The 115,343-nt window shown below is 44.9% G+C and carries 82 protein-coding genes and 1 pseudogene (2 of these 83 cut by a window edge); 50 read left to right on the plus strand and 33 right to left on the minus strand.

Features of this window, described 5'->3' with window-relative positions:
- Both QWZ05_RS01490 and QWZ05_RS01495 read right to left on the minus strand, forming a co-directional pair.
- A protein-coding gene (locus QWZ05_RS01490; RefSeq protein ID WP_290296109.1) for an L-serine ammonia-lyase crosses the window boundary here: on the minus strand, window positions 1-1,079 show its 5' portion. It extends 292 nt beyond the left edge of the window; only the first 1,079 of its 1,371 coding nucleotides appear in the window; its start codon is at window positions 1,077-1,079; its stop codon lies off the left edge, out of view.
- Between the two features lie 38 nt (window positions 1,080-1,117).
- Window positions 1,118-2,665: a sodium:solute symporter family protein gene (locus QWZ05_RS01495; RefSeq protein ID WP_290296110.1), complete on the minus strand. Its 1,548-nt coding sequence runs from the start codon at window positions 2,663-2,665 to the stop codon at window positions 1,118-1,120.
- Between the two features lie 349 nt (window positions 2,666-3,014).
- Here QWZ05_RS01495 and QWZ05_RS01500 point away from each other — a divergent pair, with 349 nt between their 5' ends.
- The 5 genes from QWZ05_RS01500 to QWZ05_RS01520 all read left to right on the plus strand — a co-directional run bounded on the left by QWZ05_RS01500 (window position 3,015) and on the right by QWZ05_RS01520 (window position 10,740).
- Window positions 3,015-4,307 carry an MFS transporter gene (locus tag QWZ05_RS01500; protein ID WP_290296112.1) on the plus strand — a complete coding sequence of 431 codons (1,293 nt, stop codon included), beginning with the start codon at window positions 3,015-3,017 and terminating at the stop codon, window positions 4,305-4,307.
- Between the two features lie 98 nt (window positions 4,308-4,405).
- Window positions 4,406-5,422, plus strand: a complete 1,017-nt coding sequence (locus QWZ05_RS01505; protein ID WP_264875635.1) for an ester cyclase — start codon at window positions 4,406-4,408, stop codon at window positions 5,420-5,422.
- Window positions 5,423-5,611: 189 nt separating this feature from the next.
- On the plus strand, window positions 5,612-6,727 hold the full coding sequence (locus QWZ05_RS01510) for a porin (protein WP_290296113.1): 1,116 nt from the start codon (window positions 5,612-5,614) through the stop codon (window positions 6,725-6,727).
- Between the two features lie 166 nt (window positions 6,728-6,893).
- Window positions 6,894-7,895: a LacI family DNA-binding transcriptional regulator gene (locus tag QWZ05_RS01515; protein WP_264875633.1), complete on the plus strand. Its 1,002-nt coding sequence runs from the start codon at window positions 6,894-6,896 to the stop codon at window positions 7,893-7,895.
- A gap of 484 nt (window positions 7,896-8,379) precedes the next feature.
- Entirely contained in the window at window positions 8,380-10,740 is a 2,361-nt protein-coding gene (locus QWZ05_RS01520) for a Lon protease family protein (RefSeq protein ID WP_264875632.1), read from the plus strand.
- A gap of 68 nt (window positions 10,741-10,808) precedes the next feature.
- On the opposite strand, the gene QWZ05_RS01525 is transcribed toward QWZ05_RS01520, so the two are convergent.
- Complete coding sequence (locus QWZ05_RS01525) at window positions 10,809-11,237, minus strand: DUF4174 domain-containing protein (RefSeq protein ID WP_264875631.1); 429 nt, start codon at window positions 11,235-11,237, stop codon at window positions 10,809-10,811.
- Between the two features lie 350 nt (window positions 11,238-11,587).
- Between QWZ05_RS01525 and QWZ05_RS01530 the strand changes: the two genes are divergently transcribed.
- The 6 genes from QWZ05_RS01530 (at window position 11,588) to focA (ending at window position 17,400) form a co-directional block, all read left to right on the plus strand.
- Window positions 11,588-12,373, plus strand: coding sequence for a hypothetical protein (locus QWZ05_RS01530; RefSeq protein WP_264875630.1), 786 nt, complete (start codon window positions 11,588-11,590; stop codon window positions 12,371-12,373).
- 312 nt (window positions 12,374-12,685) lie between these two features.
- Window positions 12,686-12,925 carry a hypothetical protein gene (locus QWZ05_RS01535; protein WP_264875629.1) on the plus strand — a complete coding sequence of 80 codons (240 nt, stop codon included), beginning with the start codon at window positions 12,686-12,688 and terminating at the stop codon, window positions 12,923-12,925.
- Between the two features lie 129 nt (window positions 12,926-13,054).
- Window positions 13,055-13,927 carry a carboxylate/amino acid/amine transporter gene (locus QWZ05_RS01540; RefSeq protein ID WP_290296119.1) on the plus strand — a complete coding sequence of 291 codons (873 nt, stop codon included), beginning with the start codon at window positions 13,055-13,057 and terminating at the stop codon, window positions 13,925-13,927.
- Between the two features lie 139 nt (window positions 13,928-14,066).
- Window positions 14,067-14,708: a DUF3299 domain-containing protein gene (locus QWZ05_RS01545; protein ID WP_290296120.1), complete on the plus strand. Its 642-nt coding sequence runs from the start codon at window positions 14,067-14,069 to the stop codon at window positions 14,706-14,708.
- 106 nt (window positions 14,709-14,814) lie between these two features.
- Window positions 14,815-16,371 carry an amidohydrolase family protein gene (locus QWZ05_RS01550; protein WP_290296122.1) on the plus strand — a complete coding sequence of 519 codons (1,557 nt, stop codon included), beginning with the start codon at window positions 14,815-14,817 and terminating at the stop codon, window positions 16,369-16,371.
- A 186-nt stretch (window positions 16,372-16,557) separates the two neighbouring features.
- Window positions 16,558-17,400, plus strand: a complete 843-nt coding sequence (gene focA / locus QWZ05_RS01555) for a formate transporter FocA (RefSeq protein ID WP_264876222.1) — start codon at window positions 16,558-16,560, stop codon at window positions 17,398-17,400.
- A 63-nt stretch (window positions 17,401-17,463) separates the two neighbouring features.
- Here the strand turns inward: focA and ald are convergent, their stop codons facing one another.
- From ald to pdxR, 4 genes are all read right to left on the minus strand, one after another.
- Window positions 17,464-18,585, minus strand: coding sequence for an alanine dehydrogenase (ald, locus tag QWZ05_RS01560; protein WP_290296124.1), 1,122 nt, complete (start codon window positions 18,583-18,585; stop codon window positions 17,464-17,466).
- A gap of 35 nt (window positions 18,586-18,620) precedes the next feature.
- On the minus strand, window positions 18,621-19,391 hold the full coding sequence (locus QWZ05_RS01565) for an SDR family NAD(P)-dependent oxidoreductase (protein WP_290296125.1): 771 nt from the start codon (window positions 19,389-19,391) through the stop codon (window positions 18,621-18,623).
- 18 nt (window positions 19,392-19,409) lie between these two features.
- Window positions 19,410-20,135 (minus strand): sulfite exporter TauE/SafE family protein, encoded by a 726-nt coding sequence (locus QWZ05_RS01570; RefSeq protein ID WP_290296127.1) that lies wholly within the window; start codon window positions 20,133-20,135, stop codon window positions 19,410-19,412.
- Between the two features lie 140 nt (window positions 20,136-20,275).
- Window positions 20,276-21,754: a MocR-like pyridoxine biosynthesis transcription factor PdxR gene (pdxR, locus tag QWZ05_RS01575; RefSeq protein WP_290296129.1), complete on the minus strand. Its 1,479-nt coding sequence runs from the start codon at window positions 21,752-21,754 to the stop codon at window positions 20,276-20,278.
- A 150-nt stretch (window positions 21,755-21,904) separates the two neighbouring features.
- Here pdxR and QWZ05_RS01580 point away from each other — a divergent pair, with 150 nt between their 5' ends.
- The 4 genes from QWZ05_RS01580 to QWZ05_RS01595 all read left to right on the plus strand — a co-directional run bounded on the left by QWZ05_RS01580 (window position 21,905) and on the right by QWZ05_RS01595 (window position 26,415).
- On the plus strand, window positions 21,905-23,323 hold the full coding sequence (locus QWZ05_RS01580) for an aminotransferase family protein (RefSeq protein ID WP_264875621.1): 1,419 nt from the start codon (window positions 21,905-21,907) through the stop codon (window positions 23,321-23,323).
- Between the two features lie 201 nt (window positions 23,324-23,524).
- Complete coding sequence (tauA, locus tag QWZ05_RS01585; protein ID WP_264875620.1) at window positions 23,525-24,556, plus strand: taurine ABC transporter substrate-binding protein; 1,032 nt, start codon at window positions 23,525-23,527, stop codon at window positions 24,554-24,556.
- Between the two features lie 39 nt (window positions 24,557-24,595).
- Window positions 24,596-25,447 carry a taurine ABC transporter ATP-binding protein gene (locus QWZ05_RS01590; protein WP_290296132.1) on the plus strand — a complete coding sequence of 284 codons (852 nt, stop codon included), beginning with the start codon at window positions 24,596-24,598 and terminating at the stop codon, window positions 25,445-25,447.
- A complete protein-coding gene (locus QWZ05_RS01595) occupies window positions 25,447-26,415 on the plus strand; it encodes an ABC transporter permease subunit (protein ID WP_264875618.1) in 969 nt (322 codons plus the stop codon). Before QWZ05_RS01590 ends, QWZ05_RS01595 begins: the two co-directional genes overlap by 1 nt.
- A 77-nt stretch (window positions 26,416-26,492) precedes the next feature.
- Here QWZ05_RS01595 and QWZ05_RS01600 read toward each other — a convergent pair whose 3' ends face one another.
- Window positions 26,493-27,140 carry an endonuclease III domain-containing protein gene (locus QWZ05_RS01600; RefSeq protein WP_290296133.1) on the minus strand — a complete coding sequence of 216 codons (648 nt, stop codon included), beginning with the start codon at window positions 27,138-27,140 and terminating at the stop codon, window positions 26,493-26,495.
- 107 nt (window positions 27,141-27,247) lie between these two features.
- Here QWZ05_RS01600 and QWZ05_RS01605 point away from each other — a divergent pair, with 107 nt between their 5' ends.
- A complete protein-coding gene (locus QWZ05_RS01605) occupies window positions 27,248-27,592 on the plus strand; it encodes a HopJ type III effector protein (RefSeq protein ID WP_290296134.1) in 345 nt (114 codons plus the stop codon).
- 74 nt (window positions 27,593-27,666) lie between these two features.
- On the opposite strand, the gene QWZ05_RS01610 is transcribed toward QWZ05_RS01605, so the two are convergent.
- Complete coding sequence (locus QWZ05_RS01610) at window positions 27,667-27,966, minus strand: hypothetical protein (protein ID WP_290296135.1); 300 nt, start codon at window positions 27,964-27,966, stop codon at window positions 27,667-27,669.
- A gap of 323 nt (window positions 27,967-28,289) precedes the next feature.
- Between QWZ05_RS01610 and QWZ05_RS01615 the strand changes: the two genes are divergently transcribed.
- Window positions 28,290-29,720 (plus strand): methyl-accepting chemotaxis protein, encoded by a 1,431-nt coding sequence (locus QWZ05_RS01615; protein ID WP_290296136.1) that lies wholly within the window; start codon window positions 28,290-28,292, stop codon window positions 29,718-29,720.
- Window positions 29,721-29,793: 73 nt separating this feature from the next.
- Here the strand turns inward: QWZ05_RS01615 and QWZ05_RS01620 are convergent, their stop codons facing one another.
- Entirely contained in the window at window positions 29,794-30,183 is a 390-nt protein-coding gene (locus QWZ05_RS01620) for a thiol-disulfide oxidoreductase DCC family protein (protein WP_264875613.1), read from the minus strand.
- A 122-nt stretch (window positions 30,184-30,305) separates the two neighbouring features.
- On the opposite strand from QWZ05_RS01620, the gene QWZ05_RS01625 reads away from it, so the two are divergent.
- Together QWZ05_RS01625 and QWZ05_RS01630 are read left to right on the plus strand one after the other, a co-directional pair.
- Window positions 30,306-31,340, plus strand: coding sequence for an ABC transporter substrate-binding protein (locus QWZ05_RS01625; RefSeq protein WP_264875612.1), 1,035 nt, complete (start codon window positions 30,306-30,308; stop codon window positions 31,338-31,340).
- Window positions 31,341-33,779: a putative bifunctional diguanylate cyclase/phosphodiesterase gene (locus QWZ05_RS01630; protein WP_264875611.1), complete on the plus strand. Its 2,439-nt coding sequence runs from the start codon at window positions 31,341-31,343 to the stop codon at window positions 33,777-33,779.
- A gap of 213 nt (window positions 33,780-33,992) precedes the next feature.
- Here QWZ05_RS01630 and QWZ05_RS01635 read toward each other — a convergent pair whose 3' ends face one another.
- Window positions 33,993-35,030, minus strand: a complete 1,038-nt coding sequence (locus QWZ05_RS01635) for a GGDEF domain-containing protein (protein WP_264875610.1) — start codon at window positions 35,028-35,030, stop codon at window positions 33,993-33,995.
- 11 nt (window positions 35,031-35,041) lie between these two features.
- Window positions 35,042-35,494: a putative pterin-binding protein gene (locus tag QWZ05_RS01640; RefSeq protein WP_264875609.1), complete on the minus strand. Its 453-nt coding sequence runs from the start codon at window positions 35,492-35,494 to the stop codon at window positions 35,042-35,044.
- Window positions 35,495-35,678: 184 nt separating this feature from the next.
- Here QWZ05_RS01640 and QWZ05_RS01645 point away from each other — a divergent pair, with 184 nt between their 5' ends.
- The gene (locus QWZ05_RS01645; protein WP_264875608.1) at window positions 35,679-36,161 is read left to right on the plus strand and encodes an SRPBCC family protein; all 483 of its coding nucleotides are present in this window, start codon (window positions 35,679-35,681) and stop codon (window positions 36,159-36,161) included.
- A gap of 47 nt (window positions 36,162-36,208) precedes the next feature.
- On the opposite strand, the gene QWZ05_RS01650 is transcribed toward QWZ05_RS01645, so the two are convergent.
- Together QWZ05_RS01650 and QWZ05_RS01655 are read right to left on the minus strand one after the other, a co-directional pair.
- Window positions 36,209-36,448, minus strand: a complete 240-nt coding sequence (locus QWZ05_RS01650; RefSeq protein ID WP_264875607.1) for an HP1242/YdcH family protein — start codon at window positions 36,446-36,448, stop codon at window positions 36,209-36,211.
- A 172-nt stretch (window positions 36,449-36,620) separates the two neighbouring features.
- The gene (locus QWZ05_RS01655) at window positions 36,621-37,532 is read right to left on the minus strand and encodes a YeiH family protein (RefSeq protein ID WP_264875606.1); all 912 of its coding nucleotides are present in this window, start codon (window positions 37,530-37,532) and stop codon (window positions 36,621-36,623) included.
- A gap of 195 nt (window positions 37,533-37,727) precedes the next feature.
- Between QWZ05_RS01655 and QWZ05_RS01660 the strand changes: the two genes are divergently transcribed.
- The gene (locus QWZ05_RS01660) at window positions 37,728-38,651 is read left to right on the plus strand and encodes a LysR substrate-binding domain-containing protein (RefSeq protein WP_264875605.1); all 924 of its coding nucleotides are present in this window, start codon (window positions 37,728-37,730) and stop codon (window positions 38,649-38,651) included.
- An 11-nt stretch (window positions 38,652-38,662) separates the two neighbouring features.
- On the opposite strand, the gene QWZ05_RS01665 is transcribed toward QWZ05_RS01660, so the two are convergent.
- Window positions 38,663-38,893 carry a hypothetical protein gene (locus QWZ05_RS01665; protein ID WP_264875604.1) on the minus strand — a complete coding sequence of 77 codons (231 nt, stop codon included), beginning with the start codon at window positions 38,891-38,893 and terminating at the stop codon, window positions 38,663-38,665.
- Window positions 38,894-39,285: 392 nt separating this feature from the next.
- Here QWZ05_RS01665 and QWZ05_RS01670 point away from each other — a divergent pair, with 392 nt between their 5' ends.
- From QWZ05_RS01670 to QWZ05_RS01685, 4 genes are all read left to right on the plus strand, one after another.
- Window positions 39,286-40,215 (plus strand): LysR family transcriptional regulator, encoded by a 930-nt coding sequence (locus QWZ05_RS01670; RefSeq protein WP_264875603.1) that lies wholly within the window; start codon window positions 39,286-39,288, stop codon window positions 40,213-40,215.
- 8 nt (window positions 40,216-40,223) lie between these two features.
- Window positions 40,224-40,844 (plus strand): Crp/Fnr family transcriptional regulator, encoded by a 621-nt coding sequence (locus QWZ05_RS01675; RefSeq protein WP_264875602.1) that lies wholly within the window; start codon window positions 40,224-40,226, stop codon window positions 40,842-40,844.
- Window positions 40,845-40,931: 87 nt separating this feature from the next.
- Complete coding sequence (locus QWZ05_RS01680; RefSeq protein ID WP_290296145.1) at window positions 40,932-42,371, plus strand: DUF1254 domain-containing protein; 1,440 nt, start codon at window positions 40,932-40,934, stop codon at window positions 42,369-42,371.
- Between the two features lie 316 nt (window positions 42,372-42,687).
- Window positions 42,688-43,251 (plus strand): sugar O-acetyltransferase, encoded by a 564-nt coding sequence (locus tag QWZ05_RS01685; RefSeq protein ID WP_264875600.1) that lies wholly within the window; start codon window positions 42,688-42,690, stop codon window positions 43,249-43,251.
- Between the two features lie 53 nt (window positions 43,252-43,304).
- Here the strand turns inward: QWZ05_RS01685 and QWZ05_RS01690 are convergent, their stop codons facing one another.
- Window positions 43,305-43,721, minus strand: a complete 417-nt coding sequence (locus QWZ05_RS01690) for a YMGG-like glycine zipper-containing protein (RefSeq protein WP_264875599.1) — start codon at window positions 43,719-43,721, stop codon at window positions 43,305-43,307.
- A gap of 111 nt (window positions 43,722-43,832) precedes the next feature.
- On the opposite strand from QWZ05_RS01690, the gene QWZ05_RS01695 reads away from it, so the two are divergent.
- On the plus strand, window positions 43,833-44,447 hold the full coding sequence (locus QWZ05_RS01695) for a DsbA family protein (RefSeq protein ID WP_264875598.1): 615 nt from the start codon (window positions 43,833-43,835) through the stop codon (window positions 44,445-44,447).
- Here QWZ05_RS01695 and QWZ05_RS01700 read toward each other — a convergent pair.
- Window positions 44,431-45,312 (minus strand): DMT family transporter, encoded by an 882-nt coding sequence (locus QWZ05_RS01700; protein WP_264875597.1) that lies wholly within the window; start codon window positions 45,310-45,312, stop codon window positions 44,431-44,433. The genes QWZ05_RS01695 and QWZ05_RS01700 overlap by 17 nt on opposite strands.
- A gap of 124 nt (window positions 45,313-45,436) precedes the next feature.
- Here QWZ05_RS01700 and QWZ05_RS01705 point away from each other — a divergent pair, with 124 nt between their 5' ends.
- On the plus strand, window positions 45,437-46,750 hold the full coding sequence (locus tag QWZ05_RS01705; RefSeq protein ID WP_264875596.1) for an ABC1 kinase family protein: 1,314 nt from the start codon (window positions 45,437-45,439) through the stop codon (window positions 46,748-46,750).
- A 49-nt stretch (window positions 46,751-46,799) separates the two neighbouring features.
- Here the strand turns inward: QWZ05_RS01705 and QWZ05_RS01710 are convergent, their stop codons facing one another.
- The 3 genes from QWZ05_RS01710 to QWZ05_RS01720 are packed head-to-tail and all read right to left on the minus strand — an operon-like array spanning window position 46,800 to window position 51,546.
- On the minus strand, window positions 46,800-47,894 hold the full coding sequence (locus tag QWZ05_RS01710) for a porin (RefSeq protein WP_264875595.1): 1,095 nt from the start codon (window positions 47,892-47,894) through the stop codon (window positions 46,800-46,802).
- Window position 47,895: 1 nt separating this feature from the next.
- On the minus strand, window positions 47,896-48,369 hold the full coding sequence (locus tag QWZ05_RS01715) for a hypothetical protein (RefSeq protein WP_264875594.1): 474 nt from the start codon (window positions 48,367-48,369) through the stop codon (window positions 47,896-47,898).
- 12 nt (window positions 48,370-48,381) lie between these two features.
- Window positions 48,382-51,546 carry a response regulator gene (locus QWZ05_RS01720; protein ID WP_264875593.1) on the minus strand — a complete coding sequence of 1,055 codons (3,165 nt, stop codon included), beginning with the start codon at window positions 51,544-51,546 and terminating at the stop codon, window positions 48,382-48,384.
- Between the two features lie 376 nt (window positions 51,547-51,922).
- On the opposite strand from QWZ05_RS01720, the gene QWZ05_RS01725 reads away from it, so the two are divergent.
- A complete protein-coding gene (locus QWZ05_RS01725; RefSeq protein WP_264875592.1) occupies window positions 51,923-52,828 on the plus strand; it encodes a sigma-70 family RNA polymerase sigma factor in 906 nt (301 codons plus the stop codon).
- Window positions 52,829-52,873: 45 nt separating this feature from the next.
- Here QWZ05_RS01725 and QWZ05_RS01730 read toward each other — a convergent pair whose 3' ends face one another.
- The 7 genes and pseudogenes from QWZ05_RS01730 to QWZ05_RS01760 all read right to left on the minus strand — a co-directional run bounded on the left by QWZ05_RS01730 (window position 52,874) and on the right by QWZ05_RS01760 (window position 62,388).
- Window positions 52,874-53,194 carry a hypothetical protein gene (locus QWZ05_RS01730; protein ID WP_264875591.1) on the minus strand — a complete coding sequence of 107 codons (321 nt, stop codon included), beginning with the start codon at window positions 53,192-53,194 and terminating at the stop codon, window positions 52,874-52,876.
- A gap of 103 nt (window positions 53,195-53,297) precedes the next feature.
- Window positions 53,298-55,436, minus strand: a complete 2,139-nt coding sequence (locus QWZ05_RS01735) for an ATP-binding cassette domain-containing protein (protein WP_264875590.1) — start codon at window positions 55,434-55,436, stop codon at window positions 53,298-53,300.
- Window positions 55,433-57,067 carry an ATP-binding cassette domain-containing protein gene (locus QWZ05_RS01740; protein WP_264875589.1) on the minus strand — a complete coding sequence of 545 codons (1,635 nt, stop codon included), beginning with the start codon at window positions 57,065-57,067 and terminating at the stop codon, window positions 55,433-55,435. The genes QWZ05_RS01735 and QWZ05_RS01740 overlap by 4 nt, the downstream gene beginning before the upstream one ends.
- A pseudogene (locus QWZ05_RS01745) lies at window positions 57,036-58,476 on the minus strand (TolC family protein). Before QWZ05_RS01745 ends, QWZ05_RS01740 begins: the two are co-directional and overlap by 32 nt.
- Window positions 58,451-60,685, minus strand: coding sequence for an ATP-binding response regulator (locus QWZ05_RS01750; protein ID WP_264875587.1), 2,235 nt, complete (start codon window positions 60,683-60,685; stop codon window positions 58,451-58,453). The pseudogene QWZ05_RS01745 and the gene QWZ05_RS01750 overlap by 26 nt, the downstream one beginning before the upstream one ends.
- A 5-nt stretch (window positions 60,686-60,690) precedes the next feature.
- The gene (locus QWZ05_RS01755) at window positions 60,691-62,040 is read right to left on the minus strand and encodes an HlyD family type I secretion periplasmic adaptor subunit (protein WP_264875586.1); all 1,350 of its coding nucleotides are present in this window, start codon (window positions 62,038-62,040) and stop codon (window positions 60,691-60,693) included.
- Between the two features lie 21 nt (window positions 62,041-62,061).
- Window positions 62,062-62,388: a hypothetical protein gene (locus QWZ05_RS01760; protein ID WP_264875585.1), complete on the minus strand. Its 327-nt coding sequence runs from the start codon at window positions 62,386-62,388 to the stop codon at window positions 62,062-62,064.
- Window positions 62,389-62,546: 158 nt separating this feature from the next.
- On the opposite strand from QWZ05_RS01760, the gene QWZ05_RS01765 reads away from it, so the two are divergent.
- The 5 genes from QWZ05_RS01765 (at window position 62,547) to QWZ05_RS01785 (ending at window position 87,725) form a co-directional block, all read left to right on the plus strand.
- Window positions 62,547-68,234 (plus strand): cadherin-like domain-containing protein, encoded by a 5,688-nt coding sequence (locus QWZ05_RS01765; RefSeq protein WP_435433655.1) that lies wholly within the window; start codon window positions 62,547-62,549, stop codon window positions 68,232-68,234.
- A complete protein-coding gene (locus QWZ05_RS22340; RefSeq protein ID WP_435433656.1) occupies window positions 68,231-68,476 on the plus strand; it encodes a cadherin-like domain-containing protein in 246 nt (81 codons plus the stop codon). Before QWZ05_RS01765 ends, QWZ05_RS22340 begins: the two co-directional genes overlap by 4 nt.
- 40 nt (window positions 68,477-68,516) lie before the next feature.
- Complete coding sequence (locus QWZ05_RS01775; protein WP_290296155.1) at window positions 68,517-69,230, plus strand: tandem-95 repeat protein; 714 nt, start codon at window positions 68,517-68,519, stop codon at window positions 69,228-69,230.
- Window positions 69,231-69,279: 49 nt separating this feature from the next.
- On the plus strand, window positions 69,280-86,988 hold the full coding sequence (locus QWZ05_RS01780) for a tandem-95 repeat protein (protein ID WP_290297097.1): 17,709 nt from the start codon (window positions 69,280-69,282) through the stop codon (window positions 86,986-86,988).
- Between the two features lie 215 nt (window positions 86,989-87,203).
- Window positions 87,204-87,725: a DoxX family protein gene (locus QWZ05_RS01785; RefSeq protein ID WP_290296157.1), complete on the plus strand. Its 522-nt coding sequence runs from the start codon at window positions 87,204-87,206 to the stop codon at window positions 87,723-87,725.
- Between the two features lie 75 nt (window positions 87,726-87,800).
- On the opposite strand, the gene QWZ05_RS01790 is transcribed toward QWZ05_RS01785, so the two are convergent.
- Entirely contained in the window at window positions 87,801-88,721 is a 921-nt protein-coding gene (locus QWZ05_RS01790; RefSeq protein WP_290296160.1) for a LysR family transcriptional regulator, read from the minus strand.
- 138 nt (window positions 88,722-88,859) lie between these two features.
- Between QWZ05_RS01790 and QWZ05_RS01795 the strand changes: the two genes are divergently transcribed.
- Window positions 88,860-89,102, plus strand: coding sequence for a DUF2798 domain-containing protein (locus QWZ05_RS01795; RefSeq protein WP_264875580.1), 243 nt, complete (start codon window positions 88,860-88,862; stop codon window positions 89,100-89,102).
- Between the two features lie 70 nt (window positions 89,103-89,172).
- Window positions 89,173-89,721, plus strand: coding sequence for a carboxymuconolactone decarboxylase family protein (locus tag QWZ05_RS01800; RefSeq protein ID WP_290296162.1), 549 nt, complete (start codon window positions 89,173-89,175; stop codon window positions 89,719-89,721).
- A gap of 171 nt (window positions 89,722-89,892) precedes the next feature.
- Here QWZ05_RS01800 and QWZ05_RS01805 read toward each other — a convergent pair whose 3' ends face one another.
- The gene (locus tag QWZ05_RS01805) at window positions 89,893-92,181 is read right to left on the minus strand and encodes a glycoside hydrolase family 9 protein (protein ID WP_264875578.1); all 2,289 of its coding nucleotides are present in this window, start codon (window positions 92,179-92,181) and stop codon (window positions 89,893-89,895) included.
- Window positions 92,182-92,440: 259 nt separating this feature from the next.
- Here QWZ05_RS01805 and QWZ05_RS01810 point away from each other — a divergent pair, with 259 nt between their 5' ends.
- From QWZ05_RS01810 to katG, 8 genes are all read left to right on the plus strand, one after another.
- On the plus strand, window positions 92,441-94,435 hold the full coding sequence (locus QWZ05_RS01810; RefSeq protein ID WP_290296165.1) for a peptidase U32 family protein: 1,995 nt from the start codon (window positions 92,441-92,443) through the stop codon (window positions 94,433-94,435).
- Between the two features lie 117 nt (window positions 94,436-94,552).
- Complete coding sequence (locus QWZ05_RS01815; RefSeq protein ID WP_264875576.1) at window positions 94,553-95,125, plus strand: lipid-binding SYLF domain-containing protein; 573 nt, start codon at window positions 94,553-94,555, stop codon at window positions 95,123-95,125.
- Window positions 95,126-95,339: 214 nt separating this feature from the next.
- Window positions 95,340-96,827, plus strand: a complete 1,488-nt coding sequence (locus QWZ05_RS01820) for an EAL domain-containing protein (protein ID WP_290296167.1) — start codon at window positions 95,340-95,342, stop codon at window positions 96,825-96,827.
- A gap of 145 nt (window positions 96,828-96,972) precedes the next feature.
- On the plus strand, window positions 96,973-97,359 hold the full coding sequence (locus QWZ05_RS01825; RefSeq protein WP_290296169.1) for a hypothetical protein: 387 nt from the start codon (window positions 96,973-96,975) through the stop codon (window positions 97,357-97,359).
- A 165-nt stretch (window positions 97,360-97,524) separates the two neighbouring features.
- Window positions 97,525-98,586 (plus strand): efflux RND transporter periplasmic adaptor subunit, encoded by a 1,062-nt coding sequence (locus QWZ05_RS01830; RefSeq protein ID WP_290296171.1) that lies wholly within the window; start codon window positions 97,525-97,527, stop codon window positions 98,584-98,586.
- Between the two features lie 2 nt (window positions 98,587-98,588).
- The gene (locus tag QWZ05_RS01835) at window positions 98,589-101,687 is read left to right on the plus strand and encodes an efflux RND transporter permease subunit (protein ID WP_264875572.1); all 3,099 of its coding nucleotides are present in this window, start codon (window positions 98,589-98,591) and stop codon (window positions 101,685-101,687) included.
- A gap of 124 nt (window positions 101,688-101,811) precedes the next feature.
- Window positions 101,812-102,465 (plus strand): oxygen-insensitive NAD(P)H nitroreductase, encoded by a 654-nt coding sequence (nfsB, locus tag QWZ05_RS01840; protein WP_264875571.1) that lies wholly within the window; start codon window positions 101,812-101,814, stop codon window positions 102,463-102,465.
- Window positions 102,466-102,636: 171 nt separating this feature from the next.
- On the plus strand, window positions 102,637-104,817 hold the full coding sequence (katG, locus tag QWZ05_RS01845) for a catalase/peroxidase HPI (protein WP_290296174.1): 2,181 nt from the start codon (window positions 102,637-102,639) through the stop codon (window positions 104,815-104,817).
- A gap of 102 nt (window positions 104,818-104,919) precedes the next feature.
- Here the strand turns inward: katG and QWZ05_RS01850 are convergent, their stop codons facing one another.
- Window positions 104,920-106,101, minus strand: coding sequence for an MFS transporter (locus tag QWZ05_RS01850; RefSeq protein ID WP_290296176.1), 1,182 nt, complete (start codon window positions 106,099-106,101; stop codon window positions 104,920-104,922).
- A 122-nt stretch (window positions 106,102-106,223) separates the two neighbouring features.
- On the opposite strand from QWZ05_RS01850, the gene QWZ05_RS01855 reads away from it, so the two are divergent.
- Entirely contained in the window at window positions 106,224-107,105 is an 882-nt protein-coding gene (locus tag QWZ05_RS01855; protein WP_290296178.1) for a LysR family transcriptional regulator, read from the plus strand.
- A gap of 59 nt (window positions 107,106-107,164) precedes the next feature.
- On the opposite strand, the gene QWZ05_RS01860 is transcribed toward QWZ05_RS01855, so the two are convergent.
- Both QWZ05_RS01860 and QWZ05_RS01865 read right to left on the minus strand, forming a co-directional pair.
- Window positions 107,165-108,388, minus strand: a complete 1,224-nt coding sequence (locus QWZ05_RS01860; protein ID WP_264875567.1) for an HlyD family secretion protein — start codon at window positions 108,386-108,388, stop codon at window positions 107,165-107,167.
- Entirely contained in the window at window positions 108,382-108,726 is a 345-nt protein-coding gene (locus QWZ05_RS01865; RefSeq protein ID WP_264875566.1) for a DUF3302 domain-containing protein, read from the minus strand. Before QWZ05_RS01865 ends, QWZ05_RS01860 begins: the two co-directional genes overlap by 7 nt.
- 96 nt (window positions 108,727-108,822) lie before the next feature.
- Between QWZ05_RS01865 and QWZ05_RS01870 the strand changes: the two genes are divergently transcribed.
- The 6 genes from QWZ05_RS01870 to QWZ05_RS01895 all read left to right on the plus strand — a co-directional run bounded on the left by QWZ05_RS01870 (window position 108,823) and on the right by QWZ05_RS01895 (window position 115,274).
- Complete coding sequence (locus QWZ05_RS01870; protein ID WP_290296181.1) at window positions 108,823-109,836, plus strand: AraC family transcriptional regulator; 1,014 nt, start codon at window positions 108,823-108,825, stop codon at window positions 109,834-109,836.
- Window positions 109,837-110,008: 172 nt separating this feature from the next.
- On the plus strand, window positions 110,009-112,456 hold the full coding sequence (locus tag QWZ05_RS01875; protein ID WP_290296182.1) for a DmsA/YnfE/YnfF family dimethyl sulfoxide reductase: 2,448 nt from the start codon (window positions 110,009-110,011) through the stop codon (window positions 112,454-112,456).
- A 10-nt stretch (window positions 112,457-112,466) separates the two neighbouring features.
- Window positions 112,467-113,081, plus strand: a complete 615-nt coding sequence (locus tag QWZ05_RS01880; protein ID WP_264876221.1) for a DMSO/selenate family reductase complex B subunit — start codon at window positions 112,467-112,469, stop codon at window positions 113,079-113,081.
- A gap of 1 nt (window position 113,082) precedes the next feature.
- Window positions 113,083-113,919: a DmsC/YnfH family molybdoenzyme membrane anchor subunit gene (locus tag QWZ05_RS01885; RefSeq protein WP_264875563.1), complete on the plus strand. Its 837-nt coding sequence runs from the start codon at window positions 113,083-113,085 to the stop codon at window positions 113,917-113,919.
- 156 nt (window positions 113,920-114,075) lie between these two features.
- The gene (locus QWZ05_RS01890; RefSeq protein ID WP_264875562.1) at window positions 114,076-114,684 is read left to right on the plus strand and encodes a molecular chaperone TorD family protein; all 609 of its coding nucleotides are present in this window, start codon (window positions 114,076-114,078) and stop codon (window positions 114,682-114,684) included.
- Window positions 114,684-115,274 (plus strand): 4Fe-4S binding protein, encoded by a 591-nt coding sequence (locus QWZ05_RS01895; RefSeq protein WP_264875561.1) that lies wholly within the window; start codon window positions 114,684-114,686, stop codon window positions 115,272-115,274. The genes QWZ05_RS01890 and QWZ05_RS01895 overlap by 1 nt, the downstream gene beginning before the upstream one ends.
- On the opposite strand, the gene QWZ05_RS01900 is transcribed toward QWZ05_RS01895, so the two are convergent.
- On the minus strand, window positions 115,271-115,343 hold the 3' portion of the coding sequence (locus tag QWZ05_RS01900; protein WP_290296185.1) for a hypothetical protein. The gene runs 71 nt beyond the window's last position; 73 of the gene's 144 nt are visible here — the last part of the coding sequence; its start codon lies off the right edge, out of view; the stop codon is at window positions 115,271-115,273. The genes QWZ05_RS01895 and QWZ05_RS01900 overlap by 4 nt on opposite strands.

Raw genomic sequence — 115,343 nt, forward strand, 5'->3', positions numbered from 1 at the left:
CTACCGCCACGCAGAGCAGTTAGACCTGCAGCAGCCATGGAAGATGAAACGCCAATTTCGCCCTGACAACCCACTTCCGCACCAGAGATTGAAGCATTGGTTTTGTAAAGGATGCCGATAGCGCCTGAAACTGCAATGAAGTCTTTAAGCTGCTTAACATCCAGCTCTTTGATGAAACGGTGGTAGTAGGTTAGGACTGCCGGAATAACGCCAGCTGCACCATTGGTTGGTGATGTCACCACTTGGCCACCTGCAGCGTTTTCTTCGCTGACAGCAAAAGCAAACAGGTTGATCCAATCCATAATCTCCATAGGGTCGTTTTCAATCACGGCGTTTGCTTCTAGCTTCTTAAGCAAGTTAGGTGCACGACGAGTAACGTTTAGACCGCCGTCAAGAATACCTTCTGTACCGAACCCACGCTCCATACATTTGCTCATTACCGCCCAAATCTGCTCAGCTTTGTTGTCGATAGCGTCTTGATCTTGGAACGACAGTTCATTACGCAGCACCATGCCACCCAGGCTCAAACCATTTTTCTCGGCTTGCTCAAGCATGCTATCGGCGCTTTTGAATGGGAACTCTACGTCTTTTTCCGTCGTGCCAGTGCCGTTCATTAGCTCATCAGCAGTTGCGATAAAGCCACCGCCGATAGAGTAATAGGTCTCAAAGCCAACTTGCTTCGCTTGAGCATCGTACGCTGTAATGGTCATGCCGTTTTCATGAAGAGGGAGGTTATCTTCGTGGAACAGCATGTCTGTTTCATAGTTGAAAGCGATGGTGTGATCGCCAGCGATAGACAGCTCACCATTATCGATAGCATGACGCATGGCTTGGTTTGCAGACGTGATATGAATCGTGTCTGGGCGGTTACCTAATAGGCCTAGAATTGTCGCGCGATCAGTATGGTGACCGATACCCGTTAGCGACAATGAGCCGTAGAGGTCGACTTGTACACGAGTCACTTTCGACACGCTATCACCAAGCAGTTGAGTGAAGTTGTAACCCGCAATCATTGGACCATTAGTATGAGAACTTGATGGACCGACACCGATTTTGTAGATATCAAAGATAGACAGCATAAGAATAAACCTTTACGACAAACGCCTTAACAGTAAGTTTAGGCAAAAGCTGCAAGCAGCCATTTAGGAATAACGAAACATGCAGCGATGGAAATGGCTGCAAACACAAGTAGGCCATACTGACTCATACTCGGCTTTATGATTAAGTGTTTTTGAGAATGAATAAAGCGTTCATTCGCTTTTGAGTTTTCACCCCATTTGGCGCTGACAACAACACCCAAAATTAAAAATACGGCAGTGCCAATTGGCGCAAACCAAGGCCATGAAATTGCACTGCTCTGTGCTGCAAATACGGCAATGATGCTGGTGATACTGCCGGCAATAACGCCTTTCTCATTGGCTTTGTCAAAGAATAGGCCTAATACAAACGAACCTAGGCGAATACCAACAAAAATTGACGTCAAACTTGCAATCGTTTTCAGCACAGACTCGTTGGAGATAGCAAACAGAGCAGGGAGGATGACTGATGCTGCAGCGGCCAAGCTAAGTTTACGTGCAACGGATTCATAGTGTTTACCCGAGGCATTTTTATTAACAAAACGTTTGTAGATGTCGAAGGTTGCCACCGTCGCCATTGAGTTATAGGTCGAATCTAATGTCGACATCGCCGCCGCAGCGAGCGCAGAAATAATCAAACCAATAACGATTGGATTGGTATGGTTGAATACAAAATCCAAAATCACTTCATTGCTGTTCTCAAATGGGTGGCCTTGGTAATAAATGGACAACAACACACCTAGCACCGCAAAAATCAGATAGATAAAGAACGCACCATACCCACAAAGCAGCATCGATTTTTTAGCATGCTCCACCGAACGCGTCGCAAGCGTACGTTGGATAATCAGTTGGTTCGTACCATACACACTCAAGTGTAAAAACGTCACCGCGAAGACACCTGCCCAGATGGTTGTATCAACACCGGGATCAAATGAACTGTTGACGATATTCAATAGTTCCGGCGAAGGGGCAGCGTAGTCGCCCGTTGAAATATTGAATAACAAAATGGCGATGATGCAAATTGTACCTATGACGAGTACGGCAGATTGCAGCATGTCTGTCCAGATCACGGTGGATATACCACCCGCGTAGGTATAAATCGCAGTAAAAATACTAATATAGATGATCGCTTCTGCTATCGAGACTGGAAGTACTTGTACCAAAATCAACGCGATAGCATACAAAATAACACCAGACGATATACATTGAACCAGAATGAAGACGATAGAGTTGATCGTTCTAGCAACAACGCCAAAGCGTAACTCTAAGTATTCATAGATGGATGTAAGGCCTAGCTTGTAAAAAACAGGGACGAAAAATATCGTGGCAAAGAAAATCACGAAAGGGTAGTTCAAATGGATGCTCATCGCTTCCATACCAGAACTGTAGACCCAACCGGGCATACCAACAAAGGTCATCGCGCTGATGTAGGTTGCTAGGATAGAAACCCCCGCAGTAAACCAACCGAACTGTTGACCACCTGTAGAGTAGTCACCACCGTTCTTATGCCGGACGTTGACTAAATAACTTATAACAATAGTGACAGCGAGATACAGGGCAACCACTAGCATGCTTGAATACGTAACCATTAAACTGGGTTTCTCGTTTTAGAATGATAATTTAGTGTTTAAATGTTAATCCCTAACGTTCTAGTTATGTATTATCTTCCCTGTTTGTTGTGATGATAATCAAAATTCAATGCGAATTCTCTATGATTTTAGCCTAAACTCAGTATTTATGTGACCTTGATCACCAAAAAACACTAAAACCACTCTTTTTGGGTGCGTATTCATTGTGAAATTGACTTCGATCACGGTTTTTATGTGCTAAAAGAATTTAATATTCGCTCCGAAGCAGAGAGCACTACCCAAAAGACTCATATGAAGTAGTGTTCTATTAAATATAACTAACTATCAGATAAATAGAGGTTTATCGGTCATGACTGCCAAAAAACACATGAGCGAAGTTCCTATGATTCAAAGGGTAGCCGCTTACTTAGCAATTCTTGTTGGCTACTTTTTCTATTGTTATAACTTTGTAATCATTGACTACGTACGCCCATACATTGTTGAAGCATACGATGGCATCAGCCTTTCTGACACTGCCCAGTTCTATACTTGGCAATCAGTAGGTGCACTTATTGGTGCATTGAGCTGTGCTTGGTTCGCTACCAAATTCGGTAAAAAGAACACACTAATCACCATTACAGCGTTAAACGGTGGTGCAACCATCATCAACATGATGTTCACTGACTATGCAACTTGGGCTGCAATGCGTTTCATCATCGGTGTTTCACTAGGTGGCTACTTTACTGTCGCTGTAAGCTTGATGATCGGTCTATTTACGCCGACTGTACGTGGTAAATTGACAGCGTTTGCCTCTTCTATGTTCTCTGTTGCACTAATGGTAATGGGTGCGTATGCAGCATTCATTTCAAGCATCGATGCCCCTTGGCAAAGCCTAATGTGGATCGGTGGTGTACCACCATTAGTAGCTGCTGCACTGATGATCTTCGTTCTTCCAAGCGACAAGAAAGTGATCGCTTACGGTGAAGAAGAAGCAGCAAGCAACGAAGCTTCTGGTGAAGAAGTGAAGAAAGGTTCTTGGGGCGAAATGTTAAGCAAGCCTTACCGCACAATCACTGTTACGTGTCTTTTACTAGCGGGTCTGAACTTCTACGGCTTCCAGTTCTTCAGTGGTTTTGTAACAACTTACCTACGTGAAGTTCGTGAATTCGACGGTGCAACGGTTGGTATCATCTTCTCTATCTCAGCATTCGGTTCTCTATTCGGTGCTTGGGTTTGGGGTGCAATCGCTGACAAATACGGTCGTAAAGTTAACGCATTTGGTTTCATCCTTGCGGGTGTAATGGCTTCACTATTCTTCGTAGCGCCTAGCGATGTGATGATTGGTAGCCTTAACATGTTGGCGATTCTAGGTCTTATCTACAACTTTGGCCTATCAGCTTCAGCAGTATGGGGTGGTTACTTCTCTGAGTTATTCCCAGCGCACCTTCGTAGCTACGGTGCAGCACTGTTCCATGGTGGTCGTATCATCGGTATGTGGGCGCCTATGGTTCTTATCTTTATCCAAGAGCGCAGCGACCTACAAACGGCAATGTGGGGTTCTCCAATCGTATGGATTGTAGCAGGTCTTCTATGGCTATCACTACCAGAGACGCTAAGAGGCGGTCTATTCGATAAATCGAAGAAAGAGAAAGCGGTAGCTTAATCAACAAATTTACGTTGGCGGGTGATGCCCGCCAATGAAAAACTTAAATCGAGTCCTGTTCCGACTATTGGTCTCGACGACTATAAAGAGAGATAATTATGTCTAAATATCAAGAAGCTAAACGCATCGTACGTGAATACTTCGATGCAATGGAAAACGCAACACACGAAAACGTTGCAGAAGTACTAAAAGCACACACTTCAGAAGATTACCTATTCCGCGGTGTTTACCCATTCCGTGAGCAAGAAGGTGCAGAAGCAGCAGCAGAAGTATTCTGGGCTCCTCTAATGAAGTCAATGACACGCATGCAGCGTCGTCAAGATGTATTTATCGGCGGTGAAAACGAAGTAACTGAAGGTGAAATCTGGGTAATGAGCATGGGTCACTTCATGGGTCTATTTGACGCAGAGTACCTAGGTATGCGCCCAACTGGCAAAATCATGAACCTTCGTTACGCTGAGTTCAACTGTGTTGAAAACGGTAAGATCACTAAGACTGGTCTATTCGTTGACCTTCTAGGCATGATGGATCAAGCGGGTTGTTACCCACTACCACCATCAACAGGTCGTCACTTCACTTACCCTGGTCCACGTAACCACGACGGTCTACTGTTCGAAGATGCGGCTCCTGAAGAAGGTCAAGCTACTCTAGATCTAGTAAACAAGATGGTTGCTGACTTATCTGCTCTTAACGACAGCGGCGCTATGGGTTGTCCACCAGAAGTACTAGCGAAGAGCTGGTCTGAAGACATGATCTGGTACGGCCCATGTGGTATCGGTGCTTCTTACACTATCCCACGTTACCAACAGCAGCACCAACTGCCGTTCCGTAACAACCTAAAAGACAAGAAGTTTAACGGCCACGTTTGTCGTTTCGCTGAAGGTAGCTTCTCTTGTTTCTTCGGTTGGCCAAACCTATCTAACACTGCAATCGGTGGTTTCCTAGGTCTACCTGGCGGTGAAGTTCGTGCTGACATGCAAGTAGTAGACGTTTACTACCGTGATGGCGACAAGCTATCTGAGAACTGGGTACTGATCGACCTACCATACTGGTTGAAGCAGCAAGGCCTTGACGTGTTTGACCGCACTTCAACAATCCTTAACCCTTCTTACTAAGACTTAATCACAGTGCCAACTGCATGACATTGGCACTGTAATAACCAAAGTCAAATCCGCCAGAGACCCCTCTCGGCTCTGGCGGGCTCTCAACTAGTACCTCATGGAAGGGGTACACTCCAATGATTATTTTTATAACGGGCAACACTGCACGGTAGCTTTTCACGCCCGAACATAACGAGAATCAATATGAACAAATCGACTCTTTCTGCAGTGATCTTAGCAGCGCTGACTTCTGGTTCAGCTCTAGCAGCACACACTTGGGTAAACGAGGCAGGTGATAGCCTTACATTAGATGGTCGTTTTGACCTCCGTTACCAAGACAGAGGTGAAGTTTTTAACGCAGAGAAAGATCAGTGGGAAAGTGACCAAGGTGAGTGGAACAGTGGTAGTTCACGTTTCGGCCTAAAAGGCGTAATGGGACTAGACAATGGCTGGACAGGTTTTGGCCATGCTGAATGGGGCTACAACTCTGGCGCTAACGGCAACAACATTTACGATCGTCTTCTATACGCAGGTGTAGAACACGACAAATACGGTAAAATCGCTGCAGGTACAAAGCAGTGGTCAACTTTTTACGACGTAGCTTGGTACACTGACCTTGGTCGTGTATTTGGTACTCGCGGTTCAGGTGTTTACAACCTAGCTGATTGGGGTATCGCATCAGGTTCTGGTCGTGCTGAAAACTCTATTACTTACCGTAACAGCATTAATGACGACATCAGCTACGGTTTGACTTACCAAACTACACGTGAAGACGTAGCACTTGCTTCAAATGCTGAAGTAACCCTAAAGAACGGTATCAGTGCTTCTGTTACTTATAAAGGTATTGAAGGCGTTACATTAGGCGCTTCTTACCTACAGAACGAAATTTCTGACATTGATGGTCCAGTGACAGGCGTGAAAGATGGCGACCACATGCGTATCATGCTACTGGGTGCGAACTACACTAACGGTGGTTTCTACGCGGGTGCAACATTCCACATCGGCGAAAACTGGGAAGCAGTTTCACAAGGTGGTGAAGACGTTATGATGGACACTCTTGGTGGCGAAATTTACACATACTACCACTTCGAGAACGGCCTACGCCCAACCTTCATCTACAACTATATGGAAGACCGTGACAACGAAACCAACGGTTACGAGCGCAACCTAATCGTACCGGGTGTTGAATACCACTTCCAGAAGAACAAATTCCTTGTTTGGACTGAATACCAGTTCGACCTAGGTAAAGATAAACTAGTAGGTAACAAATTTGAAAACCGTGACGACCAGTTCGCTGCGGGTATTCGTTACTACTTCTAAGTTTATAGCTCCTTATAATATGGGAGAAGTGCTTGGGTAATACCCAAGTGCGTTTTGGGAACGTAACTAAAGCCTTATTCCATATGGGATAAGGCTTTTTTCATTTATGAATACGTAGCTAAATATGCTATTATTACCGGGTGTTAGATGGCTAATAAAAGAAATAATGAGCAATCCAAAATTACCCGTAACTTCTAAAGATGTAGCGAAACTTGCAGGCGTTTCGCAATCCACGGTATCGCGTGTTTTTGTACCGGGAAGCTCGGTAGCAGAAAAAACCAAACAAAAAGTCTATGAGGCCGCCAAGGCTCTTAATTACCGTCCAAATGCATTTGCGCGCAGCCTTACAACCAATGAATCAAAACTCATTGGTTTAGTCTTTCCTGATGCGGATTATCCAATCCACATGAAAACGCTACAGCTGATCAGTTCAGAGCTGCAGAAACAAGGCTACTCGGCAGTGCTGATTCCATGGCAGATGGACGCAGAAGACACTCACACCATTCCAAACATTTTTCAGTACCGTGTAGACGCAGTGATCGCAGCGTCTGCAACGATGAATACTGCCCTTTATGAAGAGTGTGCTGAGTTAAATATCCCAATTGTTCAGTATGCCCGTGTGGTTGAAGGGACAAAGAGTAGTTATGTGGTGAGTGACAACTACTCTGCGGGTCAAAAAGCGGCTGAGATTTTCCATCAAGCGAACGCTAAGTCAGCCGTGTACTTAACCGGTGAAGTGCCAACGTTCACCAATGGTGAGCGCCAAACCGGCTTCTGTATTGAATTTGAGGCTTTAACCGGTCGCAAGGCTAGGGTAGTTGAAGCCAATTATGACTACCAAGAATCGATAGAACCAATTCGTCGATTGCTCGCTGAAGCCGAGCGACCAGATGCATTTTTCTGTGCTACCGACAACCTCGCAATGGCTTTAATGGATGTCGCGCGCCATGAGTTTAATCTATCTGTACCTCAAGACATCAAAATTATTGGCTTCGACGATATCCCACAAGCAAAATGGATCAGCTATGAGTTGAGTACATTCAGCCAAGACTTTGCCCGCCTCGCGCGCGAGTCTGTGAAAATCATCGTCAATCAGATTCAAGAGAACGACATGAGCTTGGTAAAACTGATGGTTCCAGTACGCTACGTTGAGCGCAAGACAGTTTAATTCGTTCAATGATCAAGATTAGCGCCTAGCCGATTTACAATGTAAATCGGCTAGGCGGTTTTTGAGCGTAGTACTCTGTATCCTTCAAATCCAAATCCTATTCCAAAACAACGTAATGCCCAACAACACCGTCTTGTCTAACAATACAGTCATGCTGAGCTCGTCTCAGTATCTAACTAAGTCTACAGCGTGTGGTAAGTAGATCCTGAGTCAAGCTCAGGATGACAAAGGGTTGCCCGTTGGCGCGATACCGATACACTACACCCCTGTATTCTGTATTCTGTATTCTGTATTCTGTATTCTCCTCCAACCTCCAACCTCCAACTTCCAACCTAATCACCCGTAAATCGCTCACATTTCCACCACTCAACCCCAAACATGCCCTAAGTCACTAAAATTTAACTATTTACAAACTAAACTCTAACCAGGTGTCAATACCAAGGATTTAGTGAACACACGCGTTGCGTGTCAGTTAGGAGGCAATATGGCAATACAAAGATTACAAGCCGAGCATTTATACAATACGGCGCAGCTAGAAGAGCTTCCGTGCAAATCAACCAAAGAGCTACCACCGATTGACGAGATCGTCGGCCAGGAGCGCGCTCAGAAAGCCGTTGAGTTTGCGATGAATATTAAGGAAAAAGGGTACAACATCTACGCCATAGGCCACAATGGGCTGGGAAAGCGTACGATGATTCTGCGTTACCTTAATCGCCATCAATATGACAGTAGTACGCTGTTTGATTGGTGTTACGTGGCCAACTTTGAAGACATTCGCACACCTAAAGTACTAAAGCTACCTTGCGGCGTTGGTCAGCGTTTTCGTCAAGATATTGAAACCCTAATGACTAAGCTGTGCAAAGCGATGCCATTGGCGTTTGATAATGAGATGTATATTTCACGAGCCGAACGTTTAAAGAATCAACTTGCTCAAAAGCAACAAACTGAGCTTGAAAAGATCAGTAAAGCGGCAAAAGAGAAGGGAATTAGCCTGACGTTAACCACACAAGGTGATTACCAGTTCATTGCAATGGATGGAGAAGAGCTACATACCGAAGAGACGTTTGATGCACTGTCGATTAAAGAGCAAGAGGAGTTTGGCGCGAGCATAGATGCGCTAGAAGTGACGCTGAGAGACATGGTTCGTCAGCTAACCGATTGGGAAGAGAGCTATAGTGACAAGATCAAGAAGCTTAATGATGATGTCACGCTTGACGTTATTGCTCACTTCATCAAACAACTCAAAGTTGATTACGCTGAATACAGTGAAATAAAGACATTCTTAACCGCACTGCAAAAAGACATTGTTGAGAATGCGGAAATATTCCTAGAAGAAAGCAATGAGCAAGGCGAAATTGCGACCGCTTCTCTTGATAAAAAGCTTCCACGCCGATACAAGATTAACGTACTAGTAAGCCGGGAAGGGTGCGAGTTTCCTATCGTGGTAGAGGAGAACCCAAATTACCATCGCTTGTTTGGCTACACTGAAACCGCAACCTTTAAGGGTACGGTATTTACGGACTTCTCACTGATTCGAGCAGGTAGTTTACACAAAGCGAACGGTGGTGTGCTTCTTATTGATGCACAAAAAGTGTTAGAGCAGCCTTATGTGTGGGATGGTTTAAAACGTGCTCTACGATCTCGTCAACTCAGTCTGACTTCGCTCGAAAAAGAGGTGACTTTGACGGGGGCGGTCTCACTTGATCCAGAGCCGATTCCACTCGATGTAAAAATTATCTTGTTTGGTGATTATCGAACCTATCAACTGTTGCAGCATTACGATCCGGAGTTCATCGAGTTGTTCCGAGTGACAGCCGATTTCGAAGATGAGATGCCAAGAAGTGCTTCAGCAGAGCTCCACTATGCGCGGTTTATTTCAAGCATTGTGCATGACAACAAAATGTTACACTGTGACAGAAAAGCAATAGGTCGTATTGTCGAATATAGCTCACGAATGGCGGGCGACCAGACTAAGTTGTCACTACACTCCGCGAAAATTGCCAATCTACTTCGTGAATCTAATTATGTTGCTCGACAGGCCAATTCCAACATGATTCGTTCAAGCCATGTTGAAGAGGCTCTTAGGAACCAAGAGCTACGTGTTAATCGCTTGCAGCAGAGTGTGATGGAGAGCTTTATCAATGGAACGACCTTGATAAACACCGATGGTGAAGCGGTAGGGCAGGTCAACGCCTTATCGGTACTGTCAACTTCTGATCATATGTTTGGTGCACCGAATCGAATTACCGCAACCACAAGTTATGGTGAGGGTGAGGTGATAGATATCGAACGCAGCGTCGATCTTGGCGGCAGTATCCACTCAAAAGGTGTCATGATATTAACCGCTTATCTATCGTCAGTTTTTGGCAAGACTGCGAAAGTGCCATTGACGACGAACATCACATTTGAGCAGTCTTACGGTGGTGTAGATGGGGATAGTGCGAGTATGGCGGAGTTCTGTGCTGTGGTGTCGGCTTTCTCACGCCAACCTGTGCGGCAAGATATTGCGATTACGGGCTCAATGAACCAATTTGGCGAATCTCAGCCGATTGGCGGTGTCAATGAGAAGATCGAAGGTTTCTTTGATGTGTGTGGTATCAAAGGGCGCACGTCTGAGCAGGGGGTGATTATTCCACGTTCTAACGCTCACAACCTCATGCTAAGACAAGATATCGTTAAAGCTGTTGAAAAAGGCGAGTTTCATATTTGGACAATTGACCATGTGACTGAGGCAATCAAAATCTTCACCGGTAAAGAAGCGGGAGAAGCCTCAGAGATGGGAAGTTATCCTATTGATACTGTTTTTGGTATTGCTCAAGCAAAGCTGAACTCTTTGCGAAAATAGAGGCTTATCTCCATTTGCCCTGCGTTGCACACGTAGGGCTTTCTCGTTTTATAAAGCAAGAGCGCGGGCTAATGGCGTCTCTCTTGTTCAATCTCCCGTTTCCGCATTGGCATAGCATCGATTTGTTTGTACAACTGGTGTAAATCAAATTCGTCTGTGCGAGATTTCACGCCGCCATCTTTGCCGATGAGAATGGTTTGACGGCTGCGGTTGGTAAATGAGCCCGTTACTTGTTTAGAAAGTTTGTCAGGAACTGAGGCGGTAAGATTTGAAGAGACTTTACCATTGGACGCCACAAACCAAATCACATCTCGCTCAGCGATCCCCAGCTTCTCATCCGTGAGTGTTTTGACGATCTGTTCACCTTTTGCAGGCTCTTGAACCAATATGACACGATTCTTCCAGTTAAGCTCATCGAGAGAGTTTATGTCTTCTGCTGCCATCGATACGCCTGGCAGTGCAAGTGTGATAAATAGAGCTGTGTATAACTTTTTCATGGGTAGCGTCCTTGTAGAAGACCAGTACGTTTAGCATAGAAGAAAGTGTTTAAACTTCTAGTAAACCAGGCACTCAGTTGTTCCACGATTATTACTTTATCACTTCGAGTTTGGTTCACTATTTTGCGAATGTTGATACTCAAACTCACGGTCACTTCATGATTGGCTCTATATGACCTATATGTTTGGTTTTATCTCCTTATAATTCCGCCTCCTTCGCTAGGGCAAACACCCGTCAGAGTTTTTGCATTCTGAACTCTGTTCGATTGTGAGTTCTCTAGCGATGACCAACAACGGATACTTAATAAGCTTCATGGAGGAGGCAAACTTTATTTTAGAGAGAGATAAGAATGAAAAAGTTTGCTTTGATAACCCCTATTGCACTCGTTCTAGTAGCTAATGTTCACGCAGAAGAGAGCGCAGTAATTGACCCTGCGGATGTAACCAACGTGTACACGCAAGGTGCGATCATGCTCAATGGTAACTCGGATATTTTATTGCAGGGACAGGTCTCAGGCGGATTGAGCAATGGTCAAGAGTTTGCGTTATTGGCCGAGGCAACGTTGGCTGATGAGAGTAAGAGCAGTAAGCGCAATGACAACAAGTTCGGCACTGATTACAGCAACTCACGTCTACAGTACTTCCATGTATTTACTCCGGAATCCAAAGTAACACCAAAACTGGGTCTGTCAGTCGATTACATTAACACACGTAATGACGTTAAAAATGATCTGCTATCAATCGGTGCGATTGCGGCGATCAACCCTCAGTACACAGGTGGTTTGATGCTGTTTCCACGTTTAGCAGTGATGGGCGGCACCATGGAAGTACCATCTGCATCGACCAAAAAAGATGACTTATTTGGTTACTCAGCTAGCCTGTTTATTGTTAAGCGAATTGGTGATGGTGGTGCGTATTTGAATGTTGCTCCTGAGTGGCAAGACGTTTCTGGCGATGAGATTGATATGCAAAACTTTTCTGTAAAAACCTCTCTTAACGTGCCGCTGAACAGTGAGCGTTCTTGGTGGATCAATACTCGCTACGATGTAACTAAGTCTTACATGGACATTAATAATAAGAACTTAGATGGTAATTGGGAAACCCAAGCTTGGGTTGGTGTTAGATACTACTTCTAATTAGCATACGTCAATCGTGTAAAGGCTCAATAGGTTACTGTTGGGCTTTTTTAGTTTTGAGTGTTCGGTATGCCTATGAAAAACTTGATATCAATAGCAGTGGATACACTAATTATGCTTAGGAGTGGATTGCAGGAGAACCTGCAATTTGGATTTTATGCTCGTGTGGTATTCTAACCCTGTCATTACGTGCTACTTCATAAAACGATAATACGTGTTTCATAGGTCCCCGCGCAAAATATGACATAGCACAACATTTGAATGAATGGTTTCAGTATAATTTATGCACTTAAGTGAGTATAAGGCTCAGTTATGAAAAGCAAAAAAATAACCATAGTTTCAATAGTTGGCTGTATAACGTGCCTGGTGTTAGTGAAGCTAGATATTTTAGCTTTGTTGGCGATGCTAGGTGCGGTGTTTTTCCTCTTCTTTGCTGTCGTTCATGGTGGCCTTAGTGCTGCCGGGCGTGATGATGACCTTTTTGGTGCCTTTCAAGACACCAAGAAGCAAACCAGTCACTCCTTATTTGATTTCTTCAGCTCGAAGAAGTAATCCCCCAAGTTACTGTTATATCAAAGGGGCTCTCCCCAGAGCCCCTTAATCTATCTACTCATATGCTATTGGAATCCTAGCCCTATAATCGGTAAACTTGACATTAATTTTTAGCTAATTTGAACAGTTATGTTTTATCTCTCCGGTGTTACTCTTTTATGGGCCTTCTCGTTCAGTTTGATCGGTGTGTACCTTGCAGGGCAAGTGGACGCTTGGTTTTCTGTACTGATGCGTGTTGCTTTAGCAGGCTTAGTGTTTATTCCATTCCTTAAGTTTAAAGGTGTAGGGCGAAAGCTTATTCTCCAATTGATGACCTTAGGTGGCTTTCAATTGGGATTGATGTACTGTTTTTACTATCAATCATTTTTATTGCTTTCTGTTCCAGAAGTGTTGTTGTTCACTGTCATGACACCGATATATGTGACCTTGCTGTATGATCTCGTGCATAAGCGTTTTTCATCCTGGTATTTGGTCACGGCTTTGATTGCGGTAGCTGGCGCGGTATTGATTAAATACGAAGGGATCAATGAGCAATTTATCCTCGGCTTTATGGTCGTTCAAGCAGCAAACCTTTGCTTTGCAATTGGGCAAGTAGGCTATAAAGTCATCATGGAAAAACAGCCACATACTCTTAAACAACATACTGTTTTTGGGTATTTCTATCTTGGGGCTTTTGTCGTTGCGTCCATCGCTTTTATGGTATTTGGTAACACTGAAAAGCTACCAACAACGTCAACCCAATGGGGCATTCTTATCTACTTGGGCACCATCGCTTCTGGTTTGGGGTATTTCTTGTGGAACCGTGGTGCATGTCAGGTGAATGCGGGCGCGCTGGCGGTTATGAATAATGCGTTAATTCCAGCTGGATTGATCGTTAACATTCTCATTTGGAATCAACAAGAAGATGTGCTGCGTTTATTCTTAGGAGCAGTCGTCATTATGCTTTCATTGTGGATTAACGAGAAATGGGTCAAAACCAAGGTCTCAGAAAAATACAGTTAAACTGAACGTTATCCCCTAAGCTTATTCAGCCCGAGCAGTCTTTGATTGTTCGGGCTTTTTTTGGCCTTTTGTGACCTACGTTTGAACATGGCGTTAAGTTAGACTTTAATTAACTTCACAGCTTGATAGGTTTTAAACAATGTTACGTCATTTTTTAGTCCTAATTTCATGCATAGGAAGTGCAGGTCTGTATGCTGCGGCGACTCAGACAATTTCATGGATAGACTTAGTGCCCCCAGCGAGTGAGGAGGTGTCGTTACCTCCTTTGAATGAATACCAAGTGGGTTTGATTTATAAAATTGTTGCGTATCAAAATGCTGAAAAACGAAGAGATATGTCAGCAAAAGAAACCGCAACCTATGAACAAAATGTTGCGGATTTTACTGCTACTAAAGCGGATTTGGCATCACTTTTAGCACTGCGAGAAAAGGCTATCGAGGTTGAAAAAGCGCGTTATAGTTCAGTTGACCCATCGATGAAGTTCGATGAAGTTACCATTGGTGGCTTTATGGTACCCCTAGAAATGGATGGGTTAACAACGAAAAAATTTCTTCTTGTACCCACTGCCGGTGCTTGTATTCATACACCACCCCCACCGATTAATCAGATTATTGTTGTCGATATCGAGCAAGGCTATGAACTCGTTGACCTATTTCAGCCGATAGCGGTCAGTGGTGATATCAAAGTCTCACAACAAGAGTTGAATGTTGACTATATTGATGGAAATACCGATGTGAGTGCAGGCTATGTGATGAAAGCATCCGACATTCGTCTCTACTAGTTGACTAAGTATGCTGAAAATGGACTTAAAGGCATTTAAATTTTTGTTTGTTGCTAACCAAAACAAAAGGACGTTTTAGCAAGCGCATAATCCCCATGGAGATTCTATGAAAGTGACCCCAAGATTGGCACTGTTACCTCTTGCCATTATGGCCATAACTACACATGTTCATGCCGCTGATTACGATGTCGTGATTAAATCAGGACACGTTATTGACCCTGAAACTGGGCTGAGTGACGTACGTAACCTTGGTATCAACGATGGGACCATCGTTAAGGTAACGACAGAAAATATCTCTGGTAAGAGAACAATCGACGCAGAAGGACAATATGTCACGCCTGGTTTCATCGATTTACATCACCATGGTCAAAACATTTCTGGTTACCGCATGCAGGGTGTGCAGGGTGTCACCACGGCACTAGAGCTTGAGTCTGGTATTCTTCCAATCGCTGATTGGTATGAAGGTCAAGCTAAGAAGAATTTGCCGATTAACTATGGTGCTTCGGCGGCTTGGACATTTGCCCGTGTTGCTGCCTTTACTGGTGAAGCACCTTACGCAGACCTAGAGTATTTCCAAAAACAGCAAGGTCGCTCTGATTGGAAACAAGATATTGCATCACCAGAGCAGATGGATCAGATTTTAGCGATGGTGGAAGAGGGCATCAATGAAGGTGCGATTGGTATCGGTATTAATGCCGGTTACGCGCCTGGATATGGTCAAAAAGAGTATTATGCGTTGGCAAAGTTAGCGGCGAAACATGATGTGGGTACATTCACGCACGTGCGTTATGCGAGCATGATGGAGCCTGGCAGTAGCTTTGAAGCAATCAAAGAGCTCATTGCAAACGCTACGCTAACGGGCGCACGCATGCATATCAACCATATTAACAGTACGTCACTGCGTGATATCGATGCCACACTTGAGTTGGTTAACGAAGCGCTTGAGAAAGACGTGCCGATCTCTGTTGGTGCATACCCTTGGGGTGCCGCAAGTACGGTTGTGGGAGCGGCGATGTTCAGTGGCGATCACTGGAAAGAGCGTATGGGCTACCAAGAGTACAGTATTCAAATGGGGTTAAATCGCCTTGATGATAAGCAGTTGGTAGAAGCACAAAAAGAGCAACCTGGCTCTATTGTGAATTGGCACTTTTTAGATGAGTCAAAGCAAGATGAGTTGGCTGCGTTAGACAAGTCGATCTTACACCCAGCCGTGACGATTGAATCAGATTCTATGCCTTGGATGTTGATCACAGACAAAGGTATTGAAAACTATGAAGGCGATGCTTGGCCTTTACCTGAAAATGCATTCTCACATCCACGTTCGAGCGGCTCTTTCACAAAAATCCTCGAGACTTATGTTCGTGATAGAGGTGTGATGTCAATTGAAGAAGCGATATTCAAGGTGAGTTATGCTCCAGCGACGATCTTGCAAGACTACGTACCACAAATGATGAAAAAAGGTCGTATTCAAGAGGGAGCTGATGCTGACATAGTTATTTTTGATTTGGACAAAGTCGAAACCAGAGCCGATTACCAAAAGCCAGCAGCAACGCCACTTGGCATCAACAATGTCATGGTTAATGGCGAGCTGATTGTTGAAAATGGTGAACTTATCATTGGCTCGGCACCGGGCCAGCCGATTCGTCGAGACGTCAAACAGTAATTGTTCATTCAAACTAATTGCTTTCTCAAATAAGGCTCCCGTCGGGAGCCTTATTATTGGTAACTAGTACTTGGTCAGTTACATCGATTTAATGTTGTTATTCGAGTTGAAATACTGCTTGAAAACGCCAAAAAATAGGCGCAAAATCCGCGCACTTTGCAACTGTTACAAAATATTACTATGGCGATGGACTTCAACCAATTTGATTCCCTACTACCTCCTCAAGCGGCTGAACGTGCTGCGGATATCGGGGTAGGAAAAGCAACTAAAGATCCTATCAAATCATTTTTGCTTGCAATCTCAGCTGGCATTCATATTGGTATCGCGTTTGTTTTCTACACCACAGTTACGACCGGTGCCGGTGATATGGCGTGGGGTATGATGCGCTTTATTGGTGGTCTTGCGTTTAGCCTAGGCTTAATTTTAGTGGTTGTTACTGGCGGCGAACTCTTTACTAGCTCAGTGTTAACCCTTGTGGCTAGAGCGAGTGGTAAAATTCGTTGGACTACGCTGCTGCGTAACTGGTTCACCGTATATCTTGGTAATTTAGTCGGCGCACTCTCTCTGGTAGCGTGTATGTTGGTGACACAGCAATTTATGCTGGATGGTGGTCAAGTGGGTTTAAATACGATGGCAATCGCTCAGCACAAGCTGCATCATAACTTCTTCCAAGCCGTGGCACTTGGCATCATGTGTAACGTATTGGTGTGTGTCGCGGTATGGATGACGTTTAGTGGTCGTACGTTAACAGACAAAATATTGGTGATGATTTTGCCAGTCGCAATGTTCGTTTCAGCCGGTTTTGAGCACTGTATCGCGAACATGTTTCAAGTTCCAATGGCCATTGCGATCAAGACTTTTGCGCCTGAGACATTCTGGCAAATGTCCGGTGCCAATATCGCTGATTTTGCAGATTTAACAGTCGGCAATTTTGTCGTTAATAATCTTATTCCGGTGACTCTTGGTAACATTATCGGCGGCGGTGTGTTTGTTGGAATCTGGTACTGGGTGATTTATCTGCGCGAGTAGCAGCAGAGGCTTCACTGAGATTGAAAAGGGCTTCTTGCGAAGCCCTTGGTTGTTCTACGAACATTAAGCCACTTCTAAAGCGGTATCTGTCTTGATAAACGAGAGATCTAAGCTAACTGCTACGCTCTCGTTAGTCACTTTACCGTGAATGACATTCAGGCCATTCTTGAGGTGTGCATCAGAGAGTAGGGCTTGCTTATAGCCTTGATTCGCTAGCTTTAGGATGTAAGGAAGTGTCGCGTTATTCAGTGCAAACGTTGAAGTTCTTGCAACTGCGCCAGGCATGTTTGCCACACAATAGTGAACCACACCATCGACGATGTATGTTGGCTCTGCGTGAGTTGTTGCGCGAGATGTTTCGAAACAGCCGCCTTGGTCGATAGCTACATCAACAATAGCACTGCCTTCTTTCATTGCTGCAATCATCTCTTTGCTTACAAGCTTAGGTGCCGCAGCGCCGGGGATAAGTACACCACCCACGACCAGATCGGACTCTAGAACCGCAGCTTCAAGGTTGTGCTGATTTGAATAGACGGTTTTCACGCTGCTTCCAAACTGCGCATTGAGTTTACGTAACGTATCGACATTGTTATCAAGAATGGTTGTATCTGCACCTAAGCCAATGGCCATTTGTGCGGCATTAGCACCGACGACACCACCACCAATGATAGTCACTTTCGCAGGAGCGACACCAGCGACACCACCCAGTAATAGCCCAACACCACCTTGAGACTTCTCAAGACACGCAGCGCCCGCTTGAATAGACATGCGACCAGCCACTTCAGACATTGGTGCGAGTAGTGGTAAACCACCATTGTTGCTTGTAATGGTCTCATAGGCGATGCAGACAGATTCAGAGGAAATCAGATCTTCGGTTTGTGCTATATCTGGCGCTAGATGCAGATACGTAAATAGTAATTGATCTGGACGCAGACGAGCACGCTCTTCAGCTAACGGCTCTTTGACTTTGACAATCATCTCAGCCGTTGCAAACACTTCATCAGCGGTGTCGAGAATGATTGCGCCTGCTTGAACATACTCTTCATCACTACACAGAATACCTAAGCCTGCTCCTTGCTCTACGAACACCTCATGCCCTTGGCGAGTCACTTCTAGAACGCTTGCTGGCGTCATACCTACACGATACTCATGCACTTTAATTTCTTTTGGTACACCGATTTTCATAGTGAATCTCCCTGTATAAATTGAATATGTAAAAACTACTGTTGTTTAACTACTTTGAAGTTATCCCACGCCTGACTGGTTGGCATGACTTCTAGGCTGTTGATATTGATGTGACTGGGTTGTTCCGCTACCCAAAACATGATGTCAGCGATGTCTTCTGGTTGAAGAGGGTTAGTACCATCATAAATTTGGTTATATTTGTCTTGGTCACCATTGAATCGAACCAAACTGAACTCACTTTCCGACAAACCTGGTTCTAGGCTAGTGACTCTGACTCCTGTTCCTGCAAAATCTGAGCGCAAGTTACGGGAAAACTGTGCAACGAACGCTTTACTTGCGCCGTAGACATGCGCGCCCGGATAACACCAATTGGATGCGATACTCGCTAAGTTTATGATCGTCGCTTTAGGTTGCTTTAAAAGCATCGGAATAAGTGAATGAGTGACATTGACAAGACCCGTTACGTTGGTATCAATCATCGTATGCCAATCATCGAGAGACGCTTTGTCTGCAGGGCTTGCCCCTAACGCTAATCCTGCGTTGTTAATGAGCACCTCAACGTTTTTAAATGAAGTCGGTAAAGCTTCGATTACCGAACGAACTTGGTCAGCGTCTCTGACATCAAGCTGTGCAACGTGGACTTTACAGTGAGGGGTTAGCTCATCAGCAAGGGCATTCAAACGCTCTAAACGTCGACCTGTCAGCACCAGTTGATATCCCTGATGACCGAAGCGTCTTGCCGCTGCTTGCCCAAAACCTGAAGTTGCTCCGGTGATAAATACAGTAGGTAATGTGTGAAGACTCATAATAAATTTCCTTATTCTTTAAAGCGTCCAAATTGCTTTAGCGAGTGTTAACCCTGAAAGGCTAAGCATGAGGTAAAACGCACCTTGGTGAATGACTGAAATACTCTTTAGGTGATAAGCGAGTTTTCCCAAAAGTAGCCCAACGATTGCCACAAATGGGTAGGCAATGGGGTGTTCGGGCATTAAATACCACTGCTTATTGATGATGTAACTGATCCCAACGACAAAGCAGGCTGTAATGAAGAAGTAGCTGATTAAGCTATCGCGTTGTTGTTGAATACTGGCATCGCTATATCGCATATAAATCACTACTGGAGCTCCGCCAGCGGATACTGCACTTGTAGACCAACCAGACATGAAACCACACAGTATGGGGGAGCGTGATAATCGCGTTAACCGCTCGGAGCGTGTGTGATTAATAGCTGCTAGCGCGAGAATGGTTGCGGGGACCATAATCTTTAAAATTTCGTCTGGAAGCTGTATTAGCATGAGATAACCAAATGGTACGCCTGCAATCGTTGCCAAAAAAATGGGCGTCAATCGTTTGAAATCGGTTCGATTCCAACTCTGGGCGACAAGGGGAAGCGATATCATCAGATCAAGCAAAAGCACAGCTGGTACCATCTCTGCCACTGGGTAGAAAGCGGAGAGAACCAGAATAACAATCGCTGAAAAACCAAACCCGGTGTAGCCACGAATGAAGCCGGCTAAAACCAACGTGAAGGCAATTATCAATTCTGTCATCGCAGCCTCCTTACTTGGCTTTTGCGTCCATAGGAACAATCTACGCTGCGACGAAATTGGAAATTAGTACCAGTTAAAGTTATTTATGGGGTCAAGTTAAGCTGACAAAAAAGCCAACCGTTTTAATCGGTTGGCTTAACTTAAAGCAGAGAGGCGAGTCTTTTGATACCAGGCTCAATCTTATCGATATCAATGGCAGAAAAACCCATCCTAACGTATCGCCGGCTTTCAATATTAAAGCGAGCAAAATGGACTGTTCCTGGCTCAACTAATACGCCAATTTGTTTGGCTTGCTGAGCAAAGCGCTCACAATCAATATTATCAGGTAGCTTTAACCAAAAGGCGCTACCGCCCATAGTTTCCGTTGTTACGCAGTGAGGAAGGTAAGTCTCTAACGCACTGCGCATTGCAGTCCAGCGCTCTTGATAACAGTTTTTTAGCTTTCTGAGGTAGGTGTCGTAGTGGCCAAGCGAAATGAACAGCGCGCAGGTGCGTTGGTTGTTTGCTGGTGGGTGGCGATACATGAGCCGTCTCAAGCCCCTAGCGGCTTCGGTGAGAGGTCTCTCTGCCACCATATAACCCATTCTTAGGCCAGGAGAGAGAGATTTGGATAGACTGCCGATATAAATCACGCGCCCATTGGTATCGAGGCTTTTTAATGAAGGGCTAGCCTGATGCAAAACATTGACCTCACTCTCATAGTCATCTTCAATAATCACGAAGTCATATTTTTCTGCTGCGTCGAGCAGTGCTTGTCTCCGATTCATCGACATCGTCACGTTAGTCGGCACTTGGTGGCTCGGCGTGACATAGACATAGTCACACTTCTTAAGGTTCTCAGAAATCTCAACACCTTGTGGATCAATAGAAAGAGGGAGGGTTTTGCTTCCTTGAGAGGAAAATATGTTTCGTACATCTGGATACCCCGGCTCCTCTACGCCCAGCGTTGTACCTGATCCCCCTAAAAGTTGCGCGAGTAAGAACAGAGAGTTTTGCGTGCCGATGGTAATTAAAATCTCATCACTTTTTGCTTGTATAGCACGCTTGGTGAGCACGTTACTTTGCAACTGCTTGATTAGTGCAGGGTCGTCGCTGTCGATAGAGTCTGAAATCCAATCTTTAACAACGCCAGCTCTTTGCGACAGTCGACAACATTCACGCCAATGATTGAGTGGGAACAGGGAATGATCAGGCTGTCCAAACAAGAATGGGTATGGGTAATCCTGCCAATTTTTCGCTTTAGATATGTTCCTTTGATGACTTAGGTTCGCCTTTATTCTGTTGTTCCAAAACTGGGCAGGCTTTGCACCATAAATATCACTACCTAATGGTTTTTTTTTAGGTGCTCCACTTGATAGAGATGAGTCTAAAGCGTCAGGGTTAGGGTAGTATCCACTACGTTCTTGGGCTTGTAAGTAGCCTTCATCCACAAGTTTGTCGTACACCGAAACAACAGTATTACGTGAAACGCGTAGCATAGATGCGAGCTTACGGCACGAGGGGAGTGCCTTATCTTCGAATACACCTTTCTTCATTGCTTCTAGCAAGTGTTCGCGAATTTGTTCCTGCAAGCTTCGTTCGGGAGTAAACTGGATATGCATTAAGTAATCGCTTTTCATAATCGAACCCTATAACTCTGTGTTTTATAGGGTTATTGCATCAACTATGCCAAAGTAGTATTCGAATTCTGTCCCCATAAATACCTAGTTCTGGTTCTATAGCCAGAGATAAGAGTTTGCCTATTGTGAATGGAAACACGAGGAGGGCTTATGGATTACGGACAATCACGATTAGTTGAACCCCAAAATGCTACGCAAGTGGAAGAGTGGGATAAAGAACACGTTTGGCACCATATTACACAGCATGCTCCTTTTGCTGATAAGGCGCCTTTGATCATGTCGCATGGTAAAGGAGAGTATGTTTGGGATATTAAAGGTAATCGCTATTTAGATGCCAGTTCAGGCGGTGTTTGGTGTGTGAACGTTGGCTATGGACGCGAGTCAATGGCTGAAGTGATTAAGCAACAGGCATTGAAACTTAACTATTTTGCGGGGACCGCAGGCTCTCCTGTGATGGCGGAGTTTGCGAATAAACTGATCGAAAAGATGCCAGGAATGAAACGCGTATTCTTTTCTAACTCAGGCTCTGAGGCCAATGAAAAAGCTTACAAAATGGTGCGTCAAATAGCGCATAAAAAGTATGGGGGCAAAAAGCACAAAATCCTTTACCGTGAAAGAGACTACCACGGCACAACGATCACCTGTTTGAGTTCGACAGGTCAAGAGCAGCGCCGTGAGCAATATGGGCCTTTCACTCCGGGGTTTGTTGAGTTCCCTCACTGTTGTGAGTATCGCAGTCAGTTTGAGAACAGCGAAAACTATGGCATCAAAGCAGCGCAAGAACTTGAAAAGGTTATCTTGCGTGAAGGGCCTGAAACCGTTGGCGCTATCGTCATTGAGCCTATCACGGCTGGTGGCGGTGTTATCACGCCTCCTGAAGGTTATTATCAAGAAGTTCAACGTATTTGTAACCAGTACGATATTTTGATCCATGTGGATGAAGTGGTGTGTGGTGTTGGCCGCACAGGTGAATGGTTTGGCTATCAGCACTACGGGCTAAAGCCAGACATAGTCACTATGGCTAAAGGCGTTGCTTCCGCTTACGCTGCTATCTCTTGTACAGTCACTACGGAAGAAGTGTTTGATTTGTTCAAGCAGAATCCAGATGACCCATTCGATTACTTCCGTGACATCAGTACGTTCGGTGCTTGTACGATTGGCCCTGCAGCGGCGCTCGAGAACTTTAGAATCATTGAAGATGAAAATCTTGTAAATAACGCCGCGAGAGTCGGCCAATACATCAAGAAGAAGCTGGAAACCTTGATGCAGTCTACGCCGATGATTGGAGATGTACGTGGACAAGGGCTATTAATTGGCATTGAGTTGGTTGAAGACCGATCATCCAAAAAGCCAGTTCACGAAAGCATTGCAGCCGATATTGTGGCCAAATGTATGCAACGCGGAGTGCTAATTGGTAGAACTAACCGTTCGTTTGAGCACTTTAACAATACACTGTGTTTGAGCCCACCATTAACCTTATCTGTTGAACAAGCGGATACGATCGTTGATGTTCTAAGTGAAGTGTTTAAAGAACTTACCCCCAAGAAAAGCCCCTCTCTAGTGGCTTAACGTCACTCTAAGCCTCAAGCTAAGGTGCCCCAATGATTTCATTGGGGCACCTTTTTATTTTCATGCTCAAGGTACGAGATGCACTTTGTTGGTGCGTTACTTTGGTGCACAACTGGACCATTAAAGAAATTGTCTGGTACTACCTAATAAGAGGTAGAACACATAATTTGGTACTGTCTCTCATCAAAAAAGGATTTAGACATGAACAAGACCATAAACAAGTTACTGAAAAATAAGTTGGCTACCAAAGCTGCGATACTGGGTACTCTATTATGTTCAGCCAACGTGATGGCGGCGAAAGAGGTAACAATTGGTTATCAAGGGATGTTTAACCCAATGAAGTTTGCCATTGACCAGCAATTGGTTGAAGAGAAGACGGGTTATGAAATCAAGTGGCGCAAATTTGATTCGGGAGCAAGAGCCATCACAGCAATGGCTGCAGGCGCAGTCGATATGACAGTTGCGGGCTCTAGCCCAATCGCGAGCGCAGCAAGTAATGGCGTTGATATGCAGTTAGTGTGGGTAATGGAAAACATCGCTGATGCAGAAGCACTCGTCGTTAAAGATGGTAGTGGTATCTCTTCACCAGCAGATTTGAAAGGCAAGCGAATTGCTGTCCCATTTGTTTCAACAACCCACTTTCATATGCTGTTTGCGTTGGAACAATTCGGCTTAGGTGAAAAAGACGTCAAACTTATCAATATGCAGCCAAATGCGATTATGGCGGCATGGCAGCGCGGCGATATTGACGGTGCATTCATTTGGGACCCTGCACTTGGCAGCATCAAGCAAGACGGAAGTGTTTTGATTACTTCAAAGCAGCTGAGTGCCTGGGGTAAACCGACCTTTGATGGCCTGATTTCCAATACGGAGTTTGCAAAAGAAAACGCAGAGTTCGTCACTCAGTTCATTTCGGTGATTGCGGATGTTGATGCTCAATATCGCGCTAATAAAGAGACCTTTTCTGGTTCAGACCCAATGGCGGTATCAGTGGCGAAGCTGGCTGGTGGTGAGCCTGAGGGCGTAGTAGAAGCGATGAGCTTGTATGAGTTCCTTGACGTGGATACTCAGCTTTCTTGTCAATGGTTGGGCTGTGGTGAAGCAGGCGGTGCAACACAAGCGTTAAAAGCTACGTCCGAATTCTTGCTTCAAGAGAAGAAGATCTCTGCGCTGCAGCCTGATTATAGTGTGTTCGTGAATCCGACCTTTGCACAAGCAGTAGCAGCACAATAATTTGGCTATTTGAAGAGAATCAAGACAAGGAAGTAACGTATGACGACAGAGAAAACACTTAAAATCCATGATGTATCTGTGATTTATGAAGACCGTCAAGGCGGAGAGCCAGTGAGAGCGCTGTCGGGGCTCAATTTGGAAATAGAGCAAGGTGAATTGGTTGTAGCGTTAGGGGCATCAGGTTGTGGCAAAACAACGCTACTCAACTTAATGGCTGGCTTTATTACACCGTCAGAAGGCTACTTAACACTTGGAGATTCATCCATCGAAGGGTTTCCTAGAGTGGCAATGGGCCGAGATATTGGTGACCAAATCACTGGACCAAGCGCTGACCGTGGTGTCGTGTTCCAAAAGCATGCGTTGTTTCCTTGGCTTAACGTAATTGAAAATACAGCATTTGGTTTGAAGCTGCGTGGTGTTGATAAGCAGGATCGCTTAGAGAAAGCGGCGAAATATCTGAAATTAGTGGGTCTTGAAGATTTCCATCAGCACAAAATTTACCAGCTATCAGGGGGGATGCAGCAACGTGTTGGTATCGCCCGCGCACTGACAAACGACCCTAGTATTCTATTGCTTGATGAGCCGTTAGGTGCACTGGATGCTCTGACTCGCGAGACTCTTCAAGAGCTGTTATTAGATGCGTGGCAAACCACCAACAAGATGATGTTTTTTATCACCCATAGTGTAGAAGAAGCACTGTTTATGGCGTCACGGTTGATCGTTATGTCACCAAGGCCAGGCCGAATCACACACAGTTTTGAGTTGGACTTCAACAAACGATTCCTAGAGTGTCGCGATGCAAGGGCAGTGAAATCGATGCCAGACTTTATCGAGATGCGCGAAAAAATCTTGTCCATCATTCACCAAGATGAAGTCGCGGAGGTAGCATAATGAATCAAGCAGTATTAACTAGCGAAGCAGAATTTAACGAAGAATCAGTAGCTTCGCCACAAGATATCGGCAGCGATAAACCTTCGAAAATCGAAGTGCCAGAGCAGCAAGAGAGTGTTATTCATCGTACCCCACCATTTTATATGCTAATTCAGGGCATCAAGAGTAGAACACTGACGCCAGCAAATTATTATGGTGAACCAGGTCAAGGCGACTCGAGAATCATATCGGTTATTGCGAGCATTTTTTTCATCGGTTTGTGGGCTCTTGTGACAGAAATGGGGTGGGTTAAGCCACTATTTCTTCCTACTCCGAGTGCTGTGATTGAACGCTTTGGTGATTTGGTCGTTCACGGGTTTTCCGGTGTCTCTTTGACTGATCATCTAGCAGCGAGTTTAGGGCGTGTCTTCGGCGCCTTTTTCTTAGCGGTCGCAACCGCAGTGCCGATCGGCATTTTGATTGGCTCAAACGTGTGGGTTCGTGGCGTGTTTGACCCCTTGATTGAGTTCTATCGTCCATTACCGCCGCTAGCTTACTTACCTTTGGTAATTATATGGTTAGGTATTGATGAGACCAGTAAAGTGACCCTTATCTATCTTGCGATGTTTGCACCCATTGCTTTGAGCGCAAGAGCAGGTGTTAACTCGGCACGCAGCGAACAGATTCAAGCCGCATATTCTATGGGAGCCTCTAAAGCCCAAGTCCTTTATCACGTCATTATCAAAAGTGCGTTGCCAGAAATTCTCACTGGATTGCGAATCGGTATTGGTTTTGGCTGGACAACCTTGGTCGCAAGTGAAATGGTTGCCGCAGAAGCCGGTATTGGCTTTATGGTACTCAACGCCGCAGAGTTTCTTGTCACCGACGTCGTTATCGCGGGCATCATCATCATCGGTGTAATTGCTTATGCCTTTGATATGCTGATGCGCTATTTAGAGAAGAAATTGGTGCCTTGGAAAGGGTATTAACCCGCTTTTGGTTAAATCTAGTTTGTCCGTTATGCGTGTTGCTGATGTTTGGCAGCACGCAGCACCTTCCTATACATTCAGACTTCAAGCTTTTGACATTTTACACCTAGTGGACACTCATCACACTTAGGCTTCTTATTACAAAACTGTTGCCCGTGTTCGACCATCAAACCGTGAAAATAGCCATACTTTGCTGATTGGTGCTTAAGTGTTCCATCAGCAAGTAGCCGAAATTTATCATAGTTTTTCGGTACATCAAGACCGTAGCGTGAGAAGATTCTACGAGCATATGCATCAACAACGAAAGAGGGTTTATTTAACGCATAGGTTAGAATAACATCCGCAGTTTCGTTGCCAACCCCCTTTATTTCCAATAGCTCATAACGTAGTGCTTCCATGTTGATTGCGGCTAATGCGTTGTGGTCGTAGTCGTAACGCTCAAACCATTTGAGTAATGCTTGGAGTTTAATCGCCTTTTGGTTGTAGTATCCACTTGGCCGAATCAGTTGTGCGAGGTCTTCAAGATCGATTTCTGAGAGGCTTTGAGGCGTAAGAGGTGCTGGGAGGTTGCTCAAAGCCTTGTCGACGTTACGCCAATTGGTGTTCTGTACTAGGATTGCACCCACCATGATTTCAAAGGGATGATCACTTGGCCACCAATCAAAATAACCATAATGGTCTTCTAATTGGCGGAATACGTCGTTGATGATAGCTTGTGATGTCATACCCAGCTCGTTTAGTTTGATCCTTGATTATTTTAGAACAGAGGTTTGACTCAGCAATCAAAAGTTTGCAGTATCTTATGTTTATCGATATCAATACGGAATGGCAAATGGAATTAAATCAGTTTCTTAATCAGTTAAAGCAGCAACCAGAGAGTATTGAGTTTGCAGACACAATGGCTGTCATTGATGCCCTTTATGAGTTTACGCCAGTCGCGTTTAGCAATGGTGAGGCGCTAAATGAAGCCAATACTAATAATGGATCTTGTAAAATATTCGCTTTTGGTCAGGCGCAGTCGTTAACAGAGCAAGAGACCCTAGCGTGCTTTGGTGCGTTCTATCGTGATGATGTATTAATCAACCCCGACGGTAACGATCATGCGAACATTCGCAACTTTATGGTCACTGGCTGGGGGGGTGTAGCGTTTACTGCCCAAGCGCTTTCTGAAAAATAAAAATATCCCGCTTTACAGCGGGATATTTTTTAGCCTTTTATGATAGTGGTTCTTAATCTGACGTTGATAGTTGGCTATTTCTTGAGGTTAAACTCCTGTTCATGCGCATCAGTCTCGATATCCGGATGGTCAGAAAGCTTCTCGCTCGCCCAGTCATTAAGGTGCGCTAAAATTGCGCCAATCGCGTGCTCTTTGGTTGGTTGGTGGCCATCTTTAACGTCAAGTGGTTGTTTAGGGTGTGAACCTGTTGCATCTTCCGCGATATGCAACCAGTCTGGATGCCAGTAATAAGGCTGACCACTTGGTGAACTCCAACTGTGTACACCATTAGTTTCACCACGATATTCGATATTGGTAACATCGTACTTGCTCATAACTATCTTGTCCTATGGCGAATTTACATTCAAATATAGTCGACATTAAACCATCTGGCGTGATCCTACTCTCACTCTAGAGTGATTAATCAATAATCATTGATATTGATTTGTGACCCTAACAAAGAGTATTTGCGTGACAAGTGTCACATAAGTATGGGTTTAATTGCAGAATTACATTTCAAATGGTGTTGTCGCTCTAAATATTTGATTGAATATGCCGACACATAAATATAACGCATGCTCAGCATTGACTAAGTCAATGCCCCATAAAGCATGGAACCTTATCTATTTAACCGGATGGAACCGTTGGAATTGAAATTATGAAAGAAGTTGATTTTCGAAAAATTGATGCACTATTTATCAAAATGTCTATCAATGACAAAGTTTGGGTGATTTTTGGTCTATTTCTCGCGGCTTTACTAACCGTATCTAGCGGTCGATATAGCGATTCAGTTCAACAATTTGAGCAGACAGCGATTGCAGTCACTCAAGCAAAAATTGAGGGTATTGCTTCTGCGTCACAACAAGCCAGCGATATTCGCCTCAATAATGTGCAAGTTATTCGAGCGGCTTCAGCAGCAGAATTTAAAGGTGGGGTAGTGACCGCATCGGCTCGCACTGCTTCAGGCGAGGTTTTGCAGCTAACCAGTAATATGGCTTCGGAATATGCCCAAGCGAAATCGTCAGCTCGAAACACTTTTTTGTTGAGTCTCCTTTGGGTTATTCCATTCGGTATCTTTAGCTATTGGGTCGCCACCTTTATTGGCGGTGCACTTTGGGTTTTGTATACCACTACACAGAAAATTGCCGAGGGTGATCTGACTTCTCGTCTCGGGTTCCATGCAGGTCGTGATGAGTTCGGTACTATCGGTTGCGCGCTTGACGCGGCAATGGATAAGTTGGCGACTCTAGTTAATGTTGTAAAGGGTAACTCGGACAAACTTGGTGAGATTTCACAAAGCTTTGGTGACGAGCTTAAGCACAGTGAGTCTCAAATCAATCAACAATATGCCTCTTTAGACTCGGTTGCTACCGCAATGGAAGAGATGACCGCGTCTGCACAAGAAGTATCAACAGTAGCAAATCAAGCGACTGCGCAAACCGAAAGTGATGCAGATTATGTCGAGAGCAGCCATCGTCGCGTGGAATCGGCGGTTCAAGAGATCGCTCACTTAGCTCAGTTAATTGAACAAACCTCAGTATCTGTTGAGAGCTTGAATGACGGTACGACCCAGATCAATGAGGTAATTACCACAATCAACGCGATTTCTGAACAGACCAACTTACTGGCACTCAACGCTGCAATTGAAGCCGCACGCGCCGGTGAGCAAGGTCGTGGCTTTGCGGTTGTTGCTGATGAAGTAAGAACGCTTGCAGGTCGGACGCAACAAGCGACTGTCGAAATTCAAGCGATGATTGAAAAGCTGCAAACTGAAAGTCAGAGTATCAGCACAATTACAGAGCAAACCGTGCAACAAGCACAATCAAGCAGTGAATTGGTGACAGAGATTGGCTCTGACGTTGATCGCATAGCTCAGTCAGCACGATCACTTATTTCTATGAGTGTTCAAATTTCTGGCTCGGCGCAAGAGCAGAGCTCTGTCGCGAACGACATTGCAAGCCAGTTGAGTGATGTTCGTAATCAAGCCAATGAAATTAAAGCCGTCGCGGAGAAGAATAACCTTGGTGTGCAAGAAGTTGCTCAAGCTTCTGAGGCATTGGGTAATGTTCTAAGCGCTTATCGCACGTAGCTTAATCACATAAGGGTTAAAGTTAAAGGGCTCGAATGAGCCCTTTTTTGTATCCGATTGTTATTGATTGTAGTTAACGTTTATAGCAGCGCCCACTGTCACATGAGGCTTTGCCAAGAAGCCGTGCAGAAAGTGGGTAACGATTGTTTGCAAACCAAACGTACAACCGGTCAGCTATCGGTTTAATCAACGGCAAGCGTAGAGGGCCATAGAGCCACCTTTTCCCCAACAAAGACCAAGCCTTGTGCGCCGCATCTAAGCCCAAATAGAGTGTGCCTTGCTGGTCAATGGCATGCAAAATGAGCATTGCCTCTTCTTTAGTCACGGAGTTTTGCGACTGAAACCGTTCACTGTGCACATCTATTAAAAGCAACTTTCCACTCTTATCCTGTTTGCGCAAATGATCTATCTCTTTGCTGCAAAGCGGACATTTACCATCGTAATACAACACTAGTTCACTCATATCACTTCCTTATTGCCTGCCATTATTACGAGCCAATTATGTTGATAGATCTGCACTTATTTGCACAATTTGATTTTCTTTAACTAGGCTAAATAGAGAAGAAAAACAAAGGAGAGGGCTGGATGACAAGACCCATTAAGCTGAGTTACCTATTAATGATTGCAGCTGCGGCTTCGGTGCACGCAGATGATAAAGGACTCCACTTATACAATTGGGAGGAGTTTATGTCGGAAAAAGTACTCGCTGACTTTCAATCTCAAACGGGTATTAAAGTGTTTCAGCAGTACTTCTCAGACGAGTCTATTCGTGATGAAGTGATTCTCAGTGAGAGAGGGCGATCATTTGATGTAGTGGTAGTAGAGAGTGTACGGTTGTCAATTTTGGCGGAGCAAGGACTGTTCACTAACATGCGTGAATTTCAACAATCGTTAGCGGCACGATTTGATGACCGCTGGCTGAAGGCTTGTGGAGACTATGGGATCCCTTACGCTTGGGGCACTACTGGGATTCTCTATCGAACCGATAGAGTGGAGACGCCAACATCGTGGGCAGCCCTTTATGCACCACAAGAAAGGTTGAAAGGCCGAATTGCGATGTATTATGAACCGACTGATCTTGTTGGAGGTGCAATGCTACTGGCTGAGCAAGACCCATTCTCTGACGATATAGATGCTTTGAAAAAAGTGTATCCAATACTGGAAAAGCAAGCTGGGTATCTGTATTCGAGTAACTATGTGCTTGAGTATCTATCTATGCCAAATAAGCTCGATGTCATTGATGTCGCGTTCGGTTATGGAGGGGATAGCTATGTGCTCAATGAGCATACTGAAGGAGAGCCTTGGGGTTATGTTGTTCCAGAAGAGGGAACGACTTTGTGGTTAGAGTGTCTTGCGGTTGTGCAAAAAAAGAATATCAATCCAGATACTTTTACTTTCATTGACTTCATTACCCAGCCAGATAACGCCGCAGTGAATGCTGAAGACGCATGGTTTTCGACACCTGTTTCCAAAGCGCGTGAGCTTACATCGTTAGAGTATTCTCAAGACCGAGAACTGTTTCCTCCCCAAAGCGTTATCGATCGAAGCTATATTTATCGAAGAATGTCAGAAGATGCACTAAGAATAAGAAATAGAATAACAGAAAGCTTGAGGAAGTAGATGTCCTTATATAAGAAGCTGAATTTATTACTTTTGCCTGCGCTGCTGCTTGTTTTTGTGAGCGTCGGTTACGTGGTATACCAACATCAGTTTGCACAACACAAACATTTAGTGCTGGATGACATTGTGAGTCGTGTGAATTCTGCTCTTTCCGCTTCAGAGTACGAACAGCTGAGCTTAGCTGGGCACGCTAATGATATTGCGACGTCACCACAATTCTTACGTTATATTCAAAACCCGAATGGGGCGAGTTTTCTATCTACGCTAGAGCACTCAATTTTGAAATCGCTTAATCAGAGCAAAAACGATCGTTTTGGTGTGAGACATGTTTTTATTTTGGACCCTGCTTTTGATCTCAACCTGTCCACCTACCGCACCAGTCCATTCGAAGACTTGTTGATACCGGACAAAATCTACAACATGGCTTTTGACACCTATACCAACCTGCTAAATAGTGGAAAATATGTTAATAGTGGCCAAATCTATACGTCATTGACAGGGGAGTTGCGCTATCTATATACCATTGCTGTAGACCCTTCGCTTGTATTGCGTGACCGCCGGGCACAACGTAACACCGACCGATATCTACTCATAGTAGATGGCCCTCTAGACCAGCTTTCCAATATTGTCACTGAGTATAAGAATAGTGACAGCACGATATTAAAGATAGAACCATTAAAAGTTTATGGCAGCGAGAATTCGAGCACTATGGAAATCGAAACAATGACAGAAGCAGAGGAAGGTATGTCAGTGTTGATGAAGAGTAGTCACTTTCAGGTCGAAGTCAATATTGCTGAAGAAGAATTTGATACCGCCAAAGCAAATATTATTTTTACAACATCGATTTATTTCAGCTTGGTGTTTATTGGTATTCTTATCGTGGTGCATATTGTGGTGCATAAGCAGTTAATATCGCCACTCAAACGACTGGTCAATGACGTCTCGGCAGGTGGTATGCAGTTACGATATTTCAAGCGATCTGATGGAAAGTCTGAAGTCGATCGCATCAAGAATGCTTATATCGACTCGTTAACAGAGCTGAAATTTGAAGCCGAATTCGACCAAGTTACTAAGCTAGCGAACCGCCGTTCTTTTTTTAACTATCTAGATTTACGCCTAGATAGTTACTCGAACCAAAACTGCTTTGTCGTTTGTTGGGACATAAAAGAGTTCAGGAAAATCAATGATCTGTATGGTACTGAAGTCGGTGATAGAGTGTTGGTCAAATTTGCTATCCAATTACGCCAAATGATCAGTGAGCACCAAGCTGCTTCGGGGTTTGGCTGTAACGATTATTCGATTGCGCGCTTTGGTGGGAATCAGTTTATTGCGATTGTTGAAATAGACGAGCCAAATCAACTTGTCGCACAAGTTAAAGAGTTTAATAAGTCGCTTTCTAGCAATCTATCAGTTGACTATTTTAACTTCAGAGCGAGAATGGCTACGGCGGTATTTCCTTTAGAATCAGTGGGTAACGATGAGCTCTGGCATAAAGGTATTACAGAGGCGATGCGTGAAGCGAAGTTGGACAGTAGCGATGTTAGTCTGTGCGTGTACAACCAAGAGCTTGTCGATAAGTTAGAGCGCCGAGACATGATCGCGAAAATGTTAGTGAAATGCTGTGACAAAGGGGATTTCAAACTGCGTTTTATGCCGATTTTTTGTGGTACTAACCTTAATATAGATGGCTTTGAAACGTTGATCTTTTGTCCAACCCTCAGAGATTTAGGGGTGGGGCCTGATGAGTTTATTCCAATCGCAGAGCAAAATAACCTAATCACAAAGATTGATTATTGGGTGATAGAAAATGCACTCAATTACTACAAGGAGTTGGTAGATAAAACGGATTACGAGGGGTCGATTTCAATCAACGTGTCAGCGCTTGAACTCTACAACCGTAAATTCGTTTGGAGTGTAAAGAGTGTGATTGAGCGCCTTGAGATTCCGTCTGAAAAAATTATTATTGAAATCACGGAAACCAGTTATGTCAAAAGCTCGAAGTTGACTATTGAGGTGCTTGGGCAATTGCGTGACATGGGCTTCAAGGTGTCTCTGGATGACTTCGGTACGGGTTATACAGCCTTTAATCAGTTATTACACTACCCTGTTGATGAGTTGAAGATTGATAAGAGCTTTATCGACAAGATCATTGAGCCGGGTAATGATAAGGAGATGGTGAACTCGATGATAGCGCTAGGACACTCATGTGGTTCGTTAGTGGTGGGAGAGGGTGTTGAAAGTGCTGAGCAATGCGAGTATCTGATCAATCACAACTGTGACCTATTGCAGGGATACTTTTTGAGTATGCCGTTAGAGGGCGATGAATTTTTAGAGTTTATCCAGAATTACGATCCCGCTGTCACTCTAGAAAAACTGCCAAATCAGGCAACCGTATATAACCTACGTCAAGGTCAATCGACACAAAACCAGAAGTCATGAATAACAATAAATCAACAGGTACCTCTAGGAACTGTCGGGTAACATGACATTGTCCGGTTAAGTTTTTGGTGTAATGAATTTGGATAGGAAATGAAAGAGATTTAGCAAGTGCTTTGTAGGACACTATGGGGCGCTTGGTATATTCGGTCTCTATATTGTTGGTTCTTAGAGGTTAAGGCAAATGGTAAACACATAACTATCAGGCCATGCTGGCTATCGTGTATCATCTCTAGATAGGGAAGTGAGATGGTCGAGAATCAAGCGTTTGGGCACTTGTTCAACTTTGATAGCCACATCTGAGATAAAGGTTAGGCTACCGACTTCGATTGGCTTTTCCATCTCAACCCTAATGGCTTTGATGATCTCTTTTTCTTGTTCACCCTCCTTGCAGTGACCAAGGACAATAAACTGCCTTCCACTGAATCGGTAACTTTGACAGCCTTTGGGCACAAGTTTAGACAGCTTGTCGGCGAGGTTAACGAGTACAATATCACCATAGTCCAGTCCGTACTTCTGGTTTATTTCATCTAAGTTACGCACTTGAAGTGACATAAGGTTGTAATTTTCATCTTCATGAGACGCATTTTTGACAAAACGCATCAAAGCAGAGCGGTCATGCAGTTTAGTTAGTGAATCACTGATGGTCACTTGATGACGGAAACGCGACTCAAAGATAAATATAATAATGACGGCAATGAACAAAATCGACAGTGCTGCAAGAGAGAGCCGATGCAATAGCAGTAACTCGTTCATCTCTTTAGTTTTTTGTTCAACGATAGGGCTCTGTAAGCGAAAATTTTCATTGATGAAATTGATGAGATCTTGGTATGTCAACTGTACCTTTTTCGACAGAAGGTTTGCGTTAATTTGCTGCGCTTCAACCAGTTTTATCGATGGCTCTAATGCCTTTAGTCTGTTGAACTCTTCATTGAAATAACTTTGAAAATTGGCCGCTTTTATGAAGTTAGCCGACTCTTGGCTATTCAGTAGAATATCAAAGCGACTCCATGTGATGTCGTAGGACAACCACAGTTGCTCGAAGTCTATTGGGTTACTGCGAGTCAGCATAAGAAAGTTAGAATACTCCTTCACCAGTTGAAAAACGAACCATGTCGCTTCGTTGTGACGACTAGTGAAGGCGGTATTGACGCGATCTATTCGGTCAACGGTTTTCAAGTTTACAACTAACACTATCGCGATGAGAATCGACAGTACAACTTTAGTAATATTAAGCGTTGAACCTTTGATCATAGCGATGCCCTTTAGAAATGGATCTCTTTAATTTGCCATATCATTTTTGCATGTGTGTCGGGTTCATTAATTTCTGGCCTATCTGACAACGGGTAGACGAGCCAATAAGGGCCTTTATCGCGAACCGACATCGCTTCACCATCTTTATATATCGCGAAGACAGGCTTTATCGCAGTAAAGTCTTCTGACGGGACGGTAACTTTGTAGTCGTTGAGTGCAACAAAGGTGATTTGCTCTGGCATAGTCAGATCGGCTTGTGAGATTAAATCTTGAACATAAATACCAGAGAACTCGGCACTTCCTTCAATCCAAGGCAGCTCAGTGTTTATCTGATGCTGTTCGAGTTCGAGAAGTTGCTCCTTAGTGAACGAGTGCTTGTTTCCCTCTTTATCGATTAACGTAAGGTCAAAAGACAACGCATTGAATGAAAGTAATGACAAAACTAGAGCCCATAATTTATACATAGAGAGTTCCTTGTAGAGTGGCTAACACTTTCAGTTTAGGACTCCAAATAGCGCTATGCCATCTTACCAGTAGTAATTTCTTTGTTTTAATCAATAACTAAACTTGGTTGAAGATAACAGGGCATTGGAAAAATTCTGAGTGATGACTAATCTTTAGAAGGGCATTTAGTTAGGAGAGGTGGTAGTGAAGCAATCGCAAATTCAATGGCCTGATTACTATCATCCCAAGAATTCACGTATCCATGTTAAAAATGAGATGGTGAGTGACAGTCGGCCAGAAAAAATCTGGCTGAGCATTGTCAACGCAGCGTGTTGGCCTGGGTGGCGGCATAGCCGAACGTCAGTACAGATGATTTCTGGTGATGCAGAGCGCCTAGAACGTGGCAGTATGTTTCTATGGAAGGCGGGTCTGTTGCGTTTCAAATGTACTGTGGTGGAATATGAGGAAAACCGAAGAATTGCATGGAAGGGGCGTCTTGGCGAATCAGAGATGTATCACGCGTGGCTGATCAATGAAACATCGTCAGGGTGCAAAGTCATTACCGAAGCCACACAGAGAGGCGGGATGACGTGGTTCACTCAACTCTATGCTCCCAGAGGGATCGAACGTTATCATCAAAAATGGTTAGAATGTTTGGTATCTGAAACAGGATGTAAAAAAAAATAGAGCTGCCTTTTCAGAGCAGCTCTATTTAGATATCAATTTTGCCTTGGTTAAGCTGAAACAACCCGCTTATAAAGGGTGTCTTTCATTACTGCTCTATCATGCTTAAGTTTGTGCATCTCGTCATCACCAATCGGAGCGCCATTCAGTTCGAGGGTGCGAATTTTTTTATCAAGGGCATCGTATTCCTTCATGCTATCCAGAAAATCGCTATCCGTCTCTTTCAACTTGTTGATGGCGGCTTCGTGCTCTGGAAAATCGTTAGTAAGAGAATGTACTTCACCTAGCATAGTGTCTCCTTTCGGTAACTGCGGATTGAAAGCGCTAATGATTTGAGTATAGATGACAAATCGAAATTTGCGTTTACTCAATCAGTGATTGTTGAGATGTATGATCGCAAGCACGCTTTAACGATTTTTAATGATATGCAACTAATGAAACTTCATACATTTCTGGGTTTAATCAAGCAAGTAGCCAAAGCAGTGAGCCCGTCGAGATGAACACCCAAAGTGACACGCCAAGAATCATTGGTTTAAGTCCGGCAGCTTTTAACTTGTCAATCGAGATAGCGCTACCAATTAAGAAAAGGCAGACAACTAAGGTCTGTTTAGCTATCGCGAAGATACTCTGATAGACCACTTCAAACTGCGGTAACCAATCACTCACTAAAATCGCAGCGCAGTAGAATAAGATGAAGTAGGGAATGGTCACTTTGCCGTTATCATTTTTGAATATCAGCGCACTAATAAATGCGACTGGCACAATCCAAAGCGCACGTGACAGTTTTAATGTTGTGCCAGTCACTAATGCCTCTTGGCCGTAAGCCGATGCTGCACCCACAACGGATGAAGTATCGTGAATAGCAATCGCAGCCCATGTGCCAAAAGTGGCTTGATCAAGGTCAAGTGCATGGCCAATTACAGGGAAGACAAACAATGCGATCGAGTTGAGAACAAAAATGGTGGCAAGAGCAAGACCAATAGGTTCGTCTTTGGCTTTGATGGCAGGTGCGACAGCAGCAATTGCACTACCGCCACAAATAGCTGTACCGGCAGAGATCAAGTAGCTCAAAACAGTGTCGAGCTTAAGTAACTTAGCGATAAGCATACCGACAATAAAGGTACTAAGAATACTAGTGACGATAAGTCCTAGGCCATTACCAGTGACGGCAAGCGCTTCTTGAAAATGGATACCAAAACCTAAGCCAACAATAGAGTAAGCCAACAGTTTCTTGGTCCACTTTCCGATGTCCATATTTTCAGGAACTAGCCCAAAACAGGAAAGTGCGAAACCTAAGATAAGCGCCAGCGGAGAGGTGATCCACGGCATCAAACAGAGTAGTCCAGCTGCGAAAAATAGTGTCTTTTTGTTCATGTGTCTCTACTTAAAGAACCATCCAAGTTTGTTCTTAAGGTCACTGTCCATGCGATAATGTTATTGGCTCTCACTATTTTGAGCTTGATTCGGTTACGAAACTCAGTGAGTAAGCTATCGGATGCGAAAATAGTACATGGAAACTTTGTTTAAATATATTTAAACTTACTTTATTAAGGTTAAGAAAAGCTAAACATGGCATCAAATATCACTATCAAGCAACTCAACGTTTTCGCCCATGTCTCTAAATATGGCACGTTAAGTGAAGCTGCTAGCCGTCTTTTTATTTCTAAAGCTGCGGTGAGCTTGGCTCTGTCGGATCTTGAAAAGCAGTTGGGGCATTCCGTGTTTGATCGTGTTAACAACCGATTGGTGATCAACCTGCAGGGGAAGCAGTTATTGCCGCTCGCCGATGAGTTACTGGCGCGATATACCGAAATAGAGAGTTTTGGCAACACACAAAGTCAGTTTAGTGGCTCTATAAAACTCGGTGCGAGCCAAACGATAGGTAACCATTTATTGCCTTATATGCTAGCGAACTTCAGTGAACAGCTTACTCAGTACGACGATCGTGAGAGAGGTGTTGATCTATTCGTAGACCCAGATATCAAGATTACTAACAACGATATTTTGTGTAGGCAGATACTCGAATATAAAATCGATATTGGCCTCACAGAAGGAGAGGTTAAGCACCCAGATCTTATTACCTTACCGTTTGGCGAAGATGAAATGGTCGTGATCTGCCCGCTAGATAACCAGTATGCGGGAAAGCGTAATGTTGATTTAACACAGCTTTCGGGAGAACGATGGCTGTTGAGAGAGCATGGCTCAGGAAGCCGGGACTATTTTCTGAATTATGTCGCGCCATCAATAGCGTTATGGCAAGAGGCTTATCAGTTTAGTTCGACAACCGCGATAATTAACGGGGTTTGTGCAGGTTTAGGCTTATCTTGTATGTCGAATCACTCATTAGAGTCGAGCCGTATCACCGATCAAATCGGTAAAATTTACTTACGAGAACCACTGCGTCGTCAATACTCGATAGTGATTCACAAACAGAAGTATCGTACGCCGCTACTCAATCGATTTATTGAGTTTGTTCAACGCTGGGATGTTTGAGCGTTATTACGTTAGCGTTTGCTTGAAAATAGCGATTGAATGACGCTGATCTCTTCGTCAGAAAGCAATGGTTGTTTTTTGCGATTTTTGTGTTGAGCGAGCTCTTTTTCCAAGCGGGCCATTTGCTCGCTGCTCATTCGCTTAACAAATGACATGAGTTCCTGAAACTTGGCTGTCTCTATTCGTGTGCTTTCCTTGTTTGCTATGTCGCTTCCCTTCATATCGATTGTCATCGCAGTCATTGACTTTGCCTGTTGCTTTAAAAATGAACACACAGGCTAAAGGGCGAATGTTCTCTAAACAACAATAGTATGACAAATTCGTGTCAGAATTTTCTGAGCATAATGAAAGGCTGGGGGAAGAAAAGAAAAAAACCTCCCGCATTATTGCGGGAGGGGACAAGTGTCCGATGCACTTCTAGACTGCCTCAATACCCTGCTAAGTAGCGGCTCACAAGGGAAGGCGTAATCTCACTCACGGACAAAATAACAGTCACGCTCGTTCTGAGTGAAATACTCGGGCACTACTATAAGGAAATAAGGTTGATATTCAGAAATGAATTATCTATTTTTTAGATATTCCAAAATGGAATTTCCTAAGTCTTCGATTTCAACGTGAAACAGTAGAGGTCTGAATGCAAGAGATAGATTGGCAAAAAGTTGACCTAAACCTGTTAAAGGTCCTCAGGGTGCTCATCGAAGAGCAAAATACAAGTAAAGCCGCTGAGAGGTTGTTTGTAGGTCAACCAGCGGTCAGTAAGGCTCTACAAAAGCTGAGAGTGACTTTCAATGATGAGCTGTTTATCAGAGAGCGGCATGGATTGATCCCTACGGCATATTGCCTTTCTTTGCAAAGTCAGCTTGGTGTTGTGTTCGAACAACTCGGCGAGTTAATTCGCCCTGGAGTAGCGTTCGATCCCAGGCACTGCACAAAAGAGGTGACTATCGCGTTGAATCCAATGTATTACCGACCTATAGTCGACGTGCTATACCCCCGACTGCGTGCGGCAGCCCCTCACGCAACGTTTCGCTTCGGACAATGGGGAACGGATACAGAAAACAAGCTGATCAATGGCCAGGTTGATGTCGGCGTCAACTTTTCTCCAATGGATATATCGACTTACATCCGATCAATACCGGTGGTTCAAGCGGAGTTCTATATTTGTGCCCCAAAAGGGGGGACTTTTTCTACTGATGGTGTGAACCACCAGTCACTTGCACAATCCCCTTTGGTCCTTTTGGTCATGCCAAGCTATGCCAATGTCAAAAGCATTGCTGAGCAATACATGTCAGAGACAGGAATCCCTTCAAAGGTGCTGTCTCGATGTGACAACTTAGAGGCCTGTTTCTCGATTCTCAAACATGAGGATGCTGGTCTACCAGTTGCGTCAATTGTTCGCTCGACCTTGCCGGATGAACTGGAGCTAGTTCAATTTAGCTCTGAGATTACTCTTCCTGAATACAACATTGCAGTCCATACGTCGTACTCCAATGTCCAAAATCCACTAAACCGTTGGCTATTGGATACCACTGCTGACGTTATCAGATCATTATGTGAACATTAGGTGTAAATTTGTCTATCCAACAACTTTTGAATGCGATTATTAGGCAAGATGACTACCCTTTGTTGAACTCAGCGCTGCTGGATAAGGGTTCAACTAAAGTGGTAAAAGCAGGGCAGTTTCTATTTAGGCAGGGTGATCACCCCGGACAGTTGAGTGTCGTACTAACAGGGTGGGTCGAGTTTTCTTACATAGATTTAGAAGGCAACTATGTCATCGTTGAAAGAACTACGGCAGGTCAGTGGTATGGAGATGGAAATTTTGTCGATGGTCAAGCTGTGCCATACTCTGCGTTAGTGTTAAACGATGTTACTGTTCTATCACTGCCGCACCCGCTTATTCGTGCAGATAAAAAACTCGAAGCAGAAGTGTATCGTCTTATTGCCAATAACGCGGTCGCTCGTTTAAGGATCATGTATCGTAAGTTTGACAGTATCGCGACTTTGCCAATTGAACAGCGGATCTTAGAGCGATTAGAGCAACTACAAGGCGCGAGCAACGTAGTAGAGATCACTCATGACGAATTGGCTTCTTACATAGGAACCAGTCGTCATAAAGTTTCTAGAGCGATGAAGCGACTTGATAATGATAATAAAATCAACCAGTTATATAAAAAGGTCGAAATAATTTAAATTTATCAGTTAGATTTCGCATGATGCGAAATCTATATCTCTCTTTGTCTATATCATTCTCGCATCCAACATAGAGGTGATACACGAATGAAAGAGACGATTCTCATTACTGCATTGGCGACCATTTTAGCTGCTCCTGTTTTTGCTGGTGCATCCATTTCTCAAGCTGATAATTCTGCTCTGGCAACACAGAACGAGCAGGCAGCGGCGATAGAGGAGGCGCGTTATAAGCGCCGGGCGATGGAGGCGGGTACTTGGTTTATGCCTCAGATTATGTACTACAGCATGGAACAAGGTGCATTTGAAACATTTGGCGGTGACGAGCTCACCATATATTACTACAGCAAACCTATGAACTGGCAAGCTCGTATGGTGACGGGTAACAACAAATCTCCTTATGTGCACACTTATCACGATCTGAGTAAAACCGGTCCTGTTGTCGTTGAAATTCCCGCAGCAACGGAAACTAATGCTTTTTTTGGCACATTTCTCGATAGCTGGCACAAGCCAATTGTTGATGTAGGTCCAGGTGGTGAAGATAGAGGACTTGGTGGCAAATACCTCGTCGTGCCAGCAGGTTATGAAGGTGATACTGAGGGTTATATTGTCGTGGAGCAAGAAACGAACAAGGGTTATATCTCTATTCGTTCTTTGACAGACAGCACTTCTGATGAGGATATGGCAAAGCACGTAGACTATGTACAGTCGATGAAAATGTATCCTCTTGGCGCACAAGATACCACGACTCAGTTCATTGACCTTTGGGGTAAAACTTATGAAGCAACGATTCCCTTTGATTTAAGATTTTGGACAGCAGCAGATTACATGGTTCAAAATGAAGTTATAAAGCAAGATGAAAAAGCATTTTATGGAATGATGAAGTCCCTGGGCATCGAGAAAGGAAAACGCTTTAACCCAAGTGAAAAGCAAGTGGATATGTTAATCGAAGCCGCTAAAGAGCTTCACCAAGAAATGATGCATGATGTTGCGTATTTTGCGCCAAAGCTTTGGCCAGAAACGTCTAATTGGACCATACCTGTTCCGATGGAGATGATGACAACAAACGCGACTTATGTTTCAGAGAATTGGAATGACTATCAGTCGCGTGGTGCAACGTTCTACTTTTACTTTGCTCCTCCGGCGTCACTGGCGGAGAGCAAATCAACAACTTATATCAAGGGAGCTTTGGATTCTGACGGTGTGAAACTTAATGGCGGGTCTGATTATCAAATTGTTATCCCAGCAGATGTTCCTGCAAAGCGCTTTTGGTCAATGTTGACTTATGCGACCAAAGATGGTGCTTACATTGAAAACGCAGATCCAATTGGTATTGCTTCCAATGAAAGCCAAGTGGTGATCAATAGCGATGGAACAACGACACTTACATGGTCAAGTCATTGTGAGGGTAAGGTAAATTGTATGCCGGTAATCGAAGGCGAAGAGTTTTTCACTTTATTCCGCCTATACGGCCCAGAAGCGGCATTCTTTGACAAAAGTTTTGCACTACCAGATATTGTAAAGCGATAACTGACCAAATATTCATGAACGTCTAGAACTTATGCCCCTGTTAATCAGGGGCATGTTGATCGTACGGGATGTCATTGAAAACTAACATGCCCAAAATCATAAGTGGATGGTTTCAAGTTGAAACAGCAGCCATATTTTTCGCTTACTGATGATAAGTTACTCATTACAAAAAATGGTGAAACAATGGTACAGGCGTACTCCAAGTGTGATCGCTCAGCTCTTTTACAAAAATACTTTGGCCTAGTCTTGTTGCGGATATAACGAGGCAGCACTATGCGCTTGATTAGGTCAATTTGGTTGAATTGGATAGATGTCGATGAACACCACTGAAAAACAAAAAATGCTTGCCGGCGAACCTTATGATGCTTGGGATGAAACGCTTTATGCAGAGCGAATTCAATGTCGTAAAACGTTACAGCATCTCAATAATGCTATTCCTGACACGCCAGAGTGGCGAGGGGCCATTGATGCCTTAATACCGAGTTCTGATAACGCTTATATCGAGCCACCTTTCCGCTGTGATTATGGGTACAACATCAAAGTGGGTAAGAACTTCTATGCGAACTTTAATTGCGTTGTGCTGGATGTGGGAGAAGTTCATATTGGAGATAATGTACTATTCGCACCGAATGTTCAGATTTATACCGCTGGTCATCCGTTGGACGTGAAAGGTCGAGTCGAAGAGGGCGTCGAGTTTGGCAAGGCCATTTCTATTGGTGACAATGTTTGGTTAGGGGGCGGTGTCATTGTTTGCCCTGGTGTCACTATCGGTGAAAACAGCGTGATAGGTGCAGGCAGTGTTGTCACCAAAGATGTGCCTGCAAACGTGCTTGCGGCCGGAAATCCATGTCGAGTGATACGTGGTATAGATAATGAATGAGAAAATGCGGTGATAGCCTCACTATCACCGCACTCTAGCCAACGCCTCTTTTATTATGAGGCTTTGTCGTTGTTGTCTTGCTCTTCCATTTCTGCCAGTTGTTTCTCAAGCTCTTGAATTCTAATTTCAGCTTCGAGCTCTGCTACGCGCTTTTCAGCATCGCTGCGATTATCTTTTTTCATACCGTCGGCAATCGAGTCAGTACGCTCGCTTTGACGTGAGTCGTCGAGATCTTTCATGCTACCGGATACCCCGCCTACAGCCGCACCTGCAGCGGCGCCTTTTGCGGCCAGTTCAGCATCGCCTGCTAGCGCACCCACAGTCGCACCTAATATGGCACCACCAACCGCGCCGCGATTTCGGGCAGCATGTTCATTGTCACTGTCCATATGGTTTGAAGCACAACCGCTTGCTAGCAATACGCCAGTAATAAGTGCTAGATTACGAATGACTTTAAAGTAAGTTTTCATTGCTGACTCTCTAAACCAAATTGATGGCGAAAGAATAAGCGAGGTCTCAGGATAAAACTATAAATGAAACTTTAGTTAATACATCACTCGTTGTTATGATTAAGGAATGATATGAGCAACAAGCCCACGTTATATTACGTTTATGACCCCATGTGTTCTTGGTGTTGGGGGTTTAAACCGACATGGAATAGGATTGAAGAACAACTCAAAAATAAGGTAGACATCCAATATGTGGTCGGTGGCCTCGCCGCAGATTCAGACGAACCAATGCCAATGCTCATGCGTGAGCAAATCGCGTCTTATTGGAAGAAAATAGAGAACCTACTGGGAACGCAGTTTAACTTTGATTTTTGGACGGTAAACACCCCTCGGCGCTCTACTTATCCTTCTTGCCGAGCTATGTTGGTTGCGAGAGGTGAAGGTCGAGAAAAGGCGATGTTGAACGCCGTACAAACCGCTTATTATTTGCAAGCGAAAAACCCAAGTGATGTGTCTGTGTTAGCGGATTGCGCCGAGAGTATAGGACTTGATAGAACGGCCTTTCTTGATGCTATTAAGTCTCAAGAGACGCAGAGTGCGCTTGTTGATGAACTACAGTTTGCTAGGAGTATTGGTGGTAATAGCTTTCCGTCACTATTTCTACAAACTAATAGTGGAGTGCGAGAGCTGGCTGTGGATTACCAGCAATCGCAAATCACAGTTGACCAGGTTAACGAACTCGTTTAAACCATTGTCGCCATGTGCCACCTAGCCTATATAACAGGAGCGAAAACAGGAGTAGGGAACAGCCTAAAATTTTCGTTGGTGGCATCTCTTCGGAATAAATCCAGATACTTAACAACACGGTAAAGACAGGCTCTAGTAACATCAAAATTGCCGCTGACGTCGGTTGTGCGTGTTTCTGCCCGACCGTCTGCATGACATATCGAATGCTGGTGGCGAGCAAGACACTAAGGGCAAACCACTTTATGGTGTCTGAGCTAACCGAGGTTGGCCACGTTTCAAACAAGGCGGAAAGGATGACGCCAACAATGCCTGCCGAGAAGAGCTGTATCGTAGTTAAAGTCAATGCGGGTATGGATGAAGCAAATTTACTGTTTAAGTTAAAATGAATCGCCAGAAATATCGCAGCACTCAAAAACAGTAATTGGCTTGACTCAAAGTTAAAGCTGCCATCATAAGACATCAAAAACAGCCCCACAACTGCGATGGGTAGGGACAACCAAAATAGCCTTGCCGGTCTGCTCCCAAACATTACCCAAGAAACGATAGGAACGAATAGCATCGAAAGGCTCATGATGAACGCGCCCTCACCTAGCGTATCACTGATAGAAATCGCATAGATCCAACAGAATATCGCTGAAGCTAAGACCATTCCGACTTTGAGCGCTGAACGTACATCTGATTTTGGTGTTTTGACTAAATTTTGAAAGCAGAATGGCACTAAAAATAGTGCGGCAATGATAAAGCGTGAACCAATAAACAGAATGGGCGGCAACCCCTGAATCGCTTCTTTTGAAAACACCCAGCCAGCGGCTGCTAAAATGGTGGTGAGAAAGATGATAATGTCGCCTTTGTACTTATGAATCATGATCTTTTATATGGATGGCAGGTATGTAAATGATACCTGATGTCGTATAGACGACCTATGATTAATGGTGTCATCTCAACATATTATTTGTGAGGTTTATTCATGTTTAACAAAGGCAGCAGATATGACTGAGCGTTACCTTCCGACCAATCGAGCAGCACGATTCAGCAAGTTTGCATCGCTCGCAACGCGGGTTGCAGGCAATGTGATTGCTGAAGGCTCGAAGCAATGGATCAAAGGTGAAAGACCCAGTGCTCGTGACTTAGTGCTTACCCCTCAAAATATAGGTCGATTAACAGACCAACTTGCGTACCTTAGAGGAGCGGCTATGAAGCTTGGGCAGATGCTGTCGATGGACGCGGGCGACCTTATTGAACCAGAACTGGCAGAGATCTTATCTCGATTGCGCTCTAAAGCAGATCCGATGCCTTCAAAACAGCTGGCGAAAGCGATGACCGATGGGCTGGGGGCGCATTGGAAGCAGCAGTTTCTTGCATTTAATTTCAAACCCGTGGCGAGTGCTTCGATTGGTCAAGTTCATCACGCTTACAGTGACGAGGGTGAAGAGCTAGCGGTGAAGGTTCAATATCCTGGTATCAGAAAAAGCATCGATAGTGATGTTGACAATGTAGGGACGCTTCTCAACGTGGTTGGTTTAATTCCCAAGGGCGTTAACTATAAGGACTTGCTCGAAGAGGCAAAAAAGCAGCTCCACGATGAAGCGGATTACCAAAGGGAGGCAAGATTTGCTGGCCAGTATCGTGATCTCTTACTCGATGACGCAGAGTTTGTCGTGCCTAAGATGTTTAACACTGGTACTAGCGAAACCGTGTTAGCAATGCAGTTTCTCAATGGCATTGAAATAGAGTCTCTTGTGGATAGTGAGCAAGAGACGAGAGATTTTGTGATGACTAAGCTGCTTGGTTTGTTGTTTCGTGAGATTTTCGAATTTCGTTTAGTGCAAACCGATCCCAACTTTGCAAACTACCTGTATCTTCCCTCAAGTCATCAAATCGGTCTGTTAGATTTTGGTGCAACGCGAGAATATGATGAACGGATAAGTGAAGGCTACCGCAAGGCCTTTTCGTCAGTCGTAAATGACAACACCGAAGGGTTAAATGCTGCCCTTGAGCAAATCGGATTCTTTAGTCAGGAAATTAAACCCGAACAGCGTCAAGCAGTTCTGAACCTTGTCTCTATGGCTTGTGAGCCTATGCTGCACAATGGCGCTTATGATTTTGCCGCTGGTGGGTTAGCGCAAAGACTTCGAGAAGCAGGGACTGTGTTGAGTATGGAGCAGAACTATTGGCATACACCGCCGGCCGATGCGCTGTTTTTACATCGAAAAATTGGTGGGTTGTATTTGTTGGCAGCGCGTTTGAAAGCGAAAGTCGATATTCAGTCGTTGGTGCAAAAGTATCTCATATTGGAAGGCTAGATATTGAAAGGGCGCTACGAATAGCGCCCTTGGAGTATCTATGCTGCGATTAGAAAACGAAATTGACCATGATGGTGTACATGTTTGCAGTGCTATCTTCTAACTCATCGCCTGGTCCGAGAGTAAATGCACCACTACCCGTATGCGTTTTGAATGTTTGCCATTCTGCATTAATTGATACGTTGTAAAGTAGGTCGTATCTGGCACCAAGCATGAAGCTATTGGAAGACTTTTCATCGTCGACATACTGTTGTCCAAAATAGCTGTATGGTGTCAACTTACCTAAATTGTATTCCGCTCCTACATACCAAGATCCTCGCTCCTCATTTTTTTGCGCTTCCATAGAGAAGGTAGCTTGACCCCACTCATATTCACCACCTAAAGCGTAAAGCTGAACGTGTTCATCTGTTACTAAGTCATCAATAGGTACTGGAACAAGGGTGTTAAAAGGACCGACAGGTCTGTAAATTTGCCCCAAAGCTCTGACGTCGTATGTCGAATCTAAATATGTCGCATTAATACGGTAGTTGTCACCGCTTAATACAGCATTGAGGCCCCAGACTTGTCGTGTTTCAAACTCCAGCCTAAAATTGTTGGTGAACTTTACAGAGTTTTCATCCTTAAAGCCGTAAAACGGTGTTAGGGTTAAACCAAGTTCATCATTTATTTCAGTATTCCAGATAACACTCAATCCATTAAATGCTGTAATTCCTAATACACTATTGTAAATCTCAGTTGGAGGACGAGCAGGAGTGTAAGCGTGTCCAACATAATAATACTCAGATGCCAAAAACAGCGGCAACCTTAATCGACCACCACGAAACTCAAAGTCTCCCCATTCATAGCCCAAATAAGCCCACTCAAGCTCAGGACTACTCCAATCGTCTTGAGGTCGTTTAACCACTTGAGCCGAGGCCTTGAACGATTCATAGTAAAAATCGAGTTGAAGACCAAAGGTGGTATCACAGTCAAAACAGTTGCTGTCGTCAATGTATCGATTGACAAGGAGTGGGGTCGAGTTATCAGAAGTCGCCCATGAAGTACTACCAAAACCACTCAGTGATAGATTGTCTGTAAGTTCGATGGCGGCAAAGGACTGTAAAGGGATAAGCCAGCATGCTAACGGGATAATTTTCTTGTTCATATTATTTCTCCGAGCCAACGACATAGATGACATTTGCATTAGAAGGAACTTGATCGAGTGGGACGTAGCCAATGCGTCCGGGATCGTCATCTAGCCAATCGATAATGCTACTGGCATCGCCGCCTGCGACTTTGGGCGGGCGAGCTTTACCTGAAAACGATAGGCTGGCCCAATGTGCATTCATTTGGGCAACCGTCTTTCCGAGTAGCTCTTGGTAAAAGTCATTTCTAACACTTGCACCCTCAGGCCAGTCAGAGAGCTCGATTCTTTCTCCTTGAAGTTTTTTCGTCTTGCCTCGGTAGAGCTTCTTAGCCTTGCTTGCTGATAGCGGTTCAAGCTCTTGGTTGAACGATATAATCGCATACTGATCAGATGCAGATAGGGCATAGGATGACGATAATGAGCTAATGACCAGTAACACTGCAAAGCTGGTGGCTCTTTTGTATAAACGTGATGGTTTCATATTGTCTACCATTGCTTTCCCTCCCTATACGACGACGCTTTGCATTTGTTGGAGGAGATTTTCTTTTTTAATCGGTTTTGGTACGTAAGCATCCATACCCGAATCAAAACACTTTTGTATATCATCATCGATGACACTGGCGGTTAAGGCGATGATAGGTGTGCGGCCTAAACCTCGCTCTAGCTCGTAAGCACGAATCTCTTTAGTGGCATCGTAGCCGTCTTTGATGGGCATCATGCAGTCCATGAGGATGATGTCGAAATCACCTTCATTCATATAGGTATTGATCGCTTCTTGGCCGTTATTGGCAATTTGATATTGGTAACCGGCTTTTTCAAGGAACAAGCTTGTGACCATCTGGTTGACACGATTGTCTTCAACTAACATGACACGCTCGGAGCGTTCAAAATCTGGCGTGGGTGAAGGGGCTTCTGCTTTAGGCGCTTTAACGGGTACTGCCGGAGTATCGACTTGCACTTTAGACTCATCTCGTACATCAGATACAGGCACTGTATGGGTGGGAAGTTCAGGCGCGAGGGTGGCGAGAGCATCGAATACTTTCTCTTTTAGCTGATTACCTTTAAACGGCTTCTGCACGTAACTGTCCATACCCACATCGAAGCAACGTTGGATATCATCATCCACGACACTCGCTGTAAGCGCGATAATTGGTACACGTGGTGTGTTTGTTGCAATTTCCCACTGACGAATCTCTTCGACTGCTTCAAAGCCATCTTTGACTGGCATCATACAGTCCATGAGCAATAAGCAGTATTGGTTGCCCGCCACCAACATGTCGACCGCTTCTTGACCATTGTTCGCAATGTCGTATTCAAAACCAAGACGACCAACATGCAGGCTCGCAATTTTTTGATTCACTTTATTGTCTTCAACGATGAGGATCTTTTCCAACGTTTCAGTTTTGCTTGTTGGGCTATAACTTTGTGCTAACGTTGCTTTTTCACAGATGTCGAGTGCTTTGACTAGACGTAATCCATAGAGTGGGTTGGTGACTAGCGCAGAGATACTATTCCCAAAATCATAATTGCCACTCGCGAAGTGCTGAACGACACACACATGATTGTTACTGTTTTCGAGTTGCTGCAGATGTGCAATATTTCGACTTGCTTCACTCGGAGCACTTTCGCCGAAGACAACAATGTGGTTATTTAAATCATCAGGCAGTTCAGTAAGCGAAGCATACTGCTGTTTTATCGGGAACTTGTAGACACGACTTTCTTCCATCAGAGCGGTTGTAATCTCCTGCGAGCTACTCACTAGAACAGTCGGGGTCGTAATTGTGCGTTTTGGCGTGTATTCTTGTTTATCAACGTCGAGTTCGAGCGTGAAGAAGAAGCGGCTACCGACACCTTTTTCAGATTCAAGCTGGATTTTACCCCCCATGAGTTCGACCAACTGAGTACTTATCGCAAGCCCTAGTCCAGTGCCGCCAAACTGGCGTGTCGTTGAGCTGTCTTCTTGAGAGAAGGGTTCAAAGATTTTTCGCTGCTGCTCTTCGTTAATACCAATACCTGAGTCTTTTACTGAAAACTCGACGGTTACGGTGTTGTCTTGTATCGCTTTACAGCAAATAGCAAGGTCCACAGAGCCCTCACTGGTAAATTTAACGGCGTTAGACATAAAGTTCATCAGCACCTGACTTAAACGGTGATCATCCACCATTAAGCTATAAGGAAGGGTTGGACTGATATCGATATTTAGGTCTACCTCTTTTTCTTTGATTCTCGGCATCACAATAGAGGCTAAGTCGTAAATCGTCTCACGCACACAGCTAGCGTGTGGACTGACGATCAGCATCCCTGACTCAATTTTTGAGAAGTCGAGAATGTCGTTGATTAAGGTAAGAAGTAGGTGCGAAGAGGTTTCGATGGTATCGACATATTCTCTTTGCGTGGCGGTAAGGTCAGTGTCTGCAAGTACCTCTGAAATACCAATCACACCGTTGAGGGGCGTACGGATTTCGTGTGACATGTTGGCAAGGAAACTACTCTTGGCTTTGCTTGCCATGATCGCATCATCTTTGGCTTGCTCCGCTACTTCAATAGCATGCACTAGGTTATCTTGTGCGTGCTTGCGCTCGATGGTCAGGCGTTCGACTTCAGAGGCAAAGGTATTAAGTTCATCTTTGCCTTTGATGTGAGAGGTTAGCTTTTGTCCATCGGGTGTCTGCTCATTTTGTAGGAATTCGAGTACCAAGTACAAGTTCTTGGTCATATGGCCCGAAAAACGCACGGTAATAACCACCACCGCTAATACAAGTAAAGCGATGGCAATAATGAAAAAAGTCGCCTGTTGCAGTGCTGAAGTCACATTTGCTTCGACATCTGCTCTTAGCTGCGCCTCAATATTGTCTGCGACGGCATTGAGTAGGGTTTGGCGTTGGTGAAGAACCGTGAAGCCTTTACTTGCATCTTCAGCGCTCACTTGAGCAATAGCGTCATTAGAGAGTAACTTTTGTAGAAACTCTCGCCCTTGTGAGAACACTTCATTTCCAAACACCGTTAACATCATTTCTATCTGTTGTTCGTCGGCATTAAGTGCTATGAAGCGCTCGAGTGATAGTTGCTGATTTTGGACTAAGGCTTGGATTTCTTCTGCTACATCAGGATCATACTCAGCTTCAATTCGATAGGCGTCATAGAGTAAGTGGCTGAGAGCATTTTCTTGAATCCCCCATAAAACTAACCATTCGATCTTGATTAGTGCATCGAGGTCCTGCTTGATATCTTGTGGTGCATCGCCAAAAGAGAGTGACTCAACAGCGAATAAGTACTCTTTGATCACATCAATTTGTGACTCTATCGCATCGTATTTGTCGAAAGCATCTTCCCCTTCATAGAGAGAAAAATAAGCTTCGGGCATTTCAGGAAGGCGCTCACTAAGATTTGAGTCCGCAGCAAATAGCCGCTCAAGCAAAGGTAGCTTTTGAGCGTGTTGAACGGTTAAATTCTCAAGGGCCGCTTCAAGGGGTTGTGTTTCAGGCGACGTGATGATGGTCGTCGAAAGATGGTCGATAAAATGAGTCGCTGCATTTACATTTTCGAGATCCACAACACGTTTTTGTAAGGTGATTGCTTGTTGAAAAGCGAGCGCACACAGTAAAAAAATCGGTAATAAGACTAATCCGATGAGTTTGTATCTCACCGATAAGTTATGCCAAAACGCCATAGATAACACCAATTTACAATCCGTTGTTTTGAGTTTACCTTCACAGCATAGAACAGAAAATCTCAGTTTTTAGAAAAAAACTTAAAAATTACCCTGTGTTTGCTATAGTTGTGAAAGTGAGACGGATAAGTGACTCAAAAGTGAATAAAACGTTAATTGGCTTCGGTTGGCTTACGCTTTTGAGATTTGCGCACGAGTACAATCACAAGATATTCCCCACAAGAGGGAAGCAGACTATGAAAATCTATTGGATTATTATGACTTTAGGGTCACTGGTAGATTTGTCTAATTAAACGCTAAATCGACGTTCTGTCAAGTCGGCCAGGAAGGGACTTGCAGAGTCAATACAAAAAGAAACGTCAGCTCAGGGGGCAATATGGATATTAGTAGTCGATGTAAAAAAGCAGGAGAGCCAAGAAATACTTTGGCAGTGCAACGGCAGGCGCAAAAAGAGAGTGTTCGTCCTAGCGACCCTTACTCCCAATACATATCAGACATTGTTGGTATAGATTTACTCTCTCCAGAAGAGGAATTTACCTATGCCAAACTCAACAAAGAAGGCGATCTTGAAGCGAGAGATAAGCTGATAGAATCGAACCTACGATTGGTGGTGAAAATAGCTAAAGGTTACACCAAGCGAAACTTAGGTAATCTCAACTTGCTCGATCTAATCGAGGAGGGAAACATTGGGTTGATGAAAGCAATTACGAAGTTTGACCCAGATCTAGGTTATCGCTTCTCAACCTACGCGGTGTGGTGGATCAGAGAAAGTATTGACTCTGCTCTCATGAATACAAGCCGTACAGTGCGCATTCCCGTTCATGTAGTAAAAGAGATCAATCGCTTAGCCTCTAAAAGCAATGCTATCTCAAAAGACACTGCTCACGTATCATCAATGACAGAATTAGCGCAACAATCTGAACTGCCACTTAACAAGGTTGATAGCTTGGTGAAGTTGAGTGGTTTTATTGAGACCTCGACGACTGCTGATGTATTGGCCAGACCGTTGACACTTGATGAGTGTGAGAGCGAAAGCTGCATTGACCCTCAAGACTCTTTTCAAGATGATGAATTTGTGGCGTCACTAGAAGGTGTGATAGATGCTCTACCAGAGAAGCTTAAAACTATTTTGATCCATCGTTATGGCTTGTTTAGTCAGCCCGCCATGACACTCGCAGCGTTGGGCTCAAAAATGGGAATCTCTAATGAGAGAGTTCGTCAGTTGCAGATTGAAGCGATTGATAAAGTTCAAAAACGACTTGCCAATGATGGTTGGACGTAAGAAGAGTTGTCGTTACAATGTAACAAGAGACCTACGGGTCTCTTTTTAGTTTCTGTTGAGGGTTGGGTCCGCCAACGTCAGGAGCTTGATAAGCTCGTCTTTACTGTCTTGCCCGTGTTGCCAATTTTCTACAATAGCGGTTAAAGCACAACGATATTCTAAAGACTTCATTAAAAAAAGCAGGGTCCCTTCGTAACGTTCTTTTCTATCGAACGTAGCTTTTGAGGGATTGTGGAGTGCAGATAAAAAACCTTCCGAATACCATATTTCAATCAGCTCTTTGATTTCGTTTAAAGCACGAGTCGATAATTCGATATTGACGCACACGTCACGACAACTCTGCTCTTGATTGCTCTGTTTCTGCATCCTAGCACCAGGTGGGGGAATATTAATGGTCAATATATTGACTATTCTATTAATGGTCAACTGCTTATCACATTAAATCCAATAATAGACAATAAAAAATTATTTATCCTAAACTAGCTAAATATTTATCGGTCATTCCAAAGTATTTACTATTGCCATCTGACTCTAATACTAAGCTAAAGTTACTTGTAGATATTAAACCAGTGTCATTAGAAGAAAATACAACGGTTTTTTCGCTGAGTTGGTCGCTAAATAATCGTTTAAAGTACTTTGCATTTTCAGACTCAGAGCCGCAGAAAGGTTCATCAATGACATAAACTTGTTGTTCTAAATTGCCCAAACCTAAGGCGAGTCTGAGTTTTTGTTGGATACTATTGGGTAAACTTTGAACTGTGTCAGCAGAAATCGTGGTAGAAAGTCCCTCGCTAAACCAACTCTCAAGCTCAAAGAAGGCTAGCCAGTCCTGCATTAGTCTCTTTGGCATAAGTCCATTGTGAAATATGAAATTAGATTCAATGCTGCCATCGAAAATGTGCAAATCAAAGGGTATATGACAAATAGACTTTCTAAAACGAAAGCTATTAAATTGTTTAATGTTATAGCCATCGATGTAAACCGCCCCCTGGTATCGCTCTTCCATTCCGGAAATAACATTCAGCAGCGTCGTTTTACCACAACCAGAAGCGCCAGATATTACGGTTTTCGACCCTGGTTGAATCTTAAACCCAAGATTGGTTAAACCTGTCGTAGCACCCTGGTAACGATGGCTGATACCGCTGCCAGTGATTAGCCCGTCAAATTGTCGTATCGGAGGGCTTTTATGTAGTGTTAACTTGTCGTCGTTAAGCGACATCAAGTTATTTATTTGTGCGGCTGATGCTTTCAAAGATTGGAATTTAGATATTGAGTTATAGATACCCATAATTGGCCCGAGCGCTTTCCATACCAAGATCACGGTGGCCAGCATCGCACCAGCATCTGAAGTACCATCCATTACACCTAATACTGCAACCACGATGCTGGCCGTACCGATCACTTGAATCAGACTACCACCCGCTGCTTGTACTTTACTGTTTGTGACGGCAACGCGCTCGGCATCTTGTGAGCTTTGGCTGTGGCATGCGCGAAAACGAGATTGAATCACTCTCAGCAGTGGTAGGCCTTGGATTGTGCGTATGCCGCTTAAGATTTCATTCCATTGATAGGACACCATCGCATTGGCGCGTGAGCTTTTTGACGTGGCTTGAGTGTACTGGTATCGCGAATAGACACAAAAGACGAGCATCAACAACAAACCAGCGAAGACGACAAGTGCTGCTGTGCCAGACATTATTGCAATTGCAATAATAAACACGATAACAAACGGCATATCAAAATAGCTCAATGTCGATTCAGCGGTCACAAGCCTCCTAAAGTTATCGATATCTTTGAGTCGAGCTAACTGACTTGATACGCCAGCGGTAGAGGTCATCGAGTAAGGCAGCCACAGAAGTTTTGAAACGACATTCTTCGATATATGAATGGCTAGATCTTTACCTGAAGTACTAATTATTCTTACTCGTAGCTTTTTGAATATATATTCAGAAAAGGCAACGATGACGGCAAATAGGGTGAGCCAATACAACGTCGCCTCAGAGCTTGAGGTTAAGGCGAAGTTATATACCCCCATGATGAAGAAGGGCTGTAAAGCACCTAACACACTGATAACAAAACTTAATATAATCAGACTTTTTAGTTCACTGTTATACCGATAAAATGAATACTTAATCCAGTTTGATTTATCTTGAGACTCGGGTGGTGGCTCTCTAAATAACCTTGAATAATCACTAATTGAAACAACTTTGCATGGTGTGTTGCTCGAATTTATTTCAAATGTCGTGTTGTTCATGTAATCAAACAAGACAATTTTATTCTCATTGAAACCCAAAAACAGCGAGGTAAGGTTTTCAATTTGCACAAAACAAACGTCTGAAACGTGTTTCAATTGATGTGTATTATTTAGCAGTGTTACTTCGCACTGATAGCCAATACGCTCTAAAGTAGACTGAAAACTTTTTGCATCGTCCTCATCTGGAATAAACGCATCACTCAGTATATTCGCTGTTCCCTCCCACTCAACGGATATGAGGAGATAGGCAAGGCCGCGAATTAGTGGAGACTGCTGATAGCGCTCTTGATAGGCTGGAGACTCAAAATCGGCTAGTCTCTGAGAGATATTGTTGAAGTCAATTAATATACTCATTCTACTTGCCTCTCTACAAGGGTTCCAGATTTATCTTGTGTTTCTCGCTGAGAAAGAGCACCAATCAAACTTATTTTCTTTAACTTGGCAGTGGGCTCAATCTTATTACTTGAGACAATGGTGATCTTATTTTGTGTTCTACTGATTAAGGATGCGAGAATTTTTCTAACAAAAGTATCTTCAAACACGTTATCGATATCATCGAGAATGACTAATGGTTTATCGGCAAGCACAGCTCGAACGACATAAAGCGAATAAACCACTTGTCTTGAGAAGGGCATGCGTTGGTTGCCACTTAACTCGGTGTAGAAGCCATTGGGCAAGCTATCAATCTCTGCCTTGATACCCAAGGTTTCACAGAGGGCATAGGCGGCAGAGTTTGCTTTAGGCTTGAAACACGTCAGGTTATCAATGATTGTGCCTTCAACGAAGGTGCTTTGGTTGTTCACTAAGATGACACTGTTTTTCCAGTCATTGTAGGCAAGTTGCTCAATAGGTAGTTGGTCTATCAGGATGTGCAGTTGCTCATCCACACGTTGCCTTGCCAAGCATGACGATAGGTGGGTTTTACCACTGCCGCTTTTACCGGTTAGCAAGTAGGCATTGCCTTTCAAGAACTGTACGCGTGACTTATTCGGGAACTCGACATTGATCTCATCAACACATATCTCAGGTCTGTTGTGTTGTTCTTTGGCGACAAGGTCAAGAACCTCTCCAATACGTTGAATATGTAGTTTATTGAGTTTCCATCGACTTAACGTGCGCATCACCTGCTGATACGGAGCAAAGTAGCGATTGGTAAGCATGATAATAGCCGCCATAATACCCTGACTTGATTCGAGGTTAATAACCGCTGAAGCCAATAGCACCACTACACAGGCTATTGACAGCTGTTGAATGAGTGAAAGTATTAGCCCGAAATGAGACTCTATCTGCTCATAGTTTATGGCCTCTTTTTCTCGTTCTTTGATCATCTCTGTCATCAGGCTTTCGATTCTATATTCCATGTTTCTCGCTTTGATATCCAAGGGAGAGGAGACGATTTCGATAATTTTTGAAGTAGTCAGACCTTCAATGTCTGATTTGCTTTGTAGGTTGGCCACTTTTTTGTCAGAGAGCCGTAATGCAGATACAGCAAGAACGATAGAGGCTACTAACAAAGTTAGCCCTGCACCTAGGTTAATCACAGCAATGAGAGCAATGGTAATGATACTCACGCCAAGGTTAATCAGTGCGCGGACAGATTCACCACCAAAGAACGCCTTTATCTCGGGTATCGTAGCAATACGTTCCAAATATTCCCCGGGTTCACGGCGGCGGAATTTTGAAAACTCAGCCAAGCAAACAGACCGAAAGACTTTATTTGTAAGGTTACTCTCGAATTCGCGCATTAATGCAGAGGATATTTTTTCCTCTTGACCTTTCAGTAGATAATCCAGATAGATAGCAAATAAGATGATGCAAAAGAGCAGGAACAGCGTGTCTTTAGCTTGGTTGGGCAATACACGATCAAAGATAATGAGAATGGAAAACGGCAATACGAGGCCAAGCAGTGTCGAAAGCACGGTGGAGGCCGTTAAGTAGAACTTGTCGGCTAGATTAATTTTCTGTGAAAAGTGTTGTGTTTGCATCTTGTCTTCCCTCTAAGAGACTACTAATCCAATAGGTGCATTGGTATCAGTTCCTCATCCGTCTCTGGATTCATCTTCACCATGAGTGACATCAGGTTTTGAATCGACTCAATAGAGAGAGACCCCTTGGATTTTTCGAGGTTGATAATATTAATCGCATAGTCATAACGCGTATTTTGATAATCTCTTACGGCATTAAAGAGTTTACTCTCTGCGGCGAGCAAGTCGGTGATAGTGCGGGTTCCGAGTTGTTGGGCTCGTTGGATACCACGATACGAGGCATAGTTGGCTCTTATGATTCTTTCATAGCTTTCAACAGACTCTGACAGGTCATTAATATCCATGATGACCGTATTAACCTCATTGCGAGTGCTAAACAGAGTTTCTTGATAAAGGATTTCTTGGCGCTCAATGGACTTTGAGGATTTTTGATAGTCGTAGTAGTCAGAGCCACCGGACAGAATAGGAATATTCAAGTTTAGCCCGATATTGGCTGAGTCACTCTTGCCTGTTGCTGCTGGATCTGGATCCTCAAAGTCGTGTGTGTAGTCGTAATTATACCCACCTGTCATCTGTAGGGTAGGGACGAAGTTAGCTGCACTCTCTTTCAAGCCTTGTCGAGTGACTTCCAGGGTATTGCGTGCAATAAGCACATCACTATTAAACTTGAGAGCATCAGTAATGAGGGCTTGAGTCTGGGTTTTATCGAAAGCATCAAGTTCGGCTCTGCTGTAGAGATCTTGCGAGGGTACGACGGGGTATTGAATCAGCAGTGAGAGATCATTCAACAGCACTTCACGGTCTTTACGCAGGCTTCTTAGACGGTTGCTCACCTCCTCTTTTTGAGCGGTCACTTCGTACATTTCGCTGCCAGCGGTGTTACCAAGCTCTACATTGCGTCTCATCTGATTTTCGCGTGAGATAGATGATTTAAGCTCGACTTCAGTTGCTTTGATTTGTGCATTGTTTTTTAGGTATTCAAAGTAGTTTGTTGCAATCTCAACGATGACACTTTGAACTTGGTTTTCATGTGATAGTTCTTCGGCATCATAGTTTAATTTGGCGGTTTGATATTTGTAGATATCACCTAAGTTAAAAATGGTTTGAGACAACGATAGACCGACCCCACTGGTTTGAGAGTGGCTAGTGTCATCCACTTCACCGCTACGAATGGCATTGTTCTCACTCCAGTTGGTATTTGCCGTCGCACTCAGTGATGGTAAGAATTTAGAACGACTGACACCGATGTTATTTTCACTCTCTTCTAGCCCTTTTAAGCTAGCTCGAATCGAGAGATTATTTTGTAGTCCTAGCTCTACCGTCTCTAACAAGGTATTGCAGTATGCGGGCGGAGTGAGCAACAGATATATTGCCCAACGATATTTAGTTAAGCTTCTGTACGGCAACATATTTATTAATCACTTTTACTATTTCGTCGTTTTTGTAGGGCTTGCTGATCACAAAATCCATACCTGCTTCGATACAGGCTTGGTGTTCTTGGCTACTGGTTAAGGCAGTTGCACCAATGATGGTACAGGGCATCAGGTTGAGTTCCTTTTCATGGGTACGGATAAGTTTGGTCGCCTCCATGCCATTCATTCCGGGCATGATGCAGTCCATGAATATAATATCGGAGCGGCTGTTTTTGTAATGCTCCACAGCGATTGAACCGTCATTCACCACTTCTGGTTCGTACTCTTGTTTGGTGAGTATGCGTTTTAGCAGTATTTGTTGAACCCTGTCGTCTTCTACAATCAAGAAGGAGCTGTTTTGCGCGCTGTCTTCACTGCTGTCTGTTTCTAAGGCGGCTTGCAGCGCAGGGATAAACTCGAATCCCAAGAATGGTGAATAGAATATCTTGTCGACATACGAGACTGCTTCCTGAGCAACTTGTGCTGAGGATACAGACATAAACAGTTTTGTATCGGGTGCCACCTTGAGCTGTGACTTGACGGTTTTGCTTAGGCTAGCGAGTTTGCTTTGTTCAATGGTGTCTGTGAGTAATATGGCACTGTAGTCTTTAAATGATCCAGCCAACTTAAACAACTCGTTTGCTGAGCTTACAGACGTGATTTTGATATTAGTATGCTCAAGTGTGCTCGTAAGGGTATCGACCTGCAAAGGAGAGTCAGAAAGCACAAGCAGGTGGTAATCGCCTAGTGAGGTTTCATCAGAGAGGTAACTTTTGACCTTAAGATCAATCGAGATCTCAAAACATTGTTGATGACCAGATTGTTTCCATTCAATAGAAAAGTTACTGTCTTCGCTGAGCAGAGTTCGAGCTAACTCTTCATTGCTCGTTAGTGGGTTAGGGTGTGCGCTCCAGTGCAGTTGCTCAAGTTTATTCAGTGTCACCTTTGGTGTTGTTAAGAAGAATATTGATAGCGTCAAGCGTGTCTTTTCAACGCTGTTGGCCGCACCGGATCTAATTTGTACTAAGCGATGTGTACTGGTTTGCACCTGCAAAGCATTCGACATCTGTAAAAACAAGATCCAAAACAAGCGGGTTGACTGGCCTTGAATACGATTTGGGATTCCATTGTCGATATAACACTCAAGTCTAGACTGTTCTCGGGTCGTTTTTGAGCCAAGGTGAATGAGCAACTCAGACAGAATGCTGGGCAGGGCAAACTCAGAGCGTTCATTTTCACTGCCTTTTGAAATCAATCGGTTATAGTTGTCTGCCAGCTCAGAAAGTGTATTGGCGGCTGAGGTAATATCTCGCGCCATCAACACACCATTTTCATCTGTTTCTTGTACTAAATATTGAATACCACCATTAATCGTTGTGGTGATGCTGCGGATTTCATATCCAATGAGTGCGTAGAGTTGTTTGTATAGGTCGTTGACTTGTTTATGACGCTCAATTCGCTCGAATATCTGCTTGAGCAGTGAATAGGCTCGACGCATATTGGGATCAAGGCTTGTATCATTCAGTTGGTCTCGAATTGGTGCTGGGTCCATGAGTTCAATATGTTTAGAGAGCGTGGTAAATCGTTCGCTCTCGCCAATACTGCCTTGATTCACCGTTTTGATTTTTCGATAAAATAGTGAGCTGCTGATAATTAAGCAAAAAACAAGTCCTGCTATAACCATGGTGAGATAGACAGCAAATTGTTGCTTTTCTTCCACTTGAGCAACGATAAGAGACTGAACTAGCGTTTGGTGATTTGCTTGCAGAAAAACATTGGCCGTAACTAGTGCGTTGTAGAGGCTCTCGATGCTTTGAGGTGATAATGCATTGTTGTGGTGACGAGCTAAAGCAAGTTGTAAGTTGGTATATTCAACCGCGCCCACAAGGCTGAGTTGCTGTTTATCGAGTGAGGCACTAGCGATTAAGGTGTTGAGGCTTGATTCGATTTGGTCAAGCTGACCGTTAATGTTGCTATGCATACAATCTTCAACTATTCGGCAATCTTGCAGTGATAAAATTGCACGGGTGGTGGACTCATTGAGCTCTGCCGATGCTTGTACTAGTGGGTGTTGGTTGGTCGAAGCAAAAGGAGTGATACTGCGCCACTGAACGACAAGTACAGAGGTCAAAATCGCAAACAACAAAGAGGCGACAATGCAAAGCCGATAAAGAGACAGTGTAAAGTGGGTTCTAGGCTGACTCACTGCGGCTACCTCTCATCAAACGCGTCTTCAATTGCAGACATGACAGGCTTAGCAGCATATTCGATGACTCGTCGTGAGCCCGTTTTTACATCAGCAGTAAATTCCATGAATGGTGATAGGTTATATTTCGCTCCAGAACGCTCTAAGAAGTTGTTCTCCAACTCAATGGCTGCAAGATAAAACTGTGTGTCCTCTTCTTCATATGATGAACGACTAATTGACGTAATCGTACCTTGAATAAAGCCATATTTTGCGAAGTTATAGGTGTCAAACTTGACCTTCACTTGCTGACCGACTTCGACAAACCCCATCTCTTTACGAGGTATTTTCGCTTCTCCGTGTAGTGTGTTATTTAGAGGGGCGATATCCGCGATACTCTCACCTGGCGGGACAATCGCCGATTTAAAGTTGAAATGGACCTTGTCTACCACACCATCAATCGGAGAATAAACGGTTAAGCGATCGACTTTATCTGAGTGCTGAGGCTGTTGAAGCTGCTTGATACGGATATCTTTACGAGCTTGAATGATTTGCGCTTGATATTCAGAGTTTCTATTTTCAACTAGGTCGGTGAGTTGCTTATCAAGCTTTTGTAGCTGGAAGTCTTCATTCATCAGTGATTCATCAAGATTTTCAATCTCTCGAACCATGTTTGATTCCTGCACTTGAACATTGAGTACATCCACATAAGAAGCCATTTCTTCTTTATATAGGGTCTCTTTTATGTCCAACTGCTTGCGAATCAGTTTGAGTTGATTAACCGAGCTTTTACGGCGCTTCTTCATTGAACTAATTAATGCCTTCTTATGGTCAATATCATGAGAAATGAGCTGCTCGTTAGAAAGGTTCTTATTAAACTCCTGACGCCATGTGTTGCGGTTTGTCGCGACGAACTCATTAAAAGAAGACTCATACTGCGAGAAGTCGGGCTCTTGCATAGCAAGCAAGCTTTGATAACGAATAATATCGAGTTTTAGTTGAACAATCTCAGTATTGACCGTATCGAGTTGAGTATTGCGCTCCAATGCTTTGAGCTGTGCAATGGGCTGACCTTCGTAAACAAGATCACCTTTTTGCACAAGTAACTCCTCGAGGATACCTCCTTCAAGGTGTTGTACTTTTTCTATGTCAGAATCAAGCAGCAACTCGCCGCGCACAGAGACAACGATATCAATTCGCGCTTGTGAGGCAACGATGATAGTGATCAGTAACAGCAAAAATATGACTAACAAGGTTTTGTGCACTGGCGTCATAGTACTAGAGAGAACAACCTTATCATCCACTACAGAGTCCTCGGACGAACTGTTCGAGATTAGGGCATTCTTTAAGTGCTGCTCTATCGGATTCTTACTCACAGGATACCTTTCAAACTAATACTATTGCGTGAGTTGCTTGATTTGCTGTTCAACGACCTCGAGATCCAGCTGGATATTTTTCATGAGCTCCTCTGGTGGATAGAACTCGTGCTTCGCCAAGTGCTCTAGTTGAGCTAATTTGACGGGGGTGTCTTGGTCGCTAAAAAGAGCCAGTGTCATTTTGAGTTTGCTGGCATAAGTCATTAACCCTAAGTAGTCCTCCTCTTCGCATAAAGATTGCAGACGTGTCATTGGGCAGTGATAGTGCGTAATAAAGTCTGTGAGCAAAAGCTGCATGCCTGTGTGATTAAACTCCATGGATCTGGAGAACTGTTCCATATCAATCATCGTCTATTCCATTCAGAACTTATGAGAGCAATAAAGTACCTACCTGCCTGTTTTTCAATTTTATTTTGCGAGAAAAACGTAAAAAAAAGTTTGATGTTTGAGATTAGTTTTCTTTACTGCCAGAGAACGTATATGGATTTTTCTCAATGGAGCGCGTCATGGCTGATAACAACGATCCTAAAAACCAAGAAAACCAACTGAATGATGCTGAAGAGCAACAGGTAACTCAAGACTCCGGCACGGATTCTCAACAAGCAAATAGCCGAAACCAGCAAAGCACTGCAGCAACAGCTGCGGCGACAGCATCGGGTTCTCAGGACAGTTCAGCAGAAGCGAACCAAGCGATGGAGGATGACCCTTCAGGAGCCGGCGAAAGCTCAGGTGAGGGTGGGGCCGGCGCTGCGAGCACACAATCTGGTGGTTCAGACTCACAAGAGAGCGAGGCAGCACAGTCACAAGTTGTAGATGGTTCGTCAGACAGTGGTGATGGTGAGCAAGCGGCAAGTGGCAGTGGCGGAGCCTCTGGTGGAGCTGGCGCTCAAGCCGTGGGTGGTGATACGGCGGAAGGCTCTGACGGTGGTGTCGACGCAGAAGGTCAAAGTGGCGCGCAAGCGTCAACTTCAGGCGCAGCACCAGCAGCGTCGAGTCAAGATGATAGCCAGCAAGCGGGTGATGACTTCGACTCTGAAACAACAAGCGAAGAGTTTGCCGTTGACGTACAAGATAGTGGCGCGGAGTCTACATCGGAAACGGAAGACGATTTTGATTCTGAAACAACCAGTACGACATTCGCGGTCAATGTCGAAGGTGAAAATGATGCACCAGAAGTGTCGCAAGACCTCGCATACATCATGGATGAAGATGGCACGATTACGTTCACTCAAGAGCAACTGCTCGAGTACTCAAGTGATGTTGACGGAGATAACTTAACAGCATCTAATCTGTCGGTCGGAGAAAATGCGTCAGTCGTTGACAATGGCGATGGGACTTTTACTGTTGTACCAGATGAGAATTTTAATGGTGAACTTGATTTAACGTTTGATATCAGCGACGGCATCGAGACAGTATCTAGCCATATCGATCTAACAGTACGTCCGATTAATGATGCCCCGGAACCAGAAGACCAGTCCTTCACAGTACAAGAAGACGGAATATTAACCTTTACCGATGCTCACTTGCTTCAAGGTGCAACCGATATTGAAGGGGATAACCTAACGGTTGAGGGTGTGAGCTATGAAGGTACAGATGGAATCTTAACGGATAATGGCAACGGGACTTATAGCTTTGCTCCAAACGAGAACTTTAATGGTGATGTCGAGTTTACCTTTGATGTTTCAGATGGTACGGATACTGTTACCGCAAATATAGATGTCGCAGTAACACCAGTCGATGATGCACCAACGGTTGAAGGTAACCTTTCATATACAATTAATGAAGATGGTGAAATTACGTTGAGCCAAGAACAGTTGCTTTCAAATGCAACTGATGTTGAAGGTGATGATCTAACTGCTTTAAACCTAACAGTAGATGGCAATGCAACCGTTACTACAAATGATGATGGTTCATTTACGATTACGCCTGATGTTGACTGGAATGGCGATATCGACATCAGTTTCGATGTATCAGATGGCGAGAATATTGTCGCATCTGGAGCTGATCTAGCTGTCAATCCGGTGAACGATCTTCCTCAGCCTCAAGATCAAGAGTTTACTGTTCAAGAAGACGGCGTACTGACCTTTACTGATGCGCATCTACTGCGAGGCGCTAGTGATATAGAAGGTGATAACCTTACTGTTGAAGGTATCAGTTACGAAGGTACAGATGGTGTCTTGACCGATAATGGTAACGGCACTTATAGCTTTGCTCCAAATGAAAACTTCAATGGTGACGTTGAATTTAGCTTTAATGTAAGCGATGGAACCGATACGGTTTCTGCAAATGTTAATGTCCAAGTGACAGAAGTTAATGACCCGCCGGTAGCAGGTTCAACGTCTTATACCGTAAATGAAGACAGCTCAATTACGATAAGCAACGAGCAACTGTTGGCTAACTCATCAGATGTTGAAGGTGAGGTCGCGATAGATAGCGTGACGTATTCAGGCACAGATGGTGTTTTTGCTGACAATGGTGACGGAACCTATACTTTCACACCAAACGAAAACTTTGCAGGCGATATCAGTGTTGATGTTACTGTCGTGGATGAAGACGGCGCAACAGCGGAAACAACCGCTGGTATAGACGTGATTGAGGTTAATGACCCTCCAATTGCTGGCCCAACGACATACACTATAGACGAAGATTCCGTCCTCACATTTAATGAATCTCAAGTACTTGCAAATGCTTCAGATGTTGATGGTGAAGTTTCAGTTGTTGATGTTAGTTACGATGGTCCTGATGGTATATTCACGGTTAATGACGACGGCACGTGTAGCTTTGCTCCAAATGAGAACTTCAACGGTGAGGTGCAATTAGACGTTACCATTACAGATGATGACGGTGCGACGGTAGACACTGTTATTAATGTTAATGTACTTCCTATCAATGACGCTCCAGTCTCAGGTACAACCGCATATCAAGTCGATGAAGATGGTTCAATAACGATTAGCCAAGAACAATTAATGTCTCAGGCTTCTGATGTCGAGGGTGATGATCTTAGTGCTTCAAATCTTACAGTCGACGGTAATGCAGAAGTGACCGTTAATGACGACGGCTCATTCACTATCATCCCAGATGCAGACTGGAATGGTGATATCGACATGACTTTCGATATCACAGATGGTACAGACACGATTCAAGCAACAGCAGATTTAACAGTTAATCCGGTTAATGACTTACCACAACCACAAGACCAAGAGTTCACGGTTGAAGAAGATGGTACACTGACGTTTACTGACGCAGACCTATTGGCTGGCGCAACGGATATCGAAGGCGATGATCTGTCTGTTGAGGGGATCAGCTACACAGGTACAGACGGTATCTTGAGTGACAACGGTGATGGTACATACAGTTTCGCACCGAATGATAACTTCAATGGTGATGTTGAATTTACATTTGATGTGTCAGATGGTACGGATACAGTCACGGCCAATGTTGATGTGAGTGTCACACCAGTGGATGATGCGCCTGTTTCAGGCGACCTGGCATACAGCGTCAACGAAGACGGTGAAATCACCCTCAGCCAAGAGCAGTTACTGTCTCAAGCTTCCGATGTAGAAGGCGATGACCTAACAGCATCGAACCTCAGTGTTGACGGCAATGCAGAAGTGACCGTTAATGACGACGGCTCATTCACCATCACACCAGATGCAGACTGGAATGGCGATATCGACATCAGCTTCGATATTTCCGATGGTGCAAACGTAGTTCAAGCAACAGCAGATTTAACAGTTAATCCGGTTAATGACTTACCACAACCACAAGACCAAGAGTTCACGGTTGAAGAAGATGGCACGCTGACGTTTACCGACGCAGACCTATTGGCCGGCGCGACGGATATTGAAGGCGATGATCTGTCTGTCGAGGGGATCAGCTACACCGGTACTGATGGTATCTTGAGTGACAACGGTGACGGCACTTACAGCTTCGCACCGAACGATAACTTCAATGGTGATGTAGAATTTACGTTCGACGTCTCTGACGGCACCGACACAGTGACCGCGAATGTTGATGTTAGTGTAACGCCTGTTGACGATGCTCCGGTATCAGGTGACCTCGCATACAGTGTGAACGAAGACGGTGAAATCACGTTAAGCCAAGAGCAACTGCTATCACAAGCCAGTGACGTAGAAGGCGATGACCTAACAGCGTCGAACCTGAGTGTTGATGGCAATGCTGAAGTGACCGTTAATGACGATGGCTCATTCACTATCACCCCAGATGCAGACTGGAATGGTGATATCGACATCAGCTTTGATATTTCTGATGGCGCGAACGTCGTTCAAGCGCAAGCTGACCTGACGGTGAATCCTGTTAATGACTTGCCTCAACCGCAAGATCAAGAGTTCACGGTTGAAGAAGATGGCACGCTGACGTTTACCGACGCAGACCTATTGGCCGGCGCGACGGATATTGAAGGCGATGATCTGTCTGTCGAGGGGATCAGCTACACCGGTACTGATGGTATCTTGAGTGACAACGGTGACGGCACTTACAGCTTCGCACCGAATGATAACTTCAATGGTGATGTAGAGTTCACGTTCGATGTGTCAGATGGCACGGATACAGTGACCGCGAATGTCGATGTTAGTGTAACGCCTGTTGATGATGCCCCAGTCTCTGGCGACCTGGCATACAGTGTGAACGAAGACGGTGAAATCACGCTCAGCCAAGAGCAGCTACTGTCTCAAGCTTCCGATGTAGAGGGCGATGACCTAACAGCGTCGAACCTGAGTGTTGATGGCAATGCTGAAGTGACCGTTAATGACGATGGCTCATTCACTATCACCCCAGATGCAGACTGGAATGGTGATATCGACATCAGCTTTGATATTTCTGATGGCGCGAACGTCGTTCAAGCGCAAGCTGACCTGACGGTGAATCCTGTTAATGACTTGCCTCAACCGCAAGATCAAGCGTTCACGGTTGAAGAAGATGGCACGCTGACGTTTACCGACGCAGACCTATTGGCCGGCGCGACGGATATTGAAGGCGATGATCTGTCTGTCGAGGGGATCAGCTACACCGGTACTGATGGTATCTTGAGTGACAACGGTGACGGCACTTACAGCTTCGCACCGAATGATAACTTCAATGGTGATGTAGAGTTCACCTTCGATGTCTCTGATGGTACTGACACTGTTACAGCAAATGTCGATGTATCGGTCACACCAGTGGATGATGCTCCGGTCTCTGGAGACCTGGCATACAGCGTCAACGAAGACGGTGAAATTACGCTTAGCCAAGAGCAGCTACTGTCTCAAGCCAGTGACGTAGAAGGCGATGACCTAACAGCGTCGAACCTGAGTGTCGATGGCAATGCAGAAGTGACTGTTAACGACGACGGCTCATTCACCATCACCCCAGATGCGGATTGGAACGGTGATATCGACATCAGCTTCGATATTTCTGACGGCGCAAATGTCGTTCAAGCGCAAGCTGACCTGACGGTGAATCCTGTTAATGACCTTCCACAACCGCAAGACCAAGCGTTCACGGTTGAAGAAGATGGCACGTTAACGTTTACGGATGCAGACCTATTAGCGGGTGCAACCGATATTGAAGGGGATGATCTATCTGTTGAAGGGATCAGCTACACCGGTACAGACGGTATCTTGAGTGACAACGGTGATGGTACTTACAGCTTCGCACCGAACGATAACTTCAATGGTGATGTAGAGTTCACGTTCGATGTGTCAGATGGCACGGACACAGTGACCGCGAATGTGGATGTATCGGTCACACCTGTTGACGATGCACCAGTCTCTGGCGACCTGGCATACAGCGTCAACGAAGACGGTGAAATCACGCTCAGCCAAGAGCAACTACTGTCTCAAGCTTCCGATGTAGAAGGCGATGACCTAACAGCATCAAACCTGAGTGTCGATGGCAATGCAGAAGTGACCGTTAATGACGATGGTTCATTCACCATTACGCCAGATGCAGACTGGAATGGTGATATTGACATCAGCTTCGATATTTCTGACGGCGCAAATGTTGTTCAAGCGCAAGCCGACCTGACGGTGAATCCAGTCAATGACTTGCCTCAACCGCAAGATCAAGAGTTCACGGTTGAAGAAGATGGCACGCTGACGTTTACCGACGCAGACCTATTGGCCGGCGCGACGGATATTGAAGGGGATGATCTATCTGTTGAGGGATCAGCTACACCGGTACAGACGGTATCTTGAGTGACAACGGTGACGGCACTTACAGCTTCGCACCGAACGATAACTTCAATGGTGATGTAGAATTCACCTTCGATGTCTCTGATGGCACCGACACCGTGACCGCCAATGTCGATGTATCCGTCACACCAGTGGATGATGCACCTGTTTCAGGCGACCTCGCATACAGTGTCAACGAAGACGGTGAAATCACCCTCAGCCAAGAGCAATTGCTATCACAAGCCAGTGACGTAGAAGGGCGATGACCTAACAGCGTCGAACCTGAGTGTTGATGGCAATGCTGAAGTGACCGTTAATGACGATGGCTCATTCACTATCACCCCAGATGCAGACTGGAATGGCGATATTGACATCAGCTTCGATATTTCCGATGGCGCGAACGTCGTTCAAGCAACTGCAGACCTTACAGTTAACCCAGTCAATGACCTGCCTCAACCGCAAGACCAAGAGTTTACGGTTGAAGAAGACGGTACACTGACGTTTACTGACGCAGACCTATTGGCTGGCGCAACGGATATCGAAGGCGATGATCTGTCTGTTGAGGGGATCAGCTACACAGGTACAGACGGTATCTTGAGTGACAACGGTGATGGTACATACAGTTTCGCACCGAATGATAACTTCAATGGTGATGTAGAGTTCACGTTCGATGTCTCTGATGGTACTGACACTGTTACAGCAAATGTCGATGTATCGGTCACACCAGTGGATGATGCTCCGGTCTCTGGAGACCTGGCATACAGTGTGAACGAAGACGGTGAAATCACGCTCAGCCAAGAGCAATTGCTATCACAAGCCAGTGACGTAGAAGGCGATGACCTAACAGCGTCGAACCTGAGTGTTGATGGCAATGCTGAAGTGACCGTTAATGACGATGGCTCATTCACTATCACCCCAGATGCAGACTGGAATGGTGATATCGACATCAGCTTTGATATTTCTGATGGCGCGAACGTCGTTCAAGCGCAAGCTGACCTGACGGTGAATCCCAGTCAATGACTTACCTCAACCGCAAGACCAAGAGTTCACGGTTGAAGAAGATGGCACGCTGACGTTTACCGACGCAGACCTATTGGCCGGCGCGACGGATATTGAAGGCGATGATCTGTCTGTCGAGGGGATCAGCTACACCGGTACTGATGGTATCTTGAGTGACAACGGTGACGGCACTTACAGCTTCGCACCGAATGATAACTTCAATGGCGATGTTGAATTTACGTTTGATGTGTCTGATGGTACTGACACAGTCACGGCCAATGTCGATGTATCCGTTACTCCAGTTGACGATGCTCCGGTTTCAGGCGACCTCGCATACAGCGTCAACGAAGACGGTGAAATCACCCTCAGCCAAGAGCAGCTACTGTCTCAAGCTTCCGATGTAGAGGGCGATGACCTAACAGCATCGAACCTGAGTGTTGATGGCAATGCAGAAGTGACCGTTAATGACGACGGCTCATTCACCATCACACCAGATGCAGACTGGAATGGCGATATTGACATCAGCTTCGATATTTCCGATGGCGCGAACGTCGTTCAAGCAACTGCAGACCTTACAGTTAACCCAGTCAATGACCTGCCTCAACCGCAAGACCAAGAGTTTACGGTTGAAGAAGACGGTACACTGACGTTTACTGACGCAGACCTATTGGCTGGCGCAACGGATATCGAAGGCGATGATCTGTCTGTTGAGGGGATCAGCTACACAGGTACAGACGGTATCTTGAGTGACAACGGTGATGGTACATACAGTTTCGCACCGAATGATAACTTCAATGGTGATGTAGAGTTCACGTTCGATGTCTCTGATGGTACTGACACAGTCACGGCCAATGTCGATGTATCCGTTACTCCAGTTGACGATGCTCCGGTTTCAGGCGACCTCGCATACAGCGTCAACGAAGACGGTGAAATCACGCTCAGCCAAGAGCAATTGCTATCACAAGCCAGTGATGTAGAAGGCGATGACCTAACAGCATCAAACCTCAGTGTCGATGGCAATGCTGAAGTGACCGTTAATGACGACGGCTCATTCACCATCACCCCAGATGCGGATTGGAACGGTGATATCGACATCAGCTTTGATATTTCTGATGGCGCAAATGTCGTTCAAGCGCAAGCTGACCTGACGGTGAACCCAGTCAATGATCTGCCACAACCGCAAGATCAAGAGTTCACAGTTGAAGAAGATGGTACATTAACCTTCACGGATGCAGACCTATTGGCCGGAGCAACCGATATTGAAGGCGATGATCTGTCTGTTGAGGGGATCAGCTATACCGGTACAGACGGTATCTTAACGGATAACGGCAACGGTACTTATAGTTTTGCACCAAACGAGAACTTCAATGGTGATGTAGAGTTCACCTTTGATGTGTCAGATGGTACGGATACAGTTACCGCGAATGTGGATGTATCGGTGACACCGGTCGATGATGCACCAACGGTCGAGGGTAATCTTTCTTATACCGTTAACGAAGATGGTGAAATCACGTTAAGCCAAGAGCAATTACTATCGAACGTATCAGATGTTGAAGGTGATGACCTGACTGCATCGAACCTCAGTGTTGATGGTAATGCCGAGGTTACTGTTAATGATGATGGCACGTTCACGATTACACCAGATGCCGACTGGAATGGTGATATCGACATCAGTTTCGATGTCTCTGACGGTGAGAATATTGTAGCTTCGGGTGCAGATCTCACAGTTAACCCAGTTAATGACCTGCCTCAACCACAAGATCAAGAGTTCACTATTCAAGAGGATGGCATCTTAACCTTTACAGATGCGCATCTGCTTCAAGGTGCGACCGATATCGAGGGTGACAGTCTCACAGTAGAAGGTATCAGCTACGAAGGTACGGACGGTATTTTAACGGATAACGGCAATGGCACATATAGCTTCGCACCGAATGAGAACTTCAATGGCGATGTTGAATTCACGTTTGATGTGAGTGATGGTACGGATACCGTCACGGCCAACATTGATGTGTCAGTGACGCCAGTTGATGATGCACCAACGGTCGAAGGGAACCTAGCTTATACCGTTAACGAAGACGGTGAAATCACTTTAAGCCAAGAGCAGTTGCTGTCTAATGTGTCCGATGTTGATGGTGATGATTTAACAGCGTCGAACTTGTCAGTAGATGGTAATGCAGAGGTAACGGTGAATGACGATGGTTCATTCACTATTACACCAGATACCGATTGGAATGGTGATATCGACATCAGTTTCGATGTTTCTGACGGTGAGAATATTGTTGCTTCGGGTGCAGACCTAACGGTTAACCCAGTTAATGACCTGCCACAACCGCAAGATCAAGAGTTCACTATTCAAGAGGATGGCATCTTAACCTTTACAGATGCGCATCTGCTTCAAGGTGCGACCGATATCGAGGGTGACAATCTCACAGTAGAAGGTATTAGCTACGAAGGTACAGACGGTATTTTAACGGATAACGGCAATGGCACATATAGCTTTGCACCGAATGAGAACTTCAATGGCGATGTTGAATTCACCTTTGATGTGAGTGATGGTACGGATACCGTCACAGCCAACATTGATGTGTCAGTGACGCCAGTCGATGATGCGCCAACGGTAGAAGGGAACCTAGCTTATACCGTTAACGAAGACGGTGAAATCACTTTAAGCCAAGAGCAATTGCTGTCTAATGTGTCCGATGTAGATGGTGATGATTTAACAGCGTCGAACTTGTCAGTAGATGGTAATGCAGAGGTAACGGTGAATGACGATGGTTCATTCACAATTACGCCAGATGCGGATTGGAACGGCGATATAGACATCAGTTTCGATGTTTCTGACGGTGAGAATATTGTTGCTTCGGGTGCAGACCTAACAGTTAACCCAGTTAATGACCTGCCTCAACCGCAAGATCAAGAGTTTACTATTCAAGAAGATGGCATCTTAACCTTTACGGATGCACACCTGCTTCAGGGTGCAACCGATATTGAAGGGGATAACCTGACAGTTGAAGGTATCAGCTACGAAGGTACAGACGGTATCTTAACGGATAACGGCAATGGTACTTATAGCTTCGCACCGAATAAGAACTTCAATGGCGATGTTGAATTCACGTTTGATGTGAGTGATGGTACGGATACCGTCACAGCCAACATTGATGTGTCAGTGACGCCAGTTGACGATGCGCCAACGGTTGAAGGTAATCTGTCTTACACCGTGAATGAAGATGGTGAAATCACTTTAAGTCAAGAGCAATTGCTATCGAATGTGTCTGACGTAGAGGGAGATAACCTAACGGCATTGAACCTTGCCGTTGATGGAAATGCCGAGGTATCGGTGAATGACGATGGTTCATTCACAATTACGCCGGATGCGGATTGGAATGGTGATATCGACATCAGCTTCGATGTCTCTGATGGAGAGAACATTGTCGCTTCGGGGGCAGACCTAACGGTCAACCCAGTCAATGATTTGCCACAACCGCAAGATCAAGAATTTACTATCCAAGAAGATGGCATCTTAACCTTTACGGATGCACACCTGCTTCAAGGTGCAACCGATATTGAAGGGGATAACCTGACAGTTGAAGGAATCAGCTACGAAGGTACAGACGGAATCTTAACGGATAATGGCAATGGTACATACAGCTTCGCGCCGAACGAAAACTTCAATGGTGATGTAGAGTTTACCTTTGATGTCTCCGACGGTACTGACACCGTCACTGCAAACGTTGATGTATCAGTAACGCCAGTAGATGATGCACCAGTCTCGGGTGACTTAGCTTACAGTGTTAACGAAGATGGTGTAATCACCCTAAGTCAAGAACAATTACTGTCACAAGCTTCAGATGTAGAAGGTGATGATCTAACGGCTTCAAACTTATCTGTTGATGGCAATGCCGAGGTTACCGCTAACGATGATGGCTCGTTTACGATTACACCGGACGCGGATTGGAATGGTGATATCGATATTAGTTTCGATATTTCTGATGGTAACAATGTTGTACAAGCTCAGGCTGACCTAACTGTTAACCCAGTGAACGATTTGCCTCAGCCAGAAGATAAGGCATACACAGTAGAAGAAGATGGTACGTTGACCTTTACAGACGATCAGCTTCTTGAAAATGCGACAGATATCGATGGTGATGAGCTTTCAATTGAGGGAGTGTCTTATTCTGGCACCGATGGTGTATTAACGGATAATGGTAACGGCACGTATAGTTTTGCACCAAACGAGAACTTCTCTGGAGATGTCGAGTTTAGCTTTGATGTGAGTGATGGGACTGATACGGTAACCGCGAGCATCGATGTTCAAGTGACGGAAGTTAACGATCCTCCAGTCGCTGGCCCTACTTCTTACACGATCAACGAAGATAGTGTTCTTACATTCAGTGAGTCACAAGTCCTTGCTAATGCAACGGATGTTGATGGTGAAGTGGAGCTTGTTGGTATCAGCTATGATGGGCCTGATGGTATTTTCTCTGTTAACGGGGATGGTACGTGTAGCTTTGCTCCGAATGAAAACTTTAATGGTGAAGTTCAACTGAATGTGACCATCACAGATGATGATGGGGCAACAGTTGACACTGTTATCAATGTTGATGTTCTCCCTATTAACGATGTTCCAGTGTCAGGTTCTACGGCTTATCAAGTGGACGAAGATGGTTCGATTACCATCAGCCAAGATCAGCTACTATCTCAAGCCTCTGATGTGGAGGGTGATGACTTAACTGCTTCGAACCTAACCGTAGATGGCAATGCAGAAGTGGTTGCTAATGACGATGGCTCATTCACTATTACTCCGGATACTGATTGGAATGGCGACATTGATTTGGCCTTCGATATCACTGATGGCACAGACACGATTCAAGCTACTGCAGATCTGACGGTTAATCCTGTCAATGACTTGCCTCAGCCTCAAGATCATGAATTTACCATGCAAGAGGACGGTATCCTTACATTCACAGATGAACAATTGCTAGAGAATGCAACGGATATTGACGGGGATGATCTATCAGTAGAGGGCGTGAGCTACAGCGGCACTGATGGAATATTAACGGACAACGGTGATGGTACGTACAGCTTTGCACCGAATGAAAACTTTAATGGTGATGTAGAGTTTACTTTCGATGTGAGTGACGGTACGGATACAGTAACAGCTAATGTTGATGTTAATGTAACACCAGTCGACGATGCACCAACAGTGGATGGTAGCCTTGCTTATACCATCGATGAAGATGGTCAGATTACACTGAGCCAAGATCAATTATTGACTCATGCTTCTGATGTAGAGGGGGATACACTTACCGCTCAAAACTTATCAGTCGATGGCAATGCGACGGTTACTGCCAACGAAGATGGTTCATTTACTATCACACCGGATGCCGATTGGAATGGTGATATTGATATCAGCTTTGATGTGACTGATGGTAATAGCGTTGTTCAAGGTACAGCCGACTTAACAGTTAACCCTGTCAATGATGCTCCAGATGCGGGTGATGAAATATTCATTCAAGCAGAGGAAGATCAGACTGTTGGCGTGACGTTAAGAGAAGAACCAAGTATTCGTCTCGATCAAGCGCCTGAGCACGGTATTATCGAAGCTAACTTGAACGATGAATGGGTAGAGTTAGAAGTGGGGATTGAGATCCCAGCAGATACTGAAGTTCGCTTTGTTGCGAACGAAGAGGATGTCGCTGCTGGAACTCATACAACGCAAGTCGGTACATTTGATGATAATGCTAGCGTGGACGACTGGGGAACCGAGGTTGACCCATATACGCGTGAGTTTGTCGATGGTGACCTGACTGTTACGGTTCAAAGTAATGATGACCCACTCGGTGCATGGAACGGCAATACGCACATTGGACATGGTATTGGCGATACGGATCGCCAAGGCCTAAGTGGGGATGAAAAACTTACCGTTACGGTTGAAGGCCAAGACATCAATGAAATCAGCTTCCATTTGGACGGCCTTGGTGGTTGGTTTATGGAAGAATCGCGTCACTTCACCGAAGTTGAAATTAAAGCATTCAACGCTGATGGTGATGTGATTGATTCGATGACTTATCACAAGGAAGATCGAGGTTCATACGAAACTGATTACACCTTAACAGTCGATGAACCAGTATCGTACTTCGAGCTTGGTACTATCCAAGGTAATGGCACTTATGTTGTGCAAAACATGACAGTGTCACAAACCTGCCCGGATGAAGCGGTTTTCACTTCGCTTGGTGTTGATGGTTCTGAAATCACTGAAACTGTGAACCTTCAGATTCGTGAAGGTGATCGTGAAATTGATTTAACCGCTGAGCTACCAAATATCGAGATTGATACTGAAGGCGCAAGTCAATTTGCTTCAGTTGTTATCACGGAAGAACAGTTGCTTGCACAAGCGACAGATATCGATAGTGAAGACCTTGATATTCAGAATCTAGAGTTGGTGGGTGATAATGCAGAAAACGCAACGCTTACTGACAACGGTGATGGTACATGGACAGTTACACCAGATGAAAACTTCCATGGAGAAATTGAGTTAGGCTACCAAGTTACTGATGGGGAGTTGACTGACGATAATATTATCAACATCAACTTTGAATCAGTAAACGACGCTCCAATAGTGTCTGGCCCAATCGTTCTATCAACGGATGAAGATGTCGGTATCACGTTTATCGCAGAAGACTTACTTGCAAACGCGAGTGATGTTGAAGGTGATGAGCTTTCAATTACCGATATTACATACAACGGTGATAATGGCGAGCTAATCGATAATGGTGATGGTAGCTACACCTTCATGCCGAATGAGAACTTCAATGGTGAAGTGGATATCGATTACTCAGTGTTTGATGGTCAAGATACGACAGAGACGCATCTAGATTTAACCGTTATCCCTGTAAATGATGTTCCGGTTCCTGGTGAACCGCTTCATACACAGATGCTAGAGAATGGCACGATTGTTATTGAGGCGAAGGATCTACTAGCAGGTGCAACGGATGTTGATGGCGATATTCTTCATATTGAGAATCTACTGTTAGTCGACCAAACACAAGGTACGTTGACGGACAATGGAGATAATACCTTTACGTTCGAACCGGCTACTGACTTCCATGGTGATGTGAACCTCACCTTTGATATCAGTGATGGTATCGCGAGCGCGCCTAGCACTGCATCTATCGATGTGGAAATGGTCAACGAGGGGCCAGACGTAACAGGTCCTGTTGATGCAGTTGTCGATGAAGATGGCACCATAACCATTACTCAAGAAGAGTTGCTAGAAAACGCTTCCGATGTTGATGGTGATGACCTTGAAGCCATCAATCTTCAAACCAATGATCCAAACGCGACGATTGTCGAAAATGAAGATGGCAGCTTTACAATTACACCAAGTGAAAACTTCTTTGGTGAGATTGAATTCACGTATGACGTGACTGATGCGATTGAGACCGTTTCAACAGGCCTAAACCTAACGGTTAACCCTGTTAATGACCTCCCAGATGTCCCTGACTTGTCGTTTACCACGGAAGATGGTGAGTCAATCACTCTGACGCAAGATCAATTGCTGGCTCAAGCAACGGATATTGAGGGTGATGATCTAACTGCCGTTAACGTAACGAGCTTAAATGACAATGTAGAGGTAGTGGACAACGGTGACGGCACATTCACGTTAACCACCGAAGAAGGGTACTTTGGTAACGCTGACCTTACCTTTGATGTCAGTGATGGTACTGATACAGTCACTGCGAATATCGACCTTACCGTTGAGTTTGTGAATGATGCACCGGAAGCTGAGGCTGTTGCTGCAACGATTGAGGAAGATGGAAGTATTCTGGTTACCCAAGAAATGCTTCTGGAGAATGCTCATGATGTTGATGGCGATGACCTCTACGCAACCGGTTTGAGCACTAATGATCCAAACGCTACGGTGGTTGATAATGGTGACGGTACGTTTACAGTAACACCTTCGGAAGACTTCAATGGTCAAATCCAGTTTGACTATGAAGTCAATGACGGCGAGCTGAGCACAACGACTCAACTAAATCTAGACGTCACACCAGTCAATGATGCGCCGGAAATCGAAGGACTTGCGTTTGAAATGCAAGAAGACGGTACATTACTGATTACAGATGAGCAGTTGCTAGAAAATGCCACTGATATTGATGGTGATACCTTGTCAGTCAGTGATGTTTCCTACACTGGTGAACAAGGAGAGTTGGTCGACAATGGTGACGGTACCTATTCATTTACACCTGGTGAGCACTTCAGTGGCGACTTGCAACTCGGTTTCACAGTCTCAGATGGTGAAGCAGAAGTCAGCCAAACTCTAGACGTCCATGTTGAAGCAGTAGCTGATGCCCCAGACCTTGTCGTGACAGATGGAGAAGGTGAAGAGGTCGGTGATAGCACTATCGTAACCGAACCAGGAGGTACGGTAGAACTCAATATAGGCGCGAGCTTAGTCGACCAAGATTTATCAGAAACATTGACAGTGGAAGTTGATGGTATCCCTGAAGGAACGGTTGTTCGCTATGACAATGAGTCAGTACTGAATGACCAAGATAACGGTATCACTAGCTTCAATGACACTGAAATAACGGTCACGTTTGAAGGCGAAACCGCTGGGTTCCAAAATGCGGCGGGTTACTACAAAGTTGATGAAGATGGCAACATTACGGGCGTGGAAGTTGTTTACGAGAACGCATCACAAGTTGGTGGTGGTGGTGACTTGCTTCCAGGGCAAAGCTCATTCACCTTCCCAATTGAAGAAGGTGAAAGCTTTAACTTGTTCTTGATACCAAATGGCTTCAACCATAATGACTTCGATGCTATGCAAGATGGTAGTTTTGAGTTCAGAGATGTTAACGGTGAACCAGCGACAATGGATACGGTCGACCCGCAACTTGTGTTTGTTGGTGAAGATGGCGAAGTGACTGTTGTTCAAGGTCAGTTTGGCGATGCAGTCTTCCATGGTGGCTCAAGCTCAGAACTTAACCAAGATGGAATAGAACATACTCGTACAACGATCAATGAAGACGGTGAATTAGTTTACGGCTTCGAAGATCTGTATGGCGGCGGTGATGCGGATTACACCGATTTCAACTTTACGATTGACGTTGGTGAAGTCAACAGTCAGATCTATAGTGGTGAGATTACCGTAGGGGAAGACGGCAGCGTTGTTATCCCAACGACGGCTATCGACCAAACTATCGAGTTTGTCTTACCAGAAGATGCTCAAGAGACATTTGACATTACTGTTAGTGCGACAGCCACTGAGTTGTCTAACGATGATACTGAAACCGTTAGTCAAACGATTACTGTCGACATAGAACATGCTCCTGAAGCTGATGCAGTTTCGGCACAGGTTGACGAAGATGGTTCAATCATCATTACTCAAGAGGATCTACTGGCGAATGCGACAGATCTGGATGGTGACGATCTAACCGCTCTCAATCTGTCAACTGATGATGAGAATGTCACTATTACCGATAATGGCAATGGTACTTACACCTTAACTCCAGATGCAGACTTTAATGGAGACATTGAGTTTACGTTCGATGTGTCGGATGGTGACCAAATTGTATCGACGGACCTTAACCTAACAGTTAATCCAGTTAATGATGCGCCGATACCTGAAGATAAATCATATACCGTAGAAGAAGATGGCACATTAACCTTCACTGATGAGCAGCTTCTTGAAAATGCGGTAGACATTGATGGAGATGATCTGACGGTTGAGGGTGTTTCTTACACTGGCACTGATGGTGTGTTGAGTGACAATGGTGACGGAACATACACTTTTGCTCCGAATGAAAACTTCTCTGGAGATGTCGACTTTACGTTCAATGTCAGTGATGGCACCGATACCGTAACAGCAAACATTGATGTTCAAGTCACTGAGGTAAATGATCCACCAGTTGCAGGGCCAACGTCATACACGATCAATGAAGACAGCGTATTAACATTCAGTGAGTCTCAAGTGCTTGCAAACGCTTCTGATGTTGATGGTGAAGTTGAACTTGTTGGAATCAGCTATGACGGCCCAGATGGTATCTTCTCTGTCAATGGAGACGGTACCTGTAGCTTCGCACCTAATGAGAACTTCAACGGTGAGGTTCAGTTGAACGTTGTTATCACCGATGATGATGGAGCTACGGTTGAGACGGTTATCAATGTTGATGTCCTTCCAATCAATGACGCACCTGTTTCGGGTAGCACAGCTTACACCGTTGATGAAGATGGCAACATCACCATCAGCCAAGAGCAGTTGTTATCTCAATCATCAGACGTTGAGGGTGATGATCTAAACGCATCAAACTTAACTGTGGATGGCAATGCTGAAGTGACTGTGAATGATGATGGTAGTTTCACAATTACACCAGACGCAGACTTCAACGGTGATATCGACATGCACTTCGATATTACCGATGGTACTAACATCATTCAGGCTACGGCTGACCTCACTGTTAATCCAGTTAATGACTTGCCAACAGTGGGTGCGCCAACATTTACCGCACAAGAAGACACGAGCTTTACCTTCACGCAAGAGCAACTTCTCCAAGGTGCAGGTGATATCGATGGTGATAGCCTCACTGTCGAGAATGTGGCATCAGACAGCGGTACGTTAGTGGATAATGGTGACGGTACCTACACATTTGCACCAAATGAGAACTTCGATGGCAATGTCAATGTCACATTCGATGTGAATGACGGTACCGCATCCGTACCAGCAGAAGCGACGATTGATGTCCAATCTGTCGTCGATATGCCAGAGCTGGCGATTGCCTCTGACCTAGTACTCGCCTCTGATAACTTCGAGTCTGGCTCTAATGGTTGGAATGCGGGTACAGAGAGCTCTCAAGGCTTCGAAAGTGGTGACATGTTAGGTCGCATCGGCGGTACAGGTGGCGAAGAAGCTGTCAGCAAAACCTACGATATCCCGAGCGATGTGAATGAAGTGAACATTTCATTTAGCTTCTACGAAATCGATTCTTGGGATGGTGAATCCTTCGAAATCTTTGTGGGAGGCGAGCCACTAACTTCGCTCGATAATTCAGCGTTCCGCACTCAAGATGGTACAACAACGTTGTATGACTCTGAAGGGAATGAAGTCGGTCAAGTTGTTCATGGGGCGTCACAGCAAGAGGGCTTCAGTGGCTGGAACGACCAAGAGCACCAAGTGACTCTTACAGTTCCTGTTGAAGATGGTCAACTTCAACTTGGCTTTGGTTCAACCTTGAATCAGAGTGTGCCAGATGAATCGTTTGGTATCGATAATATCGAGATTACGGTTGCGGATGCTGATTATCAAATTATTGGTACAGAAGATGAGCCAGTCGCACTCGATATTGATGCAGCGTTGACGGATACTGATGGCTCTGAAAATCTTTCTATCTTGATTGAAGATGTGCCAGAGGGAAGTTCACTTTCTGCGGGTATTGATAATGGTGACGGTACATGGTCGTTAGCACCAGAAGAGCTTGCAGGGCTTGAGTTTACCCCAGCAGCTGACTTTAACGGTGATGTGACCTTAGTGGTCAATGCCACATCAACAGATGTTGATACAGGGACAACAGCAACAGCGACACAAGATGTCACCATTCATATATCACCAGCGAATGATGCGCCAGAAGTGAGTGACGGTGTCACGGCCGTTACCGCAGAAGATAATAGCATTACGATCACTCAAGAGCAGTTGTTGGTCAATGCAACTGATATTGATGGTGATGATTTGTCTGCCATTAATCTACAGACAGATGATCCAAATGCCACGATTGAGATGAATGAAGATGGCTCATTCACCATCACTCCAAGTGATGACTTCTATGGCGACATTAACTTTACGTACGATGTGACCGATGGTGAAGAGGTTGTAGCGACCAGCCTTGACTTGTCCGTGACACCAGTCAACGATGCACCAGTACCTGAAGATAAAGCCTACAGCGTAGAAGAAGATGGTTCGCTCACCTTTACCGACGCACAGTTATTGGCTGGCGCGACGGATATTGAAGGGGATACTCTGACGGTTGAAGGCGTCAATTATTCAGGTAATGACGGTATCTTTACAGACAACGGTGATGGTACATATACCTTTGCACCAAACGAGAACTTCTCTGGTGATGTGGATCTGACCTTCAATGTGAGTGATGGCACTGATACTGTGATGGCCAACATTGATATCCAAGTCACTGAAGTGAACGATCCACCAGTGGCGGGTCACACGGCGTACACAGTTCAAGAAGACAACTCAATCACCATTAGTGATGAGCAACTTCTGGTGAACTCGTCAGATGTTGAAGGTGACGTAGCAATTGATGCGGTGAACTACACCGGCACAGACGGTGTGTTTGTTGACAATGGCAATGGTACGTACACCTTCTCACCAAATGAAAACTTCACGGGCGATATTAGCCTAGATGTGACGGTTGTCGATGAAGATGGCGCGACAGCTGATACTACTGCGGGAATTACCGTCATTGAGGTGAACGACCCACCAGTGGCTGGCGATACCGCTTACAGTGTGAATGAAGATGAAGTACTTACGTTCAGTGCTGAGCAGCTATTAGCGCAATCAAGCGACATTGAAGGTGAAGTCGCACTTGAAAGTGTTAGCTATTCAGGCTCGGATGGTATTTTGACCGATAATGGTGATGGTACATTCAGCTTTGCACCAAACGCGAACTTCAACGGTGATGTGGCTCTCGATGTAGTGGTGGTTGATGAAGATGGTGCCACAGACACCGCGACTGCTGCGATTGATGTTCTGCCAATCAATGATGCGCCAGTCTCGGGCTCCACGTCTTATCAAGTAAATGAAGACGGCTCAATTACCATTAGCCAGGAGCAGTTGCTGGCGAATACCACGGATATTGAAGGGGACGATTTAACCGCCTCCAATCTCACCGTGGATGGTAATGCTGAGGTCACTGCGAATGATGATGGCTCATTCACGATTACACCGGATGCGGATTGGAATGGTGATATTGACCTAAGCTTCGATGTGACAGATGGTGCCGATATTGTTCGAGGTACAGCTGACCTTACTGTTAATCCAGTTAACGACTTACCACAACCGGAAGATAAGTCTTACACGGTTGAGGAAGACGGAACGCTGACGTTTACTGACGCTCAGCTACTAGAAAACGCGACCGACATTGACGGTGACACGCTCTCGATTGATGGCGTAAGTTACACAGGTACGGATGGTATCCTAACGGACAACGGTGATGGCACCTATAGCTTCGCGCCGAATGAGAATTTCTCTGGCGATGTTGAATTGAGCTTTGGTGTCTCAGATGGAACGGAAACGGTTCAAGCGAGCATTGATGTCCAAGTCACTGAAGTGAACGATCCACCGGTAGCCGGTCACACCGCCTACACAGTTCAAGAAGACAACTCTATCACCATCAGTGATGAGCAACTTCTGGCGAACTCTTCAGATGTTGAAGGTGAAGTAGCGATAGATGCGGTGAACTACATTGGCACAGACGGTGTGTTTACCGACAATGGTGATGGTACGTATACCTTCTCACCGAATGAGAACTTCACGGGCGATATCAGTCTTGATGTAACCGTTACCGATGAAGATGGCGCGACAGCGGATACCACCGCGGGTATAACTGTCATTGAGGTGAACGACCCACCAGTGGCTGGTGATACCGCCTACAGTGTGAATGAAGATGAAGTACTTACGTTCAGTGCGGAGCAGCTACTAGCGCAATCAAGCGATATTGAAGGTGAGGTGGCACTCGAAAGTGTCAGCTACTCAGGCTCGGATGGAATCTTGACTGATAATGGTGATGGTACATTCAGTTTTGCTCCGAACGCGAACTTCAACGGTGATGTGGCTCTCGATGTAGTGGTGGTTGACGAAGATGGTGCCACCGATACCGCGACTGCTTCAATCGATGTTCTGCCAATTAACGATCCGCCAGTTTCCGATAATTTGGCTTATAGTGTTAGTGAAGATGGCTCAATTACACTTAGCCAAGAGCAACTGTTGGCTCAAGCTTCAGACATCGATAGCACAGACCTAGAAGCGCTTAATTTAACTGCCGCTGGCAACGCTACGGTCGTTGAGAACCAAGATGGTAGCTTCACTATTACTCCTGATGCCGACTTTAATGGTCAGATAGATCTGCAGTTTGACTTAATTGACAACGATGGTGCATCAGTTCAAGTAGGCGTCGACTTAACGGTTGATCCTGCAAACGATGTGCCTGTCGCCGGCTCGACAGAGTTTACTGAGTTGGAAGATACGGTTATGCGTATCACCCCAGAAGAACTCCTCGCGAATGCATCCGATATTGATGGTGATGACCTTACAGTACTGAACGTTCAATATACCGGTGATGATGGCTCGATAGCTGATACGGGTTCTATTCAGTTTGGTGCCGATGGTAGCGGAGAAATACAAGTAACTGACCAACTTGAGGAGCACGATGAGTTTACTGTTCAATTCGGCTATACCTCGACCGGTGAACATGATGGCAATGTTGAGTCTATTCTGTTGGGTGGTGAAGACGGTTCAGGGCTTTCCATCTATGTACGTAATGAAGATGGAGGTTTAGGCTTAGACCTTAACGGCCAAGATAATGTCATGTTTGATGGTGTGGATCTCAACGATGGTGGTGAGCACAACATTACACTGACATGGAGTAGTGAAGAAGGTGTTGTAAATGTTTACGACAATGGTGAGTTGGTCGCTTCTGAAAGTGTTGAAGCTGGCATCATCATGCCGGAAGGCATACAGCCAACGATTGGACAGGCGACCGATGTTCTTGACGGTCAGTCGGGACTAGAAAATGTAGAGCTATCAGGCTTTACAATGGCTTATGAAAAAGTCGATGAAGAGGCGATTATCAATGGAACACCGTTAGGTGAAGTAACAGATGACCTAGCGTTAGACATTCAGGTTCAAAACGGTGAAATTGTAGATGTTTCAGGTAGTGTTGATCTTGATGTTTCAGGTGCAACGGATGTTGAGCGTTACTTTGAGTTCACTCCAGCAGAGAACTTCAATGGCGATGTGACGCTTGACTATCAAGTTACTGACGGTATAGAGGTTGTTGATACTTCAGCCAATCTTGAGTTTATACCTGTCAACGATGCACCCGAATCAGACAATATTGATGTTCAGGGTACAGAAGATACGACCATCTTGATTACCCAAGACATGCTACTTGCTAAAGCGACGGACGTAGACAATACGCAGGATGAGCTGAGTGCGATTGGTTTACGAATTGATGAACAGTTTGGTGAGCTCATCGATAACCAAGATGGTACGTGGTCATTTACTCCTACGGAAAACTTTAACGGTGATGTACCGATGGAGTTTGAAGTTAGTGATGGTGAACTGACGACCACTGTCTCAGGGAACATTGATGTAGCGCCGGTCAATGATGCGCCAGACGCCCCAACGTTCCAGATGCAGGGTGAAGAAGATCAGGTCATGGTAATTGACCCAAGCTTTATCACGAATCAGATCACCGACCTAGATGGAGACGAAATTTCACTAGAGAACATCTCTGTAAGAGCTCCGGCGAATGCGACCATTACTCAGCAGCCAGATGGAATGTATCACTTAGTGACAGCCCAAGACTTCAACGGTTTAGTTGAACTTGGTTATACCGTGACAGATGGCACAGAGTCGGTTGATGGTTCGCTCAATGTCGATGTTATTCCTGTGAATGATGCTCCTTTCAGCACAGGTAACGCGATGATGGCAACGGACGAGGACGGAGCGTTCACGTTTGATGCTGGTGATTTGATGAATCTGTTTGACGACATCGATACAGAGAACCTAGTGGTGTCGCGCATCATTACACCAGAAGGTGAAGATGGTGGTGATATAACTGATAACGGCGATGGTACTTGGACCTTTACACCGACGGGAGACTTTGCAGGACTTGCTGACCTTCAAGTTGTCGTAAGTGATGGTGAGTTCGAGACAGCGTTGGATGTTCCAGTGTATGTTCGTCCTGTTGCTGATGGTGCTGTCATCACGACAGAGCATGATGGACCACTGGTTATCGGTGAAGACAGTACCGGTCATTTAGGATTGAACGTCGACCTTATCGATGATTCTGAAACCCTAAGTAATCTTGTGATGACGGGTTTCCCTGTTGGTTTCGAAGTGTCAGATGGCGTCAATACCATAATTGTTACCTCACCGGATCAGTATATAGACATTACTGAATGGAACATGGGCGACCTGCAAATCACGCCGCCACAAGACTTTACTGGCAGCTTCAATGTTACTGTATCTGCAACCACGGTTGACTATGGCGATGAACCGGAGGCATTTGAGGATGGCATCGATTCTGGTGACTTTGAAACCGTTGCTGGTGAATCAGTGATTCTAACCGCTGATGACCTAATGGCGATTGCAGAGAATGTCGATGTTGATGCGGGTGACGAGGTGAAATTTGTTCATCTTACCGACCGCAGCCAAGGTGAGATTGTTGATAATGGGGATGGCACATGGACATTTAACCCAGCACCAGGCTTCACGGGTGAAGTGGATATTGCTTACGTGATTGATAAAGACGGCGTATTGCACGATGAGCAAACAGGTGTAGTGGTCAATGAACCTGGTGAGTCAGCGAATGAAGCGCCACAGGTTGAGTCTGTTGTTACAACAGATCTAGAACCGGGTGCAACGCTCGAGTTTACTGATGCTGATATGCTTGCCAACCTGTCTGATGCTGAAAACGATGCGTTGTCTATTGAATCAGTATCCTTGATGGAAGGTCAGGGCATGATTGAGACCGACAATGCCGGAAATTATCAATTCACGCCTGCCGAAGGTTATGAGGGTCCGGTTGAAGTCGGCTTTATTGCGACTGATGGCGAAAACCGTATCGAAAGCCAGTTTAACGTTAATCTGCAAGGTTCAAGTGAAGTGAGTGAGGAGTATGTTCAAGGAGAAGATGGTTCGATTGTCTTTGCTGAAGAACAGATTCTAAACGAGCTTGACCTTAGTCCGTCAGCAGAAGTGCTGGATGTCGCTGACGCAGGGGATGTTGGCTTCTTTGTCGAATCGGGCAATAACGAGTGGACATTCTGGCCTAACGATGACTTCAATGGCGAAGTGCCGATGAAGGTTGAAGTGAACGACGATGGGTTGGTTGAACAACATGATTTGACAGTAACTGCACAGACAGAAGAAGTCGGAGAGAGCCAATCGGCATCTTCACAAGAGCAAGTTTCTGCAGAATCACAACCCGAGCAATCATCGGCTCAAGGAGATGACGCTGTTCAACAAGACGCTTCCGACCAAGAGTCTGAGGCAGATGTAACTGCGGCGCCGGGTGATACCATAAATATCGCTGTTCCTGATGATGTTACACAGGTTGAGGGTGTTGACCATGTAGAAATGAGTGGTCTTCCTGAAGGTTCAACAGTGAGTGGTGCGCTTGATAGTGGCGACGGCAACTACACGATTAGTGGTGACTTGTCACAGCCTGTTTCCGTCTCACTTCCAGATGGCTTTGAGGGCAACGTTGATGTTGGCTTCCAAGGCTATGATGAACTGGGTGGTGCGGTTGACGGTGCCGAGGCGAGCTTGACGGTTGAAGTTGATGAGCAACATGCGATGTCTGCCAATCAAAACCAAGACCCTAACGCGAACCAAATGGACTCGTCAGAAGGCTCCGGTGGTGATTGGACAACATCAGGTGGCCAAGATGAAGGCGTTGATTTCAATGACGATTCAGGTAGCTATGATAATGACCAAAGCAACAATGGTAATTACGAAAATGACTTCGACAACAATTCGTTTTAATTGATTGGATTGTTGAGGGCTCACAGTTTGTGAGCCCTTTTTTTATGTCTATTGAAAACATAATTAGGGGTGGTATCAAAAAAGAATGGTAGGGAGACGTTTGACTTTAAGCATTCATTTTTGAATTTATGAGATTCAACAATGTCTATTTTTGAAGTTTAAGATAGGGGTCATAATGACTTCATCAACTTCTTATTCTCAAATGAAGGTCTACTATGAGCACATCACAACTAATTCTTGAGCTTTCACTTATCGGTACAATGTTGCTACTAACCGGTATTTACTTGATAAGAGGCTATGACAAAGCGGATAGTGCCTCAACCAAAGTACACAAAATATTAACCGGTCTATTGGGCGCATTTATGGTGATGGCGGGAACAGTTAAGTTCTTCGACCCGTTTACTACGATGTTTTTGAATCAAATTGCACTTAGCGAACTGCCTTTTCCAACACTGTCTCGTTGGGCAGGTCAACTCGGTGAAATATTCGCTGGCTTACTGCTTCTTGTGTTGATGGTTGGACGCAATATGCTATCAACTCCAATAAAAGATAGAGTTATGCAGCTTTCGACTTTACTGACTACAGCCATTATGGTCGTCGCGGTTTATGTCCATCTATTACCGAATGTACCTGCTGAAGTCTTGCCACTACAATCTAAACCACCAGTAATGACCTTGGTAATTTTAGCGCTAGCATGGCTAAATGTGCTGTTGTACACACGTGATCGACAAAAGTAACATAGATGGTAGTTTTACCTCATAGAATGCCCGATTAGTGTCGCTAATCGGGCATTTTTCTATACGAAAGAACCATTACTCACGCTGAGAATCTATCGAAGCCAAAAAGTCTGTCGTTTGACCGAAGCGCTCAAAAATCATATCTCTAAATGCGACGACGCGAGTTGCAATCAGCTTCCTATCTGCCCAAACCAAAAAAGCTTTGCCGGTTGGGCATTTTACTTCTGGCAAAACCTCAATCAGCTCACCGCGCTCAGCACGCTTATCAAACGCCGCGCGTGGCATCATGCAGATCCCGGCGCCTTCGACAGTGGCATCGATGTTTAAACGCAAGCTGCTTACAGAATACTTTGGACGATATGGTATGCGTATCGGCTTTCCTTCCTCTTTTAACTCCCAATAGGGTAGGTTGTTTCCCGATAGCAGTGGATGATTAACGAGATCTTCAGCGCACTTCGGTTGGCCATGTTTCTCTATATAGGCTGGTGATGCTGCCATCATCAATGGTGACTCAAAGAGTTGCCGTTGAATTAGGTGGCTTGCATGGGGTGGACTGGTCACGATAGCGAGGTCAATTTGCTCATCAAAAAACCTTTCTGTTCCAGCGCTAAACTGAATTGAGACCGACACTTCCGGATGAACTTCCATAAATTCAATCGCCATCTTCTGCAAAAAGTTATCAGCAAAAGGCTCAGGACATGAGATACGGATTTCTCCGGTCAGTACTGGTTGGCTGTTTGAAAGCTGTGTCCACTGTTCGTTCAACTGCATAAATAGGGAAGCAAAACGCTGGTAGTACTCATCTCCAGCAGTGGTGAGCTGAAAATGTTTCGCATTGCGATGGACAAGCTTTTCACCGAGCTTATCTTCAAGGCTTGCGACTGCTCTTGATAGAGTGGGAGCAGATACATATGTTTTAAGGCTCGCTGCGGCAAAGCCTCCACACTCTACAGATTGACAGAATAGATATAGGTTAGAGATGTCTTTCGCTTTCATTTTGATTCGCTCACAAACAATCGAGAGATACCAGAGTTAAGCATGCATATTTGAAAGATTCAACTTAAATTCTGTCTGTTTTTGATGTGCTTTGATGGGGGTAATATAACCACATCAGTTACCCAGACGGAGTTAATCATGAAAAAGTTTCCACGTAAGTTCCAGTACCCATTAATGGTATCTATGGTTCTGCCTACTATGCTCTTAAGCATGCCAGCAATTATGGTAGCGAAGACTCTGCCGTCAAATGGGGTGTTTTTAGATGCATGGCTAAACGCGGTTTCACAAATGGTGCCATCAGCGTTACTCGTTTTAGCGCTCGTTGCACCAACGGTTCGCCTATTTGTGACCAAAGTGCTTATTGAGCCAGAAGCAAAATAGCCAGACCGTCAAATAACGATCAAATTTAGTGAACAAATAACTAATCAAGCCAGATAAATAGGAAAGTAAAATGAACGAATTTAAACTACACACTGTTGAATCAGCACCAGAGAAGAGTAAAGCAATCCTTGAGGGTGCTCAGAAGCAGATGGGTATGGTTCCTGGGCTTTATGCTGTTATGGCCGAGTCACCGGAAACATTGAAAGCATACACTCAAATTCATCAACTATTCACCAATACATCGTTTGATGCTGAAGAGCTAACCGTGGTTTGGCAGACCATCAATGTTGAGCACGAGTGTCACTATTGTGTTCCTGCTCATACAGGTATTGCACATTCAATGAAAGTAGACCCTGCTTTAACAGAAGCACTGCGTAACGATGAAGCGATGCCAACACCAAAGCTGCAGGCACTTAAAAACTTCACTCTTGCTGTTGTACGTCAGCGTGGCAATGTATCAGAAGCCGATATCAGCGCATTTTTTGCCGCAGGCTATGCTCACCAGCAAGTGCTGGAAGTGATACTTGGCTTATCTCAAAAAGTGATCAGCAATTACGTAAACCACGTAGCTCATACACCTGTAGACAAAGTGTTCGAGAAGTTTGCGTGGTCTAAATAACCATCAGGCACTCTATGAAAATAGCCATACAAAGCGCTTTATATGGCTATTTTAAATTAGCGAAATAACGTAAGTTTGGTTGGTTACTTGACGACGTATCTGAGTAATACTTCGTTATCGAGCACGACGTTGGTAGACCAAATAAAACTCGCTCCCGCGCCGCTAAACTTATTAATTCAGTTTTCCTTCATCCAACGCACTAGCAACCCATACCAATGGTGCATTCCAGTTAATAGTGATCTCATTGAGTGTCCATGCATTGATGTTGTCGCGATAGCAAGTCTGTCCGATACAGCTCCCTTTTAACGGAGCAGCAACAGGGTCACTAAAACTGACGGAGTTTGGACCACCAATGAGTGCACCCGGAGCCGGGGCAGGATAGCTTTCATCTGCGGCTTTTGCCCAGAAGCGATGGTGCGGTCTTTGCGCAGCATTGGTGCCGTAGCCGGTCACATAGGAAATGTTCATCGGGTTAGCACCCAACACGTAATCCATTGCATTGGCCGCCGCTTTTAGATATTGCAATTCACCTGTAAAGTCGTTGGCGTAGATTAAAAATACGCTACGGTTGACCAGATTGGAGTTTGAGCCCCAAGGGTATTCTTCAACGCTGTATGGGATATGGTAGCCTTCGGCTTCGATCTGCTTGGTATAGTTGTTTGCTGTTTCAATGATAGCTTGACGGGCTTTAGCTATTTCATCCTTACCCAGTGTATTGTCAACCACAGCAAGGCTTATCGTGCCGAGTGGCGCAGTATATTGCCAATAAATGTCGCCATCGGCTTCGATATTCGCTTTTGGCGTATCTAGGTATAACGGTGAATCAACGACCACTTGTTTATACTTGTCGTTGCCGGTTGTGATAAACAGTTCACTCGCCGCCCAGTAAATTTCATCATCCAGTTCTAAATCGTTGTATGGCCCCGAGCCTGTAAAGTTATCGTAGGCATAGATCTCTGGGTGTTTCTGCGCAGCATCCCATGCAGTTTGTGCAGCTTCGAGACATTGTTTAGAAAAGTCGGCATCAATATCACGCCATATACGTGCACACTGTGCGCCAATTGCAGCTAAGTTGAGTGTTGCCGCGGTGCTTGGTTGCCCGACATAGCGTTTTTGCGTGTCCATATGTGGCGGCAGTGGCATACCTGTCCATGCCTCATCGGCAATTTTGTGAAAGGCGAGTCCAGAAGCGTCAATCTCAGTCAATTCCAATTTTTGGTCGGCTGACTGATCCCCGATAGGTGCATAGACTTTCTTACCAGCAGGAATTTGCATCGCAAGCATAAACTCAACATTCCAACGAGCCTCGCTCAATAAGGGGTTTACGCCGTTGTCTTTCTCTGGAATCGCGACATTACCACTGGTAAATGGCGTGTTGGCACTATCGAGCCATAGACCACGCTCATAAAGGTTAAGCAGGGTCCATGTTGAAATACCGCTGTTGACCATATACTTTCCGTGGTCTCCGGCATCATACCAACCGCCCGTCGTATCGATAGTGAAATCACATCCAGGCCAATTATTACCCCATGAATCTTGCTTATCAAAACAGGTGACTACATCATTCGGGTGACCGGCAGGTCTTGCAAGATCGGGTCTTTGGACGAATTCAGGCTTAATTTCAATACCACTACGGTTTTGATAAAAGTAGGATAGAGCATCGTATTTTAGTCGCGAATACACGTTGCTTGAGATATCAAACGGAAATCCTTTGTCATCCTCAATCGCAACAGTAAGCCCACTCATTTCAGAAGTGTAGTGACTTAGATTAATGCGATGCAACTGCTCTCCTGAAGCACTGTTTTCTCCAAAGGGCTCAGTGCGCCCCATGTCAATGTTGATGCCTTGTGCGTTGCTGAGTGTCCATCTAAGAGGTTGTTCTGAGTCAGAAGCGATAAAGATAAATTTATCGGCTTTGGGTAAAAAGCCTATTTGGTTGTGTCGAATCGGAGAGTTCTCGACGATTTCTACGTAAGGTTTGCCTTGAATCGACATGTCGCTAATACAGACCGTTGCGGGTTTTTGTGCACCCATCTGAAATTGGAACTCACCGCCAGCATCACTGGGTTTGTCTTGCTTGAACTCAAAGCTGTAGTGTTTTTTCTCAGTGCCAATTTTTGTGTCATTAACGAAGTAGTGGGTATAAGGAGGGCCTTCATGCTGGATGAGGGTTTTGACTTGAGTTACGACATCCGCATAGGCATTGAAGGAAATAGTATAGCTTTCACCTTCGGCAAGACCAACCCCACCGTGTCCAAGAATCACGCTCCACGGGTCACTACCTGGGTTCGTGATGTTCATACATGCTTGATTGTTATCTGTCGCTACTTGCGCGCCAGCAGTCCACCAACCATCAATCCCGTTAAATTGCCCGTTGCGAATCATCTCATCGGCGTAAACCGAACCACTTGAAATCAGTGCCCCCGCAACCATAAATAAACGCATGTTGCCTTTACTCATGTCTTCTCCTTAATCCCTATTTAGAAAACATTAATGTAATACTCGGGCGTGCGCTTCGGATAGTTAGACGAATATTGAACTGTGATTAAAGCACTCTAATGAAATGTAATTCGTGACTATGTAATCATATATAAATAATTTCATGGTGGAGTTTCATAATGATTTGCAGAGATGGAACGAAATCACGCCTCGAAATTTGTGAGCCAGATCGCTACAATAAGCGCCTTTTTGCGTTTCCAAGTAAGAGTAGGTAGGCACTGTGTACAACAAAGAGCAATTTGAACTTCTTGCACCAGGTGGTGATCTCGAATCGATAAAGGCAGCCATCGCTGCAGGTGCAGATGCTATCTATTGTGGGCTTGATCGTTTCAACGCTCGAAACCGTGCCGCTAATATTACTCTTGATGTGCTTGATAGCGTGCTAGAACTCGCCCATCAACACGATTGCAAAATCTTCCTCACGTTGAATATCATTGTTCTTGAGAGTGAAATTCCAGCTATTGTACGTTTACTACAGCAATTACTCGATACGCGTATTGATGGCGTTATTGTTCAAGATCTCGGCTTGGCATACATTCTAAAGCATCATTTTCCTGCTTTGGATATGCACGTATCTACACAAATGAATACGCACAATGAAGGTCAAATTGCCTTGCTTGGTAAGCTTGGTGCAAGTCGTGTGAATCTATCTCGTGAATTAAATATTGAAGAAATCACCCAACTAGCGGCATTTGGTCATCAGCACAATGTGTTGATGGAAGTGTTTGTGCATGGTTCATACTGTATCGGCTTTTCTGGTCTCTGTTATATAAGCTCGGCACGTAATGGTGCTTCGGGTAACCGAGGTCGATGCAGCCAGCCGTGTCGTGAGCAGTATCAGCAAACCGAGATGGGCAAAGATTACCCATTAAACATGAAAGACAACTCAGCATTTAGTGATCTAGAAGCACTGGCTAAAGCGGGCGTTTATTCATTGAAGGTCGAAGGTCGAATCAAGAAATCGCACTACGTGCATACTGTTGTGGATAGCTGGCGAAAGCAAATCGATCGCTTATGTGACAATGTCACTCTATCAGACGATACTGAAGCGCTATATACAGTCTTTAACCGCGATTTTACCAATGGATACCTTCAAGGTGATATCCACCGAGATATGTATATTGATAATCCGCGCGATTTCGCACCAACCCACTTCAGTCAAAAAGCCAATGCTAAAACACCATTAGAGATTAAATCGATCAAACAAGCTCTCTATGACAAAAAGACGGAAATCATTGAGTCGGTTGAAGAGGCTACTTCGCAGATGCACATAGAAGCCAAAAGCAAACGCAGCTTAAAAGGTGCGATAGAGGTTGATGGTTTTAGTATGCCATCAAAATGTGATGATCAATTCTCAAGTCAACCACCAAGATTGTCAGTCTTGCTTTCTGATAAACAGCAACTTTCGTTGATTAACCAGTTTACTGATGTCGAGTTTATGTATCAGTTACCTGACGCACTGGCAGAGTTTGTCGATGAAACGATTGAGTGCTTGCAGTCTAACTCGTCGTTAATCCCTCTGTTTCCGGCAGTATTGATTGGTGCTCACTTTGAAGCGGCTCGTCAGATTTTAGAAACGATTCAACCGAGAAAGATTGTGACCAATAATCTAGGCGTTGCTGAACTTGCTAAGACACTAAAACTTGAATGGATCGCAGGCCCGCAACTGAACCTGTCTAATTCTTTCGCATTTAAGTGTATCGATGAAGAACTTCATGGCACTGGAGCGTATGTCTCTTCCGAACTGAATGAAAAGCAGATAAAGCGTCTCTATCGTCCAGAGGGTTTTGAACTTCACTACACGATTTATCAACCGTTGACGTTACTCACCAGTCGCCAATGTTTGTTCATTCAGAGTGTCGGATGTAAGAAACAACGCATGAATCGTGGCTGCATGAAACGTTGCTCAAAGCATGCATCGATACTCAACCTTAAAGACAACCCATACATTATCGATAAAAAAGCAGGCAGTTTTAATAGCTTATACAGTGATAAAAATGTACTCAACCTTGAGGTTTTAGGTGACCTTAAAGAGACGTTTACTCATTTCACCATTGATATACGAACGATCAAAACGCAGACCGAAGTGACAGTGAGTGATGAAGAGTTGATTACTTTGTTTTCCAAGCTAATCAGTGGACAAAGCGATCCTGATACGGTTCGAGAAGTCGTGATTAATACGACTAACCAGCAATACAAAAAAGGTGTCGCTTAAAGTACGGTTTATCACTGCGCAGTATGAGGGGACTTGTTTCTTCAGTGAATAATTAGTACTCCCTAATAGATGTACTAGTATCTTATTGAGTCTAATCACATTTCCCAAGGAGGGAGCATGAAGAAAACGTTGTTGGCGTTAGGTGTGGTTGTTGCGGTCGCAGGCTGTGCAACGGGCGATACTCCAGAAGCAAAAAAGAAGAATGCTCGTGCAGAAACGCAATCAGCACTGGAAGAGATTTATGCTGAGCATGATAGTGCGAAAAGTGCGGTGTCAGGAGCGTTGTCTTATCTAGTGTGCACGGGTTCAGATAGCTACCTCTTTGCGGCGGCTTCTGGTGGTGGTATTTGTACGTATCACAAAGGCGGGAGCATCGACTATTACCGATTTGCTTCTCTTGGCGCAGGGGTTGGTATTGGATTTAAAAAAGTTGCTTTTGTTTATGCTTATCATGATGCCGAAGCGATGAAGCGTTTTGAAGAAACCGGGTGGGACGCAGGGGCGAAAGCTGATGCCACCGCACAAGCCGATGGTGAAGGTGGACAAGCGGCAGCGAATACATCCTATGATGTCGAAGGCGTGAAAATATACCAAACGGCACTTTGGGGGGCAGCAGCACAAGCGACAGTTCAAGGTTATAAATTCTGGATGACGGACTTCACTGACGATGTGATTGAAAACAAAGAATAAATGAATACAAAGGCCTCGACAGAGGCCTTTCTTCTATCACTTAAGTATAAACTTAGTGCTAAACTAAAAATTAATCGATAGACCTAGTTTTACTCCTGTCTTAACTTTGTTAAAACATTGAAAAATAAGCGCTTGCCGCTTTTTATATTATTGTCATTATAGGACAATAGCGTTTTACCCATGCTATACGAAACGATATCGGTGTTTGAAGACTATGAACTTAAACAAACAATTCACGTTAGAACTCAAGTCTTTGATCGTCATTCTTATCTTTCCTCTCCTTATTATTATCCCAGCGGCCGTGGCTGTTGCTATCGGACGTGTGACAGATTCGTTAGACCAGTACTCGACGAGCTTTATTCGACGCGTTGATAGCATTATTGAGGAGCTTTACTTTGAGCATGGCCAAGTAAAAGATGCCAACTTTGATTGTGAGAACTTTAAAGACGAACTGTTTTTTGACAGTACCTATCGCGAGATGTTCTTTGTAAAAAACGGTATCGTGGTTTGTAGTTCTCGCCTAGGAAGTGCTAAAGCGGATATTCGTCATTTACTTGGAGACAAAGGCATCAAAACAGGGGAGTACTTATATAATCGAGCTGGGGACCCCTCAAAGCGAACACTCATTGTCGCTACGGTTGACGATAGAGATCCATTCTCAGGTGTATTTTCGATGATTGACCGGGAATATCTACAAACCAATATTGGTAAGCAAATCAGCGATAGGGTTGGTGCATTAAGGTTTCGAGTGGGGACACAAACCTTCCCCCAGTATGATGATTTCTCTTCTGATAAGCACCATGTTAGCGCTAAGTCCAATCACTATGGCTACGAGATCATTGTGGAAGCCAAACAGTCTTATTTAGAACACATGATTAGTTATGTTGTCTTACAAGGCATCATCGTGTCGTTGTTGTTGTCTACTGCATTCGTAGCTTTTAGACGTTACTTCCTCAAGGGGGACTCTCTTGTTGAAGACCTCAGGCGCGGCTTGGACAGAGATGAACTATTTTTGATGTATCAACCTGTTGTGGATAGTGAAAACAAGTCAGTGGTTGCCTTAGAAGCCCTTGCTCGCTGGGAACATCCTAGTATGGGTCTGATTGGGCCGAATGTGTTTATTCCCCTTGCTGAAGATTATGGCCTAATCAATAAACTAACCAGTTATGTGTTAGACCGCGTTTATCGTGATTTATGTGGAATGGATGACGTCAAAGTATCTTATGTCGGCGTGAATATACCACCACAGTATTTACATCATGCAAAACACATAGAACATCTACGTGATACGCATCGTTCTCTTGACGCACTGGGCGTTACGCTCTGCGTTGAGGTGACAGAGCGACAATTGCTCGATGACGATGCACGCAATGCGCTGACTACATTACGCGGGTTTGGAATCAAAATCTCTATCGATGATTTCGGTACAGGGCACACAGCGTTGTCTGTTCTACAGAAAACCAGTTTCGATGTGTTGAAGATAGACAAGTGCTTTATTGATACCATTGGGGTTGATTCCGTGAATACCCCGGTTTTGCAAACCATTATTGAGCTTGGGCACCGCCTAGGGGTTGATCTAGTCGCAGAGGGCGTTGAGACTTACGAGCAAGTTAGCTATTTGGATACTGCCAGTGTCCAATATCTTCAAGGGTATCATTTTTATAAGCCTCTCAATTTAACCCAGTTAAGAGAAATTCTTTAAATACATTGATTTATGTACGTGATAAGACAGGGGTTGTGTAGTCTGTGAGCGGCAATGTGAGGGTTTGGTCAAACTCACTATATTGCCATTTTACTTGTCGCTAAATCTGGTAGTTTGCGCGTTTTCCATTTATTTCAGGATTTTCATGCGCTTCATATCATGTTTCGCACTCATAATAAGTGCTCTATTTATCTCTCCAGCTTTCTCCAAAACTGGCGTAGGCGTCATGGTTGGTAACCCTTACTTGGGGCTTGAGTTAAAACACAACTCGTTAAGAATGAACGTCAGTCTTGACGACAATTTTGGTGTTGGGGTCAATAAAGTCTTTGGAATTAGTGATACACCTTTCTATGTGTATGCGGGTGGGCACTATGTTGACCGTGACAAATACTCGATTGCACTTACGCCGGGTGTTGGTGTAGAAATTAATGCCAATCCAGTAGGTTTCTATATTGATTTTGGTCCTAGTTTCTATCTCGATGAGATGGATTTTGATTGGGAAGCTAGAGCAGGATTACGAGTGTACTTCTAGTATACGAGTATTGTGTCAAAATAGCGCATTCACATTCTGTAGCATTATTTAAGCACTATTCTTGATAATAAATTCCGATACTTTGAAGCCTGTGCGATCTTGAGCGATCAACACCAAGTAAAATGACGCATTATTTTCTGTCTCTTGTAACCGTTTTCGCTAGCAATGAAAAAATATGCGCTTATTGTCGGTGTGATTACCTTAGCAGGCTTCACCGCATTCTCACTTCACACTTCTGAAAAAGAAGAACCCGCAGTGTCCTCTGCCTTAACAGTAGACACCACATTTAGCCAGCAACAGACTCTGCAACGCAGTGTTCATATGCTCGGCAATACCTTCGCTCATCAATCTATTGAGATTCAACCAGAAGACAAGGGCAGAATTACCCAAGTGTTAGTCCAGTCTGGTCAAAAGGTTTCTCAAGGACAACTTCTGTTTGCACTCGATGATCGCCACCAACAGGCGGCAGTCAACAGAGAGCAAGCGAACCTTAAAGAGATTGAGCGACAATATAATAATTTACTGCGCTTGTTGCCAAACGGTGCGGTGACACAGGCGGATGTTGATGCGGCGCTTGCCAATGTTGAAATGCAACAAGCTGAACTTGATATCGCCAAGGCAAACCTAGAAGACAAGCAAGTAACAGCGCCATTCACTGGGCAGCTTGGCCTTGTTGATGTCAGTATTGGCCAAAACGTAGAGAGCGATACGGTTTTAACTACTCTTGATGACCCTCGCCAATTGCGTCTAAATGTCGCGATTCCTGCACCTTATCTACGTCAACTCGCTATCGGTCAATCAACCTACCTCTCAAGTGTCGAAGACAGTACTCGTGTTAAGGCAACGCTCAAGAGTTTAGATGGACGCGTGAGTAACCAGACTCAAAGTATTCAAGCGCAATTCCTTATTGATAATGATGAGTTAGGTCTAACCCCAGGCAGTTTAGTCATGGGCGAGCTGACGTTACCTTCTGAAGTTGAAATCACGATTCCGCTGCAATCTGTTGTCTATCGTGGTCATCAACGTTACGTGTACGTGGTTCACGATAATACGGTTGAACAGCGACCAGTGACGCTGGGTGAACGAACGGGTGAACAAGTACAAGTCATTTCGGGGTTGGATCTTGGCGAAGAGATTGTCTATCGCGGTACTGTTAAACTAAGAGATGGCGCTGAGATTGAAATCATTGAAACCCTCGATGCGCAAGTAACGCAAGGTGAGCGATAACAATGAAGTTGTCTGATTTCGCTATGTATCGCCCAACGTCGGCGATCGTTCTCAATATCTTATTTATTGTGTTTGGTTTGGTGGGTGCAAGCATGCTGGCGGTTCGTGAGATGCCAGATGTTGAAAGTAGTGTTGTATCGGTCGGTACACCGTATCGCGGCAGTGCATCATCGATTGTAGAAAGTCAAATCACAAAGCCCATTGAAGATCAGCTCAGCGGCATTGATGGTATCGACTATATCTGGTCTTCATCTTGGGATGGTTGGTCCGGCGTAAACATTACCTTCAAGCCTGGTTATGACATGATTCAGGCAGTTAGTGATGTGCGTGATGCCGTAGGCCGTGCCCGCGGTCGTCTGCCTGATGATGTCGATGAACCTATCGTGCGCAAGAACAGCAGTGAGGGGGACCCATTCATGTGGCTCAACCTGACGAGTACCAAGCACGATCGCATAGAATTGAGTGATTATGCACAAAGGATCTTAATCGAAAGACTGAGCCTTCTTCCGGGCGTTAGCTCCATAAACACATCCGGTGTCATTGAGCGCGTTCTTTATGTGGAAATTGACCCAATTGAGCTGGCTGCAAGGGAGTTAACAACCACCGATGTCACTCGTGCATTGCGAGCGGAAAACCTCCAATTACCAGCGGGATACGTACGTAACGAGTCACTTAACGTTGTAGTAAGGCTTGAACGTTTATATCAAAAAGTTACTGATTTTGAACAGCTACAGATCGTTGAAAAAGACGGTGAATCTGTACTGCTTAAAGACATTGCGAATGTCTACGTGGGAGCAAAGAAAGAAACGACGACCTTTAAAGCCAATAACGTTGATAGTATGGGCTTAGGTATTGTTGCGATGTCTCAGGCTAATCCTTTAACGGTCTCTGAGGCGGTGTATAACGAACTCGAGTCATTAAAACATTTCTTACCTGAAGGGGTAGAGTTACAAGTCGACTATGACAGTACGGTATTTATTCGAGAGGCGATCAAAGAGGTTTACATAACGCTGGCGATTACTGCTGTATTGGTTATCTCAGTGCTCTATCTGTTTTTGGGGCGTTTATCCACCACCATTGTTCCCGCTATTACAGTGCCAGTCTCTCTTATTTCTGCGTTCTCGGTCGCTTATCTGTGTGGCTACTCTATCAACCTTGTGACCTTGATGGCGCTGATCCTTGCCATTGGTTTGGTGGTTGATGACGCGATTGTTGTGGTAGAAAACATTGTTCGACACAGACGCAATGGACTGCCTGCCATGGTCGCAGCTTTCAAAGGGACAAAAGAGCTCAACTTTGCTGTTATCGCGACTACATTAGTTTTGATCATGACGTTTTTGCCTTTGATCTTCCTGGAAGGAAAGTTGGGTAACATGTTTGCTGAGTTTGCAGTGATACTCTCTGCTGCCGTTGGATTCTCATCGATTGCCGCGTTAACGTTAGGGCCAGTGCTCAGTGAGCGCTTGTTTAGAAAAGAGCTGGAAGCTCCGAGTAAAGTTTGCCAGTGGGTCGACCGAGGTGTTAGCAAAACACAAGTGGGCTATCGTCATACGCTTGAGGGCGTACTGAAATGGCGCACATTCTCGTTGTTTGTTTTGGCACTGTGTTCAGTCGGGCTTTATTTTGCTTACGGTGCTCAACAGCGTGCATTTGCACCCGTTGAAGACCGTGGTGCGGTCAATGTTTATGTCGGTGGTATCGAGGCGACCAGCTATGAACGTATGGTTCGTAGCATGGAACAAATCAACGAGCGCTTAATGCCATTGGCTAATGAAGAAGGGCCAGTGGCATCTTTGAACTACTCAACGCCTGCTTTTGGCACATGGGCGGATCACCAAGGCTTTTTCATTATTCGTCTCAAGCATTGGGATGACCGAGACATGAACGCCACAGAAGTGGTGAACTTGATTAAAGAGCTCACTCGCGATGTCACCGATGTTCAAGTCTTCCCATACCAACCGGGTTTTGGTGGTGGAATGGGAGAGCCTGTTCAGTTTGTTCTGCAGGGTGAAGATTATGATGTGATCTATGAAATCGCCAAGGAGCTCGAACAGCTAGCAGAAGCCAGTGGCAAGATGGATGGCGCGAAGCTGGATTACAACCCGACAACGCCCGAAATGCTGCTAACAGTCAATCGAGAAGTGGCGCGTGATCTTGGTGTTAGCGTCAATGATATTGCTTCAACGCTTGAAGTGCTACTTGGCGGAGCGACAGAAACCCGTTTCGAAGAAGCGGGCGAAGAATATGATGTATATTTGAAAGCCAACGAAGAGCACTTTAACTCAGCAGCAGATCTAAGCAAGGTCTACCTGCGCTCAACGAATGGCGCGCTGATCTCGCTCGATACCTTGGTATCGGTCAACGATGTGGCCTCAGCTCGCGGCTTGTTCCACTATCAACGCAAAAAATCTATCAACTTAAAGGCTAACCTGGTTGAAGGGGTGACACTTGGGGAAGCATTGAGCTTTTTAGAAGAGACAGTGCAACCTATGTTGCCGCCAGGGTATACCTACGATTATGCCGGAGAGTCAAAAGACTACTATGATAATCAGCGTGAAGTTTGGCTCATCTTTGTTCTTGCTTTGTTTGTCTCATACTTAGTTTTAGCAGCTCAGTTTGAAAGTTTTGTCAGCCCAACCATCGTAATGCTCACAGTACCTATTGGTCTGTTAGGCGGTTTAGTGGGGATACTAATTGCGGGTGATAGTTTTAACTTATATTCCCAACTAGGTATGTTGATGTTAATTGGTATGGCGACAAAAAACGGTATTCTTATCGTTGAGTTTGCTAACCAGCTACGCGACCAAGGTCAAAGTGTAAAACAAGCGATCATGAATGCTGCGGAGCAACGTTTACGCCCAATTGTCATGACCGCAATGACAACGCTGCTTGGCTCGATTCCGATGTTAATTGCGACTGGTGCAGGTTCAGAAACACGCTTTGCGGTCGGTGTCGTTATTTTTAGTGGCATGTTACTTACAACCGTTGTGACCTTGTATGTCATTCCAAGCCTTTATTTGTGGATTGGTGGCTTTAGCCGTTCGCCAGAGGCACGGGTAAGCCAAGTGAACGACTTGCTTGCTCAGCATGCGGAGTCATAGTGTTATTGAGATTGGATTTTTAGTAGCCTCACTTTATCTCGCACTTGAGTCGAGGTAGAGTGAGCTTCTAATGCTCGAGCAGGGCATGATTACATGATTTATAGATGAACTAAGGAGAAGGCTCGTGCAAATTGTTGATGCAGCGAAATCACGTTATTCAACCAAAGCATTTGATAGCTCAAAGAAGCTGACCGACGAGCAAGTCACAGCGGTAAAAGAGCTAATTCGTCATAGTGCTTCCAGTGTAAACTCTCAGCCGTGGCACTTCATCATTGCAGGAACTGAAGAGGGCAAGGCGCGAGTATCGAAAGGCACTCAAGACGGTTTTGCATTTAACGATACTAAGGTAAAAAATGCTTCCCACGTTGTGGTGTTTTGCGCAAAAACCTCTATCGATGATGACTATCTAACAGCATTAGCTGATCTTGAAGATCAAGCTGGTCGTTATCCATCAGAAGAGGTGAAAAATACCGTCAATGCAGGGCGTAAGTTCTTTGTCGGCCTCCATCGTGAAACCCTAAATGATGCCGAGCATTGGATGCAAAAGCAGGTTTATCTCAATGTGGGAACACTTCTATTGGGCGCCAAGACTCTTGGTCTGGATGCTGTACCAATCGAAGGCTTTGACGCTGAAAAGCTCGATGCTGAATTTGGGCTTAAAGAACAAGGTTTGACGTCGGTTGTTATCGTGGCACTTGGCCACCGTTCTGAAGATGACTTTAATGCAAAACTACCAAAAGCACGTTGGGCAGAAGAGCAGGTATTTACCGAGTGCTAGTTAGCTAAAATTATACTTTATAAAATACCCTGCCATTCGATGTCAGGGTATTTTTTTATTTGTAAAATCATTGATTTCATACTATTTCGTACAAAATCGAGACGAAATCCACATGGTTTTTTTAATTGGTTGTCTAGACTGAATGTGTCAGTTTAAATAAGGGTGACAACCATGACCGATAAACAATCAAAATGTCCCATCGCACACGGTGCACATACCACTAGTGATAGAACTGAATTTGACTGGTGGCCTAAATCTCTCAATTTAGACATTCTTCATCAACATGATACAAAGACCGACCCTATGGGAGGAGACTTTGATTATGCTTCTGCGTTTAACTCATTAAACTACTCTGCTCTCAAGCAAGACTTAACCGACCTTATGACATCAAGTCAAGAGTGGTGGCCAGCCGACTGGGGTCATTATGGTGGTTTGATGATCCGTATGGCTTGGCACTCTGCAGGTACATATAGAATTGCGGATGGTCGTGGTGGGTCGAGTCGAGGCAATCAACGATTTGCGCCACTCAATAGCTGGCCAGATAATGGCAACCTTGATAAAGCGCGTCGCTTGCTTTGGCCTATTAAGCAGAAATATGGCAATGGTATCTCATGGGCTGATCTGATGATCTTAGCTGGTAACGTCGCCTATGAATCCATGGGACTTAAAACCTTTGGCTTTGCTGGTGGTCGTGAAGACATTTGGCATCCTGAAAAAGATATTTATTGGGGCTCAGAACAAGAGTGGTTGGCGCCTAGTGGCGGTGAAGGAACACGTTATTCTGGAGAGCGTGACTTAGCAAATCCGCTTGCCGCAGTGATGATGGGTCTGATTTACGTCAACCCAGAAGGGGTAGACGGTAAACCAGATCCTATCAAAACAGCCCGTGATATGAGAGCGACTTTCCAGCGTATGGCCATGAACGATGAGGAAACCGTTGCGTTAACTGCTGGCGGCCATACCGTAGGTAAATGTCATGGTAACGGTGATGCAGGGCTATTAGGTCCAGAGCCTGAAGCTGCAGAGGTCGAAGACCAAGGTTTAGGCTGGCTAAACAAGAGCAAACGCGGTGTTGGTCGTGACACTGTCACAAGTGGCTTGGAAGGTGCGTGGACAACCAACCCAACCCAGTGGGACAACGGGTATTTTGAGCTGCTATTAAACTATGACTGGTGGACGACTAAGAGCCCGGCAGGTGCGTGGCAGTGGGAGCCAGTGAACATAGAAGAAAAAGACAAACCCGTGGATGTCGAAGACAGTTCTATTCGTCACAACCCTGTAATGACTGATGCGGATATGGCACTGAAGTTTGACCCAGAGTTCCGAAAAATTGCAGATAAGTTTTACAAAGACCCAGACTACTTCTCAGAAATCTTTGCTCGAGCTTGGTTCAAGCTTACACACCGTGATTTAGGCCCAACGGCACGTTATCTAGGGCCAGAAATCCCTCAAGAAGAGCTTATTTGGCAAGATCCAGTGCCATCTGCGGAGTGTCGCTTGACAGATGATGCGATAGCGGAATTAAAAGAGAAAATCAGAGAGTCCGGCCTCTCTGACGCGGAGCTCATCACCACGGCTTGGGATAGTGCAAGAACCTACCGAAACTCTGACCGACGTGGTGGTGCTAATGGAGCACGCATTCGTTTCGCCCCCCAAAATCAATGGCAGGGCAATGAGTCAGAGCGATTGAACAAGGTTTTGGCAGCATTAGAATCGATTAAGCAAGCAACAGGCACGGCAATGAGCATTGCTGACCTGATTGTATTAGGCGGTGGTGTCGGGGTAGAAAATGCAGCCAAACTGGCTGGCTATGATGTTACCGTGCCATTTGAGCAGGGCCGAGGTGATGCATTAGAAGAGATGACAGATAAAGAGTCTTTTGATGTGTTAGAGCCATTACATGATGGCTTTAGAAACTGGGTTAAAGCAGATTACGTTGTGAGTGAAGAGGAAATGTTACTCGATAGAGCACAACTAATGAACTTGACTGCGGTGGAGATGACCGTTCTTGTGGGTGGTATGCGAGTACTTGGTGCTAACCACTCTGGTCGAGTTCATGGCGTGTTTACTGACAATATTGGCCATTTAACCAACGACTTCTTTGTTAACTTGACCGATATGAAGTATGCGTGGCAACCGGTAAATGCCCACGAGTATGACATCATCGAACGCTCAACAGGAAAGGTGAAATACCATGCATCGAGAGTTGATTTAGTCTTCGGCTCGAACTCAGTATTGCGCAGTTATGCAGAAGTGTATGCACAAGAAGATAACAAGCGTAAGTTCGTGGATGACTTTATCGCGGCATGGCATAAAGTCATGGATGCAGATAGATTTGATTTACACCGTTAATGGATAATCAGAGTTAGAAATACCAAAAGAGGTGGCCTCACTGAGTTAAACAGTCAAGCCACCTCTATTGTGTTAAGCAAAGTAATTTTAAGTAAAACAGCGCTAAGCTAGTTCTGCTTGTTTCGCGCTCTTCTTATCAAGCGCCCCACTGAAGCGTGTTAACAGCAGTGCAAATACCACCACAATACCGCCAACCCAAGGTGTGTTCATCAAGCCAGTTTCAGCAACGATAACACCGCCACCCCAAGAGCCAAGAGCAATACCCACGTTGAACGCTGCAATGTTAAGTCCTGAAGCAACATCAACCGCATCTGGTGCATACTTTTCCGCCAGTTTTACGACGTAGACTTGCAATCCAGGAACGTTACCAAACGAAAATGCACCCCAGATTAGAATCGTCATAACCGCTGTAATCTTATGGCCAGCCGTGAATGTGAATACAAATAGTATTAAAGCAAGGAACGCGAAAATAACCGTTAGAGCTTTAATTGGTCCCGCTTTATCAGCCAGCTTACCACCCCAGATATTACCAATCGCAACTGAGACACCGTAAACCAACATGATCAAACCAATCGCGCTAGATTCAAAGCCAGACACTTCTTCAAGGATCGGTGCTAAGTAGGTAAACGCTGTGAATGTACCACCGTAACCCAGTGCGGTAATCGCATAAACAAGAAGCAGTCTTGGTTGAGTAAGCACTTTAAGTTGCGCCGATAGTTTTGCGGCTGGTGGCTGCTTTAGGTTGCTAGGAACCAACAAAGCACTACCAATTAGGGCAATAAGACCGAGTACTGCTACGACCAAAAAGGTTGATTGCCATCCGAGAGACTGACCAATATAAGTTCCTAGTGGCACACCCGTTACAAGGGCAACGGTCAGACCTGTAAACATGATTGCAATCGCACTTGCTGCTTTGTCTCTAGAGACCAGTCCCGTCGCGATAGTCGAGCCTATAGAGAAAAAGACACCGTGTGCAAGACCCGTCAAAATACGTGCAGTAATAAGAGTGGTGTAGTTGGGTGCTTGCCACGCCAGAACGTTACCAATGACAAAGAGAGACATTACTGAAAGCAATACTTTCTTTCTTGGCCAGTTACCTGTAAGTGCGGTCAATACTGGTGCGCCAATCGCCACGCCAAGAGCGTATAAGCTAACGAGCAAACCAGCGGATGGAAGTGATACGTTTAAATCTGCTGCCATTGTCGGGATTAAACCAACAATAACAAACTCAGTGGTGCCGATGGCAAACGCGCTGAGCGTAAGAGCAAAAAGTGCTAAAGGCATAATGTTATCTCGTGAGTGTTTCGATGGGAGGCATTATGTTGAAAAAGCCTTTTGCAAAAAACAGTGATTATCACAAATGACTTTTGCTATAGTTGCAATAATCTTGCTTGTGAGTATCGGCTATGAAGACACGCTCTGACGACTTAGAAATACTGATTGCGGTTGTGGATACGGGAGGCTTTTCTTCTGCCGCTGAAATGCTTGAAATTCAAGTGGCCAAAGTTTCTCGTGCGGTTACTCGTATAGAGAGTCAGCTGGGGATTACGATTCTAAATCGAACCACAAGAAGGGTAGAGCTGACCGAAGAGGGAAGACAGTTTGTTGATAAAGTGCGTTTGGGCCTTGCGACACTCAACAGCGCAGAAGAGGAAGTCGTATCGAGAGGCGAGTTGCCAAAAGGAAAGCTACGCGTTGATGCTGCCAGCCCATTCATCTTTCATCAGTTAATTCCTCTCATTAAAGGCTTCAAACAAAATTATCCGGATATTGAGCTCGAACTCACTTCAAACGAAGGCTTTGTGGATCTGTTAGAGAAAAAAACGGATATAGCAATCCGTATTGGTAAACTCACCGATTCAACATTGCACGCCCGCTCATTAGGTAAAAGTGAGTTGTTTATTGTTGCTTCCAAAGATTATCTTGCAACACGCGGTGTACCTACCTCGCGTGAAGAGATTGAGCAACATGACCTATTAGGTTTCTCAGGGGTAAAAGTATTGAATCACTGGCCCATTGATGGAGGAATGTCCATTCAACCTACATTCACTGCGAGTAATGGAGAAACCGTGCGTCAGATGACACTCAATGGCAATGGCATTTCTTGCTTGTCTGGTTTTATGGTGAAGAAAGATATTGAAGAAGGTCGACTGGTTGCCCTGTTTGAACAAAACAAAGCAACCAATACAGGGCGCGAACTTGTCAATGCCGTGTACTACAAGTCATCTAATCTAGCTCGCCGAATTACCGCGTTTATTGATTATATTCAGCCAAGATTAACCCTTTAGATTTTTGATTTTAGCTTCTCACTTTTGCTATTGATCGGTTAAATGGAATAATTGATGAGTTAGATGGAATAGAAGTAATACAGCTGCGACTTCATGCGCACGATGATCCCACGAATCACATCGAGAAAGTTCAAGAAACCAATCGGTTTATCACCACTGACCCAAGCCAGACCTACAGAGCCAACAGGAAGATCATAACCTTCGGTTTCTGCAATTTTTAAGCGCACAAAGTGGTGCTTGTTGTTGGCGTTTTGCCCTGTGGTACTGCGTACTTTCGAGTCCCAACCGAGAAGATTACTTTGCGATTCACCAGTGGCTTCGACAATGCCTTCGACTTCGGCCGCGAATACATGACCCGGGTAAACAGAAGACGCAAACTCTGCCGTGTTACCAGGCTGGATATTACGTATTGCCTGATGATTAACACGCATCAGTACGTATTTCTCATCAGTGTACATCTGAAGGCGCGGCATATTCGAGATACGCTGCCCTTCACGCAAGATAAAGTTGGTAACAAAACCATCGGCCGGTGCGTAAACTTTAGTACTTTTAAGATCCCATTGCGCTTGTGCGAGCTGCTGCTCACTCTTCTCAAGCTCTGCTTGGCGAGAGTTGACGGTGAGTTTGGACTTGTCGATAGCGAGCAGGGCTTTATCGGCCTCAATTTCAATCGTATCGAGTTGTGACTGAATGGCAGACACATTATGGGTAGCCACATCAACTAGGCTGCGCTGTTTGTCGAGATCGCTTTCAGGAATAGTATCTTTCACTACTCGGTTCTGTTCTAGGTAGCGCTCAAGCATGCTTGTTTGTAAATCTAAATCGACCTTAGCGCTGTTGAGCTGACTGATTGTGGTGGTCATGTTTTGTATCAGTGAGTGATGGTTAGCTTTAGCAATGCCGATATCTTCACTCGCTAGCGCCAAAGCCACTTTTGAAGCCTCGACTTCGCCTAAAGCTTGTTTGACCGCAATTTCATATTGGGTTGAGTCCACTTCATAAATGAGCTGGCCTTTTTCAATTTGTTGGTTCGGAGATATATGTATCGCCGTCACTTTGCCTTTTACGTTCAACGAATCTGGTCTTAATTGGATATGAGGGGATTGCACCAGCGAGCCACCTGACATATCCATCGGAGTGTAGTTAATTAAGCCCACCCAGACAAACATAAGCCAGCCAGTTCCCCCAAGATAAGCAAAGCCCTTAGTGTACTTGTTCCAAGGCATTCCTATTAAGCGCAATAGATAGATAAAGAGTGCCCATACCGCTAAACCTTCTAGCATGATTCACCTTCCTCTGTTTTGCATTCTGCTGACTGATTTTGGCTTGGCGTTGCTCGCCATGTGTCTCTTACTGAAATAATGGCCTTCTCGATATCGACGAAAGCGAGGATCACGGCCAGAACCCACACCCAATGCCAGATAAAACCGATCCAGGTGAGTATTGTAATAAGGCCAACCTGATTATGCTGTCGATGATGAGCTTTGCTGATAGGAAGCTCATGTACACGCCAAAAGCCGTACACGGCAGCGCCGACAGAAAGTATCAGCACCGAAAAAGCGACAACATGTAGTGCAGTGTCGGCACTGGTGCCGACAAAAGGAGTGGATATTAGGCTCATTGATAATCCCTAAGAAATTTGATGGAGAGATTTTGCGAAATAGTTTGTTACAGATGGCAGTTTGTGACAGATTTAATCAAAATGAATGAGGTTTTGATGAGATCTGCTATGGAGCGAGTTCGATTTATCCGATCTTTTGGGGCTGAAAACCTATATTTGAACTGTATCAAGCGTTATGGGCTTCAAGGTAGACAAATTTCTATACCAAACAGAGCGTTTGAAAACTCGATGTCGCTGATTCCTGTTAGTGAGCTGACGCTGATGTATCGAGAGTTAGAGATACAAACACAGGACTCAAACTACGTATTGCATTCAATGGCAGATATGCCTATCGACAAAGCGAAAATCATCAGTCGTTGGATTTTGTCTGCACAGGATCTTATCAGCTGCGTTAGGCGCTTTAACGGCGGCGTATCGTCGATTCACTCCGGGGCGATGCTGCAAGGCTCGCAAGTGGGTAATATCCTTAAATGGACTTATGACGTTAAGGGAATTCCTTCAGATATGAGGGTGCATGACAGTATCCGATTTGCAATTTTTATGGTCAAACTCATCCGTGAATATCTAGGAGCAGAATATCGCCCAATGCGTGTCCAGCTCTGTGGTATGCGAAAAGACACCAGCCTTTATAGCGCCTTTTTTGGTTGTGACGTCGAATGGAGCCATCACAGAACCGAAGTGTGGCTGAATAACGATCATCAAATTTATCAATTGAACCGGCCAATAAAGAGCAGTGCCTCTCTGGCGATGACCTACAGTGACCTAGATAGTTTGTTGGACATGCCAAATCCAGACGAAGAGATAAAAACCATTGCAGAGTTGATCAAATATGCGCGGTATTATGGTTTTCCAACCATTGATAGAGTCGCTGGTTTTATGGGACTCTCTAGCCAACAACTTCAGCGTAAGCTTAACTCGCTCGGGGGTAACTTTACGGTGTTGTCAAACTATGTATTTAGTCATTATGCAGCGGAGCAACTGGTTAAGGGAGTATCCCCACAGCAAATCTCTGAATCCATTGGCTATAGCAGTGTTGCGAGTTTTAACCGAATGTTTAAAAAGCACCGTGGTGTTACGCCTAGAGAATATGTGCAGCAGCGTGTTCTATGAACAGCCAGAGCGCAAGATTACCATCGTAATGATAATAAATATTATTTGATATCAGCATGTTAAAAATGAGCTAACCCTAAAGAGTGATGATTGATTTGCATCAAGATTTGGTTACGTATTCATAGCTACTATGGCACGTGAAAGACTCATAACAATAATCGAGCAATTCAATATGAAAAAATCACTGAAGCAATTACTGAGTCCGTCGTTAACCCGACGCGGATTCATCAAAACGTCTTCGGCTCTGGGTGGTGTTGCAGCAGCAACAAGTGCCATCTCCCTGCCTTTTAAATCTGCACAAGCCAACAGCGAATCTAAACCTACTGAAGAAAAGGTGGTTTGGAGTGCGTGTACTGTTAACTGCGGTAGTCGTTGTCCACTGCGTATGCATGTCGCTGATGGCGAAATCAAATGGGTAGATGCCGATAATACGGGTAAAGATGACTACGCAGCCAAAGATGTGCAGGTTCGCGCATGTTTGCGTGGTCGCTCTATGCGCCGCCGCGTTTATAACCCTGATCGTCTCAAATACCCAATGAAGCGAGTAGGCAAGCGAGGCGAAGGTAAGTTTAAACGCATCTCTTGGGATGAAGCCTACAGTGAGATTGCAGCAAGCATCGAGTCAATCAAAAAAGAGTACGGCAACGAGGCGATTTACCTGAACTATGGTACCGGCACATTGGGTGGCACGGTAACAAAATCTTGGCCTCCTGGTTCATCATTGATTGCTCGTTTAATGAACCTAACAGGCGGTTACCTAAACCACTATGGTGACTACTCGACAGCACAAATCGCGAAAGGTTTGAGCTACACCTATGGCGGTTGGGCGAATGGTAACTCGTTCTCTGATACTGAAAACAGTAAGCTGATTGTTCAGTTTGGTAATAATCCTGCTGAAACACGTATGTCTGGCGGTGGTTTGATTCACCACCTTATCGAGAGTAAAGAGAAGTCCAACGCAAAAATGATCATGATCGACCCGCGCTATAACGATACAGCGGCAGGGCGTGAGGATCAGTGGGTACCGATTAAACCAGGTACGGATGCTGCACTTATTGCGGCGATGGCGCACGTGATGATCAAAGAAGATCTCGTTGACCAGCCATTCTTAGACAAATACTGTGTCGGTTACGATGAAAAAACGTTACCAGCATCAGCACCTAAGAACAGCGACTATAAGTCATACATCCTAGGCCTTGGCGAAGACGGTGTTGAAAAAACACCGGCGTGGGCAGCACCTATTACTGGTATTCCACAAGACATCATCATCAAATTGGCGCGTGAAATCGGTTCAACTAAGCCTTGTGCGATCTATCAAGGTTGGGGCTTACAGCGTACCCAAAATGGCGAAATTGCGTCTCGCGCAATTGCTATGTTAGCTCTGCTTACGGGTAACTTGGGTATTCATGGCGGTGGTTCGGGCGCTCGTGAGTCGGATTACAATATCCCATTTGTTCGTTTCCCAACACTACAAAACCCAATCAAAACCTCCATCTCGATGTTCCTATGGACAGATGCCATCGTGCGTGGTCCTGAAATGACGGCAACACGTGATGGTGTCCGTGGTAAAGATAAGTTGGATGTGCCAATTAAGTTCATTTGGAACTACGCGGGCAACTGTCTGATCAATCAACACTCAGACATCAACAAAACACATGAGATCCTTCAAGACGACAACGCGTGTGAGATGATTGTGGTTATTGATAACCATATGACGTCATCGGCTAAATATGCGGATATTATCCTTCCAGACTTAACGACTTCTGAGCAGGCGGATTTCTGTATGGATGCAAAAGCGGCAAACATGCCGTATTTCATCTTTGCAGATAAAGCGATAGAACCTCAATTTGAGGCGCGTGGCATTTACCAAATTTGCTCTGATTTAGCTGAACGTTTAGGTGTAGCAGAGGCGTTTACTGAAGGTCGTGACCAAGAAGGGTGGCTTCGTCATCTTTATGCTGAAACCTTGAAACTTGATCCAACACTTCCGGACTTTGAGACTGTGCGTAAGCAGGGCATTGTGAAGCGTAGCGATCCAAATGGTCACTATGTGGCTTACAAAGAGTTCCGTGAAGACCCTCAGGCCAATCCGCTCAATACACCTTCAGGTAAAGTCGAGATCTATTCTGAGGCACTGGCAAACATTGCAGCAGAGTGGGAGCTTCCAGAAGGCGACGTTATTCACCCATTACCGATCTACGTTAGCACTAGTGAAGGTTGGGATTCTCCGAAGCGTGGTCAATATCCACTGCAGTTGACGGGATTCCACTTCAAAGCGCGTTGCCACTCTACTTACGGCAATGTGGACGTACTAAAACAAGCAGCGCAACAAGAGATGTGGATTAACCCTATCGATGCTGAGCGTCGTGGGATTAAAAACGGCGATCGTATTCGTATCTTTAATGACCGAGGCGAAGTCCGCATCAACGCCAAAGTAACACCGCGTATGATGCCAGGTGTAGTAGCGTTGGGTGAGGGGGCATGGTATGCACCAGACGGCAATAAGGTCGATCATAACGGTTCTATTAACGTTCTGACTTCTCAAAATCCAAGCCCACTGGCTAAAGGCAATCCGCAACATACAAACCTAGTTGAAGTTCAGCTAGCAACAAAGGCGTAAGGACTGAATGATGAAACAATACGGTTTTTATATTGATTCAAGCAAATGTACGGGTTGTAAAACGTGCCAACTTGCTTGTAAAGACTTTAAAGACTTAGGTGTCGATCGTAGTTACCGCCGTGTGTATGAATATGCGGGTGGCAACTGGGTTGAGGAAAACGGCACTTATCGTCAAGATGTGTTTGCTTATTACACATCGATTGCCTGTAACCACTGTGATGAGCCTGCTTGTGCCAAAGTGTGTCCATCAGGGGCAATGCATAAACGTGAAGATGGCTTCGTGATTGTTGATGAAAAGGTCTGCATCGGCTGTAAACACTGCGCAAATGCATGTCCCTATGGCGCACCGCAGTACAGCAAAGAGAGAGGCCACATGACCAAGTGTGACGGGTGTTTTGAACGCGTAGCAGAGGGTTTCGACCCAATCTGTGTCGGTTCTTGTCCACTGCGTGCGCTAGAGTTTGGTCCAATCGATGAGTTACGTGCCAAATACGGTACCAATGCGGATGTTGCGCCATTGCCTTCATCAACTCTGACAAAACCAAACATCGTGATTAAACCAAACCGTCATGCGCGTCCTACGGATGATCAGACGGGTCACCTAGCAAACCCTAAGGAGGTTTAAGATGGGATGGCATGAATGGCCGCTGATTTTCTTCACTGTGTTCGCTCAAACTGCGGTAGGTGCGTTCATTGTGGTCGCAATACTCAATTTGGTTGTTGACCTCAAGGGAGAAACAAAAGCGAAACTTAACCGAAATTTGTTCTTCGTCTGGGCGTTTATGGCGCTTGGCTTTATGGCGTCAACCGCGCACCTTGGTAGCCCGATGCGTGCGATTAACGCGCTAAACCAAGTTGGAGAGTCTTGGCTGTCTCGCGAGATCTTATTTGGCTCGGCATTCTTTGGTCTCGGCGGTCTTTACTGGCTAGCTGAGTTGTTAAACAAAGGCTCTGAAGGTCTACGTAAAGCGATGATGGTTGGCACCATGGTCATCGGTTTCGTATTCATGTATGCGATGACTAATGTGTACCTAATCAACACGGTGCCGACTTGGGATACGCCATTTACTAGCGTGAACTTTGCTCTGACTTTAGTGCTATGTGGTGTCATTTTGGCACAAGTATTAGCGGCAGCAGCGGGTTTTGAATGTCCTAAGTTTAATAACTGGGCGATGGCTGGTGGTGTACTGGCGGTTATCGCTATTGTTATTGCGACCATGGCAATGGTTGGTGATTTGAACATGATTCGTTCAGCTATCGTTTCTGCCAATGAGCTCGTTCCAAATATGGCTTCTATTCAGAATGCGCGTTTTGCGATGATCTTTGTTGGCGTAGCTATTTGGCTAATCTCTATTCGCAAAAATGCGATGCCAATGGGCGTTGCAGGCCTTGCGCTTGTGATGGCAGCAGAGTTGATTGGCCGTAGTGTATTCTTCGGATTGCACATGACAGCGGGTATGTAGTCTTTAGAGGTTAATGGTATTGGGCAGGGGACTCTCTGCCCTTTATTGTTGAGTCCTTTCCAAATCACTTTTTGTCGGTTAGCAAAGCGCGTTATTTGCGTTTAAAGTTATACGGTACGTAAAGTTATTTGGATATTACTCAAAAAGAAAAAAACAATGACAGAAAAATTCGAAGTTGACTTAGATAGCTTACAAACCATGGCCAAAGTGCTGGGTTCTTTGTTCTATTTTCCTCTTACAGATGCCAATAATCAGTCTTTGATTCGTGCGATGGCAGTGGATGCACAAGAGCAAGAGAGTGCGTTCTCTGATTGGTGTAAAACCGTCAACAGTGAGTTGAAGGACACCCTAAATCAAGACTTTTTCTTGTTGTTTGAGGGGGGTGAGATCATGGTCGCACCGCCGTGGGGTTCAGTATATCTTGACCGAGAAGAGGTGATTTTCGGCGATAGTACCGTAGCGTACCGTCAGTTTTTACGTGAGCATGGCATTGAGTTAGATACCGGTATGCGTGAGCCAGAAGATCAGTTTGGTTTGATGTTGTTTGCTGTAAGCCAATTTCTAGAGCAACAAACTGATATTACTATCGTTAAATCCCTATTTGCGGATCACTTATTTCCTTGGTGTTACCGTTATCTTGAGTTAGTTCAAGAGCACGCGTTATCAAACAGCTATAAACAGTTAGCTGGCCTGGCACAGCAGTGGTGTGAAGCCGTTCAGGAATTACTGGTTATCGAACCTAAAGCGTTAAAGCTCTACCGCTAATGTCTGAAAAAGAGTCTCGCTATTATAAGGCTTACATGGAGCAAAACACGGTCAGTCGCCGTGGTTTGTTCCGTGCGTTGACGTCGGGAGCAAAGCGTTCAATCAACGAATCGCCAAACAAAACGCACATACCGGGTATTGGTGATATAGAACATGTTGAGCGAAAGGTTGCTCGACCACCCAAAGCTGTGGATGAAGTGCTTTTTCAACAGGTTTGTAATGGTTGTGGGGAGTGTGCCACAGCGTGTCCAGAGCAGGTGATTGTGCTTGAACATGACCTTGCACAATTGAATTTTGATTACGGCTATTGCAGTCAGTGTGGTAATTGTTCTTCGGTGTGTCCAACGGGGGCATTGCATGGCATTCAAACTGATGTGCAAATGCGTCCGATGTTTCGTACCAGTTGTCAGAACGCTATCGTGGGGGACTGTCAACTATGCCAACAACTTTGTCCAACCCGCGCCGTCACGATAGAGAATTTTGAACTACCAACGTTTGATAGCTCAAAGTGTGACGGTTGTGGTCGCTGCGGTCAGGGTTGCCCGTTTAGTGCTATTGAGATGCAGTTCGCTGCTAACACTCCTATCTAGGCGAGGTAGGTCTGCATTTGCTGTTCTATTTTCGGCAGTTCGGTTAACACCTTAGCCAAATCTTCTTCA

Origin of the sequence: Vibrio agarivorans (assembly GCF_030409635.1) — a bacterium.
In the GTDB taxonomy this organism is placed as follows: Bacteria; Pseudomonadota; Gammaproteobacteria; order Enterobacterales; family Vibrionaceae; genus Vibrio; species Vibrio agarivorans.

Coding starts and splice junctions, on each gene's coding strand:
- katG (WP_290296174.1), top strand. CDS start 102,637: ATGACCGATAAACAATCAAAATGTCCCATCGCACACGGTGCACATACC.
- QWZ05_RS01500 (WP_290296112.1), top strand. CDS start 3,015: ATGACTGCCAAAAAACACATGAGCGAAGTTCCTATGATTCAAAGGGTA.
- QWZ05_RS01735 (WP_264875590.1), bottom strand. CDS start 55,436: ATGAGTATATTAATTGACTTCAACAATATCTCTCAGAGACTAGCCGAT.
- QWZ05_RS01720 (WP_264875593.1), bottom strand. CDS start 51,546: ATGGCGTTTTGGCATAACTTATCGGTGAGATACAAACTCATCGGATTA.
- QWZ05_RS01525 (WP_264875631.1), bottom strand. CDS start 11,237: ATGAAAAAGTTATACACAGCTCTATTTATCACACTTGCACTGCCAGGC.
- ald (WP_290296124.1), bottom strand. CDS start 18,585: ATGAAAATCGGTGTACCAAAAGAAATTAAAGTGCATGAGTATCGTGTA.
- QWZ05_RS01665 (WP_264875604.1), bottom strand. CDS start 38,893: ATGACTGCGATGACAATCGATATGAAGGGAAGCGACATAGCAAACAAG.
- QWZ05_RS01515 (WP_264875633.1), top strand. CDS start 6,894: ATGAGCAATCCAAAATTACCCGTAACTTCTAAAGATGTAGCGAAACTT.
- QWZ05_RS01505 (WP_264875635.1), top strand. CDS start 4,406: ATGTCTAAATATCAAGAAGCTAAACGCATCGTACGTGAATACTTCGAT.
- QWZ05_RS01800 (WP_290296162.1), top strand. CDS start 89,173: ATGAACGAATTTAAACTACACACTGTTGAATCAGCACCAGAGAAGAGT.
- QWZ05_RS01895 (WP_264875561.1), top strand. CDS start 114,684: ATGTCTGAAAAAGAGTCTCGCTATTATAAGGCTTACATGGAGCAAAAC.
- QWZ05_RS01495 (WP_290296110.1), bottom strand. CDS start 2,665: ATGGTTACGTATTCAAGCATGCTAGTGGTTGCCCTGTATCTCGCTGTC.
- QWZ05_RS01535 (WP_264875629.1), top strand. CDS start 12,686: ATGAAAAGCAAAAAAATAACCATAGTTTCAATAGTTGGCTGTATAACG.
- QWZ05_RS01615 (WP_290296136.1), top strand. CDS start 28,290: ATGAAAGAAGTTGATTTTCGAAAAATTGATGCACTATTTATCAAAATG.
- QWZ05_RS01690 (WP_264875599.1), bottom strand. CDS start 43,721: ATGAAAACTTACTTTAAAGTCATTCGTAATCTAGCACTTATTACTGGC.
- QWZ05_RS01835 (WP_264875572.1), top strand. CDS start 98,589: ATGAAGTTGTCTGATTTCGCTATGTATCGCCCAACGTCGGCGATCGTT.
- QWZ05_RS01870 (WP_290296181.1), top strand. CDS start 108,823: ATGAGATCTGCTATGGAGCGAGTTCGATTTATCCGATCTTTTGGGGCT.
- QWZ05_RS01820 (WP_290296167.1), top strand. CDS start 95,340: ATGAACTTAAACAAACAATTCACGTTAGAACTCAAGTCTTTGATCGTC.
- QWZ05_RS01860 (WP_264875567.1), bottom strand. CDS start 108,388: ATGCTAGAAGGTTTAGCGGTATGGGCACTCTTTATCTATCTATTGCGC.
- QWZ05_RS01635 (WP_264875610.1), bottom strand. CDS start 35,030: ATGATCAAAGGTTCAACGCTTAATATTACTAAAGTTGTACTGTCGATT.
- QWZ05_RS01640 (WP_264875609.1), bottom strand. CDS start 35,494: ATGTATAAATTATGGGCTCTAGTTTTGTCATTACTTTCATTCAATGCG.
- QWZ05_RS01805 (WP_264875578.1), bottom strand. CDS start 92,181: ATGAGTAAAGGCAACATGCGTTTATTTATGGTTGCGGGGGCACTGATT.
- QWZ05_RS01880 (WP_264876221.1), top strand. CDS start 112,467: ATGAAACAATACGGTTTTTATATTGATTCAAGCAAATGTACGGGTTGT.
- QWZ05_RS01685 (WP_264875600.1), top strand. CDS start 42,688: ATGAACACCACTGAAAAACAAAAAATGCTTGCCGGCGAACCTTATGAT.
- QWZ05_RS01520 (WP_264875632.1), top strand. CDS start 8,380: ATGGCAATACAAAGATTACAAGCCGAGCATTTATACAATACGGCGCAG.
- QWZ05_RS01540 (WP_290296119.1), top strand. CDS start 13,055: ATGTTTTATCTCTCCGGTGTTACTCTTTTATGGGCCTTCTCGTTCAGT.
- QWZ05_RS01890 (WP_264875562.1), top strand. CDS start 114,076: ATGACAGAAAAATTCGAAGTTGACTTAGATAGCTTACAAACCATGGCC.
- QWZ05_RS01830 (WP_290296171.1), top strand. CDS start 97,525: ATGAAAAAATATGCGCTTATTGTCGGTGTGATTACCTTAGCAGGCTTC.
- QWZ05_RS01550 (WP_290296122.1), top strand. CDS start 14,815: ATGAAAGTGACCCCAAGATTGGCACTGTTACCTCTTGCCATTATGGCC.
- pdxR (WP_290296129.1), bottom strand. CDS start 21,754: ATGAAAAGCGATTACTTAATGCATATCCAGTTTACTCCCGAACGAAGC.
- QWZ05_RS01695 (WP_264875598.1), top strand. CDS start 43,833: ATGAGCAACAAGCCCACGTTATATTACGTTTATGACCCCATGTGTTCT.
- QWZ05_RS01680 (WP_290296145.1), top strand. CDS start 40,932: ATGAAAGAGACGATTCTCATTACTGCATTGGCGACCATTTTAGCTGCT.
- QWZ05_RS01530 (WP_264875630.1), top strand. CDS start 11,588: ATGAAAAAGTTTGCTTTGATAACCCCTATTGCACTCGTTCTAGTAGCT.
- QWZ05_RS01655 (WP_264875606.1), bottom strand. CDS start 37,532: ATGAACAAAAAGACACTATTTTTCGCAGCTGGACTACTCTGTTTGATG.
- QWZ05_RS01875 (WP_290296182.1), top strand. CDS start 110,009: ATGAAAAAATCACTGAAGCAATTACTGAGTCCGTCGTTAACCCGACGC.
- QWZ05_RS01620 (WP_264875613.1), bottom strand. CDS start 30,183: ATGAGTGAACTAGTGTTGTATTACGATGGTAAATGTCCGCTTTGCAGC.
- QWZ05_RS01865 (WP_264875566.1), bottom strand. CDS start 108,726: ATGAGCCTAATATCCACTCCTTTTGTCGGCACCAGTGCCGACACTGCA.
- QWZ05_RS01725 (WP_264875592.1), top strand. CDS start 51,923: ATGGATATTAGTAGTCGATGTAAAAAAGCAGGAGAGCCAAGAAATACT.
- QWZ05_RS01705 (WP_264875596.1), top strand. CDS start 45,437: ATGACTGAGCGTTACCTTCCGACCAATCGAGCAGCACGATTCAGCAAG.
- QWZ05_RS01700 (WP_264875597.1), bottom strand. CDS start 45,312: ATGATTCATAAGTACAAAGGCGACATTATCATCTTTCTCACCACCATT.
- QWZ05_RS01595 (WP_264875618.1), top strand. CDS start 25,447: ATGAATCAAGCAGTATTAACTAGCGAAGCAGAATTTAACGAAGAATCA.
- QWZ05_RS01850 (WP_290296176.1), bottom strand. CDS start 106,101: ATGCCTTTAGCACTTTTTGCTCTTACGCTCAGCGCGTTTGCCATCGGC.
- QWZ05_RS01825 (WP_290296169.1), top strand. CDS start 96,973: ATGCGCTTCATATCATGTTTCGCACTCATAATAAGTGCTCTATTTATC.
- QWZ05_RS01785 (WP_290296157.1), top strand. CDS start 87,204: ATGAGCACATCACAACTAATTCTTGAGCTTTCACTTATCGGTACAATG.
- QWZ05_RS01650 (WP_264875607.1), bottom strand. CDS start 36,448: ATGCTAGGTGAAGTACATTCTCTTACTAACGATTTTCCAGAGCACGAA.
- QWZ05_RS01610 (WP_290296135.1), bottom strand. CDS start 27,966: ATGAGCAAGTACGATGTTACCAATATCGAATATCGTGGTGAAACTAAT.
- QWZ05_RS01510 (WP_290296113.1), top strand. CDS start 5,612: ATGAACAAATCGACTCTTTCTGCAGTGATCTTAGCAGCGCTGACTTCT.
- QWZ05_RS01765 (WP_435433655.1), top strand. CDS start 62,547: ATGGCTGATAACAACGATCCTAAAAACCAAGAAAACCAACTGAATGAT.
- QWZ05_RS01545 (WP_290296120.1), top strand. CDS start 14,067: ATGTTACGTCATTTTTTAGTCCTAATTTCATGCATAGGAAGTGCAGGT.
- QWZ05_RS01740 (WP_264875589.1), bottom strand. CDS start 57,067: ATGCAAACACAACACTTTTCACAGAAAATTAATCTAGCCGACAAGTTC.
- QWZ05_RS01580 (WP_264875621.1), top strand. CDS start 21,905: ATGGATTACGGACAATCACGATTAGTTGAACCCCAAAATGCTACGCAA.
- focA (WP_264876222.1), top strand. CDS start 16,558: ATGGACTTCAACCAATTTGATTCCCTACTACCTCCTCAAGCGGCTGAA.
- QWZ05_RS01815 (WP_264875576.1), top strand. CDS start 94,553: ATGAAGAAAACGTTGTTGGCGTTAGGTGTGGTTGTTGCGGTCGCAGGC.
- QWZ05_RS01565 (WP_290296125.1), bottom strand. CDS start 19,391: ATGAGTCTTCACACATTACCTACTGTATTTATCACCGGAGCAACTTCA.
- tauA (WP_264875620.1), top strand. CDS start 23,525: ATGAACAAGACCATAAACAAGTTACTGAAAAATAAGTTGGCTACCAAA.
- QWZ05_RS01730 (WP_264875591.1), bottom strand. CDS start 53,194: ATGCAGAAACAGAGCAATCAAGAGCAGAGTTGTCGTGACGTGTGCGTC.
- QWZ05_RS01630 (WP_264875611.1), top strand. CDS start 31,341: ATGTCCTTATATAAGAAGCTGAATTTATTACTTTTGCCTGCGCTGCTG.
- QWZ05_RS01715 (WP_264875594.1), bottom strand. CDS start 48,369: ATGGTAGACAATATGAAACCATCACGTTTATACAAAAGAGCCACCAGC.
- QWZ05_RS01590 (WP_290296132.1), top strand. CDS start 24,596: ATGACGACAGAGAAAACACTTAAAATCCATGATGTATCTGTGATTTAT.
- QWZ05_RS01710 (WP_264875595.1), bottom strand. CDS start 47,894: ATGAACAAGAAAATTATCCCGTTAGCATGCTGGCTTATCCCTTTACAG.
- QWZ05_RS01605 (WP_290296134.1), top strand. CDS start 27,248: ATGGAATTAAATCAGTTTCTTAATCAGTTAAAGCAGCAACCAGAGAGT.
- QWZ05_RS01790 (WP_290296160.1), bottom strand. CDS start 88,721: ATGAAAGCGAAAGACATCTCTAACCTATATCTATTCTGTCAATCTGTA.
- QWZ05_RS01855 (WP_290296178.1), top strand. CDS start 106,224: ATGAAGACACGCTCTGACGACTTAGAAATACTGATTGCGGTTGTGGAT.
- QWZ05_RS01760 (WP_264875585.1), bottom strand. CDS start 62,388: ATGATTGATATGGAACAGTTCTCCAGATCCATGGAGTTTAATCACACA.
- QWZ05_RS01795 (WP_264875580.1), top strand. CDS start 88,860: ATGAAAAAGTTTCCACGTAAGTTCCAGTACCCATTAATGGTATCTATG.
- QWZ05_RS01625 (WP_264875612.1), top strand. CDS start 30,306: ATGACAAGACCCATTAAGCTGAGTTACCTATTAATGATTGCAGCTGCG.
- QWZ05_RS01660 (WP_264875605.1), top strand. CDS start 37,728: ATGGCATCAAATATCACTATCAAGCAACTCAACGTTTTCGCCCATGTC.
- QWZ05_RS01600 (WP_290296133.1), bottom strand. CDS start 27,140: ATGACATCACAAGCTATCATCAACGACGTATTCCGCCAATTAGAAGAC.
- QWZ05_RS01885 (WP_264875563.1), top strand. CDS start 113,083: ATGGGATGGCATGAATGGCCGCTGATTTTCTTCACTGTGTTCGCTCAA.
- QWZ05_RS01670 (WP_264875603.1), top strand. CDS start 39,286: ATGCAAGAGATAGATTGGCAAAAAGTTGACCTAAACCTGTTAAAGGTC.
- QWZ05_RS01570 (WP_290296127.1), bottom strand. CDS start 20,135: ATGACAGAATTGATAATTGCCTTCACGTTGGTTTTAGCCGGCTTCATT.